Raw genomic sequence first — 115,343 nt, 5'->3', positions numbered from 1 at the left:
CGTTGATTGGCAGCGATGACATGGTAGCCCGCGTCCACCAGAGCTGGTATTTGATGCCGCCAGGAGAATGCAAGTTCCGGCCATCCATGGCACAGAACGATCGGATTCCCGACGTTTTGCTGTCCAGCTTCAAAAACTTCGAGCTGGACGTCAGCCAAGTCGACCAGGGTAGCCTCGGGAAAATGGGTTTGCTTTAACATATTGGAATCTGATTCGTTCGGTGTGCGATTGGTGAGTGAATTGTTCGTTTGCCGAGCGTTGCACTTGGCGTTTCCTGCACGGCGTCATCGGCGATGAACAAGATGGCCGACGGTTTGCTGCCCTATTGCTCTTGTCGACCAACTTTACAGAACGCTACTGACAGCCTACTGTCAGCAGTGCTGGAAGATTTCGAAAGGTTGATCATCAAGGGAAACTGCATTGCGCCGGGCGGATCGTCTTTTTCGAATCGTTGAGTACCTGAAAGCTCGACGCGAAACGGTCACCGCGAAGGAGCTTGGCGAAGAATTGGAGGTCGGGGTCCGCACGATCTATCGCGACATCGCTGACCTCAAGGCGTCGGGCGTACCCCTGACCGGTGAAGCCGGCGTGGGCTACCTGCTGAGCCCGAACTATGTGGTTCGGCCGCTGTTGTTTGATGACGAAGAGTTGGAGGCATTGGCCCTGGGCGCGCAGATGGTTCAAAGCTGGGCGGACCCGGCGATGGCTCAGGCGGCCAGGCGTGCACTGGACCGGATCACCGCAGTCTTACCCGAATCGCTGGGCGACACGATTCGCGATTCGACTTCGTACGCCTATCCGAGTTCGGGAAAGCCGTCGCTGCAAATCGATTTTACGTCCCTCCGACGCGCGATCCGCACAAGGCATGTCGTCGAGTTTGCGTATACCGATCACAATGGATCCGAAACCAAGCGACACATACGGCCCCTGGCCATGATCTTCCTCGCGCCCCACTGGATGGTGGCTGCCTGGTGCGAACTGCGACGTGATTTCCGCCACTTTCGATTGGATCGAATGCAAAGCATGAACGTGCTCGCCCGGCAGTTTCAACACGAAGCGGGTAAGACGCTTAAAGACATGCGGCAACAGAGCGAAGCGGGATGATCCAACTGCACCGGACCGCTACACGCTTGCCGCGAATCGCTTTGAGAATCAGAGATCCCACTGGAAACCCGTTTCCTTTTCGGACACGTCCCAAAGCCGCTGCATGACCGCCTTGTCGTACGCGTGGGGGTGAAGCGTGCCCTTGCCGACAGGACCGACAAATTCCATGAACCCGGTCGGGCCATAGAGAGCTCGCTGCTTTAGCCCATCCTCGGTCGCGCACATCACTTCCGGCCAGGAACCCTTTTCGGCCGATTGCACGATCGGAGACAGTGACATGAGATAAAAGGCGATCCGCGTCGCCAGGTTTCCGCTGGTCGTGATCAGTGATGTCTTCGACGATCCGGGATGGCAGACAAACACTTTCACGTTGGTCCTGTTCGCTGCGGCCAGCCGATCCTGCAACTCGTAGGCAAACATCATCTGCGACAGCTTGCTTTGCGAATAGGTTCGGTTCTGGTGATAGTTCTTGTCCCAGTTCATGTCGTCAAACTGGATCGTCTTGATCCCCATGTTATAACCAAGACTGCTGACCACCACGATTCGTCCTTCGGCCTGTTCGATTCGCTCAAACAGCAAACCGCACAGCAAGAAGTGTCCGTAGTGGTTGGTGCCCAGCATGCTTTCAAAGCCATCGACGGTAAGTCTTTGTGTCGGCACCTGCGCGATGGCGGCGTTGCAAATCAACGCGTCGATTCGTGGGACGGAGGCCAGGACCTCGACCGCGGCATCCCGGACGCTGGCAAGCGAGGCAAGGTCCATGCGAATGAAGCCGACCTCGGCATCGGATCCGAACTCCGTTTTCAATTCCGCGATCGCCGCTTGCGACTTGTCGGCCGAGCGGTTGAGCATCACCACATGAGCGTTCTTCGCCAACAAGGTTCGTGCCGCCTGAAATCCCGCGCCCGAATTGGCACCGGTGATGACAAACGTCTTGCCCGCCAGTGAGCCAAGGCGTTCCGGGGTCCACCCGTTTGGTCCGAATGTCGTGTCAGCCACCGTACGCTCCTATGAAATCCTGCATCCATTTATTACCTACCGACGGTCGCCTATTTACCGACCACCGGTAGACTTTTATTCGACCAGTGGTACACTGTCAACGGAGACCAAAGAATTCTTCCGGAAGAGGCGATTGGTGACCCCGAGAAAGAAAACGTGGAAACGAGCAAGAAAACCGGAACAGAAGGCCGAAAGGATCGACGCGATCCTGGAAGCAGCCGGCGCACTGCTTGACGATCAGGGTCTGGAAGGCACAGGGCTAAACGCGATTGCCAGGCAAGCCGGTTTGTCCAAACCCAACCTGTATGTTTACTTTGAAAGTCGCGAGGCAATCTTGCTACAACTCCTGCTCAAGGAGTCCGCATCGTGGGCAAAGTCTTTCAAGCGTCGACTCGATCAAATCGAAAAAGCGGGCGATGTCGATGCCGTCGCCACCGCGTTTGCCGACTCTTTGACGCGTCGACGCCGATTCTGCACGTTGTCCGCATCATTGGCATCGGTTTTCGAGCACAATGTCGGCCCGGAGACGGTGGCCCAGTTCAAGCGTGAATTCTTGGCAATCGTGCAACCTTGCGTCACCGCTTTATCCGAAGCTCTCCCCGATCTGAGCGATGAAGATTCTTCACGGGCACTGGCAATGCTCGTGATGTCGGCAACCGGAATGTGGGCCCACTGCCATCCCTCGGCATCGGTCAAGGTTGTCCTGAAGCAACCAGAGTTTCAGCACGTCAAGTTTGATTTCCAGGAAACGGTCTCACGTCTGGCTGCTTGTTTCCTTGCCGGGGAATTGTCGAAGCCCTGAACCCAAATTCCGGAGCCCAGCGCCCTGAGCCCAAGCCTTCCGTCTCCGCGACTCAGGAAATGCCCGGCTTTCGCCGCGCCGACAAAACGCGCGATCCGACGCTGCATTCAATCTTCCCTTCGCTTGCCATAGCGAACGACTATTTTCGTCTCGACGTCTTCGGATTCAAAGATCTCTGCTACTTCCTGTGCTTCCTCCAGACTGTCAAACGTCGCCACATAGAAGTACTCCGGCAAGAATTCGATGACATCGACGCTGATGTAATTGGTCGGCAATCGGTCACGGGTTTGCCCCGAAAGGATTTGTGCCAATTGGTCCCAGGCGTCAGCTTCGGTCTCGAAAGGGCCTCTAAATACGGTGTCCCGGTCTTCGTATTCGAAGATCACCCAAAAACCAACATCGTCGAGCGACCGATGGTCAATGACCCACAACTCGTATGAGGTGGCAATCTGGACGTCGGGGATAATGCGTTCAGGGAATGTTGGAAAGAGCAGACCCGTCTGAGAAGTTCGCATCACTTGTTGAGCAGAAACAGACCATGATCCGACGAGCAGGACCAGCAAAGTCAACGCGATTCGTAACATGGCCATATTCCTCGGCGATGGGGCTTGGTTGCATGTCACAGTTCCAAGCGTCCCAGGCTCCAATCTGTTACGAAGAATTCGTTCCGAGAACTTCGCGGGTGCCGGCGGGGACTTGCATGCTGCCGCATTCAGCGACGGCTTCGCTGCTTTGGCGTGGCCATGATTTCAAGAGCGTGAAGATGGAAAAGCCCACGCCGACTTTGCTTCACCATCGCCGAAGTGATGAAGAAGGCGATTGTGTCGCTTGGCGTTTTGGCACCGTATTCGTGCAACCAACCGGCGGCTAGCGACTGGCCGACTCCCCGCCGAACGCTCGGGCATTCCGAGCTTGCGCCCTTCTTGCAAAGAACCTGCCTATCGAGGCCAGCTCGGTGGAATCCCACTTCTTTCGTCGCTGCATCACCGGTGCGACGGACCAATCATTCGGATGGAAGCGGGCGGCATGCCACGACGCCGGTATCACTTAAAGCAGTGATTCGACCGACATTTAGGTCAGTCGGGGCGACAGGACGGCAATAGAACTTTTCCGTATTGGCGCCGACGCCCTGCCGGAGTCATTAATGATTGCCACGAAGTTACTTACGGTGTCGTCTCCATGAGTTCCTGTCGCTGACGGATCGGCGAACTTGGGAAAGTGACCGGGGTCGTTTCTCGCGCGTGCTCGGGATTGTTGCTCGATCTCTACGCGAAGCCGCCTCATTCTGTCACAATCGTTGCCGGGATGCGTCCAAGTCGAAGGTGCGAGTTATGTTCGCGTAGAATGGCTCCTGTTCGAGACCTTAAGGACTTCGATATTCAACCCTTTCTCTGAAGACGCGGCGATTGGTGATCCTGAGGACGCCGAATTGGTTCGCCACGCTAACAACGGTGATCGTTCGGCGCTGGAAAAACTGATCCTGCGGCATCAGGCCTGGATCTACAACATCGCCGTCCGCATGGTCTTTGAACCTGCGGACGCTGAAGAAATCACGCAGGAAGTGCTGATCAAAGTCGTGACTCGACTCAGCACGTTTCGTGGCGACAGCCAATTTCGCACATGGCTCTACCGCATCACGGCGAACCATGTTCTCAGCATGAAGCGCCGTGGCGGTGAGAAGGCGACTTTAACGTTCTCCACGTACGCGGACGCTATCAACAGCACTCCGGACCTTGATCTCCCCGATCCAAACAGCGTGCCGGTGGAAGTGCCGCTGTTGGTCGAAGAAACCAAAGTCGCCTGCACGACGGGGATGCTGCTTTGCCTGGACCGTCGACAGCGACTGATCTTCACGCTGGGCGAAATCATCGGCGTGAGTGACACCGTCGGCAGCGAAGTGATGGAGATGACGACGGCCAACTTCCGTCAATGTCTCTCCCGTGCTCGCCGCGACCTGCACCAGTTCATGAATCAGCAATGCGGTCTCGTCAACGCCAGCAATCCCTGTCGTTGTGTGAAGAAGACCAAAGGATTCATTGACGCTGGACACGTCGACCCCAAGAACCTGCTCTTCGCGATCAGCCACCTTCAGCGGATTGGCGACGTCGCGGCGGGGACGGCTCGCGAGATCGACGATGTCGCCGATCGATCCTTTGCCGCGATCTATCGCGATCACCCGTTTCTTGAACCTGCGGAGCAAGCTCGGTGGCTGCGGCGAATTCTCGATCTGCCGGAAGTTCGCGCGACGCTCGATCTGAGTTGAAAACTTTTTCACGCGAACTGTCACAGTCGTGCATGCGGCGCGTCTATGCCATTGAGAGACAACTTCTTTCTGGTTTTAAGGATGCAAATCATGTTGAAACTGCAGGACCGAGTCGCATTGGTGACCGGTGGTTCGAAAGGGATCGGGGCCGCCATCGCCAAAGAACTGGCCGCCGCAGGCGCGGTTGTTGCTGTCAATTACCACCGGGACAGAACCGGTGCGGATGCTGTTACTCAGGAGATCAACGAATCCGGCGGGCAAGCTATTTCGGTTCAGGGTGACGTGTCGAAATCCGACGACGTGCGGCGAATGCTGGCACAAGTCCATGACGCCTGCGGGTCGCTCGATATCGTGGTGAACAACGCCGGCGTCTATCAGCCGATGAACCTTGAGGAAGTCACCGCGCAAGAATTTCATCGTGAGTTCAACACCAACGTGCTTGGCCCGTTGATCGTGATTCAGGAATCGCTGCCTCGCTTCGGATCAAACGGCGGGAGCATCATCAACATCGGTTCCGGTGCCTCGCAAATGTGCCCGCCCGGTTATTCGATTTACGCCGCGAGCAAAAGTGCGCTCGATGCGATCACCCGAGTACTCGCGAAAGAACTGGCCTCTCGCGGCATCCGAGTCAACTCGGTCAATCCCGGTGCGACGCTAAGCGAAGGGACGCGGTCAGCCGGACTGTACGGCATGGGTAGTGACTTCGAGCAGAAACTGGTGGCCCTGACGCCGCTCGGCCGCATCGGAACTCCACTGGACATCGCCAAAGTTGTCGCCTTCCTCGCGTCCGACGATGCGGGCTGGCTTACAGGCGAAGTGATCCTGGCATCCGGCGGTTTGCGATAAACGGCACCAAAACCTATCCCCAATCAATTTCAACCAACAGAGGAGAGTCCATGTCCGCTTATATCGTATTCATTCGTGAAAAGACGCTCGACAAGTCGGAGTTGGAGACGTATTGGCAGAAAGCACCTGCCGCAATGGAGGGGCATCCGGTTAAACCTCTGGCCGCGTATGGTTCTCATGTGATATTGGAGGGACCAGAAGTCGAAGGCGTCGTCATCGCAGAGTTTCCGACTGTGGAAGAAGCTCGCAAATGGTACGACAGCCCTGCGTACCAGGAAGCAGCTCGGCATCGTTTCCGTGGCGCGGTCTACCGCGGCCTCATCGTGGAGGGAGTTCGACCCGCTTAGATAAAAGCTTTACAGAGATTTGAAGAGACTTCGCCTTCTCCACACCGTCGATGATGGCGCATGTCAGTGGCCTCCATCAGCGACACTTGCAATCGCTCGAGAGCCGCAAGTTGCTCTCCTCCAATAGCTTGCGACTTCTGAACCGGAAACCAATGTGACCCCGGTCAGTCGGGATGACAAGATTCGAACTTGCGACCTCTACCCCCCCCAGGCGGTCAAAAACACTGTCTTTGAACCCCGGTTTTTGCGGGAAAAACCCCGTTTCCGTTGCTGTTCACCAACATACCGCGTGCAACGCTCGTTGCAACCAATGGGGGTGATTGTGATATTAGATGTCCTAAATCGGACCGAAATGGCCAATTCTTGGGTACAGATATCAAGAATGGGGTAACGTCATGAAACGTGACATGCAGCTAGTGCGGGAAATTTTTTTCCAAATTGAGGATCTCCCCCATCACAATAAAGGCCCATTCGATAAGTTGCCGGATGAGTCTGCTGAAGTCCTGGACTATCACCTGAAAATCCTGCAGGAGGCTGGGCTGGTCGCTTGGGATCAAATCGATCGCGGGAACGATTGCAACTGGTACCTCGGTCTACGCCTTACCTGGATCGGGCATGAATTTTTGGACAACGCAAGAAACGAGGGTGTTTGGTCTGAAGTCAGAAGGGCACTCAACGACAACGCCGTAAAGAGCGCTTCGTTCTCGATTTGGGCATCGACTCTTTCGGACCGTTTATCCCAACTGCTCAGTTGAATGGTGCGATCCGGTCGCACCCAGCGATCCCGATACGACGCCTCGGGATCACGGCGTTTATTGGCGCTAGCTTGTGAGCTCTGCATGCAGTTCGGCCGATCGAAGAATCGATTCCGACCGCATCGTTCGGCCGCGCCAGCGGTATCGTGCTGGTGCCGGTGATGTCCGGTCAACGAGCCCAAGCTCAACGAGGGCTTCACAGTCACGCCGTATCGTGCGATCGCTGATCCTTTCGCCCAAGATGTCGCGAACGTCGTCCGCGATTTCCTGACCCATCGCTCCGAGCCTCAGCGGCGCCAATAGTTCGATGACCAATAGCAGACGCTCGAATTGTCGATACCGCCGGCTGTTCGGTGATTCGATCAGCTTCATGCCATCACCTTCTGCTTCACCTGAACGGCCGTTTGTTCAAAGGGGCACCCCGGCCGGCCTTCGTCATGCCACAAGATCACCTGAATCGCCTCCCTCGCGTCGTCAGATAGCCCAGCATTCCCGCACCTGCTTAAGTGTGGGGCCGCACCTGCTTAAGTGTGGGGCCGCACCTGCTTAAGTGTGGGGCCGCACCTGCTTAAGTGTGGGGCCGCACCTGCTTAAGTGTGGGGCCGCACCTGCTTAAGTGTGGGGCCGCACCTGGGCGAGCGAGCACGCCCAGACTCCGCTGGGGGCTGATGCATTGAAAACGTTGCCCGTTCCACCTCAGCGCTGGCGAATCCCGCCAGCCGATGATCGTCGATGGTCAGGGGCAGGTCTGGAAACTGCAACTCGATGGGGATCACCGAATGGAACAACCCGTCGTTCACAATCCTACGTTTGGCTTCTCCTGCGGCGTCCTCCGAGACCGCGATGTAGCTGCCCGCGTCTGCAGGATGCCCGCCCGAAGTGAGGGGCAGGACCCAAAACACCGTTGTTTTCCACTGGGTTTGCCAGACCGATTCCGGGTCGATGTCCCAGCCAAAGATACTCCCGCGCATGGTTCGAAATACCTTTCCCGTGTGCATCCGTTGGGGCACGCGCACACACAAGCACGACGATACGCTTAGAAAGCCGGTTCTCACTCCGGCCCCGATGGGCTTGGCTCCCCTGCCGATGCCGGATCAATGCTTTGCGTCCGCCGGACGCATCGCCGTGCTAGACGGTTCCAAAGTCAAGAGGTGAGAAATCAACCTTTGTCACCGCCGGCAGGACGCCCGGTCGGTCAAGTCAGCGACAGTTTCTAAGCCATCGCCGACAGCCAGTCAGATTAGAAGTATCATTGCGTCCGCTTCAGCAGTCCTCAAGCAATCCGGTGTTCGTTGGAGAAATTGCAGAATTTTCGACCGATCGATCGCCTGATTTCAAATTGCTCTAGTCGATTAGTCTTCCTAGGTTCATTCTGGACAAATTTTTGCATGAACAACATCGGACGGGCAAATTTGAACCAAACGAATGAGCGACAAGATGTAACTGTCGAGGTGCTGCAAATCCTTTGCTCGCCAGGGACTCCGAATGCAGATGCAACTGCAAGGTTGAAGGAGATCGCGACGAACGGCGAAAGGTACATTCTTTCAGTTCCTGATGGCACAAAGCAACGCAAGTGCTGGACGTCAACAGAATTTTCGCGACTGCACTTTATTGGGGAACCTCTCGAAACCCAAGGCTGCCACTACAATTGCACGTTTATCGGCGGCAACTGGCATTCACTCGGTGACGGAACGAGATTTATTGATTGCACCTTCGAAAGTTGCCAGTTTTCCGAAAACTCTTGCTTTCAATTTGAAGAAGGCGTTTTTAGAAATTGCAGTTTCGATTGCATTAGGCCTTCAGGACATATAGACAACTGCAGGTTCGAGAATTGCCAATTTAGGAATGGCCGTTGGAATGACATGCGGGCCGACAACTGTGAATTTGTAGACTGCGATTTCCTTGGCCTTGCCATAGGCATTAGCGAAGCCCCACTTGAGGAAGTCGCGCTATCGCGACTCCAATTTGATAGATGCAATCTGCATGAGATAAATGCCGATGGCTCATTGCTTCGTGATACCAGCTTTTTCAAATCACACGTGCGGCACAGCAGTTTTCGCAATGCTGTGCTTGATGGTCTTGTCATGCAGCGGTCTTCTTGTGGTTACAACGATCTCACCGAAACAGTTTTCAAGGCCTCAACTGGATTAGTCGACACTGAAGACATCGGGACAACTCGCATTGAATTCCATCGAGATGCACGTGTGATGCCCTCACTTGAACGTGACCGGAGTTTCTTTAAGAAGCTCATTCGCTGGGAAAACCTTGCATCGCTTTGCCGGATTCGATTCTTCTCGGTTTCCTACACGGTGCTTTTGTACTACATAGCAAGAGCTTACTTAACTCGTGGATACAACAGTTTCGCGAATGTCGTTCAGGCGTGGGGCGCAGATATACTCAAGAGCCAGGACTCCTCTTGGGCAATCAAAGCAGTCGCAGAACTTGCAATCAAGGTGTCTCAACCAATTGAGGGCGACGTGTGGTCAGCTGGCTTTTTCGTTGCTGCTCTCTCTCTCGTTTTTGGAAATTCCCTGTTCTGGTTTTTCTGCCCAGATGAGATCAAGGAGTTTACGCGTGCACAATGGAAGTACTCGGCGGGCCGCAGTGAAATTGCATACGCGGGCCTTAGCCGTACATTTCCGTGCCTAAGATTGTTGATCGGGCTCTTTCTCTTTGCCGGCGGAGTTCCCTTTCTGCTGATCCTTTTCTATCGCATCGGGATAGCAGCAAGGATACTGACCGGAGCTTACTGATCGGAGCAGAGGATCGATAGAAAAGCGGCCGGATGCTGGAGGAAGACAGCACTCGGCCGCGACAAAGGAAAAACGGGGAACGCGATCCCGCCTCTTTCGAAACCTGATAAGCAGAGAACTTTCAAAAATCCGCTATCAGGATTTTCCTTTGCTCATGTACGTCGGTTTTTGGTCCGCCATCGCGGCGCCATAATCAAAGTAGGCTTTGATCTGGACCGCCAGTTTGTCCGGCGTGTGATCGACATCATAAAACTTCACGCGAGGGGTTTTGCCCCCATCCAGAAATCCAACAATCATTGGCAGATCCGAAACGCGGCCGAACAGGAACCAGTTATTGGGGAGCACGCCAGGAGCACGCCAGGTCGACATCGGCCGGACGGACCGAACAGACCTCCGCCGGACGCATCCCGGTCAGCAATTGCAAACGGACCATATCGGCCACGACGTCGCAGAGATGATGAATCGTCGCCTCCACCGTTTCCAGGTCGACCGGTTGAATCGGTTCCGGCTCCGCCGCTTCGGTGCGACCTCGCTGCAATCCTTCCAGCGTCGCCAGCTTCGTCGGCACCGATGCGTCGATGATCTCCTTCGATGCGGCCCAGCGGAACACCCGCACGATGCGACGGACGTTTCGATTGATGGTCCCACGGGAATGTCCGGCCTTGATCCACTGGTCGCGGATGACCTCGAGCGCCAACGGTCCGAAGTCGGTCGCCGGCGTGTCACCGTACAACCGGCGTAGTGGCCGCAGTACCGACTTCAGGATGGTCTGCTCCTGTGTCGGCTTTCCGTCTTTGACGTAGTGCTTGCGTGCGTGTTGCCAGAACCGTGCAATCACTTCGGTCACGGTGATGGCGTGCGTGTCGACTTGCGGCAGTCGACCACGGACAAGGTATTCACCGACGATGCGGTCATACTCAGCGACGGACGTTTTGGATCCGTGTGGTCCCAGATAGTGGTCGCGTCCGTTGATGGTCACGACCGCTTGGCCAGAAGCTCGATGCTTGCGGTATTTGGGAACGGCGGACGTCAGTTTCGGCATGTTGCGTCTCCTGAATCCCAAAACGGTATGTACCGTTTTGGCTTTCGAGATAACGCCGCACGCCTGACGTCAGGCGGTAAACCAAAATCGCGGTTTCGGCTATAAGGGAAAGTGCGTTTCCCCGGTCAGTCGGGATGACAAGATTCGAACTTGCGACCTCTGCACCCCCAGTGCACGTCCTTCTTTGTTTTCTTTATAAACAAAACAGCTATCCATGAAGGCAAAACGGGGGATTCCGCGACTGAAAAGGGGATTATTCGGGGGATTGTCGCTTGCCTGCCACCGCGTCAGAATCGGCGGTGTTCGCATTCGAAAAGGCGAATCAATGACCTGCCGCTGCCGATCAGCCCGAGACTTCTTCCCACCTGAGTCGCCCGATGTCGCAATCAACCAAGGCCAACCGAAGACCCCGCAGAGTCGAAAACAAGAAATACCCAGGGCTCACCTACGTCTATCGTTCAAGCCAAAAACCATTCTGGCGAAAGCGTTACCGGGGAAATGAATACCACTTCCGCATCCTCGACGGCGAAACAGTGCAGGACTCCTACCGCCGATGCCTCGACGAGTGGAAACAAAAGAAAATCGCAATCGATGCGGAAGCCCAGCCATACGCTAAAGACCAAAAGAAGTGGGAGGAACTTTTAAGCGACTTGCAGGAGGACGAACTGGCTCTTGCGAAACGAGATGACGCTAACGTTCGCTGGGATAACGGGGTGCGTGAAAGCGGCGGAACACACGATGACGGCGATTTAGCCAAAGCCGCTCGTGTCCGAGACAAACTGGAATACGTCCAAATGCAAATTGAGATCGTCAAAGACTTCATCGATCAGCGACTCCGGTACGATGAAAAGCAAGTCTCTTTCTTGTTCGAACCGAAGAACGTTTACGTTAAGCACTCAAAGCTGAAAGAACGATGCCCGCGTGAAAAATCGATCGCCGGGTACATCGATCGCTTCTTAGCTGCCAAACGCGAAGACGTCGAAAAGGGAAAAATTCAGCCGACGCGATACGATCCAATTCGTCGCTCATTGGATCTGTTGGCAGAACTCGTAGATTGCGACCAAGCGGTCGCAACAATCGACGGCGAGTTCCTGTATCGATATTACGACGCCTTGAAAGCCCGCGTTGAGGACAAGTCGATCAAGTTCAATGAAACGACGGCTCGTCTGCGATTGCAAGGTGTCAAGCAATTCGTCGGATGGCTTGCCACACGGGATGTCATTGTCCGGCCAAGCGTGCTCGGCACGCGTGAATTGTCATTCAGTGCAGGCACACCGGAGGTCGTCATTTTTCCCGATGAAGAACTAGCAATCCTTTTCGGAGAGGCCGACGATCGAATGCGGCTTTACATGCTCCTGATGCTGAACTGCGGATTTCAGCAGACCGACATCGCCAATCTAAAACAAAGCGAGATCGACTGGGAAAATGGCTACGTCACGCGTCAACGATCCAAAACATCGAAGCATCACGCAGGAAGCGTTCCGATGGTCGTTTACCAATTGTGGCCGGAAACGTTCAAACTGCTAAAGCAATTCAGATCGAAGGACAAGGAATGGGCTTTGGTCAACCGCAAGGGTGGGCAACTGGTGGTGAGCGAGATTGGGAAAGATGGAAAGGTCAAGAAGATCGACAACATTAAGAGCCACTGGAACCGACTCGTCAACAAGCTGAGAACCCGCTCCGAATCCCCTGTGAAGATCCGGGGAGCCTTGAAAGCATTCCGGAAAACCTCTGCGACGAAACTCTATCACCACTCCGAGCATCGAGAGTGGCGTGACCATTTTCTGGGTCATTCGGCCTCACGAAGCATGGCTGACGACAAATACGTCGACCATAGCAAGCCGGTTCCTGACTTCGATAAAGCAGTGAATTGGCTTGGTAGCCAGTTGACCAGTAGTGGAGTTATACGCTAGGCATGGCCGGTGATCTTTCGCGGCACCATCGTCTGTATCTGATGGTCGCCGGGTAAGGTCCGCCCAGTCGCATCTGGCCTGTAGCAGATCACTGGAGCGAAATTAGTCAATCTCAACACATTATCGAACAGGAGTCTCTGGCACCCGTGCCTTGCCTCCTTCCCGCCAAAGTCGTAGGTCTTGACTAGCCTACGACTTTGGCGGCTGCTTTGAAGCCGAGGTTCGACATGTCAACGTCTGGCAAAACTCCAACCATAATAAAGTCCAAACGTAAGAATAAAAAATTCAAACGTAAGAACAATGTCGTATCAGCTAAACCAATGCTCGAAAAGCGTTACCCGAAACCAAGCAAGTACCTGGAAGCGTTCAACATCAAGCCGGGAGACAAAGTTTACCTTCACTGCCGCCAATCAACGGCCCAGCAAAAATCATGTCCCGACCAAGAACGAGACATGAGAAAGGAGGTCGAACAAAAAGGGGCACAGGTGGTGGGGTGCAGCCACATGACCATCGGAGCTTATGTTGGTGAGGAAGCAATCGAACGGAATAACAACAAACCTTACTACCTCATCGAATTTGCAAAAGTATGCAAAAAAGCACGCGACGCGGGGGCAAACATCATCTTGGCTGAATCGACCAGCCGAATACTGCGAGACGTGAACTGGTACCGCACTCGACATCGCAAATTCCCGGCAACACCCAGTGCGTACCATTTCGAAGAACTAATCTCGTTTTGCAAAATCAACGACTCGACTGAGGGCAAGCTTCGACTCATGACCTTGGTGCACCCAGACGCACCCCAATGCGTCGAGGAGTCGCATCAAAAGAGACGTAGCGGAAAAGCCGGTCGTCCTAAGGGATCAAAGACAGGCAACTCGGTCATTAACAAAGCCAGTCGTAAGTGGAAGCATCAACAAGCGACGGGAAGAGTCCAAAAAAGCGACCTTCGAGAGTGTTGGATGCCCGTTGCCATCGAACTGAACTCTCGTGATCCTGAACGCTACTCGAGTCGCAAGTTAGCCAAGCTGCTCTCCGAATTATCTGGCCGAGAATTTAGCCGAGAAACCATTCGCAACTGGCTACGACGACATCGACAAAACGACAAAACCACAGCTATGGGGGGTGGGCCATTTTGAAGGCTAGAATCCAGACCCCTAACACCGTGTTTTCCTCGGTATTTCCCGATTCAAACGCATGTAGTCCATTTTGCTGGCAATTGATCGGAATCTCTAATAGGGAAGGATTCGGCCCTATCTCTAGGACTAGGTATGGAATCTCAAATGGGAACAAGGCTAGGACATCCATTCCTGCTAGGACTAGCTTTCCGGATCAATGCTTGGGACATCCTTTCCGCCTCTCCCTTCTCCAGCCTCCCTCACCTCCTTCAAACCGGCTTTTTAGATGAACCTGCACGCAACCAAGAACCAACCGAAGCCACCACAGAAACAACGCATCCCGCCATCGCCAAATTGAACCCTCGCCCCCCACAATCGATTCAGCCCCCAATGGCTCCGCTCTGTTTCTACCGACAACACTCCTAGAGCCAGAAAGATCACTCACGCAAAATCGGGTAGATCGTATCTCGAAAGAGATCCCCAAGTGCCTGCTCCCGAAGTCCGTGCTTCGAAACATCCTCTGCCAGATTGCGAATCTCTGTCGCTGATTCCGGACATCCATACTCACCAACAACTTCGCCAAGTTGCTGCAACCGGGATACGATCATCCCTTTCGTAGTTGCTTGCCCTTTTTCGGTGATTCCTTCGTTGTGAAACACCCAAAACTCGGCGAGGTTAAATGCATGTTTTAGCATATCATATAAAAGACAAGAATTAGTTTGAAGGCCCCTCTTCAAGCATTGATCGGTTTTGTAGTTCCTCGCATATTGCTCACGCAACACATAAAGTTCCCAGTGCAATCTAACCATCTCGAAATGCTCCCTGGCACTGAGATGTGACTTATCACTTCGCTGGTTCGCGACTTCAGAAATCGAATCAATCTTGTTCGTGATGTCGACAATCGCTTGAGTAGTTGCAAGACGATTCGCCTCTTCCGCCAACCGATTCGCGTCTTCCTGTGCTTTCGCGAGTCGCTCGGTGCTGGACGATGTTTGCTTGTTTGTTTCGATGCTCTCATGCAGTGCGTCCATCTGAATACGAATGTCGCGTCGCTGAAGCAAAAGCGTCGAAATCAAACAAACGAACGCAAAAGCTGAAATCAGTGCGTTCGCCAGACCGTAGGAATCGCCCAACTCACTAAGCGTCGTTGGCATACTGATGCTCCCGCCAAAGGGAACAACAATCGCCATCAGTATTGCCCAGATCACGAAGGGAGCAAAAAAGATGCACACAGCTGCTACTAGGCAAATCAAAAACAGCCTGAAGTTGAAGATGTCGTCGTCGAGCATGGAGGTGGTGTCGTCGTAAATATCCGTCGATTGAACCCAGAAGCGTCACAGCGAAGTGTAATCCAGGAACCCCGCACCGCCCAGATTCAGGCCCACAGGCTCGTTCTTGGACCGAAGGCCCCTGGAGGCTCCAAACGCGGTAGAGAGCCGCTCAGGGCCGCCAACTAGCCGTCAATCCGGTTCGCCAACGCCCCCATTCATCGTGCCGGGCAATCTGCCCCATGAAACAGCTTCAGGGAACGAAAGTTCAGGGAACCAATGCTTGTACGCCCAGTCCCCATTGATTCAGTAGAACAAACTGGAGGTACACAAAAGTATGAACGCCGTCATTGGCAATCGATTGCAGATGCCTCGTTGACATGCAAACCAGCCAAAGAGGATTTCCTTCGCCATTTTCCTACGACACAGGACTTCGCCATTTTCGCTTCGGCATTTTTCAGGAATCCGCAGCTACATCGACTTCAAAATCAGAAGCATCAGTTCGACATTGAACTTCGTCTTCTTCATTGAACATAGACGAATTTGCCAGGAAGTCGAAAACAGAAATTGTCACAAACTGGGGAAGCGGACTAGACAGAACACGGAAGCAGAAGGAATCGGTCATCGAATCCAAGCATAGGAGCCATACCAGCAAAGACAGATACAAGGTGAAAGCAGCAAATCAGAAACCTGCCATGGCCATAACACCACAAACACCAGTCAAGCAAAAGAATTTGCAAACTAGAGAATCCAAGAACGGAAGGAGGCATCGATCTACAAACCTGCCGAGGATAAGCAAAATACGGATGTCTTGAGAAGTAGATGGAATCGGCCAAAGGAAGCAAAAGCAGTCTGATCTAAAGTCTGTTGAGAGAAGTAGCGAAACGAAATCGCTTAGGAGAACAATGATTCCAGAACTGCAATCTGCTAGGAGAAACTAAAGGCATTCGCATTGATACCTGCCTGGGGAAGAAGACCAAAGCTGCACTGCAAATAGAGAAATCTGTCTTGAGAAGTAGAAGAAAGCTGCGAAGCAGAAGAAAGCTGCACTGCAATCTGTTTTGAACCTTGGCTTGGGAATAGAGAAGTCAATCTTGAAATCTGACTTGAAATCTGTTGGGGAAAGTAGCGAAACGCTGAACAGAGAATGAAGGCATGGTTGACCAGTCGAGTGGAGACATGCTCTGTAGAAACAGACTCTACCCTGGCCCCCGTTTCCCGCACCAATAATCAGCCCAAGCCGGTGCAAAACACCCGGTGGTCGATTAAATCTAAAGAAATGGCTTTCCAGCGATTCGGATGGCTTGGCCCCCTGAATTTGTGGACAAAACAATGGCGAAATTGGCCATAGATTTGATTTACCACATTGATCCAGGGCAGCAGCGACCGCGACTTCCCAAGCATGAACAGAAGTCCGCTCCCCCAGACCATCCCGCTCGCACCGAAGGTCATTCAACCGGTCATTCCCCACCGACTCGATTCACTTTGTGTCGGTAGTGACTGGTGGAACCGATCCTACTCCAAACCCGAGGAACTGCCATGACAGGCCCCAAAATGCCCCGCGACGAGTCCGTAGTGCGACTGGGCGGAGAAGTGGCCGGAATACTCATTCGCGAAGGCCTGACTGAGGTAGAGGCCCAGCAACTAGCAGAGCGACTACAGCCGCTCCTGGACCATTACCGCACATGCGTCGAGACCAAGCAGTACCCGATTCTCGCCACAGCTGATTATGTCGAGGAACCCTTCAACTTCCTTCAGTGGTTCATCTGGGGCCTACATCAGGACCAGAGTGACATCGTCCACTGAACCGCATTCGCGTTCACCAACAATCGCTCCTGCCCCGGTCGCATATCGACTGAGGCAGGAGTTGCCCAAACCACCAACAATAGCTCCGACTAGAAACGAAACGCCATGGCCAAGATTGACGCCATCTATGTTCGCATCTCCTCAAGCAAACAGGACGCTGCTTCCCAGTTCCCCGACCTAAAACGATGGGAGAAGGCCAACCAGGACGACTTGGAAGTTCGTTGGTTTCGTGACGAGTTCACCGGGCGGACGATGAAACGCCCAGAATGGAACGAACTGCACGAACTGATCCAAATGCGAAAGGTACGCAACCTTGTCATCTGGCGATTGGATCGTCTTGGCCGGACGGCAAGTGGCCTGACCAAGCTATTCGATGAACTTCAAGACAGCGGTGTGAATCTTGTCAGCTTGAAAGATGGAGTCGATTTATCCACTCCGGCGGGACGAATGATGGCGAACGTACTTGCTTCAGTGGCCCAGTTCGAAACGGAGTTGAGGGCAGAGCGGATCACCGCAGGACTGGAAGCAGCCAAGGCCAAAGGAAAAGACCGAAAGTGGAAGAAACGCGGTATCAAACCGGGCCAAAGACTCAAAGTAACCAAACGACATATCCGGCGTGCTCATCAAATGAAGGCCAAAGGCCTGTCAGTAGTGGAAATTGCCAAGTCACTCGATTTGTCGCGTCAGACGATCTACAAGATTTTGAAAGAGCCGAATGAATTGCAGAAGGAATAAATTCCGTTGATGCGGTGATGCTTGCATGATGGGTCGGTTATCCGATAGGGATGGGATGAAGACGCAAGAAATTCTCATCACGGATCGCCACCGATGGAAACACATGATGGTGCCAAAACCCGCCGCAGAAAGGCCAGTTCCAGTAAAGCCACCGGCAAAACCAATGGCAAAAAGCACAACAGGTACGAGAAGCGTAAGTTAACCGACCTTCCAAAGTACTATCGCCCTGGCTATCTAAAGGAACTCGACGGTCGCCACTCCTTGGCCAAATTCTTACGCCAAATCTGTGATGAAATCATCAACGACATGGGCGGACCGTCGGAAATCTCCAGAGTCAAGTTGGTCCTTATCGAACGGTTTGCATTCGTCCATGCACGATTGAAGGCCCTGGAACTACAAATGTTCGAGGACGAAGAATTTTCCGATGACGTATTCGGAAAATGGATTCACGCGGTAAACGCATTAAATGGACTGGCAGCCAAAATCGGGCTATCTCGAAAAGGGAAGTATGTTGATGTCAGGGACTACATCAACAAGAAGACGGAGGGGCAATCGTGAACATTGTCGATGCCGTCAAAGACCCCCATCTTTTCCGCCCCTTCCTGCTTGAGTCCAGCGACGGCGATAAGTCGGGACTCGATACTTGGCAAAACTGGATCACTGCTCTCAAAGTTGTGTACGGGTTACCCCTCCGTCGTCGCAGCGAACGGGAGTTGGTGAAACGCTGCACCGGCAGGTCTGCCCGCCACCTTCCCAAGCCAGGGTTCAACACAAGTATCTTCCTGACTGGCCGAAGGTCCGGAAAATCAAGAAACGCGGCGATCATAGGTGCATACGAGGCGGTGATCGCTGGGCATGAAGACAAACTCGCCAAGGGCGAACGCGGAGTAGTCGCCGTCTGTGCTCCCTCCAAAAGCCAAGGTCGCGTGGTCAAAGAGTATTTACGTGCTGTTTTTGACTCGGACCTTCTGCGAGACCAAGTGGTTAATGAAAACCGATGGGAATTTGAACTTAAGAACGGAAACCGAATTGAAATCCTGTCAGGTGACTGGCGGACCATTCGAGGTTACACGCTGATTTCCGCCATTGTCGACGAAGCTTGTTTCTTCGGCATCGACTCGGAATCGAAAGTCAAGAACGATACCGAACTTGTGCGGGCGATTGCCCCCGGCCTGGCATCGGTCGGCGGTCGCATGGTTTTGATTAGTTCCCCCTATGCGATGAAAGGCTACTGCTACCACCAGCACAAGGTAAGTTTCGGAAACGAGTCAGCCCCGGTCCTTGTTTGGAATTGCCCGTCGAGGGTCATGAACCCAAGCCTGCCCCAGTCGGTTGTCGACCAGGCTTATCGTGACGATCCAGTATCCGCAAAAGCGGAGTATGGCGGCGAGTTCCGCGATGACGTGTGTGGCTATGTTTCTGTCACTGCACTTGAGCAAGTTGTAATCAAAGATCGGACGTCGTTGATGCCCAACCCCGAAGCCCGATACTCGGCTTTCGCGGATCTTTCAGGAGGGCGAAACGATGATGCCGCCATAGCAATCGGACATCGTGAAGAAAACCGTGTAGTGCAGGATTTCATAAAACGTTACCCCGCCCCGTTCAATCCGCACGCGGTGATCGGGGACATGTCACGAATTTTGAACGAATACAAGATCACCAAATTGATCGGGGATAACTACGCGGGCGAGTTCGTAGTGAGGGCGTTCAAGGACTGCGGCGTTCGATATCGCCCCTGCAAACCCTCCAAGAGCATCTTGTATGCAGACCTACTTCCTTGGATTACTTCGGAACGTCTTGAATTGCTAGACGAGCCGATGATGTTTTCCCAACTGGTCAATCTTGAACGGAGGACACGAAGCGGTGGACGTGACCAAATTGACCATCCAGTGGGAGGTCACGACGACCTTGCCAACGTCGTTGCAGGAATGGTGCATTCGGTGGTGCACTACCAACCTCGCATTGCCCGAGCACTTTAATTTTTTGTCGTGATTTGCCTTTCAATTCTAGTCTAAATTCCGATTAACCCGAGGAGCCAGTACGATGTCCCTTGATAACTCAATCCAGTCGGCTATTGATTCTAATTACAAAAACCCGACCGACATCAATTTCCATCAGCGACATGGAAAAAACGACAAGGAACATTACGTCTATTTTGGCGGGTACATATGGTATTCCGATGGAGCCGTTTGCCAGCCATCCGACCTCGGTGGCGTTCTAAAGGAACCACCCGAAGACGATGCCTTTTCGATGAACTATCGTCTCATGCGTTTTGCAGAAGGCAAAATGAAAGAGGCGGAACGACATTACGTCAATCTCCAGAACAGGTTGCTTTCACTTATATCGATCGACCCGCAAACCAATATGGTTTACCACGGCGTTTCCGAAGACGATTTGGAAAAACTTGATGCTTTGCACAAAGTCGTAATAGAACGACGCGAAGCCTTTGCGGAAGCGAAACAAGCATACGAATCAGTTCATCCCACTTACCAACGCAGGAAGAAACTCGAAAGAACCCAAGAGCAACTTCGGCTTGAAGCGGAACAGATGAAAAAGCGAATCAATTCGAAGCGTATCTAACGGAGGAACTGATGCTCACAGTTACAAGTCGGTTTGTTGCGAATCGGGCGGCCCACCGTTCGATTGTGCAGGACGGTAACGAATACTATGTCGTTCCCGTGGTCATGATTGTCGAGGGTGTCCATCACGGATCAAACGGCCCGTTCTATTATTCGAAGAACGAACTCAAGAAGTCAGCATCTGCCTGGAACATGAAGCCCATCGTGGTGAACCACCCCGCAGACAGCAACGGACGGATGGTCAGTGCCGACTCAAAAGAGATTCGGGCCAAGCAAGAAGTAGGATTCATCGTGAACGCAAGGTTTGAAAACAACAAGCTTGTTGCCGATGCTTGCATTGAGAAGGAAAGGGCATTTCATATCGACCCACGAATTTGCCGTGCGATCGAGTCCCGCCAACTCATGGAAGTATCCACTGGCCTGTTTCACGACGTCCAGTATTCGCCGGGCCAGTGGGCGGGCAAATCGTATGAGTTTGAAGCGACCGAACATCGGCCTGACCATCTGGCGATTCTTCCTGATGGCGTTGGGGCTTGTTCAGTTTCCGATGGAGCAGGATTGTTGCAAGCGAACCAGCAGAAGGTCACTGGCTTGGGTCTTCCTAAGATGATGTTTGGCCCGCACGAAATGCCGCCACCACACCAGCCTACCGATAAGGGTGGTCTGCCATTGCCCGAGTGGCGGTTTTGACCGAGCAAGTCGACGGCTCCGGATTTGTCGCTGTCTTTCCTTCCGGCGGCAAACAACCGGCGATTGGCTTGAAAGACGCCAAGCCGCGACGGCGGCCCTAGGGATTGGTTTTTGGTTTCGCTTCCAATTGTTCGGCGATGGCCGCCGGACGCCTCCTAGGGCCGCTTTTCTTGCCCCGCCAGCCCGAGAATGCAGGACCGCGGGGCGATGGCGGTAGGGGCCGACCTGGAGGCTCTGAATCGATGCCCGGACCGACCTCGCCAGCCCATCCGACACCCAAAATTGGGCGGGGAGAAACAAGCCACATTGGGCGGGGAGAAACAAGCCACGAAGCGACCAGAAAACCTCCCCAAAACATCCGAAAAGGGGATTGAAAAGGGGATTCCCTGGGGAGCGGCTAAGGGGGATTATCTCGCCACGCCCTAAGTCGTTGCCAGGAAAGGACTTAAGGAGTCGGGATGACTAGATTCGAACTAGCGACCTCTGCACCCCCAGTGCAGCGCTCTAACCAGGCTGAGCCACATCCCGAAAATCGGCGGCGAAGGTGGGGCCGTGAAGGCTTGCCGAGCCGATTTCCCTAGAGATTAATGAACCTTCACGGACTTCGCTAGCGGAGTTTCGCGTCTGGGTCGGGATGTTTATTCTGCGACGGTCGCCGGCACGCGTTGACAGCCGATTTTGCCGCCTTTTTCCGCGAGAACCCCGATCATGAAGTTCGCCGATCGCCTTGCCCAAGCCGTCCGCCAATCGGGTTCGGTCACCTGTGTCGGGCTGGACCCGCGTCGCGATCAGCTGCCGGCCGGCATCCGGGACGGCATCCCAAACGATTCGCCCGACCAGTGGGCAGCGGCCTACACCCAGTTCTGCACCGAGATCATCGATGTGGCCGCCGGGCGCGTCGCCTGTGTCAAGCCACAGGCCGCTTTCTTTGAACAACTGGGCCCCGCCGGCACGATCGCTCTGGGCGAAGTCATCGCCTATGCCAACCGCCGCGGTCTGATCGTCATCACCGACGGCAAACGCAACGACATCGGCAGCACAGCGACCGCCTATGCCGATGCCTACTTGGGGGCCGGCAATGCCAGCGCGTGGGGCAGCGATTCATTGACCGTCAGCCCCTATTTGGGCGAAGACAGCCTGCAACCGTTTGTCGATGTATGTGACCATCGCGACGCGGGCATCTTTGTTCTGGTCAAGACGTCCAATCCCGGCGGCGGATTGCTGCAAGACCGCCAAACCGATGGCCAAACGGTCTATCAACGGGTCGCGGAACTAATCGCCCAGATGAACGCCGAGCGGCGAGGCGACAGCGGGTACGGACCGGTCGGCGCCGTGGTCGGTGCGACCTATCCGGAACAATTGGCCCAGATGCGAGCCGCCATGCCGACGTCGTGGATTCTGGTTCCCGGCTTTGGTGCCCAAGGCGGCGCCGCCGACGACGTGAAGCATGCGTTTGACGATGCCGGCCTGGGGGCGGTCGTCAACAGTTCACGCCACATCATTTTTGCCCACCGTCGTCCAGAATTTGCCGACAAGTTCGGTGATGCAAAGTGGCAAGACGCGGTTTCGGCGGCGATCGACGAAATGAATCAAGCGTTAAGTTTTGGCAGCCTGTAGTTGCGTATCGTCCAAGACCGGGTGACAACGGTCCGCTTGAAAACTGTCTTTCACCTTTCGCCTGATTGAGCGTCAATGAAACGAGTCCTGGTTACCGGTTGTGGCGGATTCATCGGTTCGCGTGTTTGTCACCAGTTGATCGACGACCACAGCGTGGATGTGGTGGGTGTCGACAACATGAACGACTACTACGACATCTCGCTGAAGTTCCACCGGCTGGACCAACTGCGTCGTCGCAGCCAGTTTCACTTTCACGCGGTGGACATTAGTGACCGCATCACGCTGGCCGATGTTTTTGAGAACTATCAGTTCGACGCGGTGCTGAACTTGGCCGCGCGAGCCGGCGTGCGGTACAGCATGGAAAACCCGTACGTCTACATGCAGACCAATGCACTGGGCAACTTGAACTTGTTGGAAGAAATGCGGATGCATGGAATCCGCAAGTACGTGTTGGCGTCCACGTCATCGCTGTATGCGGGCCAAGACATGCCGTTTGTCGAATCGCTTTCGGTCAACACGCCGATTTCACCGTACGCGGCGACCAAGAAGGCGGCCGAAGCGATGGCGTATTCGTACAACTATCTTTACGACATCGACACCACCGTCGTCCGGTACTTCACCGTGTACGGTCCGGCCGGCCGGCCCGACATGAGCTATTTCCGATTCGTCTATCTGATCGACCAAGGCCAACCGATCACCGTATACGGCGACGGAGAACAGTCACGCGACTTTACCTTTGTGGATGACATCGCACGCGGCACGATCCTGGCGACCAAGCCGCTGGGGTACGAGATCATCAATCTGGGCGGCGGCAATCAACCACATTCGATCAACAAGGTCATCGGCATCATCGAAGATCTGTTGGGCAAGAAAGCGGTCGTGGATCGCAAGCCCGCACACGTGGCCGACATGGAATCGACTTGGGCCAACATTGAAAAGGCCGATCGGTTGCTGGGATGGAAACCCGAAATCAGTCTGGAAGAAGGCTTGCGACGATGCGTCGCCTGGTATCAGGACAACCGAGAATGGTTAGTCAAGTTGCCCGGAATTTGCGAAACAGCCTGATAACGGGGTTGTATCAAGTGGGCGGCTCAGACCCCCCGGCGACTTTAGAAAGTCTTTTGATTTTCTTACAAAGCGTCGATGTGTCGCGATTTTGAGTCGATGAACAGGACAGCTTCCCCTCAAAAGAGGTTGTCCGATGGATCCACAAAAGGACCGGTCTGCCGGTGCGTCCCGCCAAAGCCGTTTTCACGGTGGCGTTCCGCAGCCGGCATTACGCCAAAACCGATCGGAATCGGTGTCCGCTGGATCACCGGCTGTGGCCATCGGCGAACGCGTTTCGGTGGCTCTGAAACAGGCGCCGGGCACTCCGCTGCGACGCAGCCGAACGCCGTCGGGCATCCGCCCGATCCGATTTTCCGTACTGATGTCGGTCTATCGGAACGACGACCCGATCCATTTTTGGGAAGCCATCGAGAGCGTCACTGCAAAACAAACGCGGCGTCCTGACGAAGTCATCTTGGTCGTCGACGGCCCCGTCAGCGAAGACTTGGAAACGGTCATCGATCACTGGGAAGCCCAGCCGATGCACAACGTTCGCGTGGTGCGATGCAAACAGAACGTCGGACTTGCCAAGGCGATGAACGTCGGTCTGCAACATTGTCGCTATGACTATGTCGCCCGGATGGACGCCGACGATGTTTCGCTTTCGGATCGATTTGAAAAACAGTTTTCGTATCTGGATCAACATGCGGACGTCAGTTTACTGGGCGGTTGGTACCGCCAGTTCGATGACAAGATGCAGCACTGTTTGACCGATCGCAAAGTTCCGTCACAGTCAGACGCGATCAAACAGTATTCGCGCAAACGCACTCCCTTTAACCACGTCACCGCGGTCTTCAAACGTGACGACCTGATGCGTGTGGGTGGCTATCCGTCGATCGACGGGTTGATGGAAGACTGGTGGATCGCACTGCGAATGATCAAGCAGGGCATGCGTTTGGCAAATCTGCCGGAGTATCACGTCAACGTTCGCGGCGATAGCGCGTTCATGCGACGACGCGGTGGTTGGCATTACCTTCGCTCGGAATTCGCCAATCTGACCGCGATGAACCGCGAAGGATTGATGTCGATGCGGGATCTGGTCCAAAACCTGATGATCCGATCGGGTGTGCGAATCATCCCGGTCGGACTGCGTTCGATGATTTACAAAGCGATCCGACGCGTTTAGTGCGACGGATGTTTTTTGCGTGCTCGTCGCGCTCACTTTGAAAATCAGGGCGCAAGCCGTTGACGTCCAGGCGTGAAAAGCAGTTTCACGACGCTTGCTATTGTGCCGTGAACCCGAAATCGACTACTTCCGCAATGGAACGAAGAGTCGCACCGCCGGGATGGTGTCCGGGAAACATCACCACACCTCCCAGTCGGCGATCCCACATCGCCCGCCCAACGACATCGATTTTGGCCAACCCACGATGAAGCCACGATTGCTATTTCTGGCCGACAATGTTGAACGCGCACGGTTCTTCGTGCGTGTTCACCGTGCGTGCCAGGAATCGGGGATCGACGTCCGGTTTCTGGCGTATCGAAAGTCTTCCCACGGCTTGTTGCGATCACACGGTGCGCCGGTGGAATTGCTGTCTTGGCGTCGATCGGAGCGCGGCAACACGGCCCCGGACCGCTTGGACCAGTGCGCCGCGGAAAGTCTGGAATACCTGCGCGGCGACGTGACATTGGAATCTCTGCGACGATTGGCGGGGCCGGTTTGCGCAGCAATCGAATCCCAGTTGCATCGCATGAATCCGACGCACCTGTTTCTTTGGAACGGCAGCCAGTTCGTCGAACGATTGGCCGCAGCGGTTTGCCCCCCGTCGGTCGCCACGCGATATATGGAAATCGGCAACATCCCCGGAAAGCTGTTCATTGATGACTCCGGCGTCAACGCGGCGTCATCCATCCGCCGCAATCCAGATCGTTTGCGGTTGTACACCGATTGCGAGGCAGCGGAGTACGAATCTTGGAAGTCCGCGTATTGGGATCGAAAGCTGGGGGTTGGTGTTCCGCAAGCCAAGAGTGCGATCCGGATGCAATGGGAACGCCCGCGTGACTGGATCAACGCCATCGCAGGCCGCGGCATCTATCCGATACAACCGAATGCGATGTTCGGTCGCTTCAGTGACAAGTGGCACCGTTTGCGAAAAGCCAAGCCATCCAGTGCCGCCGACGACACGATGTCCAAACTAAAGGACTTGCCGTCGACGTTCCGATTCTTGCCGCTGCAGGTTTCTTGCGACACGCAACTGTTGCTTCACAGCGACGTCAACAATCAAGCGGCGATCGAGCGGGCGGCCGAACAATCCAATCATGACGGTCTGGCATTGGTCATCAAGCCGCATCCGGCGGAAACCAACCGATCGGCGATCCAGGCGGTGGATCGGCAAATCACACGGTTGCGATCACGACGTTTGAAGGTCTATCAAACGCGTGAAGACACCGCGGATTTGATCCAGCGTGCCTGTCACGTCTGTACGATCAATTCGACCGTCGGGCTGGAAGCACTGATCGCAGGGAAACCGGTCAGCGTTTACGGGCGTGCCTTCTTCGAATCGTTTATCGATCGCCCGGATCTGCTGCGTCGTTATCTGACACGTTTCCTGGCGGACGCCGACTACTTTGCCGACCAATCGATCACGCCAACGGGCCTTGAACGCATGATCGATCCTTGGCCGCAACGTCAAGCCGCATGAGTCCCATCGGAATGTCAAAATCATGCGGCTAATTCATTGGTTTTACCTTGCCCTGGTCTTCCTGACACTGGTTCAGATACCGGTCTATGAGAACGACGTCACGGGCAACACCCTGAATGCCTATCACTTGCTGTTGCCGATCGGATTGATCCTGGGAGCGACACGCATCCATCGGCTGACGCTGAATCTGGAGATGTGTTTTTTCATCTCGATGGCGTGCACGACGATGTTCACTTATTGGGTTTACGGATACAACATTCGTGGAATCTTATTGGTGTTTGCCGGGGCCGCATGCGTTGCGGGTGCGGATTGGGTTCACCGAACCACGGTGGATGAACGCAAACAGACGCTGCGGATCATCTTTTGGATGACGATCATCGCCATCATTGCCCGCAATGTGATGTACCACGGTGAGTTGGCGACCATCTACAGCCGCGAAAAATCCAATTCGCCGGTTTGGTTCCTGGCATCCGGTGGTCCCAATTTGGAATCCACCCACCTTGGCATGCTGGCCGCACTGCTGGTGGGAACGTCCTTGTTTTTGCCATCGTTGGCGATTGCAGCGATCACCAGCGTGTTGATGTTGTCCCGGGCGGGCGTGATCGCCTGCTTGGCGGCATCCTGTTTCTGGATCGCTGAGAATCGTCGGAATCCGTATCGCATCGGATTCTTACTGATCGCACTGATCGGTGCGACAACTTATGTGATGCTGTTGGCCGGCGGTCGGCATGAAGATCAATTGACCCAGCGTTTCGACATCAAAGCCGAACAACGTCTAGCGGATCAGCGTCAAGGTCGATTGGCGATTTGGAAATCCGCGTCACAGCAGATCACGTCCAATCCGCTGGGGCATGGCGCGGGCAACGGATTTGCGATGATGAATCGCGACTTGGACCATTTCTATCGAGAGAATAATTCACATAACATTTTCATCGACCTGACAATGGACGGTGGTGTCCAGTCCACTTTGCTGTTGTTGATGATCGTGTTTGCGAACCTTCGTCAACCGCTGACGCGGATGGATTCCTGCACTCGTCTGGTGTGGATCTACTTTCTGCTCGGGATGTTCGAATTCACCGGCTATGACATCATTGGTTGGTTCTTCATTGGTGCCAGCAGCGCGTCGCGGGCCTTGGCGAAGCAAGCGATCGACGAACAGCAAGATGCATTGCCGCCGGCCGACACCAACATCGGATCGATCGATGACATGATGTCGTTGCCGTCGCCCGGCGAAGTCACCGATGACGGCCCGCAGATCGACGAGGGCAAGCCACAACCGTCCGCGCGGGATAAAATCACTGCCGATGACGAACAGTGGTGGGCGATCGACATGGATCGAATTCGTCACAGTGCGTGAGTATTGTCTTCGCGTGCAAGTCACTGAGGGGCGCGGCGGGTGTTTCCAGCGATCCATGGACATGGTGAACGGCCGCCCGGGCTTCTATGATCAGCCCACCTGACACGTCACATGGGACAACATCGTTGCTGAACCGGCTGTTTCGACTGGCGACCTCTGGCGGGCTGGCTTTTGTGCTGCGCGTCGGCGGTGCCGCGGCAGGTGTGTTGATGAACGTCGCGGTCACCCGCGCGTTGGGGGCCGAAGAGGCCGGACGCTTTTTCGTCGGTCAAATCGTGATGATCACCGTTGCCATGTTCGCCCGTCTGGGCTTGGACAGCACCATCGTCCGTCAAATCGCGGCAAAAAAGGTGACCAATGATCGCCGGGGGATGAGCGACGTGATCCTGGTTTCGCTGGGATTCACCAGCCTCGCGCTATGCCTGGCCAGTGCCGCCGTCTGGCTGGCCGGCCATGAATTTCCCGCGATTTGGAATCCAGGCGGCTATCAGGCGGTCATCCGGTCGACCGCTTGGGCCATGATCCCGTTCGCGTTGACCCAATTGCTGGCGTTTGGCTTTCAAGGACTTGGGCGGATCAACGCGTACATGTGTTTTGCGTTCTTGGCGTTTCCCGGATCCGTCATTTTCTTGACGCAACTGGATGATCGCTTCGGCATTCACAACGCCGCAGATTTGATGCTCACGGCAACCATCGTCAATGCACTGATTGTGGTTGTGGCCGGATTGATATGGTTTCGATTCGTCCCGCCACGTCGCTATTCACGGTCGATCGATCCGCGGCAAATGATTGCCGATTCGGTACCACTTCTAAGTGCTTCGGGGATCACCCAAGGCAACCGCTGGGCGTCGCAGTTGATCCTGGCGTTCTTTGCCAGCCCGGCGGTGGTGGCGGCGTTAAGCAATGCCAACCGTGCGGCCGGTCTGGTCAGCTTTCTGTTGACCGCCGTCGACAGCGTGGTCGCCCCCAAATTTGCGACGCTGAGTTCGCTGCACCGCTCCGATGCAATCTGCCGATTGGTGTACAAAATCAATGGGTTGATCGTCGCGGTCAGCACACCGATCGTTGTGCTGGTATTCATCTTTGCCGAACCGATCATGGGAATCTTCGGCGACGCGTTTCGCCCGCACGCCAACCTGTTACGCATTCTGGCGATCGGCCAGTTCATCAATGCGGCCACCGGATGCGTGCGATGTGCCATGGTGATGTGCGGTCACGGCCGAGAATTCCGAAACGCCATCGGTTGGTCCGCGGTGATCGGCATCGTCGTTGCGTTGATCCTGACGCCGTGGCTGGGCGGCATCGGAGCGGCGATCAGCGCGGCGGTGGCTGCATCGATTTCCAATGTTGCCGCTGCGATCGTGATGCGATCCGTCATGGACATCAACGTTTTCAATCCGGCCAATTCATGGAACGAATGTTGCCGTCAAATCCTTCGCCTAGGCCGAGGGGCAAAAACGCGGACAGACGATTGATGTCGCCGCTGTCATAGTGAAGTTCTGGCAAGACGATACTTCGTTTGTCGACGATCACACTGATGTTGTAACCCGATCGTTTCACCCAAGCTTTGCGACAATCGAACCCGGCAAAGACCAGGTGATACAACAGCATTCCGGCATTCCAGAGTGATAGATGCCCGCCGACGATCTGGTGCTTCAGGGGCGGCACGGTGATCACCACCCAACCGCCTTCCTTGGTATCACGATGCACCTTTTTCAGAAAGTCATTCGGATTGGGCTGGTGTTCCAACACGTGGCTGGCCCAAACCAAATCAAACGGTTGATCGAACTGGTATTCGTAGTAATCAGCGATGATGTCCGTACGATGCTGATCGCGTTTCTGATAATAGATCGACTTTCCAAAATCGATGGTCGTGACGGACTTTCCATGTCGGTGAAAAAGCTCTGCATGTTTTCCGGCCCCACTTCCAACATCCAGAACGGTTTGAAAGTCACAATGCTTCAGTGCGGTTTCCAACGCCTCCATTGCCAGCAACACATCGCCTTGCCGGTCGGCGTCGTTGGTGACCACGCTGGCCCCGGGCAATGACTGCAACAGTTTCGCTGTCATCCGCCTCAAACGACCCGGAATCCCATCCGCGTCCTGATAGAATGTTTTGTCAATCAGATTGGTTGCAAGCGTGGCTGCACTGACCATGGGATCGATCCTTGTTCTGTGTCGATTCGCAATGCCCAGCTCCCAAGCCGACGTGAACGGTTGGGGCGTCCTGGTTTGATTGCGATTCCATGTCTTTGAAGCTCACGGATTGGGCGAGCCTGCGGGGCGTGTCATCGGATTTGGATACGGTGGTGGTCGGCGACATCCTAGGCGGCGTTGTTGACCGAACCCGGGGTGGCAGCGGCGCGACCACGCTTTCGCTGGCTGGACGACCGCGTGTAATCGTTGCGGTAATATCCGTATTGAGAAACGCCCGCGTCGAATTCTTTGTCCGCACCGACCACGTTCAGCATTGAACCGATCAAGTTCGCGCCGGTGGATTGCAATCGCTGCAACGCATTGGCCAATTGTTCGCGACGAATTCGCGCCACACGAACGACCAGAACCGCACCATCCAGTCGCGGCAAAACGACCGCCGGATCGCTGACCGCCAGGACAGGCGGCAGGTCGACCAGGACCAGATCGAAATGGTTTGACAACGACTCGATCGCCTTGTCCAGATTGACGCCCTGCAGCAATTCCGCCGGATTTTCCGGGGTTTTGCCTGCCGAGATGGCACTTAAATTTTCGATTTCCGTCGGCTGAATCACTTCGGCCAACGGAAACTTGGCTTGCAGCACCTCGGACATCCCCTGCTGATCTTGCAGGCTGAGATAACGATGCTGGCTGGGACGGCGCAGGTCACAGTCGACCACAACGACGTTCAAACCGACTTGGGCGAACGCTTGGGCAAAGTTGGCAACGATTGTGGATTTGCCATCCCCCTGCATGGAACTGGTGAATCCAATGCTGCGAACCTTTTTCGATTTGATATCCGGCAGCAAGATGGTTCGTCCCAGACGAAACGCCTCCGATTCGCTCGACCCGTCGGTGGCAACCAAACCGGCGATTCCCTGGTCGATCGCTGACATCTGTCCGACGTGTCCCAGGTTCAACAAGCCGATCGCTTCGTCGACCTCTTGTGCGGTGCGGAACCGGCTATCACGCAATTCGTTGCCGACGGCCAAAACCATTCCGCACAACAAGCCGAGCACCAATCCACCGAGCGAACAAAGCGGAACGTTGGGCCAGACGCGTTTGCCGAGTCGCGGGACTTCCAAGAATTCATACAAGAACCCGCTTAGTCCGCTGGCCGTGTTCAACTCCTGAAGCTGGCCGACGATGCCATCAAAGATCGCTTCGTGTCGCGCGATCTTTTTCTGCAGAACCAAGTCCTTCAGTTCGAATTCGATCAGTTCCTTGGCCTTGCTTTCCGCATCGGTGGTCAAGGCGATCAGTTCTTTTCGGCGTTCACCGATCGCGGCAATGTCATGTTCGATGAAGCCGATGTAAGCACGCAGCAGCGCGTCGGGTTTGATCGCTTGGCTGCCGAACGTCATCTCGGGTGACGTTTGTTCTTTGCTCTTGCGAACGAAGTCTTCGACCAGCTGGATCTCGTTATTGATTTCGCGGACCTTCGGATGCCCGGAACCGAAGACAGCGGTTAGCTTTTCACGTTCGGCGTTCAGCATCAACAGCCGGGTGACCTGGGCACGAGCTTCTTCCATCTTGGCGGGCATGGCCGCCTTGAATTCGGCCGAATTGGATGCGGAAACTTGCAGACCGGCGAAGGCCCCCAGGCGTTCCAGACTGTCGCTGTCGATCAGGGCCAGCTTGTCCAAGTGATCGCTGAGATCCGAACCGCCTCCGATATGTTTCAATGATTCGCGAACGCGCTCCAAACGCGTCCGCATCGTGGATTGTTGGATGTCCAGTTCCAACAATTCCTCGGACAATCGGCGATAGCGATCCTGGTAGACGTTGCTGCTGCCTTCGCCTTGGAAGAACAGCGGCGCGTTCTGCCGGCTGACCAAGTATTCTTCTTCGGCCGCCTGCAGATCCGCTTCCAACGCACGCTTGGCATCTTGAATCATACGTCCTGCTTCGCCCATGACGCTTTCCACTTGCGACACGATGAAGCGTTCATAGCGCCGCATGATGGCGGCAAGGATTTTTTGGACGTCTTCCGGGCTATTGTGCTGCAGCGTGATGTTCATGATCGCCGCGCTGCGAGCCGACCCGTCGCCGCCTTTGCCGATGGACGTGTTTTGAATCACGTAATCGACCTGGTCCGTTTCGTCGCTGACCTTCGCCACCAGAGACGGCAATTCCATCAGACCATATTCGGCCAACGCTTCGGACACGATTTTGCGAGACCGGATCAGCCCCATGTGATTGGCTAAGACGTCTTCGTCGACGACATCGGTGCCCGTGCCGGAATTGTTCAAGCCGGCCGAACGTTGGGCCACCAAGACTTTGGCTTGAGATTCGTACAAGACCTCGGCGTGCGTCGCATAGGCCACGCCCATCGCCAGCCCGCAACTGCCTAGAAACAAGATCAACCATCGCTGGCGCGCGATCAGTTGTGGCAGGTTGATCGCTTCGACGCTATTGCGCAGCGGCAAACCGAGTCCGGAGCGAGGCGATCCGGTCGAACCGCCGCGTCCGTTGGGTTGATGCTGTGTCACCGAAGTGGATCCTGTCATGGAACGTCGATACTCTGTTTGGCGGTGCGTCCGATGGACAGACCGGGGGTTTGCGGCGTAGCGGAATCCGATCAGCCAAGTCAAGGCCGATCGGACGAATCAAGCCAGTGCGGATCCAAAGCCCCCCACACCGTTTTTTCCAGCGTTTTGCGGCTCCAAAGACACTTTGTCGTCCGCAATACAAAAACTTTTCAGTAAGCCCCTTCGCGTAACAACAGCGTTCGGATCGTTCGCAACAGCAGGTAATAGTCCAGCCAGTACGACCAGTTGCGAACGTAAAAGCGATCCAGCGCGACGCGCTCGTCATAGGTCGTGTCGTTGCGGCCGGACACTTGCCACAATCCCGTCATGCCGGGCCGCACGGCAAGATAGCGATTAAATTCGCCGCGATACTTTTCGATCTCCGATTCAACAATTGGTCGCGGACCGACCAGGCTCATCTGGCCCCAAAAGACGTTCCAAAGTTGTGGCAGTTCGTCCAAACTGGACTTGCGCAAAAAGTTGCCCAGGACCGGGATGACGCGAGGGTCATGACGCAGTTTCTGATCCGCCTGCCATTGACGTTTTAGATCGGGATCGCTGTCCAACAAGTGTTTCAATCGCTGGTCGGCGTCGACCACCATCGTGCGAAACTTCCACGCCTGGAAACGCACGCCGCCTTTGCCGATACGTTCGTGCGAATAGAAAACCGGCCCCGGCGAAACGACGCGAATGAACATGGCGATCATCGCGGCCAGCGGTGCCAAGACGACCAACAACACCGCCGCACCGGCGACATCGGTGATCCGCTTGACCAACACGGGCAACGGCCGACGCAAACGGTGACGCATGCGGACCGACATGAATCCACCGACATCGCCAGTTTCACACCACAGACTGGGCAACTGTTCGCACACCGGCAGAATGACTTCGGGGACCTGTGCCTGAACCTGATCGGCGACGGCCGCGGCTTGACGGCGTGAAACGTTTTCAGTCGCTACCACGGCCAAGCGAAACGCGTGGGTCTCATTCAAATAAGGCAATTCGCTGATGCCGCCCAAAACGTCGGCCGGACGTCGTGGTCGAATGGATCCGTCTTGTCCGAACACCGCAAAGGTCGGTTGAGTCTGCAGGATCCCAAGCGATCGAATGCCTCGCGACGCGGATCGTTGCAAGTATTGGTGCAACAGCATGGCTCGCCGACCATCGCCGATGATCAACGCCGGAACCCCCCACCACGAAAAGCGGGAAAGGATGCCTCGGCCCAAGATCCGCGCCAGCGGAAACAGGCCGACCGTCAAAGCAACCCAAGCGGCGCAAGCCAAAACGCGGTTGGCCATCGGTTGGCCGGTGAAGACGTATCCGTAGGTCACGATCAAACCGGCCAGTCCGGCCGATTGAATTCCCATGCGAAGTTCGGTGACGGGATTTTGGCCCGGCACGTTCAACAGTCCCAGCGGAATTCCGATTGCCGCGTACAACATGACGGTGGCGATCGTCGCGGCGGAAAGAGAAACGGTCGCGTCCCAAGTCATCGATTGCTGGGCGATCGTGATGACGATCCACTGCATCGCCAACAACATCGTCGCATCGGCGATCCACAGTGGCGTCGCTGTCACCGCCGCATGGAAGAACCGGCGCATCACGGTGAAGCGGCCGACGCGGGTCAGGTCATCCGTCGGATCCGGTTCATCGTGCCCAGTGGAGAACGACGCGGCGTCGGATTCGGCGACCACCGCGTGGGCCGCGTTCAATCGCAGATTCGAATCGGTGCATCCGGTCGGTGGTTGCAGGGCTTCCAGCGACACAATGCCGGCCGGCAATCGTCGCCTCCGCTGTGCCGCGGTGGCTGCACCAGACGGTTCGCAACCGACCGACCCTGCGCCCGGTGACGGCGTCGTGCTGCGTCCGGCGGCCGAGGAACGGTGCGGCATGAAACTGTGGTCTCGGTTGCAATGAAGGCGTCGGACTGCGCCCCTGAGCCACCGGGGTTCGCGGTTCTGTCGTGCGAATACCTAAAAAGACCTCACCACCCAATCAGGTGCCCCAGTGCGGCGTCACTGTTAGGTCTATCGTCGCCAGAAGCGTCAAAACTTGAATTTCTGTCACAACCGATACAGCCGAACAGTGGGTCGTCCGTAGTGAATCGCCGGAGATCCACGGCGCACGAACGGAGCTGGGAACCTGCCTGGCCCCGTGCCGCATCGGCGAAACGTTAGCGGATGTTCAGCGAATCGAGTCGAAAGTCAGACAATCGTCAGAAAAATCTGCGTAATCGTTAAATCTTCTCAGGACGGCCTCCACGCAGTGCCGAAGACCAGGTGCATAGGAGCGTTGTGTTGCGCTTTTGAACTCGGAATCGACGACGAAGCACCCTCCCCCCTCCCTACCAAACGCCATGACGACTTCGGCATCCAGCGATCCACGGGCAACGGCCCCGACACGGTATGGCACCGTGATTCGGTTGCCGTCGTTCGTCGTCACGCTGACGTGCGCCATCGCGCTGACGTGCTTCGGGGGTTGTGCTTCGATGCAAGATTGTCGTTATGAAATGTCGCAGCGGTTTCGCGGCTTGATGGAGTTCCAACGTCGCCCGTCGCCCAGACAATCGGACTACCCGAGCGACTATCGCGCCGGTTGGCTGGACGGTTTCAACGAAGTGACCACGGGCGGTCCGAATTGTCCGCCGGCGATCGCACCCAAAAGGTACTGGAACCCCAAGCAAGTCTTGAAAGACTGTGATCGCCGTCGCGCCGCGTATTACGAAGGCTGGCATGACGGTGCAGCTCGTGCAGCCCAATTGCCCGACACGCACCATTTGAAAGTGTACGAATCGGATTGCTGTCCGATGCCACGTTGTTCTTGTGGATCAAGCCTTTGCACCGGAGGCTGTGCGATCGACGCGGGATCATCGATGTTGATCTCGGAACAAATGATCGAATCCGCCCCCACGGTATCGCCATCAGCTCCGGTCGGATCAACCGTGATCGAATCCTTCGACGCATCTTCGACAACGATCCAAGATGTCCCGGTGATGGACATGTCGCCGACCAATCCCCCGGCACACCCCTGATCGGCCCGCCGCGCCGGTTGTCGTTCCTCCCCCCCTACGACCCGACAACGCCTGACTGGCATAACCGATGATTCATCCGCGAAGCCTGACTGAATCCGCCGCCGCGTGGATCCTGGTGACACTGACGCTGGTCAGTACGGGATGCCAATTCCACTGGAACAATTGGGACGGCGAATCAATTCCGGCCAACCGTCTGTCGCCCGACCTGTTCGGATGCAGCCGTGACGATCTGGTGCCCGTTCCGCAAACCAAGCTGGGCCAGAATCCGGTCGACCAACACCGTATCGGAGCGGGCGACGTGTTGTCCGTCTACATCTTTGGTGTGTTCCCGCCGGGTGAAAACGAAACGCCGATCGTTGAACAAAACCAAGGGTTGAACCAACGATACTATCCGCCCAACGGCAACGTTGTGGCTCCGTCGACGGGATTGCCGATCAAAGTGCAAAGCGGCGGAACGTTGGATTTGCCGTTGATCCAGCCACTGGCGGTCCAAGGGCTGACGTTGACCGAGGCGACCGAGACGATTCGCGCGGCCTATTACAAGCAGAACGTTTTGTTGCAGGGCCAGGGCCAAATCACCGTCGGCTTGCTGATCCCGCGCACCCAACGCGTCGTCGTTTTGCGTGAAGATTCGCCGACCGGCAACATGACCCTTAGCGGTCAAAGCGCAGTCGTCCAAGCGCATCGCGGCAGCGGTCAAGTGATCGACTTGCCGATCTATGAAAACGACGTCTTGCACGCCTTGGCGGCCACGGGTGGATTGCCCGGCACCGACGCGGCACGCGAAGTCTATGTCATCCGCGCCGGCGGTTTTGCGGACCGATTGCTGGACAGCACCAATCCCAACGCATTGGTCAACGACTATGTCGAACGTCCATCGATGGACGGGCAAAATGGACCGCTGGAAATCATGCCGGACATCGTTCGCATCCCGCTGATGATTCGCAACGCAACGTTGCCGTTCGGCCCGAACGATGTGGTTTTAAACGAAGGCGATGTGTTGTTTGTTCCCAAACGACGCGAATACTTTTACACCGGTGGCTTGTTGCCGGGCGGTCGCGTTCCTTTGCCGCGTGACGAAGACTTGGACATTGTCGAAGCCATTGCGATGGTCGGCGCTTCGCCCGGTGGCCCGATGGGTCAAGACGGTGCGGTGTTGATGTCGGGCCGACAAGCCTATCTGCGTTCGGCCACCCGAGCGGTGATTCTTCGCAAGTTGCCCGACGGTCGCCAAATGAACATTCGCGTCGACTTGGATCGCGCGATGCATGATCCGAAGGAACGAATCGACATCCAGCCCGACGACGTCGTGATGCTGTATCAAAAACCGGGTGCGGCGATCATCAACTCTGCTCTTGGCGTCGCGGTTCGATAGCGACCGCGATGCATGATCGCCGCCGATCGCATGTTCACTGATTCCAACGCGTGGATTCCAAGATCCCGATCAGCCACAGCATGCATCCGACGATGCCCAAGACCGTGATGGCCTGCAGCACGGTGACGTGCGTCAACAGAATCGCGGCCAAACCACACGTCGCAGTGACCAGGTAAATCGTCACCACCGCTCGTGGCCGGGTCATGCCCAGTTCGACCAAGCGGTGTGAAAAGTGGCGCCGGTCGGCCTGAAATGGGCTGCGTCCTTCGCGGATGCGGATCCATAACACCGTGCACATGTCGTACAGCGGAACTGCCATCGCACACAGTGGCGCTAACACCGCGTGCGGGCGTCCTTCACCGCCACCGGCGAACGTGGCCATCAGCATCGCAACGCTAATCAGATAGCCGACCAGGTAACTGCCGGTGTCGCCCATGAAAATCTTTGCCGGCGGTCGGTTGTGCCACAAAAACCCCAGCAACGCCCCCAGCACCACCATCAAGAATGCCGCGACCAACAATTGTGGCTTGGCCGTTGCCGGGTCGGGCGTGCTGATCATCACGATGGCCATCGATGTGGCGATCACCGCCGCAACGCCACCGCTTAATCCGTCCATGTTGTCCAGCATGTTGAAGCTGTTGATCACCGCCACGATCCACAAGACCGACATCAACTTGGTCAGCCAAGCCAGACCGATGAACGCGGTCAGGCCGATGCCCATCCCATAGACGGTGAAGATCGCGACGCCGAACTGGACCGCCAAGCGAAATTGCCAAGGCAGACCACGACGGTCATCCACAAACCCCAAGACGACCAGGACCAACCCGGCACCGATCAAAGACCACAGCATGCCGATTCGCGTCTGGGCACCGTCGGCATAGATCGCCACTCGGCCGGCCAAAGATTCCGGCAGAGCGTCGATCCAACCGGTCCAGAAAACCGCCAAGGTTGCGATCGCAAATGTCACCACAACGCCCAGTGCGATGCCGATGCCGCCGCCCAGCGGCGTGGCCTGGGTGTGTGCTTTGTGACCCCCGGGACGATCCATCAACCCCAGACGGATCGCGTGCCGCCGGATCGGATAGATCGCCAACATGGCGACGATCATGGCCGGCAATGTGGCACCGACCAACAACAGGATGAAAAGTTGAAAAGCGTTGTTCATGAGTGGAATTGTATTCACCCGCCCACCGATCCGCCCACCGGATCAAAACGCTTCCACTAAGTCGTCATCGTTTTGACCAGATCACGAAATCGCGTCTTCCCGCCGGCCTTGAAACGGTATTCCAACGTCCCCGACCAGTCGTCATGAAACAACGACGCATCGTGCCCAATGAACAGCGTCCGACCGTTGGGCAAATGCACGTCGATCTGGGCCCAACGCGGATCATCAAACGGGACATGAATCAGACGCGTCTTGTAGGCAAAAGCGACCAGGCGTTTTTCGGTCGCAATCATGCTGCCGCGAAACCAGCGACGATTCCAAGAACAGCGTTTACCGGGACGACGAAAGTTGATCATCGTCACCGAACCACTGACATCCTCCAGCGTCCAAATCGTCCGTTCGCTATTGCACAGCGATACGCCTTCCTCGGGCAGTTTGCCGGAAGAGAACAGCGAAAACGGATTCATCGGACGCCTCGTGGACTTTGATGATTTCGATGGTGGGGACATCCGCCGCGACGCCCGGACAACCGATCGGGCTTTGGGCCGACAACAACGGCATCACACCGGTTGCCCCCCCTTCGACGATCGGAGGCGAGTCTTGGCAAAGAAATCGAAATTTCTTGACACAACCGCCTCGATCCCCGTCGCCCTGTGGCAACTTCTCCATTGCCCCGTTCGATCGCCGTAGCCTAATGGCCCAGCCTATTGCCCCAGCGATTTGGCCAAATCGGGTGCCTGATAGATCTTTTCGATCGCCTCGCGAATCCCGACCGCCGAAACGCTGACCGCGCGTGCCTGTTCATCGCTGTACAGGTAATCGGCCGTCAGACTTTGGATGTTGCCGTCGAAGATCAGCCCGACCAATTTGCCGTCGCGATCCACCACCGGGCTACCGCTGTTTCCGCCGATGATGTCAGCGGTGCAGACAAAGTTCAGCTGGGTCGACAGGTCCAAACGGTCTTTGGCGTCATACCATCGCGACGGCAAATCAAAGTCTTCCTGGCCCTCGTGATCGGCCGCATGGGTGAACGCACCGGCAAAGTCGGTGGTCGGTTCGATCCATTTGCCGTCTTCGTCGTACCCATTGACCGTCCCGAAGGCCAATCGCAATGTGAACGTCGCATCGGGATAGCCACCGGTGCCTTCCACCGCGGTGGTCGCTTCGGTGATTTTCGCATACGCCTGGCGTTCGCGCTCGTCGATCTTTTCGTTGATCTCGCGGATGCGTCGGTATTCCGGTTCCAACCAACGCGCCAGTTGGATCATCGGGTCGTCACTCTGCAGCACCACGGCGCGTCCGCCGTCGACCAATTCCTTTCGATACGGGACTTCGTTCATTCGCGTTCCCGCAACGATTTCCGCCGCCCGTTCCCGCGGTCCCTTGCCGGCCAAGATTTCCACGACCAAATCGTCATCGGCACCGCGGACTTCGATCAATCGCGACAATTCATCGGCCAGTTTGACCGTTTCCAAATCGTCATAGATCGGTGCGGTGGACAACAACCGCTGCAATAACGATTCGCGTCCCGCATCGGTGAATTCGCTCAGACGTTGTTCGTTGGGCTTGGTGTCTTCTTCGGCCAACAGAACCGTGTTCATCGCCAAGCTGAACAGAGAACTTCGCAGGTTGACCGATTGATCCAGCATGTCGGCCTTTTCTTTTTGCAGCTTGGCGACATCCTGCCATGTGCCGGCCAGCGGTGCCAAGGATGCGTCGTCTGCGATCGCGGCCAACAATTTGTCCTCGCGACCTTTCTTGGCGGCAAACGTTTGCGGATTCTGCAGACCGGCCAACATGCCGGTGTAGGCCTTGCGGGCGTTTTGGATGCCGAACAATTCATCACGGCCACGACGCTTGGCTTCGGCACCGTTCAGACTGAATTGCTGCATCAAGATTTCTTTGCGGCGCAGATAATCCAACACGTACGGCAACCGATCGTCACGCAGGTATCGCAAAGCATCGACGGTATAGATCCGTTGGGTTCGCCCTGGGTTGCCACTGACGAACACCAATTCGCCGCCTTGCAGCGGTTGATCGTTCCAAGCCAAGAAGTGTTCCAACTTGGCCGGTTTCCCGTCTTCGTAAACGCGCATCAGTGTCGCGTCCAAGTTGTATCGTGGGTATTCAAAGTTATCCGCATCACCACCGAAGAAGGCCGCCGCCGTTTCCGGTGCCCACACCAATCGGACGTCCGTGTATTTCTTGTAGCGATACAGGTGATACTGTGCGCCACCGAACAGCGTGATCACATCGCTGCGGAACCCGGTGGATTCGAAAGACTCGTTTTCGATCGTCGCGATGATCGCACGCCGTTGCTTGAACGCGGTTTCCGGACCCGCATCGTCGTCGACCGCCGCGTTGACTCGGTCGGTCACGTTTTCGATCGAATGCAACTGGTTCAATTCCAGATCGGGTGCCTTCAATTCTTCGTCGATCGATCGCGCGGTGAATCCGTCATCGATCAAATTACGCTCGGGCGTCGACAATTTATGCAACGTGTCGCTGGCCACGTGATGATTGGTCAACACCAAACCATCGCTGGACACGAATGATCCCGATCCGCCGCTGTTGAAACGTACCGAAGACAAACGCAGGTGATCGGCCCAAGCTTGGGTAATTTCAAAATCGTGTCGCGATTTCAACGTTTCTTTGGGCAAGTCGTTGAACAGATACATGCCTTCGTCACCGTACAGCGTGACCGCCGTACCGCCCAAAGCCCCCGAAAGCGTCAACATCACCGTCGTTGTCATCACAGCCGTCCGAATCCGTTGGTGGATTTTCATTGCCATCTCAAGTTGTGGTGTTTTGGAAATACGATCCAGTCGTCCATTCCAGCGAAAGGTTCCTTCGCTTTTCCGAGTTCAAGTTTATCAGTCCGGCCGATTGCATCGAAGGCTGCGGGCGGCCGACCGTCCACCATGCCGGGAGGACTTCAGAATTCTCCGTGATTCGGGATGACGACTGTGTTAAATTGATGGTGCCCTCCTGCCCCCCGCCCTCGTCGCGATTCCTTTTCCCGCCTTTGAATTTTATGACCCGAACGGATCTTCCGGACCGTCGTGCGCCCGCCTCCGACAACGCTGAACCGAAAAAACGTCGGTCGTTTTGCCAGGCGGTAACGCGTGCTGCCTTTCGTTCACTGGTGTGCATCCTGGCGTTCGGATGTGTTTTCTTCGCGGTCGACAATCCCCGGGCATCAGCCGATCCGTCGGCGACGGTTTCCGGCGATCAAGTGCGTGTGGTGACCGAGTTCGTCGAATCGTATTGTCTGGATTGCCACAACGCCGACGACGCGGTCGGCGGACTGGATCTAGAAACGACACCGATCGGTCAAGCAAGCTGGGACGAGGCGACCGGACAATGGCCGGCTTGGGAAAACATTTACAAACGAGTGGCGTCGCGTCAGATGCCGCCGGCCGATGCGTATCGTCCGGACAATGACGAATACGTTGTGGCCACCCAAGCTTTGGCCGGCGTGCTGGATGGTGTCGCTGAATCCAAGCAAACGTTGACGCCCAACGATTCGATGCGTCGTCTGACACGCACGGAATATCAAAACAGCGTCCGCGATTTGCTGGACATCGAAATCGATGCGACGCGTTGGATTCCCAAAGACGAATCCAGTCACGGGTTTGACAACATCACCGTCGGCGAACTGTCGCCGGCATTGATGAGCCGTTATTTGACGGCGGCGGAAAAGATCAGCCGAATCGCGGTGGCCCGGCCGACCGGAACGCCGATGGGCTTGACGGTTCGCTTGCCCGCCGATTTGACTCAAGAACACCATTTGCCTGGGCTGCCCCTGGGCACACGTGGCGGCACGAACATCCGACACACCTTTGCGGAATCCGGCGTCTACGAAATCGCCGTCCGTCTGACCCGCGACCGTGATGAAATGGTCGAAGGTTTGTATCGGCCCCACGACTTGGACGTCTTGGTCGACCGCCATCGACACCACCGGTTTCATATCCAGCCGCCGGAAAACGGCAAAGACTTCACGCACGTCGACACCAACTTGAAAGTTCGTGTTCCGATCACGGCCGGACCGCATGACATCGCGGTGACGTTTGTCAGCCAAGGTGAATCGCTGCGGGAAATCAAACGCCAACCCTTCGACGCGGCCTACAACCGGCACCGACACCCAAGGCAACAGCCGGCATTGTTCGAAGTCAGCATGGTCGGGCCGTTGAATGATTCACAAAGCGCACCAAACAAACAGCTGGTTGCACCGGAGACCACCGGCCCCGTCGACACACCCAGCCGACAGCGAATCTTTACCGTCCGCCCCGACGACGATTCGCTGGCGTCGCAGGTCGCCGCGGCGGAAATCATTTTCGCGAAGCTGCTGCGACACGCGTATCGACGCGAAATCGGCCCGGACGACTTGGCGGTTCCGATGAAGTTCTTCCGTGACGCGGTTCAAACCACCGTCACGACATCCGAATCGGCCACGGTATCGCATCGCAGCAACTCGACCGCGGATGACCGGTTCGAATTCGGCATCCAGCGAGGCATCGCCGCCATCCTGGTCAACCCACACTTTCTGTTTCGAATCGAACGACCCGCGGAAACCGCGGGACTGCACCGCGTCAGCGATACGGAATTGGCGTCTCGGCTGTCGTACTTTCTGTACGCCAGTCTGCCGGATGAAGGATTGCTGGATCTGGCGGCATCGAACCAACTGAGCGACGCGGCGGTCTTGGACGAACAAGTCCGGCGAATGCTCGATGACCCACGCAGCGACAGCCTGGTGACCAACTTTGCGGCCCAGTGGCTGTATTTAAAAAACCTGGACGGCGTGAAGCCTGACCTTCGGCGTTTCCCCGACTTTGACGAAAACCTGCGACGTGCGTTTCGGACGGAAACGGAATCGCTGTTTCGTCACATCAAAGAACATGGTGAAAGCGTGCTGGGGCTGATCGACAGCGACTTCACGTACCTGAATGAACGTCTGGCGGTTCACTACGAAATCCCTGGTGTCGTCGGCAGCCATTTCCGCCGGGTGGATCTTTCACCCGATTCGAATCGTGGCGGACTGCTGCGTCACGGCAGCATCCTGGCGGTAACGTCGTATTCCACTCGCACGTCACCGACGATCCGCGGCAACTGGGTGTTGGAAAACTTGGTCGGCACGCCGCCGCCGCCACCACCGCCGGACGTACCGGCGCTGAAAGAAAAACAAAGTCTGACCGACGCAACGTTTCGCCAACGCTTGGCCGCGCACCGTGAAAACCCGGCCTGTGCGTCCTGTCATGCGTTGATCGATCCGGTTGGTTTTTCGCTGGACCACTACGACGCGGTCGGACGTTATCGCCGTTTTGATGCCGACGACACTCCGGTCGATTCGTCGGGGACATTGCCCGACGGCACCGAAGTCACCGGGGTGAAAGACCTGGAAGCCAGTTTGACCCGACATCCCGAAATGTTCGTCACTTGTTTGGTGGAAAAGATGCTGACCTACGCCCTGGGACGCGGTCTGGACCATCGTGATGCCGCGGCGGTCCGCCGGATCGTTTCGGAATCAGCCCAAGACGACTATCGCTTTTCATCGATCGTTCGAAACATCGTGGCCAGCCGGCCGTTTCAATCTCGTTACCATCCGCCCAAGGACCCGTCATGACGTCACCGAAACGACCTTCGAATTCCGGTTCGCGATTCGGCCAATACGTCACGCGAACATCGTTGCCTCGCCGCACCGTCCTGCGTGGTTTGGGCGCGACAATCGCCTTGCCGTTGCTCGACGCGATGGTTCCCAGTTTGACCGCGGCGGAATCCACACCGGCGGCGGCAAAGAACTTGCGACGCGTCGGATACATCTACATCCCGATGGGATTCAATCCGGCCCAGTGGACGCCCGAGGGCGAATCGTTGGACACGTTACCGTCCAGCCTTGCACCGCTGGAAAGCGTCAAAGACCAGGTGACCGTGATCAGCAACATGCACTTGCAAAACGCTTATCCCGGGTCTCACGCGACCAGTAACAGCGCGTTCCTAAGTGCGGCACAAGCCAAACTGACCGAAAGCAGCGATTACTACTTGGGCACCACCGTCGATCAGATCGCCGCCAAACAATTCGGACACCAAACCCAATTGCCTTCGCTGGAACTGTCGATGGACTTGCTGTCCACCGTCGGCCAGTGCGACAACGGTTACGCGTGTGTCTATCAAAACAATTTGTCCTGGTCATCGCCGACGACACCGTTGCCGGCCGAGGCGCATCCGCGGATCGTGTTCGAAACTTTGTTCGGCGAAGGCGGCACGCCCGAGCAACGTGCCGAGGCGCTGCGTGCCCGCGCCAGCCTGCTGGATTCGGTCACCGATGAGATCAAGCGTTTGAAGCTGGCTTTGGGATCCGACGACCGCAACAAGATCGACGATTACATCGAAAGCATTCGCGAAGTCGAACGACGCATCGAACACGCCGAACGCACGGCGCAGGACAACCCGTTGCCCGACTTGGACCGCCCGGTCGGCGTCCCGGTTGCCTATGCCGATCACGCGGAATTGATGTTCGATCTGCAGTTGCTGGCCTTCCGCGGCGACATCACTCGCATCGTCACCTTCCAACTGGCACGCGAATCCAGCACTCGGACGTATCCCGAAATTGGTGTTCCCGAACCGCACCATCCGGTCACCCACCACGGCAACAATCCACAAAAGCTGGCCAAGGTCGCCAAGATCAACCAGTACCACATTTCGTTGTTTGCCAAGTTCTTGGAAAAGATGGCCGCGACCCCCGAAGCCGACGGCAATCTGCTGGATCATTCGCTGTACATGTACGGCAGCGGCATGGGCGACCCCGACGCGCATGACCATCACAATTTGCCGGTGGTCGTTGCCGGCGGTGCGGCGGGCAAGATGCGTGGCGGACGACACATTCGCTACGAAAACCCCGAACCGCTTTCCAACTTGCACCTGACACTTTTGAACAAAGTCGGCGTACCCTTGGAAACCTTCGCCGACAGCACCGGTCGTGTCGAAGACCTGTTCGACCCGGTCAACGTTTGATCGATCGTCGCCCGCCATCGCTCTGACGCGGATCGTTTTGAATGATTGCCTCTTTGACGTTCCAACAATCGCAAAAGCTTTACGGTATGACGCGAATCCAGTTTGTCTTTCCGGCAATCGTCATGGGCATGGTTTTGACGGTCGCTGTATCCGCCGCGGATGTGCAATCATCGACCACCACAACACCTTCATCGGATTCGAGATCGTTGGTCGATGCGGTGGAAGCCGGCAGAACCGATGCGCTCGATTCGCTGAATGAAGAATCCGTCAAACAGCGTCAACCCGACGGCATGACGGCACTTCACTGGGCCGTACGTCATGGCAAATCGGACTGGGTGACCGCGATCATCGACGAGGGCGCAGAAGTCGATGCGGTGACCGATTATTCCATCAGCCCGCTGGCAATCGCTTGCGAAAATGGCGATGCGACGATCGCCCAGATTTTGTTGTCCGCCGGTGCATCGCCCGATCTGACCATCGCCGGCAAGGTGACGTGCTTGATGCTGGCGGCACGCGGCGGTGACGTGGACGTGATCGACACGCTGCTGCGTCAGGGAGCCGACGTAAACGCGAAACAACGCAGCGGCCAGACGGCGTTGATGTGGGCCGCAGCAGCCGGGCACGCCGATGCGATCGATCGGCTGATCGCCGGCGGTGCGAACGTCAACGAATCGCTGCGTTCGGGATTCACACCGATGATGTTTGCCTGTCGCAACGGCCATATCGAAGCCGCGATGCGTTTGCTGGATCACGGCGTCGACATCTCGGCGGCGATGGAACCCAAAAACACGTCGGGCCGAAACCCACGCAAAGGCATGACGGCTTTGATGCTGGCGGTCGAAAGCGGCCACTTTGATCTGGCACTGCGGTTGGTCGGGCGTGGCGCCGACCCCAATGACCAGTCCAGCGAATTCGCGCCCCTGCACGCACTGGCCTGGGTCCGTCGCCCCCAAGTCGGCGACACCCCCGAAGGCGACCCGCCGCCACAGATTCACGGAAGCGTGTCCAGCCTTGAATTTGCGGCCAAGTTGATCGATGCGGGTGCCGACGTGAACTTGAAATTGCGCCGTGGCAAAGCGCCCGGAAAAGCCCGCTTCAACACACGCGGCGCGACACCGTTTTTGATGGCCAGCCAAACCTGTGACTTGCCCTACATGCAATTGCTGTTGGACCACGGTGCCGATCCGATGATCACCAACCACGACGACTGCACCGCGCTGATGGTTGCCGCCGGTGTGGGCGTTCATCACGTGGGCGAACACCCGGGCACGATCGACGAAGTCCGACAAGCGGTTCAGTGGTTGGTGGAACTGGGCTTGGACATCAACCACGTGGATAAGAATGGTGAAACGGCGATGCACGGCGCCGCTTATCGATGCTTTCCCGAAATCGTACGTTTGGTGGCCAAGCTGGGTGCCGATCCGGAAATCTGGAACCACAAGAATCGACACGGGTGGTCGCCGCTGACGATCGCCAAAGGCTATCGACCGGGATCTTTCAAACCCGATCCGCCCACCATCCAAGCGGTCATGGAAGTCGGCAAAATCACCGACGAAGATGCCCCCACCGAACGCGGCTGGCAGGGCTAGAGTCGCCTTTCGCTCCGCGAAAGATGCGTTCGGATATTTAGCGCTACTTTCGCGGAGCGAAAGGCGACTTTGCTTCGCAAGGAGAATGACGATGCTTGGCGAATGCTTTGATCCAAACGCACCGCTTTCGATCAGCGAGCATTATCGCCCACACTGGTCTCAGACCGGAGCGTTCTTATTCATCACGTTTCGCACTCAGGATTCCATCCCGCAAGAGACTCTCCATCGCTGGGAACGTGATAAGATTGACTGGATCGAACGCAGCACGGGGCAACCGTCCCCGAATTGGCGATCATCGGTTTCAAACTTGACCGATGACCAGCGTCGCCGGTTCCTCAGGGAACTCAATCGCCATCGAGAGGCATATCTCGACACATGTCAGGGGCAATGTCCGTTTCGCGATCCGGCATTGGCACAAATTGTTCATGACGCCCTGCTGTTCTTTAATGGACAGAGATATCGAATGGGCGATTTCTGTGTCATGCCCAACCATGTTCATCTACTGGCCAGTTTTCGATCACAACAGTCGCTCGTCGAGCAATGCGATTCGTGGCTTCACTACACCGCAAGAGAGGTCAACCGCGCTCTTTCGCAAAAAGGAAAGCTGTGGCAGCAAGAGCCTTTCGATCACTTGGTCCGAAACCCCAGGCAATACGAGTACCTGAGAAACTACATTCGCATGAACGGACCGAAAGCCAAACTTGCGGCCGGCGAGTACCTTTATCGACGCCACTCCGAATAACTCTGGCCATCGTCGCCTTTCGCTCCGCGAAAGTAGCGTCCTATGTGTCCACGCAACTTTCGCGGAGCGAAAGGCGACGATGCGGAAAGGCGGCTTCGCGCTATTCGGCGGGCATTTGGGAGAGTTGCCGGACGCGGTCGGCCATGCTTTTCAAACCGTTGCTGCGAGCGGAACTTAGGTGACGAGCCAAACCCAGCTGGTCAAACTTGGATTCAAAATCGTATTCCGCGATCTCTGCTGCCGTCTTGTCTTTGACCAGGTACAGAACCAATGTGACCAAGCCGCGGACCAAATGCGCGTCGCTGTCGGCCAGGAATTTCAAGCCGCTGGGCGAAGATTCATCGGGCAACGCGACCAGCCACACGTTGGACGTGCAGCCTTGGACGCGAAAGTTTTCGATCTTCCACTTGTCGTCCAACGATTCGGCTTGATCCCCCAACTCGATCAACAGTTCGAACTGTTCACGGGGGTCATCGCAATCTTCAATGTCCTGGACGATTTCGTCGATCATGTCGCGTCGCGTTTTCGCGTTGGCAAAGGTTCAGGTGTCAAAACTCGTGGCGTTCGTCGTGCCCCACCGTACTGTTGCGAATTTTCACGTCCTGGCAAGCCTGGGCCCGCAACAGATCATCCGGCCGGTGCGACCGAACCGCTTTCTTGTGGGGTCACGGTGATCACGACGCCCTTGAAAGCCGGTGTTTTGCTTTTCGGATCGATCGCCCGGGAAACCAAAACGTTGCTTTCCGGATAGTACATCAGCGCGTTTCCCGAGCGAATGTCGGGATAAGGCCGCGCCAAAATGTTTTCCATCCGACCGGTGTCGCTGGAAACGGTGACGCGAGATTCCGGCCGTATCCCCAGCACGGGGAAATCGTCGGGATGGATCAGGATGATGTCTCGCGCGGTTTGATTGCGGTACAGATCTTCGTCTTCGTACACCACCGTGTTGAACTGGCCTTCGCTGCGGACGGTCATCAATCGCAATTGCCCCGAACCTTCGGCGGCCAGCGGCGGCAACGCATGGACATGCAAAATCGCTTTGCCATCCTTGGTCCCAAAGCTGGGTTGGTGGAACGTCCGTCCGGCGATCTGGAACTCTTCCTTGCTTTGGTCGATGGACTTGATCTTTTCGAATCCCGGGATGACTTCGCCGATCCACTGGCGGATCGTCGAAGTCTGTCCCATCGCGGTCCAATCGACGCCCTGCATTTCGGGCATCAGACGCGAAGCAATGGTGGAGATCACGTCGATCTCGCTTCGTGGCCCCGGTAAACGCCGCGGCCCACCATCGGACAACCGCACATAGTTGAACATCGATTCTTGGGTCGTCGGCTGGGGTTCTTCATCGCGGGCCAAGACTGGCAAGATGATCGTGTCGTCGGCCAGCCCGTGAACGTGCCCGGTGTTCATAGTCGTGCTAAGCATCACGTTCATTTGCAAGTTGGACAAAGCGGCCGCGGCATAAGCCGAATCCGGATTGCTGCCGTACAAATTCCCACCCAAGCAGAATCCGACTTTCAAGTCACCACAGTGGGCGGATTCCATACATGCCAACGTGTCTTTGCCCGCGCTCGTGGGCAACTGGATGCCGTATTTTTCTTGCAAGGCATCAAAGATCTGTTTCTTCAACCGCGGGGTCACCCCCACGCTGCCGATCCCCTGGACGTTGCTGTGACCACGGATCGGCATCAATCCGCTGCCCGGTCTCCCCACCATCCCGCGGCACAACGCCAACGCAGAGATCGCTTGAACATTCAACACGCCGTGCTGATGGTGCGTGATGCCCATCGTCCAGGCGAACACCGCGCGGTTGCATTTGCCATAGACGTCTGCAATCTCTTCCATCTCCGCTTGCGAAACGCCCGATTTCGCAACGATCTCCGCCCAGTCCATCGCATCGACCGCCGCCAACCATTCGTCATGATGCCGACAATTTTGCGACAAGAAATCCAGGTCCATCGCACCAGCCTGACGCACGGCTTTGGCGATTCCCCACAACAACGCCAAGTCACCGCCGATGTGAGGCTGGTAATAGTGGGTTGCGATCTTTGACCCGCCCAACAGCGAACGCGGATCACTGGGAATGCGAAACCGAATCAGCCCTGTTTCGCGAACCGGATTGATGACGATGACCTTGCCGCCGGATCGGCGCACCTTCAACAGGCTGCTCATCAATCGCGGATGATTACTGGCCGGATTGCCGCCGATCAACATCACGCAATCGGCTTGTTCCAAGTCTTCCAATTGGATTGTTGCCGTCCCGCTGCCAACGCTGGAATTCAGCCCCACGCCGCTGGCTTGGTGACAGTAATAGCTGCAGTTATTGACGTTATTGGTGCCATACAAACGCGCCATCAACTGCAGCAGGAAACCGGCTTCGTTGCTGCTGCGTCCGCTGAAATACCAAAACGTTTCATCCGGTGCGACTTCACGCAGCTTGCCCACGATCGTGTCAAACGCCTGTTCCCAAGTGATCGTTTCAAAGTGGGTTTGGCCGCGGCGATAGCGGACCGGATGCACCAAACGTCCCAGATATTCCAGTTCGCGTGGCGTCAAACGCTGCAGCGATTCGATGCTGTTCCGCTTCCAGAAGTTTGGATCGATCCCGCGTTGCATGTCCGACGCCATGGCCTGCATGCTTTTTTTGCAGACCTCGGGGAACGATCCGACCTCATTGACCATGCCGCCCTTCTGGCCGCCCATGCCCAGTGCGCACGTCTTGCACGCATTCTTGCTTCGCAGCGCCCGGTAGAATTTCCACATCCCGCCGGCTTCACGGCCCTTCTTGAAAGAATAGGCGATCGCCCGCCATCCGCCGCCGCTGTTGACTTTGACCATCGTGTCCGTCCGCTCGAATCGAAACCTCACCGGACTGCATGTTAGCAAAGTTGCGGCTTTGATGATTCACGGAACGAGCAACACGAAAAACGCCGGCGACCAAAAACTTGATCACCGGCGTCGATCGTTGATGTGGACGTTCGCCCTTTCACCCCCATCGCCTTACAGCATGGGTGGTGGAGGAGGCGGTGGTGGAGGTGGGGGAGGCGGCGGGGGTGGCGATGGCTCGGGTGCCGGCTCAGGCTCCGGCGCTGGTTCCGGCTCCGGTTCGGGTTCTGGCTCTGGTTGCGGCTCCGGTTCGGGTTCCGGTGGTGGAGGCGGCGGTGGTGGAGGCGTCGGCAAAGATTTTGCCAACACGATTGGTGCCCGCTCGGTCATCAAGGTGCAATGACCTTCGACATCGCCGCTGGTGTACTGGGGTGACAACCAGACGTTTTCCGAAACGGGGATCTTCACGGACACGTTGACCGACGTGTCCGATTCGCTCAGCGTTTCCGGCGTCACCGTGATGGTCGCCGATTGGATCCCGTGCTTGGCCAGATAATCCTTGGCCATGTTTTTTGCCGTGGACGACTTGGAGCCCGGAACGATCACGGTTCGTGCCGCGATGTAGGCCGAGTGGTCGGCGACGTGTTTCAGCATGCTGGCGCGGGAAAGTTCGATGCCGCCAAAGATCAGCATCACCAACAATACCAAACAGAAGGCAAATTCGACCGCAGCAGCCCCGGTTCGCCGTTCTACATCGTTAACGGATCGTTGCACCGGAGTTTTCTGGCGAAAGTGTTTAAAAACCAACATCAACATGTCTCACTTCGTCAACAGACTGGGCAAACGACGGGCGATTTCACGAAACGCATCCGCCAGCTGGGCCGCGGTCACGGCGTGAAAGTGTTGGCCGCCACAGATGTCGGCGACCTTTTTCATCTTGTTTTGATCCGCTTCATCACTGAACGTGATGGTGAAGACGGTGATCCCGTTGTGGTACAGGCTGTAGGCGGCGCTGACGGGATCTTTCCCGTAGTTGTGAATCCCATCGGTCATCACGATCACGACCTTGGTGGCAAAGGGGCGTCCCAAGGCTTGGTCGGTCACCGCGGCGGATCCTTCCATCATCCCGCCACCGATGTTGGTCCCACCGGCTTCAAAGCTGACCGAGATCGCCTGCAACGCATCCATGACTTCGGTGTAGTCGTTCGTCAGACGAACGGGAGTGGCCGGATTGCTGTTGTAAGTCGACAGCGCAACGTACTCTTCCATCGGCGAAGCTTCGATCAACTGTTTGAACGTGTTGACCGCTGCGATCAAGTCCAACCAACGTGCGCTGGGTGGCACCGGTTGTCCAAAATCCCACCCGGCCGGTGCGGCCGCGGGCGCCGGCGGGTACTGGGCCACTTCGTCCGCGGCATATGCCATCGATCCGCTGCGATCGACCACCAAGCTGATATCCATCGCCGCTTGGGTGGCGATCGCTTCGCGTTGTGTCTTGAACTGAAAGTTGGTCCCGAACGTCGGGAACAGCGGTTTGATGTTGGTGTTGTTACTATTGGCTAGCGAGCGCGTCACGAATCGAATCGCATTGCCGTTTTCTGCCGGTGTGAACGAATGCGTTGAATTCAATGCGTTTCGGTTGCTGACACCCACATCCAAATCTCCTTCACCAACCGGCATGACGTGTTCGCCGATCGGATTCAGCGCTGCCGCGGCTTGTGCCGCTGTCACCGCCTTGGCCTTGTCACCGTCGCTTAACACATACTCTTTCAACGCCGCGTGCGCTGCGGCATCCGATGCAATCTGCACATCGGTATTCAGCGATTCAATGTACGTGATGTTGATCGCATAAGCGGAAATGATCAGCAGCACCGGCAGCAACACGGCCACCAATGCCATCGTCGCGCCGCGGCGATCACGTCGGTTGTTTCGGATGCGATGGATTGGCATCGTTTGCGGGCCCTATCAGAGTTTCTCGTTACCGTGCACGCAGACTGACCGTACGTGTCAGTGTCTTGCCGCTGAACAGGTATCCGCCCAGCAAAGAATTCGAATCAAACGGTGCGGACACCGTGACTTGGAAATAGTCGTCTTCACCCAGCGATCCCGGATCGCTGGGATTCATCGAAACGTCATAGCCTTTGACGCCATGGGCATCCAGCAACAGCTGGCACTGGTATTCGACGTTCTCCGCTTTCGACGTCGGTACCACACCCACGCGGGCACCTTCGTAAGCGGTGATCTTCAAGCTTTGGCCCACGAACATCATGTTGCAGGTCTCGATCGTCCCCAACATGATCAGCGTCAACAGCGGCAGACAGACCGCAAGTTCCACCACGGCCGCGGCGCGGCGTCCGTTACGACGTTGACGCGGTGTCGCAAGTTGGCTTTTCCGGGATCGGTTTGCGTGCATGGTCGGATCGTGAAAAACAAGTTCCTGGAGATTTCCACTAGATTCCTAGGTCACGCACCGTTTACTGGACGTAAAACCACCCACAAGAATCTGGCGAATTGTCGCGGCCAACCGCATCACAGACCGCTGGCGCCGAAGGTACGAAAGAATCCGATCATGTCGGTGATGTCGCCGGCCGAACACGGCGGCCCGACACAACGGCTTAGCATGCACGGCCGAACGACGGCACGGCAGCGATGACTGGACAAATGACCGGAGCCCAGCCCCTGTGCCCCAGCGTTTATGATGACGGGGATCCGCCGCAGACCATGACGCCGCCCATGATTTGCACCCCCGCGTGATCCGTCCCCATCCCGCCTCGGCTTTGTCGCCACCGCCCCACCGTCCCACCGCCCCACCGCCCCACCGTCCCGCTCCACCCGTGTTTGTCGTGCTCACCGACCCATCCGCCGCCGGTCACCGCCGCATGACCGGCCTTCTGTGCATCGTCGTTTTCTTCATTGCCTCCTCCTGGACTGACGCGGCACCACCGACCTCGCCATCGATCGTGCTGATCGTTGCCGACGACTTGGGATACAACGACCTAGGCTGCCTGGGCGGTCAGATCATCAGCCCCAACTTGGATCGTTTGGCGGTCGAGGGGATCCGGCTGACGAATTTCTATGTCGCTTGGTCGGCCTGCACTCCGTCACGCGGCGCACTGTTGACCGGTCGCTATCCGCAACGCAACGGCATCAGCGACATGATCCGGAACGAAGCCCCGGATTACGGCCACCGCTATACCGCCGCACAGTACGCCGCCACTTTCGAACGCATCGGCGGCATGGACGTTCGCGAATCGACGTTGGCCAATTACTTGTCCGATGCCGGGTACCGATGTGGCATCTACGGCAAATGGGACTTGGGCAGTCTGCGTCGTTTCTTGCCAACGTCCCGAGGCTTCGACGACTTTTATGGTTTCGTCAACACGGGCATCGACTACTACACCCACGAACGTTACGGCGTGCCCAGCATGTTTCGCAATGAATCGCCAACCGTCGATGACCGTGGTACCTACTGCACCGACCTGTTCCTACGCGAAGCGTTGCGATTCCTGGACCAGCAACCCGACGACCAACCGTATTTCCTGTACCTACCATTCAGCGCGCCCCATAATTCGTCATCGTTGGATCCAAAGATTCGCAGCACGATCCAGGCGCCCGAACGTTTCAAAGCAATGTATCCCGAGGTCGCCCCGACGTACCGAACCACCGATCGATACCGGTACGGCAACCCGGCGACGGTAGTGACCACCGAAGCTCGTCGCCGCGACTATGCCGCCGCGGTCACATGCATGGATGATGCGATCGGGCAAGTGATCAGCCGCATCGAATCGCGCGGCCAACTGGACCAGACGATCGTCATTTTTCTGTCCGATAACGGTGGCGGCGGTGGCAGTGACAACACCCCGCTGCGTGGAAAAAAGTCGACGATGTGGGAAGGCGGTGTGCGTGTTCCCTGTCTCGTCCGCTGGCCCGATGGCAAGCTGAAGCCCGGCCAAGTGAACGACCAGTTGCTGACCAGCCTGGAAATCTTGCCCAGCCTTTGCAGCGCGGCCGACGCCGAAGTTCCGGCCGATGTTACCCTGGACGGCTTCGATTGGTGGGACACGCTTCGCGGCGACACTGAATCGCCACGCAAATCGATGTTTTGGAAACGCCAGGATCGCCGCGGTGCACGCGTGGACGATTGGAAGTGGGTTGACATGCCGGACAAGGACCAGAGCGGGCTGTACCGAATCACCGATGACATCGGCGAATCCAACGACCTGTCCCAGCAATATCCGGACGTCTTGGCTGACATCCAAGCGAAATACCGGCAATGGGAAAGCGAGATGCAAGACGCACCGCCGCGTGGACCGTTTCGTGATTTCTGAACCGCCGTCGCCCGCCCAGATTTCTTGCCCCTTCGATCCCACAACACGCCGCCCATCACTCCGAGTGAAACGATGATGATCATGCAACTTCCGACGTTTCGATCCGCCAAGTTGTTCACACTGTTTGCCGGACTGATGGCCACATGCTTTTCGCCTGCATGCCAAGCCGACGAATCCACACACACCGATGCACCGGAGCACACGATCGTCGTCTCTCCCAGCGATCCGGGCTGGACGCCGCTGGGCGAAGCCGACTTTGTGCGTGTCAATGGCGATGACCAGACGCTGACCTGGAACGGCCCGGTCGCTCACGGATCGGGGACGCCGATCGGAGTCACACGCAGCCGCAAAACGTATAAGAACTTTGAACTGCTGATCGAATGGCGGCACGAACGCCCGGCCGGCAACAGCGGCGTGTTCGCGTGGGTTCCCGCGTCGGCTTTGGATGACTTGCCGCCCGGCAAACTGCCCGACGGCGGGATCGAAATTCAAATGCTGGACCACGATTACACACGCCAGTGGCACCAGCGAACCGGTGGCGGCAAAACGCCGTTCTTTTCGACCCACGGTGACGTATTCGCGGTCGGCAAGTCGACCATGAAGCCCTTCCCGCCGCTGTCACCCAACGGCAGTCGTTCGTTTCCATCGAAGGAACGATCTTTGGGCGCCGGCCAGTGGAATCGTTACTACGTCCGAGGCGTCAATGGCACGATCCGTTTGTGGGTCAACGGCGAAGAAGTGTCCGGCGGTTCGGATTGCCAGCCCAGCGAAGGTTACCTGTGCTTGGAAAGCGAAGGCAGCCCGATCACCTTCCGCAATCTGTTCATCCGCCAATTGCCATAGTCGGCCATCGTCGCCTTTCGCTCCGCGATAGTAGCGTCCGCCCCTCCATCACAATCCCTTTCCCAACCATCCACAAAAAGGCCGGCAAACCCAATCGGATTCACCGGCCGCCGAAACATTAAAAACAAGTCACGATCAAACCGTGATCTCGTATCCCTTCCGTTGCGGTCGTTCGATGAACGAGTTCGCCAGCGCGTCATCACCAAACGTTTGGTTTTCCGGATGGTAGGTCAACCGAACCGTTCACGTCGACATCCGCAATCCCGATACACACGAGCCGAACTTCAACGCTTCGCGGCCGTGATAGGTGTGGTACCGGATTCCCGTCCCGATGAAGCCGATGACCGGCTGTTCATTGGGGCTGTTGGATCCCGTTTCGTCGGCAACGGCGGGGCTGGTACGCAGGCCGGTCCCCGGTTAGTCGGCGGCTCCGGCGGCAGCCTGCAGAAAGCTTCGTCGATTGGATGGATGAGTCGCGGGTCAGCTTCTGGGCCCCAGGAGAAAGTAAGATGAACTTTTGGCACCTTGAAAGATCTCCCGAAACGCACGGACCTCAAAGAATCCGACCGTTGTTCCCCCTCGTCACTGCGGCCCAAAGCCTGCATACTTCATTGGCTGCCCTGCGGACTTTACGGGCTGCCCAGTTCTCTTGGAAACCAGCGAAATACTAAGCAGACATGAACAAAGCGCGACACGAATTGGTCGTCGTCGGCGGCGGGCCGGCAGGATACGTGGCAGCCATCCGAGCGGCTCAGCTTGGCATCGACGTCGCGTGTATCGACGAAAATGATCGCTTCGGCGGCACCTGCGTCCGCGTCGGCTGTATCCCCAGCAAAGCCCTGCTGGAATCGTCGCACTTGTACGAACAATCGCTGCACCACCTGGAACAGCATGGCGTGAAGGTCGGCGACGTGACGCTGGACCTGGACGCGATGATGGCTCGCAAGCGGAAGATCGTCGACACGTTGACCGGCGGCATCAACATGCTGTTCAAAAACCAAGGGGTCACGCCGTACCAGGGCCGTGGACGCCTGCGTGACGTCAATTCGGTCCAGGTCACGCCCACCGGCGACGGCGAACCGACGCTGATCGAAGCCGACCAGATCCTGTTGTGCCCCGGCAGTGTTCCGGCAAAGCTGCGCAGTGTCGAAGAAGACGGCGACCGCATCGGAAACAGCACCACTGCGCTGTCGTTCCCCAGCGTCCCCAAACGTCTGGTGGTCATCGGCGGCGGCTACATCGGCCTGGAACTGGGCAGCGTCTGGAACCGTTTGGGCAGCGAAGTCATCGTGCTGGAAGCGATGGACCGCATCCTAGCGGGACTGGACAGTGAACTCGCCCAATTGGCCCATCGCGCGTTCAAAAAACAAGGCCTGGATTTCCGCACCAAGACCTTCGTCGAATCGGCCAAAGTCGACGGGGATCGGTGCGTCGTGACGATCAAAGACGGCGATTCGATCGAATGTGATCGCGTGCTATTGGCCACCGGACGTGCGCCGGCGACCGATGATCTGGGACTGGAATCGGCCGGTCTGGAAACCGACAACCGCGGCTTCCTTAGCGTCGATGAAAACTACGAAACGTCCGTCGAAGGCATCTACGCGACAGGCGATTGCATCGGAGGCGCGATGTTGGCACACAAGGCAATGGAAGAAGCCGTCGTGTGCGTCGAACGCATGGCGGGCATCAAGAGCCATATGAACTATGACGTGATCCCCGCGATCGTTTACACCCACCCAGAAATCGCGACGGTCGGCAAAACGGAAGACCAGTTGAAAGACGAGGGTATCGAGTACAAGAAGGGGGTTTGCCCTTATGGAGCCAACGGTCGGGCACGCACATTGGGCGAAGCCGAAGGCCGCGTAAAAATCTTGGCCGACGCGGCGACCGATCGCGTACTGGGTGCCCACATCATCGGTGCCCGCGCCGGTGACATGATCGCCGAAGTCGCCGCCGCGATGGAGTTCGGCGCCAGCAGCGAAGACATCGCACGGACCTGCCACGCCCACCCGACGATGTCCGAAATCGTCCACGAAGCCGCCCTGGCCGTCGACGACCGCCCGATCCACACGATCTGACCCTAAGACAGCCGGCGGCCATTAAGGGGACGGGGGTCTTTTTTCAACGAGGACTGACTTGCTCTTGCCATCGTCGGCGATGGCACGTGCGTGCCCGACGTTTGATCATGGGGGGGGAACGCTACTTCCGCGGAGCGAAAGGCGACTTGGGCGGCCTTTAAGGGGACGGAGGTCTTTTTGCAACGCGGACTGACTTGCGCGTGCCCGACGTTTGACGGTGGGAGGGGGACGCTACTTTCGCGGAGCGAAAGGCGACTTTGGTTTTCTCGGGTGCAATGGGTGGTTGCGTTTCGACACTCGGTCGCTTGAAAGAATGGCGCGAGGTCGGTCGGGGGCGTCAGGCCAGTGGCATGACATTTCGCGGATTCATTGCATGCCGGTCGTAAAAAGGCGAGACGGCACTGCATGTCGTGCTATTGAACCGCGCTGGACGCAGTCTTTGATCTCTGCTGGATCCAGAACCTTGCCCCCCCCATCTCAGGCGGCCTTTAAGGGGACGGAGGTCTTTTTGCAACGCGGACTGACTTGCGCGTGCCCGACGTTTGACGGTGGGAGGGGGACGCTACTTTCGCGGAGCGAAAGGCGACTTTGGTTTTCTCGGGTGCAATGGGTGGTTGCGTTTCGACACTCGGTCGCTTGAAAGAATGGCGCGAGGTCGGTCGGGGGCGTCAGGCCAGTGGCATGACATTTCGCGGATTCATTGCATGCCGGTCGTAAAAAGGCGAGACGGCACTGCATGTCGTGCTATTGAACCGCGCTGGACGCAGTCTTTGATCTCTGCTGGATCCAGAACCTTGCCCCCCCCATCTCATCGGCATGAATAGGTAAAATGCAATTTGCCGTTTACCTGAACGCTAGTCGCTACAAATCGACTTGGTCAAAGCCGAGACGCAAGATCACCTTCCCCGACGGTTGTTAGGAACGGCGAGTGTTCCAGCCGAGCAATATTTGTGACGGGGGCTCTTGATGAACTTCGACAGCCAAGACGGAAAGCCGGATGAAGGGCCGACGCTCGAGATCTTCTCGTCTCCAAGCGGTGGATGCTTTATCGGAATCAAAGACGAGATGGGTGTGTGGCCGTTTCGAAGCGAAATGTTTGACACCGCAGTGGAAGCGGAACAAAGGCTGGCCGAATTGAACGCCCCATTGCCGTATGATTCCCTTTGTCCGGATTGCCAAGCGGGATTTACCGAACAAGCATTTTTGAAACTCGGGTTCGTTTCTGGTTTGTGGGCATGTCCCTGTTCGCCAAATTTGTTGTTGTTTCCACCTTCACAGAGCTTGGAAGAGTCGATCAAAGCAATCCATGATTTCATGACAAGCCGTGACGGGTAGCAGCTTTCAAAACATGAGTGTCGCCCGGATACCTTTCAAGGATGTGTAAAGAAACACGCTTCGCGATCGGCCGATGATAGGCATTGGGCCGCGACGAAACCCTGCGTCAGAGAGAGGACGCTTCTTTCGCGGAGCGAAAGGCGACTTTGGGTGATCGCCAGCGGGCGTCCGGTGGGAACCGAACTTGGCCAAAGGTAAGCTTTCTGGATGCAGGCCCCACGCCCCACCCCGGCATCGCGCGTGGGGAAAACGGCAATCGATGATTTGAGGCAAACACGACAGGTGCATGACATGACGATAAAACGACGACATCTTCTTGCATCAACAGCCGTCGCATCTGTTGGCGTGGCACTCTGTGGGGCAACCGGGCCCGACCACTCGACTGCGTCAAGCAGGTCGATGGACATGACACTGGAAGATCGGCGGAGATGGCTCGCCTCGTTCTCCTGCAACATCGAGATGTGGTTCAAAGATCTTGACTTTCTCGACCGCATCACGGCGGCGAAAGAAGTCGGCTTTGACGCGATTGAAATTTGGAATCCCCAGAAAAAGAAGCTTGGCGGCGGCTTGGTATCGGCAAAGAAAATTGCCGAGCGTGCGCGTGGCGAGGGGATGAAGGTCACCAGCATCTCACCCGGTGCGCCGTCGCTTGCCGATACCAACAATCTAAATGCCTTCATTGACTGGATCGATCTCGCGGTTGAACTGGCGGACTTGTTCGATGTTCACAATTTCAATCTGACTGGACACAAAATCGTCGAGGGCCAGAGTGTTCAGGAAATGTTGGGCACCTACACGCGGGCAGTTGAAGCGGCCTTGGGAAAGTTGGAAGCGGCTGGCAAAATCGCAACGATTGAGCCTTACAATCCGTTCGATCATCCCGGCCATTTCATTTACGGCGTGGAGCCGGCGCTTTCCATTTGCAGGGCCGTCGATTCTCCGAATTTGAAAATCAATTGGGACTTTTTTCACATGCAACGCACCGATGGCAACCTGATCACCCATTTGGAAGATGGGATCCATCAGGTTGGGTATGTGCAATTGGCAGATTCCCCGGATCGCTTTCAACCGGGCACGGGTGAGGTTGCTTATGGGCGCGTCCTGAATCGGTTGCGAGACCTGGGATACAAGGGCTACATCGGCGCCGAGTGTTTTCCTCAAAATCAAAATGCGATGGTCGCCGCATCGGACATCGCAGCCCTGGCCGAATCCGTCAACTTGCAACCGCCGACGAAGTAGTGCAAAAGGCCCGGATGGACCAAGTTCCATCGCAGCAGTGCCTGAGTGAACGGCAACCCTTGGGATGGAACGGGCGACCATCCTGCGAAATCGATGGCACGAACTGATCAACGCCCACGCGCGGCGACCGGCCCCTGTTTTATACCGGGGCTGTTTCCGAAAATTTGATTGAACTCGGACTCTGCAACCGATGAACCGGCCCCCTGATCCAGCGGACGATATTCTTGCCTACAACCGCCTGGCCTGGGACCATCAGGTTCGCAAGAAAAACCGTTGGACGACTGCGGTTTCACCCGAGGAGATTCGACGTGCGCGTAACGATGACTGGCAGGTCGTTCTGACACCGGAAAAACCGGTTCCTCGCGAATGGTTCCCTGATTTCCGTGCCAATCCTATCGAGGTTCTATGCCTGGCCGGTAGTGGCGGCCAACAGGCCCCGATTCTCGCGGCGGCTGGGGGCAGGGTGACGGTGCTTGACAATTCGCCCGGGCAATTGGCACAGGACCGACTCGTGGCCGATCGTGAAGGCCTGTCGCTTCGCCTGATCCATGGCGACATGGCCGACCTTTCTGTTTTTGACGACGAGTCCTTTGACCTCATCTTTCACCCATGTTCCAACACCTTTGTTTCTGACGTACTGCCGGTTTGGAAAGAGGCGGCGAGAGTCATGAAAGTTGGAGCCAATTTGCTCTCCGGAATCGTCAATCCCATTGTTTATCTATTTGATGATGAATTGATGGAAAAGGGCGAATTCAAAGTCTGTCACAAGATCCCCTATTCTGATTTGACTGGCCTGACTTCACAGCAAAGAAAGGCCTTGATTGACCAGCAAGAACCCTTTTGCTTTGGACACACCCTGGCCGACCAACTTGGCGGTCAGGCCGACGCCGGCTTAGCCATCACGGGACTGTTCGAAGACGGCTGGTCAGATTGGCCCCTTTCCGATTTCATTCCAACGTTCATTGCGACAAAGTCCACAAAGATTGGGCCGGTTAAATGATCCGGAGTCCGATGAAAGGCGAAGCGGCAAAATGGCGAAGCCGCTGATTCGCAATGGCAGGAGCCTGGAAGGGGGCGGAGGTGGCGGATCGGATGGTGTTGCACGCAGGGCCGGACGCTACTTTCGTGGAGCGAAAGGTGACTTTGGGGGCTAGGCACTGTTTATCAATTGGTAACCCGAAGCGTCAGCGAGGGGCCGAAGTTATTCATTCATCAAGAATCCCTCGCTGACGCGTCGGGTTACCGTCTTCATTGGCCTTCGTGTTGAATTGATAAACAGTGCCTAGCCTTGGAAGCGTGGCGGCAGTCGGTAATCGGAGGCTTTGAAGGGAGTCGGTGCGACGAACAACAGGCCGGAATTGGGACAGGCGGCGAAGTCTTCCGGACTCATGTTTTCCACCGCGGTTGTGATGACCAGCATCACGTCGCCTTCCATGGGCACCAGGGCAGGGCAAGTATTTTGAGGCGCTTGCGGCGTTCGCCAGACTCCACGCAGCGCACCGGATTCCAAGTCGTACCAGCGTGTCTCGCCGTACTCCGCCGCCTTGGGCAAGTACATCGAAACAATGATGCCGCTTGCGCCGGGCGTCAGCACCGCACCATCGGGTACCGCGGGGTCATCATTCAAATCCACCAAGACTTCTGGGTCGCCCAAGATCGCGGTGTCGATATCGATCGGATAGCCGACGATTTGACGCGTGGGCGAATCGATATCGATCAAACGCAACGATCCGTCTTGACCGGCATACACCGCTTTGCCGTTGCTGCAGACTTGGTCGTCACGCAGACGGACCAATTGGCCGTCACGACCACGGTACAAGTACAAACCGGCTTTGCGATTGGCGAATTCCAAATCCTTGGTGCCAAAGATCAGGTTGTCGTCGACCACCAAGCCGTCATTGATGATCGTGTTGTCGACGTCCGAATCGATCCCGTCAACCATAACGTCCCATTGCCCGGTGGCCGGATCAAAGAAGCCCAGGCTGCGTTCGCAACCGACCACAAAATCGGATCGATCGGCACGTGGAAACGCGAAACCGGGACGGCCGGGCAAATCAAAGGACTGGTTTTCGCGACGAACCAGATCGCACAAATTCAATGACCCGATTGTCGCATCATCGCCGTGCTGGATCGCCACCCAAGACAATTGACCGGACGCCAGCGCGTAGGGTCCTTCGGGCAAAAATCGCCGCGCGTCGTCTTGCCCGATGTCCAACGGTGAAGCGGTCCAGGAATCCATGTCTCGTGCCCGTGCTTGAATAGTCGTGCCCAGTGACGGACCGCACGACACTGGCCTGCCCCCGGCGCTCCCCGCGTCGATGCGTGATCCGTCTGGGCACAAGTCTGGCAGACCGCGTGGTGCGACGAAAGCCCGCCGGGCAAAGTGGTGATGGCGAGTGTATCTTATGCGGCGTCGCGCACCGCCCCCGGCAACCGCGTGTCACGACCGAATTTCCCCGCCCACCCAACCTTCCCCCTTCCGTTCTGCCCCCCACCCCGATCACGAGTTCGCGCCATGTCCAGCGACCGACATCCCACCTTGTCCTGGTTCGCCAAAGCAACCCACCGGACACCCCGCCTGTTGGCGTTGTTGTTGATCTGCGTCGCCATCCATTGGCCCCAACATGCGGCGGCCGATGAGAAGCCGGCGGATTCGCCCCAGCGGTTGAACGTCTTGATGATTGCCGTCGACGACCTGCGACCCGAGCTGGCTTGTTACGGCGCGACGCATATCCACAGTCCCAACATTGACCGGCTGGCCAGATCGGGCATCCAGTTCAATCACGCGTATTGCCAAGTCGCCGTGTGTGGGGCATCGCGTGCCAGCTTGCTGAGCGGGTGTCGACCGGAAACCACCGACTGTTGGGACTTCAAAACGCCGCTGCGGTCCAAGATGCCGGACGTGCTGACGTTGCCACAACACTTCAAGAACAACGGTTACGAAACCTGTTTTTTGGGCAAGGTCTATCACAGCCGCAACGACGACGCGTCGTCTTGGACTTTGAAAGCGGACCGCTGGGCACCGGCCGATCCGACGAAGGGCAAAGGCTATGTGTCCACGCCGATGAACAAGCGGGTTCAACACCCGACAATCAAAAACCTGAAGCACGGCCCGGCAACCGAAAACGGCGGCGATGTTCCCGACGACGCTTACACCGATGGGCACAACGCCCAGCGTGCCGTGAAGCTGATCGAAAGGTTTGCCGACCATGACAAGCCGTTTTTCTTGGCCGTGGGTTTCGTCAAGCCGCACCTGCCCTTCAACGCCCCCGGCAAGTACTGGGACTTGTACGACCGCGACCAGATTCAAATTCCGCCGCGGGTCGATATCGTCGACAGCGTTCCGTATGGGCGCAGCACTTGGGGCGAACTGAAAAACTATCCCGACATCCCGCGAAACGTCGACACGTTGGATGATGAAACGACCAAGCGATTGATTCACGGCTATTACGCCGCGGTCAGCTACACCGATGCCCAGGTCGGCAAACTAATCGATGCACTGGAGAAAACCGGCCAGCGTGACAACACCGTCATCGTGCTGTGGGGTGACCACGGCTGGTACGTCGGTGACTATGGCGATTGGTGCAAGCACACCAATTACGAAGTCGCCACGCGTGTTCCGATGATCTTTTCGGCACCCCAGATTTCCGCCGATCACCAAACCAACGCGTTAGCGGAATTTGTGGACATCTACCCGACGCTTTGCCAACTGACCGGCATGGCGGTTCCCGAACACTGTCAGGGCGAATCATTGACGCCGGTCCTGATCGATCCCAATCGCGACGGAAAAGCGGCCGCGTTCAGCCAGTACCGTCGAAACAAGCCGGGCGTCGGATCGGTGCTGGGCACCAGCATTCGGACCGAACGTTTCCGTTACACCGAATGGCGTCGCGTCAAAGGAGACCAGTTGGAAGACATCGAATTGATCGATTTCCAAACCGATCCCGAAGCCACACGCAACGTGGCCGCCCAGCCACAATACCAGTCGTTCTTGCCCACCTTGCAGAAACTGTGTGCACAATCCAAAACGGGCGTCCCCCTGTGACGGCCGGGTGCTTGCCGGTCCGGGCCGGCCCCACGGCCTAATCTCACCAATGATCCCCACGTTGTGAACACCATGGATGCACTGAAAGACAAAATCGTCGCCGTCACCGGCGGTGGCACCGGTATCGGCGAAGGCATCGCGACCGCGTTGGCGGCCGCCGGTTGCCGCGTCACCATCGGCGGGCGACGGCTGGAAAAACTGCAGTCCGCGGCACAGTCGATGACCGGCCCGCATCCGGTGCGATGCCATGCGATTAACGTGGCCGACGCGGCCAGCATCGAAGCGTTCTTTGACGACGTCACGCAAAACGTTGGCGACGTCGACATCCTGGTCAACAGCGCGGGGATCAACATCCAAAACCGGACCATGGCGGAAATGGCGCCGGAGGACTGGGAACGTGTGCTGCAGATCAACGCGACCGGTGCGTATCGATGCATGCACCGTGTGTTGCCCGCGATGCGAAAGCGACGCGACGGCTTGATCGTGAACATCAGCAGCGTGGCGGGCAAACGTGCGATCAGCCTGGGCGGCGTGGTGTATTGTGCCAGCAAGTTCGCGATGACCGCGCTGGGCACCGCGGTGTCCAACGAAGTCCGCGAGGAAGGCGTGCGGATCACCAACGTTTATCCAGGCGAAGTGAACACGCCGATCTTGGAAAACCGTCCGGTCAAAGTCAGCGACGAACACAAGGCGTCGATCTTGCAGCCCGAGGACATCGCTTCGGTCGTGCTATCGATCTGTGCCTTGCCGCCACGCGCCAACGTGCCGGAAATCGTGATCAAGCCGACACGACAAGAGTGGGTCTGAGCGACCACGGATTACATGGCCGTCTTTCGCTCGGCGACCGTTGTGCTTGATAGCGCTGCTTTGGCGGCACAAAAGGCGGCGATAATCTGCGATGGATTAACGATTGGCCGTTAGGTTTGCTGGCCGGCGAACCGCAGTCCACGGACCAGCGATTGTTCAGCGTCGGCTTCGTTGATCTCCGTCGCCACTTCCATGTTGGACGTCCACTGTGGACGCATCCGCAAGTCGGCGACGGTCATCCCGCGGGTCAGTTCACCCTTGGTTTCCACGTCGACCGCCATCGGTTCCCACTGGAACAGTTCAGGTTCCAGCACCGACAACAACGCGGTGGGCGCGTACAGAGGAATCATTTCGCGGCCCAGATGATGGTGGGCGGCGCGAAAGGCGAACTGCAAAATCTGATGCAACAGCTGGCCGACACGTGTGTCGCGGCTCGGCAAACGTTCCAGCAATTCGACGCCGAAGCTGAATTCCTCGGTCACATCCAGCGGCACCATGCTTTTGGTCGTTGCCGAAGCAAAGATGTCCTTGGCCGCGGCCGGGTCAAAGAACATGTTGAACTCCGCGGCCACCGATGCATTACCCGATGTTTGGACCGCACCACCGCTGATGATGACCTTGTCGATCAAGGGCAACACCGCCGGGTCGCGACGGGCCAATCGGGCCAAATTTGTCAGCGGGCCCAAGCACAACAACGTGACTTCGTTTTTATGACGTCGAAATACGTCCGCCATGACTCGGTCGCCGTCGGGCAGGTGCTGACGGTTGGAACCACGCAGGTTCAATCCGCCCAATCCGTCGGCAGCATGCAACGCCGGGTTACCATCGACCGGTGCTTCGCTGGACGGTGCCAGTGCTTTGCCGACACGTGGATACCGGGGCGGATCCAAGGTTTCGATCAACGCCGTGACGTTGTTGGTCGCTTGATCCGAATCGACGGTTCCCGCCGTCGCCGTGATCGCCATGATGTCCAACCGCGGATCAAACAAAGCCATGCAAAGCGCGACGGCGTCGTCGATGCCCGGATCACAATCGATAAGAATCTTTCTTGCCATGCCGAAGTTTAACCCGAGGGCAGGATTCTGACGAGTCAGCAAGCAACCGCTTGTCGCCCGCGTTCTTGCTGATTGGTGGTGCCGTCTACTGCCGGGTCGCGACGACTTTCGGCGAGGAAGCGTCTCGTGAAAACGCCACCAACCGCCCCCGTTGCGGGTCGGCCACCCAAACGGCGTTTTCACCGGCGGCGATCCCGACCGGTCCGGCCAGGTCCTGTCCTTCGGCCCATGCGGTGACCGCACCGTCGCCGTCGACAGAAAAAACGCCACCCGCGTAAACGTCGGTCACCAACAACCGGTCGTCGGCAACGGCCAAGCCGGCGGGGAATTGGAACGTCCGCTGGTCCAGCACCGTCGTCACCGCCGGGTTTTCGACGATGCGGTCGGGGCGATCGACCGTCGGAACGCTGACGTCGATCAACTGAACCGACCGCTTGGCCGGACAAACAGCGGCCAACGTAGATTCGTCGCGAAACGCCAGGCCCCGTGCATTGACGCGGGCGAACCATTCGGGGGCACCGCCGTCGACCGGCATCCGCCAGATCGCCTGCGTTTCGGCATCAGCGACGAACAGCCATTGGCCGCCCGAATCGACCGCCAAAGACATCGGAATGCCGATTTTGCCGCCGGACAAAGGCTTCGGTTCCGCACCGGCGGCGGGAATGTGATAGACCTCGCGGGTCGCCGAATCACCCACAAGGATTCCGCCGCTCGGGTGCAACACGATGCAACGAGGCCGATTCAGCGGCTGGCGGAAACGCGGCGAACCTTCAGCAAACAGGGTGCGGTCGCCGGATTCAGACTTCCAGATCCCCGGCAACTCCAGGTCGACGATGTACAGCGTGTCATCGGTCGCGGCGTCGCCCGATTCGACGGCCACGGCGATCGGATACTTCATTGCCGCGGTGCCAGCGACCTGGCCGCCAGATTCCTGGCCGCCGGATTCCTTTTCACCGGTTGCCTGAGCGGTGTCGGCTTCGGCCCACAGCAACCCCAGCAGGCAGACACCCACCACCAGCCAACCTTCCCGGACCGCCCAAGCTTTCTGGCAAAGCGAGACCCCGCGGCACCACCAAAACGCCGGGCCTTCGCATCTTTCGCAAACCTCCGCGAAAGAAGGGCAGCGATGGAAAAGAGTAACGATTAGACCAACTTTTCTCATTAAATCGATTCTGCGGAGCCGATGAGGGGAACCAGGCAGTCGTCTTGGTAGGCCGGCGGTCCCGAACATTGCGGCGATCCCCCCGAACGCGAAACGTATTTTCCGTTTCGCCGGGCCCGATCGCCGCCGGATTCCGCCTGCCGGTGCTTGATGACAAACACATCCCCCTCCCCGACAGCCAAAAAGCCACAAAGCAACGTCATGATAACGCTTGGCCGATCATTACAGGATTCCCGCCGCTGGCGGATGACCGCGATCGTCACGTGCCTGATCGCGGTGGGCATTCTGCGTTGCCCGGCGGGCTCCGCCCAAGTGTCCACCCAGACGCCCAACAATCACCTGCGTTCGGGCTACCAAGCCCAGCCGCCGGGTCGCATTCAGTTCAACGCCAAACCGGCCGGATTGCCCCAGACTTCGGTGGCCCCCAAACGTCCGACCAGCAGCCGCGATTCCATGATCCGGATGGCGGCCGAAGGCCAGGTTCTGGCTGAGGTGCCGGCCGAGTCGCTTCGCGGAAATCTGGTCAACCGAAACGGCGGCAACGTTCAACAAGTTGGTTTTCTGGAAGACCACGGTCGGTGCGGACCGGTTTGCGATTGCGGCCACTGCGGCGTCGAACCGGGATGCGGGATGGAAGCGGTGATCGTCGAGCCCGCTTGTGGGATGGAACCAGTTTGCGGGATCGAAGCGGCTTGTGGCTGTGAACCGGTGTGTGGCATGGAACCGGCTTGTGGAATCGAACCCGGATGTGGAATGGAATACGGATACGGTTCGCTCGGCTGCACCGGCACGGTCGGTTGTGACTGTGGCGGCTGCGACGGCGGCGGCTGCGATTCCGTGGGGGGGCCGGCTGCGGTCCCGGTCTTCCTGCCGATCCTAAGAATCAACTGGTCACGCTTTCAATTCTTCGCCGGTTCGATGGCCTACAGCGGCCCGCTGAACTACGTCGACGCGGGACCGGCGGGCAGCCGAGTCCTGGACGGATCGGGCAGTTTCGGATTCCACCAAGGGGTCAACGAAGGCCGATCGCTTCGCCGTTGGCTGGGCGTCGATTTGGCCGCCCAACTGGGGCTGCGTGCCACCCAATCGAACCTGCGTGGCAGCGAGTTTTCCGACTCCAGCCGCAACCAAATCTTCCTGACCGGCGGCCTGTTTCGCCGGGTGGACTACGGCCTGCAATACGGGGCTGTGCTGGATTACCTGAATGACGACTGGTACTTCCAAGGCGACCTGCTGCAAATTCGCGGCGAAGTCAGCTGGCGGACCGGTCGCTGTCACGACTTCGGCGTCCGTTACACGGCGGCTTTGAACAGCAACATTTCTGACACCACCGTCTTGGACGATGACGGTCAATTCGTCACCGACTACGTGCAGTTCGAAGCGATCGACCAGTACCGTCTGTTCTATCGCCGGATCCTGTCCGGTGGCGGTGACGCGATGGGCTTTTTGGGCGGCACGGACGAAGGCAATTTCCTGATGGGATCGCACCTGAATCTGCCGCTGCGTGAAAAGCTGATGCTGGCGACCAGCACCACCTATGTGGTGGGTGAAGGCGCGAGCAACCAGCACCGCAACGAACACTGGAATTTGTCGATCGCACTGGTCTATCGGCCGGGCGGACCGAACGGTTGCGGACGCTATTGTCGCCCGCTGTTCGACGTCGCCGACAACGGCAGCTTCCTGGTGGAAAAGTGGTACTAGTCGTCCGGCCCGGCGACGCCACCAATCGCCGCCGGACGCGACCGTGGCGAGAAAACTTTTCGTAAAATTTCCGCTTGCCCGACAAAGCGGACACCTGGGCAACGAGACAAAGCAGGCTGCTCAATTCTTCAGCAAACGCCGTTCACCACACCTCTGGGTGGCTGCATAGCTAGCGTGCAACTTGGTGGCGGCATCGCTAAGTCGTTATGACAGCAAATGTTCGGCGATAGCATTTGAATGGGTCGGAGGATGGCGGCAAATCAATCGCACGCCCTCCCAGGATACCAGCAAGCACCGCCGGGGCCCGCCCGGGGACGTGCATGTCAAGGAATCCGACCGGAAATTTCGTTCGCTATGCCCTCATCATCGCCTTCGCACAACTCCGCCCCCGCCCGCCGCAACCTCAACGGCAAGAACGCCGTGGACGCCGAAGGCCGGCCGTTGCGATACGCCAGCGATCCGGATCCGGACAAGCCACAGCCTGAATCGGTACGCCTGAGTCTGGGGCCGATCGACACCGATTTGCCGATGGAAGAACGCCCCGGCGAAGCCCTACGTTTGGCCGCCGATGCGTTCAGCCAAACGGGGGACTGGGTGGTCCTGTTTCGCGAGCTGCTGGGGACCGAGGGCATCTGCCGAAAACTGTTCCCCCACCCGGATCAAATGCGGTACTTCGAAACGACCGATCCGTACATCGAAATCCAAGAAATGATTGCGGCGTTGCGGAGCCAGGAAGTGGGCAAGGGAGGGGCCAGTGAACCGGAGCGGATGATCACGATCCGCATCCCAAAATCACTTCACGAAGCTCTGCGGATGGAAGCCGACGAACAGAACCTGAGCATCAACAAGCTGTGCATCACCAAGCTGCTTCAACGGCTCGATGCCCGGCACGTTCCGCTGCAGCGCGGCCGCCGTCGTGGCCGACGCCCCGGCCCCCAAGCTCGAACCCAGAATCGCCAGCAAGCCGACACTCGGCGGCGGTCCAAAGAGCCGCAATTGACCCGCCACTCCACGGCCAAAGACGCTGCGCCGGAGACGCCGGAAAGTTTATCTTCGATCAACTTGCGTCCCCCCGCCTCTGGGGACTGGTCCCAGCGTGGCGGCGACGGCCAATAGGCCCGGCGCGGCGGCATCAACCACGAAATCGTGAACGCCAATCGCCGCGCGACTAACCCGGACGCGGCTCGGTGGCCCGGCAGCCCGCCCATCGGATCGACGCCGTGGCCGATTCCGGATCACGGTTTCGCTGAACCGTTCAATTGAATTTGAGCCGACGTGAATCGCCCGGCCGCGGGCCCCCGCGCGGCGTAGGTGCAACCGGTGCGATTCGCCCCCGCAAAGTTGCCGCATGCCGGGATTCATCGGAACGAAACGCGATTTTCGCCGGTCCGACATCTGGACACAGCGGGTATACTGATGAAACGTCGACCGCCCGATGTCGACGGCCCCGCCTGATCAGATCCCACCTCAAAAATCGCCTGCCTCCGATGCACCACGCCATCCAGACGCAAACGCGTCCGCCGCGATGCCATGCGCCGTTTCTGTCCGCAGCGACACGAGTCTTTCTCGCCATCGCCGGCCTGCTGTTGCCGCTGACTCTGGCCGCCCCATTCGCGGTTGCCCAAGAATCAGACGCCCCGCAGGAAGACGTCCAGGAATCGGACGTTGATCAAGAGAGTGCGGCGGAGTCTGAAAAATCATGGCTGGATCGATTTGACGTTGGCGGCTCCAACGTTACGGTCACGCCGGCCGAAAACCGCCAGCGCAGCTTGCCGTCGACCGACGCCGATGGCAATCCGATCGTCCGATTCAATTTCGATCGCGTGCCGTGGCGAGACGTCATTCGGTGGATCGCTGACGAAGCCGACCTGGCACTCCAGTTCGACGAGCTTCCCGCTGGCAGCTTCACTTACACCGATCCCAACACGTTCACGCACCGCCAGGCGATCGATCGCATCAACCTGTTTCTGCTGCCGCAGGGGTTCACGCTGGTCCAGAGCGGCCGGCTGCTGTCGGCGATCAATCTGGCCAACCCCCGCAGCGTTCAGCAACTGGAAGCCTTGGCCCCCCGTGTTCCCGCCGACGAATTGGCCGACCGACCGTCCTACGAAGTCGTCCGCTGCTTCCTGGCCCTGGGCGACCTGGAACCCGACGAAGCCCTGCAGGAACTGGGCCCATTGAATCTGATGATCGATCCGGCCGTGTTCGCCAAGACCAAACAACTGATGGTCACCGACACGGTTGCCAAGGTCACCAGCGCGAAATCGATCATTGATTCGTTCACGCCAGATTCGCTGGACAACGGCACAGTGATGAAGACGTTCGCGCTACAGAACGTGGACGCCGAAGACATTCTGGTTGTCGCTCGGCCGCACCTGGGCTTGGCGACCGGCGAAACGATCGGCATCGATGTCAGCCTGTCGTCCGATCCGACCGGGAAATTCATCTTTGCCACCGGCGTGGAAGACAAGGTGAAGGTGATCGAAAACTTGGTCGAATCGCTGGACCAGCCCGCAGCCACCTTCGGCGGATCCGACAGCGACGTTGAACTGCGCAGCCATCCGGTCGCCGGCGATGCCGAAATGGTTTACGACGTGCTGCAAACGATGCTGGCCGGCGAAACATTGCGGATGTCGGTCGACGAGAAATCCGACAGCATCATCGCGTTGGCCTCACCGCGGCTGCACGACCAAATCGCCGCGACCGTTGGGGAACTGCAGGGCAGCGAAGCCGGATTCGAAGTGGTGCCGCTGCAATCGGTCGACCCGATCTTTGCGATCAGCCTGATCGAAGAAATGCTGGCCTTGGATGACTTTGACGACGACGATCGTGACGCCGAGACACCCCCCAAAATCGACGCCGATCCCGGACACATGCGACTGTTCGTTCGCGGCACGCCCCGCCAAATCGAACAGATCAAACAAATCGTCGCCGGCTTGGATTCGGGCAGCCCCGACACCGGCGACGACGTGACGATTCTGCCGCTTAGCGGTCGCGCGGCTCTGGAATCCTTGGAAACCGCGGCCAAGTTCTGGCGTGAAGACAACCCCGTCGTCCTGTTCCCGTCCGGTCGCGGCGTGAAAACGTCACCAACGGAAAAGGCCATCGGCGACAAAGTCAAACCGGACGCCGCCGACCAGAAATCCGGCGTCGACGCGAACCTGACCGAAGAAGAACGCACGCTGATCAGTTTGACCGACGGTGCCGATGAAGGCGGTCCACGCCTGTTGACTGACAACCAGCGCAGCCAAGCGGCGATGATCCGATGCCAACTGATCTCTCGCGGGCTGTTGATCCAGTCCGACGACAGCGACGCGTTGGCGGAATTCAAACGACATCTGCAAAACATCGCCGGCCCCGCCGAATTGGCTCCTTCGCCGCCGATCATTTTCTATCTGTCGTACGCCAAGGCTAACGACGCCCTGCGGATGCTGGCCGAATTGCTTGACGGTGGCGAAGCGGCACGCGAAGGCCAAGCCGGCACGCTGGTCAACGGTTATGTGTCCGGCGGCGGGACTTATCTGGGCAGCATCGTGACGTCACGCGAAGGCACGATGACGATGATGGCCGGCAGCATCACCGTGGTCGCCGACCCACGACTGAATCGCTTGATCGCACAAGGCACCGCGGGCGACCTGACGCTGATCGAGTCCTATCTGAAAATCATCGACAAGGACAACAGCCTGACCGACAACAAGACCTACGGCGTCACGCGGGTCATCGAAGTCGTTCACGCCGATGTCAACGAAGTCGCCGCGGCCATTCGCGAAGCCTTTGCCGATCGCATCGCCGATTCCAAAGCATCGGTGGCCGCCGCCGGTGGCGGAGGCGATCCGCGACGCGAACAAGACCCGCGGCAACGCGACAACGACGATCGTGGCGATTCGAAAAGGCCCTCCGGCAAGAAACCCGGTGCGTCGGCCCCAGAAATCGCCGAACCCAAAATGACGGTCGCCGTCCACGAGCCCAGCCAGTCGCTGATCATCACGGCCCCCGATCAGTTGTTCGAACAAGTCCAAGCCCTGGTGGATCGACTGGACGCCAGCAGCGAGCAGACGGTCGAGGTGATGACGCCCAGCAACGCGGCGCTGCAAGCGATCCTGCAACCCGGGTTCTTCGGCGGCACCGTGACCGGCGGCACGTCCGGCAACAGCAGCTATCGCCGCAGCTCATCATCCTCCTCTTCTTCATCGTCCCGCTACCGTGGCAGCTACTCTCCCGGATACAACCGAGGGGGCCGCTAATGACGATGCGAACACCCTCTCCGTTTCGGACCACAGCTTCGACCACCGCACGCTCCGGTGCATCGCCACGTCACCACTGGACTGACATCCGGAACGCATGCGTGTCGGCTTTCGCCGTCTTGGCATTGTCATTCGCCGTGGCACCCAATGCGGCCAACGGACAAGCCGGATTCCGCGAAGCACTGGAAAAGCTGGACCGAGACGACAACGGCAAAATCGATCCGGACGAAATCACCGCACTGGCGCGGCCGTATCTGGAAAAGGTGTACGCCCAGCGGCGGCTTCCGATGAACAAGCCCCAGGACATCGAACGCATCCAAGAAGCATCGCGAATCTATCACGCCATTCAAAACGGTGTCGCCGGCGAACGCGTCCGACTGGACAGTGCCCCGCGGATTCGCGACTTCGAACCGGACGACGAACAGGAGATCGTCCCTGGGTTCGGGCTAGCCAAAATCAAGTACCCGTACACCCAAGACGACTTGGAAGAAGCCGACCAGACGCTGCGGCGATACGACCGCAACAATGACGGCTATATCGATCGTGGCGAGGCAAGGCGTGGCCGGTGGACGCATCGTGATCCGTTTGAAATGGATCTGAACTTGGATGACCGACTTAGCCGGTTGGAACTGAGCCAACGATACGCGCGACGCCGGTTGCTGAAAGACGATTCGGGCGAACTGATCCAACGCGCACGACGCGTCGGCTCGGGCGTCGAACCGGTCACCCGCAACCGTGATGACGATGATGATCGCGGGCAATGGTGGCGACGCGGCGGCAGCCGTTACTGGTTGACCGCCAGCATGCTGGGCCGTTTCGACAAGAACCGCAACGGACGGTTGGAAGCCCAAGAATCGACGGATTTGAATTTGCCGATCTCGCAAATCGATACCGACCGTGACGGCGATCTTTCGCGCGACGAACTGAATTTCTATTTGACGTCGCTGCAGGACGAAATCGGCGACGATGCCGAAGGCCTGCCGGGCTGGTTTTATGAACTGGACACCGACCGCGACGGCCAAGTTTCGATGCCGGAGTTCGCCGAAGATTGGACGCCGGACAAACTGACCGAGTTCACGCTGTTGGACGCCAATGCCGATGGCTTGTTGACGGCGATGGAAGTGTCGACGTCCAAGGCGATGATGGGCGGCGAATTTTCCAACGAGACCGCGGAAGTCCTGCCACCCAAACGCACGGTGATTTCCGAGATCGAGATCGACGAAGATTTGATCGTCGGCGACTTGAACGTCCAACTGTCGATCACGCACACCTTCGTCGGGCACCTGGACGCTTTCTTAACCGGTCCCGAAGGCCAACGCGTTGAACTGTTCACCGAGATCGGCGGCAGCGGCGACCACTTCGAAGAAACGATCTTCGACGACCAATCGGACCGTCCGATCACCAAGGCGCGGCCACCTTTCGAAGGTCGACACCTGACCGAAGCCAAGGCACGACGCCAGCCCGGTTTGGAACAATTCAACGGAACATCCGCCCGCGGTGTTTGGCAATTGGTGATTCGCGGCACTCGCAGCGATCGATTCGGCATGCTGCACCGCTGGGCGTTGATGATCCGTCCCCAGGAACAAATGGTCGGCGGCCTGGCCGATGCAACGCTTGTCGATGGCGAAGACGAACAGGATGAATCGGAAACGTCCGCTTTTTCTTTCGGCGGTAACCGAAGCGACGCCGACGACGCAAAGGGCGACCCCGCCCGTTCGATCGTCCGCGAAGGCTGGCCCGGTGGCGATGTGAAACAAGCCAAATCGGTCCCCTCCGCGTGGGACCGTGACACCGTGGATCGCTATCGCCAGTGGGCCGAAAAACAAAAGGCGTCCGGCCAACCCATCACTGCGGAATCGAAACGCCAATGGCTGGAATCCGCCAAGTCCGACGCGAACTCGCGTAGCGGATATAAAGGGAACTCCGACGGCGATGACGATCGCTGATCCGGAATCGGCCTCGGCCTGATCACCGGTTCAGCGCCGTGATCGTTTATCGTGGTTGCGGATTCGTTCCCGGTTCTGTTGTCCGATTGCCGTTGGCTCGCTCTCTGTTCCCGCCTTCGGATTCCTGGCATCCGCCATGCTTCGCCGGGCGCGATGACTGACAGCAAACAAGGGGCGGCCGAACCATCACAGGCGCGACGTGAACCAAGACGTCGCGTCCCTTCCGATTCATCCCGCCTTACAAACCCCTGAGACGCCGCCATGCGTTTTCTGTTCGCTGCGATCTGTATCGCTATCCCGCTGCTAATTGATTCGGCCCAAGTCCCCGCCGCCGACCGACCCAACGTGGTTGTGTTTCTGGTCGACGACATGGGAATGATGGACACATCGGTTCCTTTCATTACCGATGGCCAGGGTAACCCGGTTCGCCAGCCGTTGAACGAATACTATCGCACGCCGTCGATGCAACGTTTGGCCGAACAAGGCATTCGGTTGAACAACTTTTACGCAATGAGCGTCTGTTCGCCGACACGCATCAGCATCATGACCGGTCAAAACGCGGCACGCCATCGCGCGACCAACTGGATCAATCCGCAAGTTGACAACCGCGGAACCTATGGGGCACCGGAATGGAACTGGGCCGGTTTGACCGGCGACGATGTAACCCTGCCGGGCGTGATGCGTGCGGCCGGCTATCGCACGATCCATGTCGGCAAAGGCCACTTCGGTCCCGAAGAACACGTCGGTGCCGAACCGCTAAACCTGGGCTTCGACGTCAACTTGGCCGGCGCCGCCTTTGGTGCCCCCGGCAGCTACTACGGCGAAAAGAACTATGCGCGTGGCCCCGATGGCCGCCACCATGCCGTCCCGCACTTGGACCAGTATCACGGCACCGACACGTTTCTCAGCGAAGCGTTGACGATCGAAGCCAAAAAGATCATCAGCGACACGGTTGAATCGGGCGAACCGTTCTTTTTGTACTTCGCCCATTACGCGGTGCATGCCCCCTTCGAATCCGACCCGCGTTTCGCAGACCACTACATCGATTCGGGTAAACCCAAAAACGCACAAGCCTTTGCGACCCTGATCGAAGGCATGGATAAATCACTGGGCGACATGATGGACCACTTCGCCGAACTTGGCATTGGCGAAAACACGCTGATCGTGTTCCTGGGTGACAACGGCAGCGACGCGCCGCTGGGGCATCAACACGAAGTCGCCTGTGCCGCGCCGCTGCGTGGAAAGAAAGGGGCCCACTACGAAGGCGGCATGCGAGTGCCCTTCATCGCATCTTGGTGCACGCCCGACGCCGACAACCCGCTACAGCAATCACTGCCGATTCCCCCTGACACGATCTCACCACAGATCGCCAACGTCACCGATCTGTTTCCGACCGTATTGCAGGCCGCGGGGATCGATCCGCCCGCCGAACACACGGTCGACGGGCAACCGCTGCAGACCATCCTGACCGGCAAACAAGACCCGAATCACTCGCAACAGTTCCTGATGCACTATCCGCACGGCGTGCACCGCAGCAATTACTTCACCGTGCTTCGTGACGGCGACTGGAAAGCAATCTATCACGCACTGCCCGGTGAACCATCCAAGGGCAAGCTTTCGCAATCCAACGGCCAGCATTACCAGTTGTTCAACCTGGCGTCGGATCCGTACGAACAAAACGATTTGTCCAAAGCAAAGCCAAATGTTCTGCGCCGCATGATCGCGCAAATGCAACAACAACTCGAAAGCCACAACGCCGTCTATCCGATCGACGATGACGGCAATCCGCTTCCACCTCAGTTGCCCTAGTCATTCCGGGCCACAGCCATCTTGATCAACATCTAATCACGGCTCGCTTGGCCCGCTGCCCTGTCAACGCATCCCCCACGATCGAAATCGAATGAACGCAAACAATCACGCTGCGATCGGCCGCTGTTTTGTCATCGCAACGATGCTGGCTGTGGGGCTGGCGTTTGCCCACCCGAACACCGCCGACGCCGCCAAGGCCAACGTCGTCATGCTGTTGGCCGATGATTTGGGATACCGCGACGTCGGATGCTACGACGGTCCGGTCCAGACACCCAACATCGATTCGCTGGCCGCCGGCGGCGCCAGGTTTACCGATTTCTATTCCGGTTGCGCCGTTTGTTCGCCTTCACGAGCGACACTGATGACCGGGCGTCACCACATCCGCGCCGGTGTTTACAGTTGGATCCAAGACGAACAGCAAAAGTCTCATCTGCTGCTTCGTGAAATCACCCTGGCCGAAGTTCTCAAGTCGGCCGGCTATGCCACGGCCCACATCGGAAAATGGCACCTCGGATTGCCCAGTGAAAATCATGACAAACCCACGCCCGACCAGCACGGGTTCGACCATTGGTTTGCCACTTGGAACAACGCCAGTCCCAGCCACCGCAATCCGGACAACTTCATTCGCAACGGGAAACCGGTCGGAAAGCTGGACGGCTATTCCTGCCAACTGGTGGCGGACGAAGCGATCGGCTGGATGAAGCAGCACGTCGAAACAAACGTCGACCAACCATTTTTTGTGAACGTTTGGTTTCACGAACCCCACGCCCCGATCGCGGCACCCAAGGATCGCACCACCAAGTACGGCAAGCCGGACGACAAAGGTGCAATCTATTCCGGCACGATCGACAACACCGACGATGCCATCGGCCGATTACTGCGCACCATCGATCAACTGGGGATTCGGGAAGACACGTTGATCATCTATGCATCCGATAACGGCAGCTATCGCACCGATCGGGTCGGCAATCTGCGTGGACGTAAAGGCGTCAACTGGGAAGGCGGCATCCGCGTGCCGGGCATTTTTCATTGGCCCGGTCGAATCGCCCCGCAGCAAGTCTTGACCGATCCCGCCGGACTGGTCGATGTCCTGCCGACCGTTTGCGGGTTACTGGAATTGGAAAAGCCGTCGGTGCATTTGGACGGCAGTGACTTGTCACCACTGTTGGTCAACCGTGCGGATGCATTTGTCCGTCACCAGCCGTTGTTTTGGCACCTGCAAAGATCCAGCCCGATCGTCGCAATGCGTGACGGCAATTTTTCGCTGGTCGCATCGCGGGACTATGAAATGTCCACCCATAACCTGTTCCAAGAAGCTTGGATCCCGCGGATCAAAGAAGGCGGTTATCGTGATTTCGAATTGTATGATCTGTTCAACGATCCAGGACAAACCACCAACGTGGCAAAGCAATATCCTGATGTCTTCAATCGCATGAAGCAGAGATTATTGGAGATCAACGCGAGCATCATGAAAGACGCCACCGATTGGCATCTTCGCTAGCGGTACAATTGAATCGCTCCGCGTCTGTCAAGCATCTCTCAATCGCCCGCGAATGCTTGTGTCCAGGCTCCGTCGCGCCGCCGAAATCAGGTCAGCACCAAGCGTTCTTACGTTGGTTGGACTGGTTTCTGCCCAACATGACACTGTGGTCAGCGAATCCATAAAGGGGGTCAGGCGTGAATGGCACTTAATCCACCTAAGTCTCATGCCTCACCGGGTTTGTAGTCGCGTCGTGGCTTCTGCATCAGCTTGTAGCCTTTCGCTCGTCGCTTCAGCACGCGCGGCTCGTAGCGATCGGGACGATTGCCGACAATCTGTCGCCTGCAACTCTGAAACAGCACTTCGCACAGCTCGTCGACGTTGCTGATCACGTTCAGCGTCGGGAGCAGTTCGACCAGCGTTGACATCGTTCCTTTGAAGCTGACTTGCCACGGTTGCAGCTTACCCGACATCGCCGCGTCACACATCACTTGTCGAATCAAGTTGTATGCCAACATGTGCGCACGAAGTTCGTTCCGTACACGATGCGGACGCTTGCACCGGAGATGATCCATTTGCATGATCGTTTTCAAACTGCGCAGGTGCAGTTCCGCTTGCCAACGCCGACGAAACAGTGCCGAGATATCGTCTTTGCTGTAATCACGATCATCAAGCAGCGAGGTGTGGACGATGATCTCGCGAGTCCGAAAGCCTTGATTGTCGACTCGTATTTTGATCTCACGGATCGTGATAAAGTCAGGATACTCGGCGTACTCCCGATCGCTCATCCAGTCGGGCCGCGAAGGCTTATCCAAGTGGATCGTGTGATCGTCTTGGCCGTAACGGATACCGGTTCGAAAATCACTCTTGCGAAGTTGGTGTTTGCGGACGACCACATGGGCACCACGGGACATCAATCGAGCCATGTCGAACCAACTCGAATAGGCCCGATCAGCCAGGAAAACGTCGTCTTCTTGTATGATCTGGTCGACTTCGCGAAACAAGCTCACTTCCGCTGTTAGCTTGCCTCGATACTTGCCCATCGCCGTTTCGAGCACCACGCCGGTGGACAACGCAAAGAGCACAACGACCCGCATGATCGGGAAACCGCAACCGACCGCTTGGCCGCGTTGCTGAGGATACTCGGCTTGGTTTTCGGGCGTGTCGGCCATCGTGATCGTCGTGCCGTCCCCAGTGACGACTCGGTGACCGAGCCACAGCCAATCGTCAGGTGCTTGATCGTCGATATCCTGGCCGACCTTGGTGACCAGTCGGTGCATGGCCGATTCGTCCAGCTTGTCGCGCGCGATGCAATACATTCCGGTCTTGCTGCTGCAGCGTCCGAGTCCGCGGGCGCAGCGATAATGTATGAGCTTCGCGACGGCCGAGACGCAGCCATGGTCGACCGAGAGGACTTGCGAGAGAAACACCCACAGCGTGACGGCTGTTGTATAAATTCTGGCCGAATCAAGAATGCCGGTTGCTTCGCCAAATGCCGATGCGATAGTCTTTCGATCCAGCAGCGAAGCGAAATAGAGATCACCGGACTGGCGTGCGACGATCAGCCGCCGACGGAACGAACTGAGTTCGGATTGAAACACGGGGGGCTTCCTTGCTGCGTGTGTTTAGGTCGTTAGATAACCAAACTCATCGCAAGTGAAGCCCCCTGCTGTCAATCGACGCTAAGTGCAGACATCACAAGACTTTGCCGTGGATTAAGTGCCATTCACCTCCGCCCCCTTTGAGCGTTCCGTCTGATATCTCCCAACTCTGATGAAGATCAGGAAGGTTTAAGTTAAACAATTCGTTGACTGGAATATGCAATTCATACCTTGTGTCCTCCCAGTCATACTCGACTGCAACCTCTGGACAACACCACCGATCCTTCGGCAGCTCACCTGCGTCCGCTTCAGACACAAGTAAATCCTTGAGACGGGAACGAGCCAACCGCTCTTCAAAATCGCCGTTCCAAAGTTCATGTGACGGGATCAATGGATACCACCTGCCGCGAGAACATTTAAATCTTCCAAGCGGACAGTCAATTATCATTCCATAGGAATCGTCGAACGCAGGAATTTGTGTATCGTCCCACGAAAGAACAGGAGCGTCAATTATTGTTGCGTTTATTCCATGAACAACAGCCTCATAACGCCATTTAAACAACTCAACGGAAATCGTGCGTTGTCTAAAAGACTGAACAAACCTGCTCGCCGAGGAAACAAATGCCATCAAGACCGCAAAGATCGAAACGACAAATAAGAGCTCCCGGACAGATATTCGTTTTGCCATGGCGAAACAAGGGCTAGAGCTTACCACACTAGAACGGGCAAATGAAAAACCTAACCCGTATTTTCATGCTCTCGCATGATGCCTGCAAAAATGGGTCATCCATATGCTCTGTAAAGCAGTTTACTTCGGCTGCGGATCTACATAGATCGCCGTTGCAATCGGTAAGTCCACAGAGTTCACCAATGACTTCGGGGTAGTCTGCCAAGCAGCAATCGTGTGCCTCACACGCTGCATCGAGTGCATCAACCGGCTCAGGATTCACTAGTGATGGTGTCTTTGTGCCATCCGCGTTTCGCTGACAGATTGCCCTGCGCTTCGGTCCACAAAAGTGACCATGTCCTCCGGGTTTTGCGGGAGGTGGCGGCCGTCTCGGTCTTCGAATTGGGCGTGGAGTTCTTGGCCGATCCGGAAAAATGATAATCGGGAAATCGTATGGCTCGTCAGCGGAAGGACTATCGTCATGCGGGAAGACTGGTCCGGTGACAATCTCTGTACCTGATGGATCCAACCAATGTATCGAGTGGTATGTGGAATATAGGTTTTCGCCGTCCACGTACCCAATAGGATCTCTGGAGCAGAACCGTCCAGCTTTCGCGTTGTACATCCGGGCCCGATAGTGGTACAGGCCGAGTTCTTCATCCCACTCCCGCCCCGTGTAAGTATAGCGGTTACTTTGCGCGGAAGATGTGCGTACCGCTCCGGTAGCGCTCATTATCGTCAGTGAACCGTACGCGTCATAGGCGTAACGCTCAACGATCGAGCCGCTCGAATCCGTCAGTGCGTTGATCGAGTACTGTTGATTCCGATGAAAGTATTTCGTGCCGCCGGTTCCGGTTCGCATCACCGGTTCATCGATGTACGCTCCCCATATGTACCTATACTTGGGGCTCGAGGCCACAGATCCGCCGACGTAGTCCGCGATTGTCTGCTGCCCATTTTGTACGAAAACTACCGAAGTCGTCTGGTCGACGATGAAGGTGCCGTTGTCCTTATCGTAATGCTGAACGCGCTGTATGCGACTCACTCGACGGCCCAAGGCATCGAACTGATACTCGATATCGTAGTCAACTTCGATTTCCTCCCCGTCTCGCCCAGATTCTTCGTATCTGTAGTTCGCTCCCTGCATACGATTATCGAAATCCCAGTTCAATGTTACGGTTTGATCGCCGGCGTGAAGCACTTGCGGAATCTTGGTGACGTTACCCTTGGCATCATGTGACACACTACTCGAACTGGCGGTCAGTAGTTCGTGGCCCGGTCCATGTGTTCGAGTCTGGGAAGCTCCGTTCTCGGTGAAGCTGTCCCAATCGCCAACAAGCGATAAACTCCAGGATTGGTTTAGTCCGCCGGTTCGGTTCCAAATCTTTAGACGGTCTTCGTCGTCGTAGCCCGACGGAGGTACAGCAAACCCATAACCACTCAAAATGCCACCAATCGTTTCCGCCGTTTTGTTCTTATTGTCGTCCCAATTGTAGGTTAGGTTGCCAATCGGAGCACCTGAGTAGCTGATCGACACCAGGGTGTTGTCGTTGTTGTAGGAACGGGTCTCGCTAACTCCGTTATTGTAGCTGCTGGTCAGCATCCGGCCACCGTTGTCGTATGTTCGCGTATTTACCGTTGTCGCGCCCACTGCAACCGTGGCCAATTGGCCACGGTTGGTATAGCCGCGATCGACCACGGTCCCGTCCGGGTAGGTCAACTCGGACACTTGCCCGGAATCGTCGTACTCCGTCGTGGTCGTGTAGGTCACTCCCCCGATCGCGATCGCTTCGGTCGACTTACGTCCGGCATCGTCATAGGTATAGGTTACCGTATTAGCGTAACGACCACTGACGGCTGTCAACATTCGGCCCGCGTTGTCGTGCGTGAAGGTGTCTGTATCGGCGACCGTGCCCGATGGACTGTTTACCCGCGTGCGGTATTGGCGCGAGGTAAGTCGACCGGGTAGGTCGTAGTTGAAAGTGACAGTATCGCCCAGCTGATCTTGTCGACGAAGCACTCGGCCGGCTTCGTCGTAGACGAACGAGACGATGCCGTAGGTAATGCTTCCCGGAGATCCACCCGTGTGATCGGGGTATCGCTCGGTCAGTTTGTTGCCCGCATCGTCGTAAGTGTAGCTGGTCGTTTGGTTCTGAGCATCGGTCAGGCTTTGCAGTTGACCGGTTGGTGTGTAGGCGAACACCGTGATGCCAGAGAGCCGATCGGTTTGCTGGATCTGGCGGCCCCGGGCATCAAACAGGTAGCTGGTGATCTTGCCCTTAGCGTCGGTGCTGGTGATCTTGTTGCCGGCGGCATCGTAGCTGCTGCTGGTCGCATCGCCCGCGGTATCAGTACAGGTCAGGTCGCGGCCTAGCGCGTCATAGGTGCAGTCTTGGCCCAAGTTGTTGGGGTCACGGACCGACAGCTGGTTGCCGGCGGCGTCGTAGGTGTACGACGTGATCTTGCCGAGTGCATCAACGGATTGGATCGTCCGGCCCGCACCATCGGTGTAAGTTTTACGGACGTTGCCCAGGGCGTTGACGCTGCGGGTCTCATGTACCGTGCCGTAACCGGAGAGGTTGGCGGTGTTGCCATGCACGCTGCAGGACCAACTGATCAGTTGATTGGAGCTGTCCAGCGTTCCCGACCTCACGCTGCGCCCCGACGCATCGCTGATCGCGAATTGAACTTCTCCTTCTTCGTTGATCGAGACGCGGGCCGAACCTGGCGCATCACTGTCGAAGCTGACTCCCGCCCCACCGGCGGACTCGGCCGAAGCGAGCTTGGTCAAGGCACTTTGAAGGTTGATCGATGCCGAGCCGACGAGCGGCGAGAGGCCGCCGCTGCTGTCCAGTCCCGAACGACGCCTTAAGGGGACGGGGGTCTTTTACATAAAACGGCCGCTTGGACACTGTAAATACGATCGCGGTAGGGACGGCTGTTGCCAGCCGCCCCCCGCACAGATCCGGACTTGCGTGTCTACCTCATCCGGCTCCTACGTCGAATCGGGCGTGAAAGTTTTGCTGAGGGTAGCTGTGTAAGATTCTCGGTGTTGGCAGATGCTTGCGTGCTAGACGTTGCATTCGAGTCCATGTCCACGTGCTGCGTTGGCTTCGGCGACGAAGCACGGCAAGCCAAAGCTTAGCGACTTCATTGCGAAACTGTTGCAACCGGACCATGTTCCCCGGCACCGCGTGGTAGTTCAGCCAGCCACGCATGACTCGGGCTAGCCACCTACCAACGACGCCCACCGGCCAATGCCGACGCTGACGCAGTTTCGCCTTGATCGCCGCAAGCGTTGCACGCATTCGCTTGGCGATCGTCTCGCGACGGATCGTGAACCAGCCATGTGACCGGGTCACATCACAGCGGTGCGTAAAGCCGAGAAAGTCGAACGTTTCCGGTCGACCCTCCCCGCGCTCTTTGCGGTTGCTCATGGCGAACCGACCGAACTCAATCAGCCGAGTCTTTTGGCCGTGAAGCTCCAGACTGAACTTGGCAAAACGTTCTCGAAGTTCTTCCAGGAACGCTTCGGCCTCGTACTTGTGCTGAAACCCGACAACGAAATCATCCGCGAAGCGTATGATGACCATGTCGCCACGACCGCGACGATTACGCCAGCTTTGAATCCAGAGGTCTAAGACGTAGTGAAGGTATATGTTCGCAAGCAGCGGGGAAATCACCGCTCCCTGTGGCGTCCCCACCTTCGTCTCGGACCACTCCCCGTCATCACTGACACCGGCACGAAGCCATTTGCCGATCAAACGGAGCACACGTTTGTCCGCGATGCGGTGTTCCAGAAACTTCATCAACCAGTCATGGTTCATGTTGTCAAAGAAACCTTTCACATCGGCGTCCAATACCCAGTTCACCTTCTTGCTCGTCAAAGCAACACTGAGCGCATCGAGCGCCTTGTGCTGACTCCTTCCGGGCCGGAAGCCATAGCTGAAGCCGAGAAAGTCCTGCTCGTAGATGCACTGCAAAACCCAACCGACCGCTTTCTGGACGACCTTGTCCTCCAGCGAAGCAATCCCGATTGGACGCTCGCGCCCATCGGCTTTGGTGATGTAGATTCTCTTCGAAGGCTTTGCTCGGTAGCTTCCCCGGTGAACGCGACCGTGAAGATCGGCGATGCGATCTTCCAGGCCCTGTTCGTAGTCGTGCCACGTCACTACATCGACGCCCACCGCCGCGGTCTTCTTCAAATCGAAGAAGGCTTCGGTCAACAGGTTCTCGTTGACGTGATGCAGCAACGACGTGAACTTCAACTCGGGCTGCGCCCGAGCCGTCTCACGCACGCCTGCCAAACCGTAAGACCTGCCACGTTTCCGCTTCGGTGCGCGGGACACGTCGGTTTGATCTGCGTTCTTCTTCGTCGGCTCCCTTCCCTCGGCGGACTCCGCCGAGGGTTCAGCCCCCGCGTTGTTCATCCGAGTCGGCGGTACTACGAAGCCGTCTGACTTCCCATCGGCGTTCATGTCAGGCTTTCCCACTGAGTGGTTCCCTGACCGGGCCAAGCTTGCTGCCTGGCCGCCGATAGGATCTCCCGGTTCTCGCGTTTGGAATGTCCACGCATGCACAGGTTCACAGACTCCGCCGTGTTCGCATCGATCTCGCCCAAGTAGCGATCGACCCGATGTTGCCTTCCCCTTGTCAGGACAAAGTCGGCACACGGAAGCATAAAGATTCCGGAGCTCAATAGCTGGCCTACGTTTCCCCCGGATCGGATGCTCAGCACGACGTCGTTACCTTCATCGCACCTCCGGCAGGGGCCGAAGCAGTTGGCTAGGCACTGTTTAACAAATCAGTTTTAAGGCTCGTCGCAGGGCGGCGAGTTGCACGAATGCAAGGTACGAGCAAGCAAGCTTATCGTATCGCGTTGCAACCCGTCGTGATTCTTTTAACCATCCAATCAAGCGTTCAACGATGTTGCGACGACGATAGGCTTCGCGATCAAATTCCTCTTCACGCGATTCGTTGGACTTTGATCCGATCACCGGTTCGATCCCCAACTCACGAAGAAGATCTCGAATCGCGTGGCTGCTATATCCTTTGTCGCCAGCGATCGCGTCGGGGCGAGAATCATAGCGATGCAGGCTCAGTTCGCAGTGGTCGATTAGATTCTCCAGTTCGGTGGATTCATGACGTTGCCCACCGGTCGCGGTGATTCCCAGCAGCGTTCCTTGGCCGTCACAGAGGATGTGGATTTTGGTCGAGTAGCCTCCGCGAGAACGTCCCAAAGCGACCAGTTCGTCGTTCTCCTCGCTTTGTGGAATCATTCCCGCGGAACACCGATGCGCACGGATGACGCTTCCATCGACACACCAGAGCGTTCGATCAATTTTGTCGAGTTTGTCCAGTCGCCTTAGTATTGCGTTGTAGACCCGGTCCCAAAGGCCCTCCAGGTTCCAGCGTCGAAATCTCGCGTAAACGGTTTGCCACTTTCCAAACACCTCGGGCAGATCCCTCCACGGACTGCCGGTTTCTAGAATCCAAAAGATGCCGTCGATCACCGAACGGTGATCGACCCAAGGCCGACCTTTTTTGCCCGTTCGCTGTTTTGGCAGCAAGTGACGGATTGCATTGAACTCTCGATCCGTGAGACGATGTCGGGGCATTGGGCTTCCTCCTTGGAGCACTTTGGTAGGTACTCCGGGAGGCTGTCCGATGCGTTCAAATTTCGCCAGATCAGTTTGTTAAACAGTGCCTAGTATACATCGGACATTCACTCCATTGTACAAAGTTCCGACCCCGCTTCCTCCTCCGTAAGTCTATTGAACCCCTGGCTCGACCAAGTATAGATTGATCTCGGTCGCACTTGCTGAGAGATTTATGCATGCTTAAGACAACGCCGAGTTGCAAATCGTTGCACTGGCATTGTCCTTGGGAAGATTTGCTCCGTCATTTACGTTTCTTTGGGATTTTGGAAATGAACATGTTTCGCATCTCTTTTTTTGCATCTTTCTTCTTAGCTGGAATGTCGTGCCTGTCGGCAAATCAGCCTTCCAATGTACTGGAGCCGAGGTCACGAGACTCAGTGCAACAACGGCCTTGGGATGAGCTATCGCATGAATTCGCGAGTCGGCCATCCATTGTTCGAGTTCTTGCTTCGCTGGAGGGTGTCGTTCCAGGGCTGTCCCTGAGTGCCGAGCAGCAGACAGAGCTCAAAAAGCTTTCAGCTCGCCATGGTGAGCTGATGCAGCGTGTAATCGATGATGGCCAAATACTTTCCTTGGGGATTGAAGATGAAGAGGGATTGAAGAGCGAGATTCGTGCAACAACTGAAGAAAGCATCAGCGATGCCGATGATCAAATTCTCGATTGGTTCGAGCAGAACCTGAAACCCGCAGAGCGAGAATTGGTGCTGAAGGAGGTTGTTAGCTATCTAGGCATCGCCTCACTGGAAATCGAGTTCGTTCGAGAGCAAATCGGAATCGATTCCGAAAAAAAGAAAACGCTCGCGGAGTTATCAGCGCTGGATCGGAAGTTAAGGCTGTTGTTTTCAAAAGTACGTCGAGAACGCCCTGCGGATTTTGCTGCAAAAGAGCGGGAGTTTTTGCAGGGGCGAGAAAACGTTTTTTTGAAACTACTCACCGTGATAGGACCGAAGTCATACTTGAAGTTTATGGAATTGAAAGGCGTGTTTCAGAATGGGGACGAAGCAGTTGCGTGGATCAGCAGTCTTCCAACCGCAAGGCGAGAACGTATGTTCGAGGCCTCTGCGGAGCTTGAGCTCTGGTGGCAGAATGCCATCGTCGAGCAGGATTGACGCACGAGGCTGCGAAAAAGAAACGGAGACTGACAGGTGCCTCGCGTATTGAAGCATATTCTTGTGGGCGTTTCCGCCTTCACCAAACGCACTCCCCGCCTGCCGTTTCTACAAAAATGCCTCGCTGCCCATTTAGCACAATAGACTGTCTAGACCGGCACGTCATGACTGGCCGAGTCTGACGCGGCACGCCGCCGCTTGTCGTAGATTTAGGTCGTCGTCACGTGCCGGTGCCCCAGAAGCTCCTGGACCTTACAAATATCCGCGCCCGCATCCAGAAGCAGTGTAGCGGTTGTCGCTCGCAGGCTGTGCGTTGAGTACACGCACCGCGTGATCTCCTCTCCTTCCGCCCCCTCTTCCGAAACCATCGCTCCCGAGCAAAACAAAGGGGTCAGGCGAGCAAAACAAAGAGCAAAACAAAGGGGTCAGGCGTTTTTTTTCGCGGTGATGCCCGCGGTCGACAGGCCCAGAGGGACGTCTTGAACATGGAGGACATCACAGTCGAACACTCGCTCATTGAGGCGTGTTGTTGTGGAGACTGGGCGTGATGTGTGGGACCATCGGGAGGAGGCGGAGCCTAATTGCTGGTGCATTCAGCTAAATCCACAAAGGGGTCGAATCCACAAAGGGGTCAGGCCTCTTTGTTTCGGTGACGTCTGCTGTGACAGGCCCAGAGGGACGTCTTGGACATGGAAGGCAACAAAGTCGACTGCTCGCTCATTGAGGCGTGTTGTGGTGAAGACAGGGCGTGATGCGCGGGACCAAAGGAAGGGGCGGTGCCCGGATGCTGGAGCATTCAGCCACGGGACGAAGCACCACCGGTATTGCTCTCCATACCGAGTCCCAACGTAAGCCGGATCGCGGAACGCAGCGACGAAGCACTGGCAACAACTGCCGAACCCTAAATCACGACGCCCCCGCCGGAACTGAGTTGCGTTTGATACGCCCTACCAAGTCTCTTCGTGGCGTGTGCCTGTTATCGTCCCGAACGCGAAGCGTGCGTCTTGGCCGCCCACCGACAACGCCGCTTTGTATCAGCTTCATCAAGAATCGTTGCACTCTCATGCTCCGGCTGAACAACCCATCAAAGACGCCTGACCCAATACTGTTCGGCACGAAAGTTGCACATTGAATTTTAACGACTTTTGGCACGGCGATTGCGCAAGCATTCAAATTTGGCGGATGTTCCGCCAGTTTGACACGCAGCGGATGAGTCAGTGCCGAACCGACCCCCTAAACAACGAAGCCCAACGACCGAGAGCCTCGGCAGCGACAGGGATGCGGCCTCGGAAGACTCGCCTGATATTCGCGCCGCGGAACTGCAGGGCCTGAAGTTCTTCAAGAAGATCCGGCCACTGTTGGATTCCCTGCACGAGATCGGTACTGCACGCGACAAATCCTGCAATCGTGATTTGCACATGGACCAGTACGGCGTGCTAGTTCTTATGTGGATGTTCAATCCGATCCTGACATCGCTTCGTGGACTACAGCAAGCCAGCACACTCAAAGATGTCCAGAAGAAGTTCGGCGTCGGGCGAGCTTCGCTGGGATCGCTCTCCGAGTCGGTGAGCATCTTTGACCCCGAGCCGCTCAAGAAGATCGCCGCGGAGCTTGCTACCGAAGTGCCCTCGGCCGACCCATCGAAGTTTGATGTGATCGGACATCAACTCACCGCCGTCGATGGCAGCGTCTTCAAGACGGCCGTGCGTGTGGCATCTTTGGCTTGGCTGCCTGATAAGGCAGGCGGAACGACTAAAGGTAGGTCGGTTGATGGATACCGCATGCACACTCATTTCGAGATCCTTCGCGGAATCCCCGAGCGAATCGATGCCACGCCAGCCAAGCCCAAGGGGAAAGATGACGAAAAGGCAGTCCTGGCTTCCGTCTTGCAACCAGATCGCTGCTATGTGATTGATCGTGGGTATGCCAAGTTTGAATTGTTCAACCAAATCAACGCCGCCCGAAGCAGCTACATTTGCCGAGCCCGCGACAACAGCACGCCGAAGATCCTTTGTGAGCGAGACCTAACCGCAGCAGATCGCGACGCCGGTGTCCGCATCGACCGAGAAGTCGTTTTGGGAGCTCACACCAGCAACCGCAAAACGGTCGCAAGCGATCATCCGGTTCGTTACATCGAAATCGAAGTCCCGCCGCATGTCCGCACTGGCAGCAAAGGCTCTCACTGCGATGGTCGACTGCGATTGGTCACGAACTTAATGGACGTTCCGGCGGAACTGATTGCCGAAGCCTACCGGCTTCGCTGGCTCATCGAACTGTTCTTCCGAATGATCAAACAGCTTCTGGGCTGTCGGCATCTACTGAGCACCAAGCCGGCAGGCGTCGAGATTCAAATGTACTTAGCCATCATCGCTTGCCTGCTGATCCTGATCTACACCGGGGGTCAACCGAACAAACGGACCTACGAGATGATCTGCTTTTATTTACTCGGCTGGGCGAGCTTGGAGGAACTAGAAGCTCATATCAAAAAATTGAAACCGAAGGCTCTGTAGGAGCAATGCGCACCGACCGAAGTGAAGCCACTTGGGCGGTTCCCTGCTGCGCGGTCGACTCGTGTTCGCGTTGCCAAACCCTTCGTCGCATTTGCGGCGTCGCACTGCCTCCCACGCAAAAGCCGCCCAAACCGCATCAGTGCATAAGGTGAGCCGAACAGTATTGCGCCTGACCCCTTTGGTCTCGGTCATGGACCAGTGCAGTTGCCTGCAGCGTGTGGTCCGCCCGCTCATTGATCATTCGTGCCGCCGCCAGCTGACGCAATTCGCCATAGATCAAGGGAAGCAGATCCGAAGCGGCATGTGGATCTCCCGACTCAATATCCGAAAGTATTTGTGTGACATTGACCGTGTCTTCGTACTTCGGGTTCATGTTCAATCAAGCGCCAAGGGTTCACGAGGGGCGGCCAGCCGAGCCGGGGTTGCCGAGATCATGGAAGTAGCCGAAACGTCGCTGCGGCTCGTGCCTTTCTGTCATGAGCCGTGCAATTTTTCGTTCACGAACTCCGTCCGCGACGAATCGACGCAGCCTACATCGTATCAAGCAAGCATCGACGGGGGGTTCCAAAACCATCCCCGATGCCCTGTTTTCGATCAATCCTCCAATCTTGGAGCGTCCAAACGGCGGCGGAATTTTTCGCCCCTTGCGATCGAGCTACACCAGCGGACGTCTGGCGTAGCGACAAGGAATTTGCAAGAAGAGCGAACCGAGGGGTTTGAATGGTTGCCGCAAACCAATCGCCTTGGCGAGCCAACCAAGCACAAATCCTTCGTCGATGCTCGTCTGGTGAGACCGTTGACGCCCGTCCGAAACCACCGATCCGCCAAGGTCGACACGGAGCCGGGTTTTCATGGACCGCCCAGAATAGGTAGTGCGCTGTTGGAAAACTGGTGAGGGTCTTCGTCGACTCGCGGCATATTGACGCAATGCGACAGCCTGTCGGTTTTGCCCTTTGAATCGATTTCGGTTCTGTCACAGAATGCGTCGGTCACGTCAGCGTCGGTATCCACTTTGCACATGATGCCGAGGGCGTGTCGGTCCATCACATCCAGACGCGCATCGGATCCCCGTCTGGATTCTGGGTGATCGCAAAGTCACCATTCTGGAATCACTCGCCCCATTGGCCACAGCCGGACTAGCGATGGAATTGTTTGCCGCCTTGGACACCGTCTTGTTGTCGCGATTGCAATTCGCGCTGACGATCATGTTCCATTACTTGTTCCCGCCGCTGACGATCGGCTTGGGGGTGGTGCTGGTTTATCTGGGACTTCGCTATGTGATGACGGGCGATCGTTTGTTCCGTGATGCACAAAAGTTCTGGACAAAGATCTATGCGTTGAACTTCGCGATGGGCGTTTCGACGGGCATCGTGATGGAGTTCGAATTTGGCACCAATTGGTCGGTGTACAGCGAGTTTGTCGGCGATGTTTTCGGCAGTGCGCTGGCCGCCGAGGGCATCTTTGCGTTTTTTCTGGAAAGCGGATTCCTGGCCGTCTTGGTGTTCGGTTGGGACCGAGTCGGTCCCAAAATGCACCTGTTCAGCACGATGATGGTTTCGCTGGGCAGCATCTTTAGCGCCGTCTGGATTGTCGCCGCAAACAGTTGGCAACAAACGCCCGCCGGTCACCATATCGTCCCGGTTTACCGTCGCGGCGAACCCTGGGTCGTCGACGGCGAATTGATGATGCGTGCGGAAATCACCGACTTTTGGGCGATGGTTTTCAACCCGACGACCGTCATCCGTCTGACGCACACGTTGACCGGTGCCTTCATCGTCGGCGGATCGCTGGTTGCCAGTGTCGGTGCTTGGTACCTGTTGAAGAATCGACACATTGAATTTGCACGCCGCAGTCTGAACGGCGGTCTGATTGTCATGACGATCGGTGCGTTCACCGCCGCGGCGACGGGTCATTTGCAGGCCAAGATCACCTACGCATATCAACCGGCCAAGATGGCGGCTTATGAAGGCCACTTTGAAACCGGCCCCGGGCACTTGACGGTGTTCGGTATCCCTGATGTAAAAAACGAAACGGTCCGCTATGACCTTTCGATCCCACGCGCGTACAGCTTTTTGTTGAAAGAAGACTTGAATGCCGAAATCATCGGGCTTGACCGTTTCGCCCCCGAGGACCGGCCGCCGATTTGGATTCCGTTTGTCACATACCGGGTGATGGTGGGGATCGGCACCTATTTAATCGTGCTGTCCATCGTCGCAGTGGTCTTTCGGTTGCGTAACAAACTGTACACCCACCGTCCGTTGTTGTTTCTGTTCGTCATCACGGTGTTTCTGTCGCTGATCGCCAACCACGGCGGCTGGGTCGCGTGTGAAGTCGGGCGACAGCCTTGGATCGTTCATCCGCCGCTGGAATGGACCGGCGGCGAGCCCGGGGTCGGCGATGTGGTCGTCGATGAAACGGGCGTGGTTCAATATGACGAGACGCAAGGCTTGCGAACGACCGACGCGGTCAGCAAAGCGATCAGCGGCGAACAAGTGCTGGGCAGCCTGATCGGATTCGGTCTGATCTACGGTTTGCTGTTCATCGTCTGGATCACAGTGTTGCACCAAAAGATTCAGAAGGGGCCGGACATCAGCGAAGATGCCGACACGTCATCGGCCAGCGTCGAAGACTTATTGAATATCAGCTCGTCACGCGTTTCTCATTCGAAACACATGATCGAACCGAACGGAGGATCCGGCGCATGATTGCGATGATGTCATGGCTTAGTGCCGAAAGTCTGCCATTTGTCTGGTTCACCTTGATCGGATGCTTGCTGACAGGCTATTTGATTTTGGACGGTTTCGATCTTGGGGTCGGTGTTCTGCACCTGTTTGTTCCGAAAGATGAAACCGAGCGTCGGTTGTCGGTCAATTCCATCGGTCCCTTGTGGGATGGCAACGAGGTTTGGTTGGTCACTTTTGGCGGTGCATTGTTTGCCATGTTTCCGTACGCCTATGCGACAGCGTTCCCCGCGTTTTACACGGCGTTCATTCTGTTGCTGTTCGCCCTGATCTTTCGTGCCGTCAGCATGGAATTTCGCGGCAAGATGCATAGCAAACTGGGGCGTCGGATGTGGGACATCGGATTCGGCATCGGCAGTTTTTTGGCCGCGTTTTTGTTCGGTGTTGCCGGCGGCAATGTCGTCAGCGGGTTGCAACTGAACGAGCGAGGTGATTACACCGGTTCGCTGATGGACCAATTGTCACCGTATCCATTGGCCTGCGGTTTGTTAATCGTGTTGCTGTTCACTCTTCATGGTGCCATCTTTTTGTACATGAAGCTGACCGGCGACTATCAACAGCGAATCGCGAATACCGCGAAAGTCAGTTGGGTGCTGTTTGCGATCATCTACGCCGTGGTGACGGTTTGGACATTGGCGACGGTCCCGCGCGCAACCGAGAACTTTGCCGACGTTCCCGCGCTGTGGCTGATTCCGATTTTCAACGTCGTGATGATCACCTTGACCGGTTGGATGGTGTGGCGACGTATCGCGTTTGCGGCTTTCCTGTGCAACTCTGGTTCGATCGCATCGATGGTGATTCTGTTGGCCGCCGCGCTGTTTCCCAACCTGATCAACGCGACCGACCCCGCCATGGATTTGCGGATCGTCGATGCCGCCAGCAGCACACGGACATTGACGATCGGACTGATCGTTGTGGGAATCGGGCTGCCGTTTGTCTTGATCTATACAACGATCATTTACTGGACGTTCCGCGGCAAAACCCGGCTGGAATCACACAGCTACTAACCCTGCGTCTCTCGCTGCATCATTGATCCTGTCTCTTTGGCGCGCTGATCGCCATGTGGCCGACCAGCCATCGATGAATGGCTATTCGGGCATCATCGAATCGGTGGCCAGCCAGCCGTTGACCAAGTCTTTCATCACGTCGGGATACTGACCGGCCAAGTTTTTGGCTTCTGACACATCGGCCCGCAAGTGGTACAGCTCGAACGGTTCACCGGCTTTGGGCCGAACGATTTTCCAATCACCTTTGCGAAAGGCGGCTTTCCCGCGTGGCATCCGCCAGAACAATTCGTGGTGCGGTGTTTTGGCTAGCGGATCGTTGAACCACTGGGCCAGACTGCGTCCATCCATGTCCGCGGGCACTTCCAAACCGGCCAAATCTAGCGCCGTTGCCGCGACATCCAAGCTAACCACGGCTCTCGATTCGACGCGCCCGGCCGGAAAGGTCCCGGGATACGTCCACACCATCGGTACTCTCAATCCGCCTTCATAGACGGACCCTTTGCCGTCGCGAAGCGGGCCGTTGCTGCTGGTCAGTTCCTTTGTCGGCCCGCCGTTGTCACTGAGGAAGACGATCATGGTCTGTTCGTCCACGCCGGCGTCACGCAAGGATTGACGGATTTGACCGACGCTGCGATCCAAGGCGATCAACATGCCCGCAAAGATTCGGCGTTGCACGTCCTCGATCCGACTTAGATGACTCAAGTCTTCCAGTAACGCCTGCATGGGGCTGTGGACCGCGTTGTAAGCGACGACCAAACAGAACGGGTCCTGCGACGGTTGGGCGATGAACTTGGTCGCCTGTTGGGTGATCGCATCGGTCAGATAGACATCGACGTCGACAGGATTCAGCTTTCCGCTTTCATCACTGATCAACAGCGGGTTGTCCGCGTCATAGAGTGGCTCGTTGATCGGTGCATAGTTACCGCGAATTAAATCGCCGGTACGGGTGCGGGTCCCCTGTTGCAACGACTTGTCACGAATCATCGTCAAGACATCGTTGTACGGTGGACCGGGAACGTAGTAATGGCCTTCGTGCAAAAAGCCAAAGAACTGGTCGAATCCACGTCGCGTTGGAATCCGCTGGGGTGCGGTCCCGCAGTGCCACTTGCCCACCAACGCCGTGCGATAGCCGGCATCATCCAAACGTTTGACAAACGTCGTTTCGGATTCGGGAATGCCCGCGTCGGCCGACAAGTTGCGTTTGCCGGTCGGGTTATCGTCCGCACCGAAACGCGATTGGTATCGTCCGGTCATGAATCCGGCACGCGACGGCGCGCAATACGACGACGTCACATAAGCCGAAGTACAGCGAACGCCGTCGGCGGCCAAGGCGTCGATCGCCGGCGTGGGGACGTCGTCGCGGCCCATCATCCCCGTTTCGCCGTAGCCCAAATCGTCGGCGATCAAGATGACAAAGTTGGGTCGTTCGCCCCGCAACGATCCCGACATTGCCACACACAACACCACCCAAACCAGTCGTCGCATCATCAGAACTCCCTGGCGTCCGCATTTCAGGATGCGGACAAGTGAATATCCAAAATGTCTAAGATGGTCGGCGGCGATGGATTCGATGATTCCAAGCCATCGCCGGACCGTCCAGTCAGCCCCAAAGCGACCGATGAATCCCCGCGGATCACGGTCGCGTCCCCGTGCAGTCCGCCCAAGGATGCCGGTTGAAACTGTTTCGCCAACGTGGGCCCTGGATCGATCCCGCCGATCTGCAGTTTCGCGGGTCGCTGCCAATCGGTCCGAACCGAATGACCGACCAACCGGATGTCGACCGCATCGCCATCATGGTCGGAGGTCCGCGTGGCTCGATTGGTCATCGTCAACGACATCCAATCCAATGTCGCCGCGGCATCCAAGGTGACCAGCACCGCACGCGTTGATTCATTCAGAAAACGGATCAACCGCAACAGCATCACCGCGGTCAGATCGGCATCGGTGGTCGCAAACGCATCGGGCGCGACGCACACCGCCAAGTACTGTGAACCGGCGATCGTTCGGATCCAATCGCCACAGTGAACCGTATCCGTTTGTCCGTCACGTTCGCCTCGGCGGATTTCACGCACCCGTCGGGCGACGTCGGCCATGGTGGATGCGTCGACCGGACCATCGGACGGTAACAAGGTTTTCTCGTCATCCGATTGGGAGTCTTGCACGCTGATCCCGCAGCGAACACGCCAGCGTGGATAGATTGAATCCAAATCACCCAACGCCCAGATGACATCCGCATGGGCCGCCACGTCGCCCAGGGTGGCTCGGATCACACCGTCGCGCACCGTTGCATCGGAGATTGCGGCGTAGGTCGCCCCTCGCACTGTGGACAATTGAATCTGACCGTTTTGCCCGCGGTGGATCAACGCTTGAGCGGTCGCCTGGTCCACGGCGATGGCTTCGACACTGATGGGACGGGCCTTTCGAACTTGCGCAAAATCAGCCGCCAAGTCGGCACCGGACTGGGCGAACCTGGCGACTTGGTGGCTCCATTGTCGCAGCCCCTCTTTGGCCAGCCAGCAATCCCAGATGGCAGCGTTGCCGGTTTTGGATTCGTTGTCTGCCTGATCGCAGAACAGACTGCACAGCGGACAAATCCGAAGGTCACTGTTACCGGTCACCGCTCACCCGACCTGACGCTTAGTTCTTTCACCGCCTGGACCAGGGCGATCGCATTGTCGACCGGCGTTTCCTTCAGAATGCCGTGTCCCAAATTGAAAATGTGCCCTGGGCGTTGGTCGACGGACTGCAAAAGTTCATCGGCGGCTTGGTGAATGGTGTCGGGATCGGTCAACAGGACGGCGGGTTCCAAGTTGCCTTGCACGGCGCCGTCGTGTCCGGCGCGACGCCAGCCTTCGGGTAAATCAATCCGCCAATCGATGCCGACCACGGTGCGACGATCCAAACGCATCAAGGGCAACAATTCGGGATTTCCGGTTCCAAAATTGATGACCGGAACGCCGGGGGTGATGCCGCCCAAGATGCGCTGCATCCACGGCAAAACAAACTGGCGATAGTGCGACGGCGAAAGGCAGCCGACCCAACTATCGAACAACTGCACGCACTGCGCCCCCGCATCGATTTGTCGATTCAGATAAATGACGATGGCATCGGACAGAATTTCCATCAGCCGGTTCCAAGCGTCCAGATCGGCAAACATCATCCGTTTGGTGTGAGTGTATTGCCGGCTTCCGCCGCCTTCGATCGCATAGCTGGCCAGGGTGAACGGCGAACCGGAAAACCCGATCACGGGAATATCATCGTTCATGTCGGCACGAGTCTGACGGACCGTTTCGTAGACGAAATCCAAACGATCGGGATCATCCAATGGTCGGACCCGCAGAACATCTTCGGTGCTGCGGACCGGATTATGAATCACCGGGCCATCGCCTTTGACGAACTCCAGATCGAAACCCAGCGGTTCCAAAATCGGCAGCAAGTCGGAAAAGATGATCGCCGCATCGACGCCCAATCGTTCCACCGCCGTGCACATCACTTCGCTGCACAGCTTGGGATTTTTGCACAGTTCCAAGAAGGATTGCTTGGCACGCACCTCGCGATACTCGCTCATGTATCGCCCGGCTTGTCGCATCATCCAGATCGGCGTGCGTTCGGTCGGTTCACAACGGCAAGCCCGCATGAACAGGCTGTTGATGGACGGATGATCTTGGCCGGGATGGGGCACGTCGGGGGTGTCGACCATGGTGATGCGTTGGCTGTCCGGGGAACTTCGTTTTTGTTTCACCAGCCGAGTCGCCGCGGCACTGGATTCCATCACCAAATGCCCCATCTTTGGATGCGACGGTTCCAAGTCGACCGATAGTTCGCATTCCTCCAACATTTGACTGGTCGTCGGACCGATGGACGCGACCACGGTACGTGAAAGCCCATCGCGCAGCGAGCGTACCAAGTTCAATTGTTGGGCCATTCGCAACATGTTGACGACTTGGTGCGCGCTGGTCAGCAACAACACGTCACGCTGGCCTTCGGCGATCGCACGAACGTTCTGTTCCAGCGGTCCGGTGTCCACCGGGAACTCCCAACCATAAACCTTGACGTTTGCGACCGTCGCCCCGCGTGCTTCCAAGCCCGCCACCAGCGACGAATTGGTCACTCCGTATTCTTGTAAACCAACCGTGCTGTTGGCGACCGGCACCTGTTGGTCGATCAGCTGTAACAGTTCGCGCCACGTGTTGGGTTCACCGACACGATGGGTCGGCTGGATTCCGACTTCGCGCATGGCGGCAACGGGCTTGGGGCCGCGACAGATGGTGGTGACGTCGGACAAGGCGTCCAAAAATCGTTGCCGGTCGACGTGACGTTCGATCGCCCGCAACAGGTATCGAAACCCGACGCCGGTCATCAAAATCACCACGTTAATTTCGCCCGTGATCACGCGATAGGCAAAATCGATCGCCTGGCGGTTCGGTTCGATCGGAACCTCGCGCATCGATGGACTGACAAAAGCTTGGCCGCCCTGTCGTTCGATCAGCCGCTGCATATCGTCGGCGCGTCGGCTTTCCAACGCCGCCACACGCAATCCGGCAAAGTCGGCTTGTTTCATACGATCTCGTTTTCACTTAATGAAAAACGGCCCTGCGAAAGGTGGAATCGAAGGACCGAATGATTTTACCGCGGTGATTGTAGAGAATTCATCGTGGGCTACGATTGGTCGGACCAGCGATCCGGCACGGTTCGACCAACTTCATCGGTCGCCGACGACGCACATTCGCCACGCCCGACGTGATCCATCCAGTCGCAACGATGGGGCGATCCGTCATGCCGGTCCGATTCATCCCGTTTTGACACGTCGCCGATCCCCTCGCGCCCATGCCCCGCAGCACCATTCGTCTTCCCGGCCACCACGTCGATTGGGGTCCCTGGTTCCGCACGACCGAACAACTGCCCGCGACGCTGACCAGCGAATCGTTGTTCGGCAATCAGCGTCCGCTGGAAATCGAAATCGGATCGGGAAAAGGCCTGTTTTTGGCTTCCGCATCGACGCGACAGCCGGACCATCATTTCTTGGGCATCGAGATTGCCGACCGCTACGCCCGACACGCGGCCGGACGCATCGCCACGGCGCACGGGTACGCCGATCCCGATCGCAATCCGGTGGAAACCGATTTGACGGGTCAAACACCGCCGCCGGGCAACGCGCTGATGGTCTCGGGGAACGCCGAACCGCTGTTTGAAAAGCAGATCCCCGACAATTCATTGGCCGCAGTACACGTCTATTTTCCGGATCCCTGGTGGAAGAAGCGTCACCGCCGTCGCCGCGTGGTCAACGAAAACAGCGTGCAAAATTTTTATCGCTCTCTTCGTCCCGGTGGTCGCTTTCATTTCTGGACCGATGTCTTGGACTATTTCGAAATCACCATCGAAATGATCGCCGCGGAAGTCCCCCGATTCGGCGTCCCGATCCCGGAACAGCAAGCAGAATCGACGCACGCGTTGGACTATCACACCCACTTTGAAAAACGCAGCCGCGAGAACGCCATTCCCGTTTATCGCGTGCGGTACGAAAAACCGATCGATCAGGGCGAATGATCGATCGGAACCCGGCGAATTCGGCCGCCATCGACCGGCACATCGGTGCCGACGTACGCGATGGGATGCCGTGGGAATCCGATTCAAAGCGGCGAAACGGTGAAGTTTGAATACGGTCCGGTGGCGCGGTTTTAGGCGAAACCACGATCTCGTTGTGTTAAGGTGGTTCTGCGGCAATTCGCCCGCCCCCACCTATCGCAATGCCCGCCTGCCCCGCCCCGTCATGATCGCCGCCCTTCGCCTATCACCGCTGGTTGCACGCATCGCATGGTTGATCGCCGCGACGACGCACGTTGTGGCGTTCGGCGTGGCCGAAGAGATCAGCTTCAGCCGTGATGTACGGCCCATTCTGTCGGATCACTGCTTCGCCTGTCATGGTCCCGACGAACAAACACGCGAAGCCGGTCTGAGGTTGGACCAGTCCGAATCGGCCATGTCAGTCGTGGCGCCGGGTGACCCCAATGCCAGCGAGTTGTGGTTGCGGGTGATCGAGCATGCCCCCGACATGGTGATGCCGCCACCAACCGTCAAGAAACCGCTATCAACGAAGCAAATCGAAACGCTTCGGCGATGGATCGAACAAGGCGCCCCGTATGACGGGCATTGGTCGTTTCGTCCCATCGCCGACGTGAATCCTCCGCAGGTACCAGATGACAACTGGTCGACTTCTCCGGTGGATCGATTTGTCTTGCGTGAACTTCGGCGACAAGGGATCCAACCTTCGGCGCCCGCCGACGCGATCGCGCTGTGCCGGCGAATCACCTTGGACTTGACCGGCCTGCCACCGACCCCCGAACAGATCAATCGGTTCTGCAACGACGTGCCCGAACGGGCCGTCGAACGTCTGACGGAACGATTGATGCGAACGCCCGCTTATGGCGAACACATGGCCGTGGCTTGGCTGGAAGCCGCTCGCTACGCCGACACCGATGGGTACCAAAACGATCGCTATCGGTACCAACACGTTTGGCGTGACTGGGTCATCGACGCGTTTAACCGCCACATGCCCTATGACCAGTTTGTCATCGAACAACTTGCCGGCGACATGTTGCCGGCGGCGACGCTGCGACAACAAATCGCCACCGGATTCAATCGAAACCACCGAATCAATTCCGAAGACGGATCGATCCCGGAAGAGTGGCGGACCGAGTATGTGGCCGATCGTGTCGACACCTTCGGCACCGTGTTTTTGGGTCTAACGGTTGGCTGTGCACGCTGCCATGACCACAAATACGATCCGATATCCCAGCAAGACTACTACCAACTGTTTGCTTATTTCAACAACGTCGCGGAAACCGGCGTCGGCCCGAACAACGGAAACAGTCCGCCGTTTATTCCGGTCCCAGAAAGCTGGCCTTTGTTGTCGGACGATGAGGATCGGTTCGTCACGCCCGAACCGGTGACGTTGCGACGATCACGTGAAGCGGCGGGCAATGCACTGCGGCGTCCCCAACCCGGTTCGTCGCAAACCGTGATGGTGATGCACGAATTGGACCAACCGCGGCGCACGTTCGTGCTTGCACGCGGACGCTACGACCAACCGGACGAGGATCGTCCGGTCCGTGCGGATGTCCCGGCGGCGTTTGCGACAATGGCACCTTCCGATGAATCGCCGCCATCGGATCGATTGGAATTGGCCCATTGGCTGTTCCGTGACGACCATCCATTGACCGCGCGTGTGGCGGTCAATCGAATCTGGCAGCATTTCTTCGGACGCGGTCTGGTCCCAACCCCTGACAATTTTGGCGTGCAAGGCACTCCGCCCAGTCATCCGGAACTGTTGGATTATCTGGCCAATCAGCTGATCGAATCGGGATGGGATATCCAAGCGATCCAACGTTTGATCTTGGATAGTCAGACGTACCAACAATCCAGTCGTCTGACCCAGCAGTCAGCGAAGGACGACCCCGACAATCGATGGTACAGCCGGTTTCCGCGGGTTCGCTTGACTGCGTTTCAGATTCGTGACGCAGCTTTGGCAAGCAGCGGTTTGCTGGTTCGGCAGGTCGGCGGCCCATCGGTCAAACCTTACATGCCGCCCAAAATTTGGTCGGCCATGTCCAACAATAAATACCAGCAAGACAATGGCGGCGCCCTGTTCCGACGCAGCCTGTATACCTATTGGCGGCGAACGATTCCGCCACCCACGATGGTCGGTTTCAATGCGGCCGATCGTGAAGTCTGTGCCGTGCAGACCCAGTCGACCAACACACCGCTGCAAGCGTTGACGTTGATGAACAACAAGACGTTCGTTGAAGCGGCGAAATGGCTGGCGCGTCGGATGATGACCGAATCAAATACGCCGATCGACCACGGTTTTCGTCTGGTGTGTGGCCGGCCGCCGGTGGATGCCGAAAGCGAAGTCTTGAAAGAAGTCCACGACCATTTCCTGGACGTGTATTCTCGGGACAAGCCGGCGGCGAAGCAATTGTTGGACACCGGCGAAGCCGTCGGCCCCGCTGTCGCGTCGGCACCGGAGCATGCCGCCATGACCATGGTCGCATCAACGATTTTGAACTTGGATGAAGCGGTCACCAAACCATGACGCCCGGTCAAGCGACACCTTTTTGCACCTGAGATACTTTGTGGGGTCTGTGGATGACCGAGCGAAGTTTATGACGCGTGTATTTGTTCGTTCTCAGCATCTTTCGTCTCTGATACGCCATGCAACCAACGCCACTGAGCCGACGCAGCCTGTTTCTGGGCACACTGGGGCTATCCAGTTTGCTGAGCCGTGATTTGCTGGGATCCAGCGGATTGCCGACGATTCCGCATCACCGACCGAAGGCGAAACGGGTCATCTTTCTTTTCCAGTCCGGCGGCCCGGCACAAATGGACCTATTCGATCACAAGCCGGCGCTAGCGGACCGACGCGGTCAGGACGTGCCCCGCAGCGTCTATCCCGATGACCGCAAAACGACCATGAGCAGCGCTCAAAGCAGTTTTCCGGTCGCCCCCACCCATTTCAAGTTTCGACAACACGGCCAATGCGGGGCTTGGATCAGCAACCTGTTGCCGCATACCGCATCGATGGCCGACGACCTGTGCATGATCCGCAGCATGCATACCGAGGCGATCAACCATGATCCCGCGATCACGTTCCAGCAGACCGGATCGCAGATTCCCGGTCGGCCCAGTATCGGCGCATGGCTTAGTTATGGCTTGGGCAGCGAAAACGAAGACCTTCCGACGTTTGTTGCGATGAGCAGCCGCGGGACCGGTCGTTCTGGCCAGCCGCTGTACGATCGTCTGTGGGGCAGCGGATTTTTACCGACCAAACACCAGGGCGTGAAGTTTCGCAATCAGGGCGACCCGGTCTTGGACATCCAAGATCCTCCAGGCGTTTCGCGACGGGACCGCCATGAAATGCTTCAGCGGCTGAACCAATTGAACGAGCTTCGTTACCAGGATCGTGGCGACGCGGACATCTTGGCCAGGATCGGTCAGTACGAATTGGCTTATCGGATGCAATCTTCGGTGCCCGGATTGTTGGACCTTTCCGATGAAACTGCTGCGACGCTGGAAAGCTATGGCCCAGATTCGACGAAACCCGGACGCTTTGCGTTTAACTGCTTGATCGCGCGTCGGCTGGCACAGCGAGGTGTCCGTTTTATTCAGCTTTTCCACCAGGGTTGGGATCAACACAACAACTTGCCGGCACAGATCGCCAAGCAGTGCAAAGATACCGACCAACCAACCGCGGCGCTGCTGAAAGACCTGAAGCAACTTGGAATGCTGGACGACACGTTGGTGGTTTGGGGCGGCGAATTTGGACGCACCATCTATTCCCAAGGCGAACTGAAGCCACAGAATTACGGACGCGACCATCACCCCAGTTGCTTCACGATGTGGATGGCCGGCGGCGGTGTCGCGGGCGGAACACAATACGGCCGGACCGACGACTACAGCGTCAACGTGGTGGAAGATCCGGTCAGCATCCATGATCTGCACGCGACCATGCTGTATCAATTAGGGATCGACCATGAACGTTTGGTGTTCAAACACCAGGGGCGGGATTTTCGGCTGACCGATGTGGAGGGCAACGTGATTGGCGACCTGCTGGCGTGACGCGGTTTGGCACGTGCCAACGTTCGTTGCTGGTGTGGCTGGTTTGTTTGCGCTACTTTCGCGGAGCGAAAGGCGACAATGTGGACCGCACCGAGCGAAGTTGCGGCGGCAGCGATTGGCGGTCCGATGCCGGATCGGTGATGGGGCTTCATTCACGGACGCTACTTGCGCAGGAGCGAAAGGCGACGATGTGGGCCGCACCGAGCGAAGTTGCGGCAGCAGCGATTGTCGATGCGGCGTCAAAAACCCAGCATTGCTAATTGCTGGTCAGTCACGCTGGGTTCAAGCTCGGGTTCCACCGCTGGTGCCTCTGCCGGCAACCACATTTTGAACGTTGTGCCATCGCCCGGCACCGTGTCCACCTCCAATCGACCGCCGTGCATTTTCGTGACGACGTCATGACAGATCGAAAGACCTTGCCCGGTGCCTTGGCCGACTTCCTTGGTCGTGAAAAACGGGTCAAAGACACGGTGTAGGATCGCTTCATCGATCCCGCCGCCATCGTCTTGGACTGTCAAGACAACACCGCCGTTGTCTTCACAAGAGCAGATCCGGATCAACCCTTTGCCAGAGTCGCCGAAACGATCTTCAATCGCGTCAACGGAATTCACCAACAAGTTCAAAATCACTTGACCGAGGTCGGCGGGATACCCCTGAACCACGGGCAGCGGTTCGGCCAGATCGACCTCCACCGCTGCGGAATCCTTCCATCGATGTCGTGAAATGGTCAGGGTGCTCTGTACCAACTCGTTCAAGTCAAAATTGGAAAGTTCGCGGACACCAGGGTGCGAAAACTGTTTCATCGCCTCCAAAATCTGGACCGTCCGATCGATGCCATCTTCGCTATCGCTGATCGCCTGGGGAATCTGTCTGCGTGTGTGATCCAGGTTGAACTTGTATTCCAGGTCGCCGACCAATTGCTCTCGTGCCGCCAAATCAAGCGAATCCGCTTGCAGCGCAATGTCACGAAGCCCATCCACCACGCTGAACAGCCGCGAACAACAAAGGTTCAAGTACGAAACGTTGTTATGCAAGAACTGCATCGGCGTATTGATTTCGTGTGCGATTCCGGTGGATAGCTGGCCAATGGATTCCAGTTTTTGTGCTTGGACCAATCGCTGTTCCAACCGTTTGACTTCGGTCAAATCGCTGACGAAGGCAACGTACACCGCTTGGCCACGATAATCCGTCGCGTGAAGGTTGACTTTGACTGGGCTGGTGTTGCCATCACGATCTTGATGTGTCGCTTGGATTTCCAAATGCGACACTTGGCCGGTCGCCAAAGGTTCGATCAGTGATCGATATTCCTGTTCGCCAAAGTCAGGACGCAAATCCATCGGCGTCATTTGACGCAATTCATCCACGCTGTAGCCGGTTGCGTCACAGGCACCTTGATTGACGTCGACGAATCGCAAGTCATCGCGAGAAAAGATGAACACTTCGTCGGGTGAATCGCGAATCACCTGAGCCAACTCGGCTGCTTCGACCAGCAGTCGGTCTCGCTGTGCCTGGGCCTGACGCATTTCAGTGATGTCACTGAAGATGCCTACGATGCCGATGACGTCGTCGTCTTCGCTTGTCAGCGGCGTTTTGCTGGTCAACAGAATTTCGACTTGTCCGCCGGGACGCGTTTGCGGTTCTTCCAGATTCAAGATGACTTGACGACGCTCCATGACATCGCGGTCACATTGTCGATAGAACTCGGCTTCTTCTTTGGACCAGGGCAGATCAAAATCGGTCAGTCCCACGATCTGGGCGGGATCAGCCAAGCCTGCGGCATTGGCGAACGCTTGATTGCACCCGAGATAGACCGAATCACGATCTTTCCAGAACACAGAACTCGGGATGCTGTTGACGATCGTATCCAGCAACTGCTGAGTGCTGGGATTGACCGGCGAATCGATCGCCTTGCGATCGGTTTTGTGTTGGCGTGATCGGTGAAGATGGCGGACAGCACGATCCAGGCCGACGGCAACCACTGCCCCCAACGCCCAAGCAATCACATGGCTGCCGCTTATTGATCCACCCCACAACTGCCCCCAGCCTGACGCGTTCATGTTTCGTATTCCAGGCTAGCTTCGTTAACCCCACCACAGACCAGTGCGAGGACCGATCGTCCCGCATCTGATTCAACGCTAGCACTCATTTGTCCCGTCACCGCACCAAACCTGTACAGATGGGCGGACGGTTCGCGATAGCGCAACAAAGGACGACCGGAGATTCGGTACGACCCGAACGAGTGGTTGGCAACCTCGGTAAAATTCTGAGCAGTGGGTGGGTATTCACCAGCACATGTGCCAGGGTGCCACGCCCTGCCTGAGGGACCGAGAAAGCCCCTGAAACCCAATCAACGCACATTCGTCAGGTGTCGTGAACCGCGTGAGAGCCCAAAAAAAATGACCTCCCGAAATTGGGAGGCCATCAGCGAAAATTTGAATCGCCCGAGCGACGTTCGGAGTATTCGATCAGGGCGTCTGGGGCGTGGGCGGCATGCCAAAGCTGGGACCACTTGGCAATTGCATCCCGCCCGGTAGCCCCGGGGCATCCGCATCGTCCGTTTCCGTTGCGAACAGATCATCGCGGCTGATTCGCAATTCACGGTACGTGGATTCAGGAATCACGTAATACCAATCCGCAAACCTTTCGTTCAGCTCGCGAACGCGGCGTGCCGCGGCATCCACTTTTTCCTTGCGTTCATCCAACTTGCGTTGGTTCGCCTTGGTGATCTTCTCCTGCTCGGCTTCCAGCAACTCCAGCTTCTCCTCCTCGGTCATGTCCTCATAGGAGATCTGGTCATCGCCTTCGTCCGAGGTCTCCGGTGCTGCTTCGGAAGTGTCATCCGAAGCCTCGTCCGAAGCGGCGTCTTCTTGCGAAGCGGTCTCTTGATCGCCCTCGGTATTTTCTTCCGAAGCCTCTTCTTCGGGGGCGTCATCGGCGGTGGATTCATCGTCGGCCTGCATACCGCCGCCGCTGCCCTGGCCTTCGGCTTCGCCTTCGACCGTTTGCTGTTCGGGTGCGTCGGCCTGTGCATCGTCGCCACCTGCATCCGACGCTTCGTCGGATGCTTCCTCGGTCGATGCTTCCTCAGACGGCGTCGATTCTGCCGAATCTTCGTCGGCCGACGGTTCATCAGCGTCTTCATTGTCGGCCGATTCATCCTCGGCTTCCATCGACTCCGATTCGTCGCTTGGCGAAGATTCCGCCTCGGCCGTTTCCGCCTGTTCCGGCGTTGCTTCGTCGTCTGGTTGCTCGGATGCGGTCGGCTCGGCCGGCATCGACGCTTCCAAACGTTGTTTCATCAACGCGTCCAAGTCATCCAGATCCTTGGGGACTTCATCCAGTTCGGGGGCCGGAAAGAAATCGTCTTTGACACGAGTGGTCACCAACAGATAGCGGTTCACACCGGTACCGGACGCTTCTTCGTCGGATCCTTCTTCGTCATCCTCCGATGCATCTTCTTGTTCTTCGGTCATCCCCGTCACGTCGCCGAACCGCAGGACGTATTGCACGCCATCGTCCAGCGTGACGGTGGTTTCGCCGTAAGCACTGATGATTTCATCGCCGACGGGGAAGAACCCGCGATCCAGCAATGATTGCCGTGCTTCGTTGTTGCTGACCAGCGATTCGTCCGCCTTCAAGCTTGCCGACATTCCTTCGGGTTTACGAACGACGTCGACGATCCGCAGATCATCCAACGCGTTCTTCATCTCGTCCAAGGTTTCTTTGTTGGCCGAAGCGTCGTCGGGAATCTCCGCCGGCGTGGGTTCGGCTTGCGGATTGTTCGCATCGTACACCAGCAACTGATCGATCGACCAATCGCTGCCATCGACAGACGCGGTGGCTTCGAAATTCCGGTCCCACTGGACGGTCAACCCGTTGATGGTCGCGTTCAGCGAAGCGGTGTAGTCTTTGATTTGGACCTGCTTGATTTCGATGCTGGAAAGCTGAAGCAGGTCTTCTTCGATCCAATCTTGGAACTTCGTCGTCAACGGCGAATCGTCCAGTTTGACGACGTAGACCGGATCTTCACCGGGCTTGCGGACATAGATCTTGCCCTCTTCGTCTTTGACGGGGAAACCGACGATCAGCGATGCCAAGGTCTTTTGTGACGAATCCTTGAACGTCACCAAGCGTCCGACACCGTCTTCGCCGCCTTCCAAGTCTTCCAACTTGGGCTCCAAAACACCCAGGTCGTCATGGTCTTCGGCGTTCTCGGTTTGGATGTCCAAGATCTTTAGGTCGACCAGTGCGTTGGCCGCATCGGTCATTTGATCGACCGCGTCGGCGGGATAGCCGCTGCGTGACGGGATCGTCCACAGTCCGGTTTCCCCATCCTTGCGGACTTCGAATGGTTTCAGTTTGGCCTGTTCCGCATCGTAAGTAACAATGCGCAAACTCTGTGCGGCCAAGGGGTCTTTGAATTCGCCGAACAACGGTTGCCCGATGACGGAATCCAATTCGTTGGTTGTCTTGGTGGGCCAAGCGAGCATCGCGCCGATGCCCATCATGACAGCGGCGGCCCCCCAAAAAATTCCGGTTTTGGTGTTTTCGTTCATATCAAAAACTGTGCTTTTGGATTCGAGGGTCCGAAGACGCTATTTCAATCGTGCCTTGGTGATGGTTTCGCGTTCACGCAATCGACGTGACGCAAAGACGATGACGCCGATGACCAACGGTGGGATACACGGCAAAACGACCGCAGCGGTTTTCACCTTGTTCTGGATCTCGGTGACCTTCTGGTCAGCCAAGCGTTCGATTTCCTGGACCTTCTTGTCCCGTTGACGTTCGAACTTTTGGGTTTTGACCGCCAACGCACGTTGCTGTGCTTCCTGCATCATCGCGAACGTCGTTTGCTTTTCACGCAAGACGGACGTCGGAATCTTTCCGTCCTGGCTTTGCTTGGTCAGCTTTTCAATTTCTTTCTGCAGCGACTGGATCTCGCTTTGCATCTTTTCTTCTGCCTCGCGGACCGCGGCGTCGTAGTCGTTTTGGAATTCTTTGGATCGCAAACGCACGTCGCCCATCGCCTGGTCTTTGACCGAGTCGATCATTTTTAGGCTGGCAAAAATCGGTTCGTGATTTCGAACGTCGATGAACTGAGTTTGGTCTGCCAACCAGTCGATCGCGTTCAGGATGAATGTCACGTTTTGGAATTGGAACCGAACATCTTGGGCGGCGTTCGGATCGGCCCGGATCAACAAGAAATCGGGCAGCATCAAATCCGTGTCGGCGACATAGACGGCACGAATTGGATGATCTTTTGCATCCGCCTGATCATCATCGGTGGATTCGGCATCGCCCTGATCGTCGGCATCATCACCTTCGTCGCCGCCCTTGCCTTCGATCGCGATCGCGATGTGACGGCCGGGCTGGACGGAATTGATCAGTTGCGAAATCGGCTGGCGAGTGTTCAACGCCTGTTCGACTTCGGTGTACGACAACGAACCACTGTTTTCGCCCGTCGACATCAACGGAATGTGATTCAGGCTTGATTCGCTTTTCCCGTCGACGACACCGGGCATGATCGCCAAGACTTGAGACAAGCCCGACGTGATGCGACTTTCATCGTTCATCGCGTCGCCTTCGCGAAGACCCTGCTGGTTTTCGTCGATGAAGACCCACAATTCGTTGGCAGATTCGGCCAAATTCGGGTACGGGTTGTGGGCCTGCCACGCCAACTTGGAATCATACAGTTGGTTCATGTTGGGTTGGCCGGGAACGTCCAATTCCAACACGTCCCACAGCTGGCGAATATCGCCCTTGGGTTCCTGTTGTCCGCCACCGAACATCGCGGCCATACCGCCGCCGCCCTGTTTGGGGCGACCGGTGGGGGTGATGTAGCTGCGACCGACCGGCAACGGGTCTTCGAAGATCGCCGTGGGCACGCCCGCTTTGACCGCATCGACGAAGCGTTCGAATTGCGGCGGCGACAACGACGACGGCTGAACCGCCACCAACACGTCGAACATGCCGGGAGTGACCGGCGAATTCATATCGACTTCTTCGACTTCGTACTGTTTGGACAATTCGTCGACCAAGGGGTGCTTTTCCACACGCTGCATTTGCATGCCCGCGGTGACGACGCCGCCCATCAACCTGGCATCGGTGGTGACCAATCCCAAACGCTTCTTTGCACCACTGGCGACGGTGTTGATACTGCGGACCAGTTCGTATTCGGTGGGAATGCCGTATTCAAAGATCGGCACGGTCACTTTCTGTAAGCCCGATTTGAACGCCGCACCCAGAATGAATTGTTTCTGTTGGAACGCCCCCTTTTCGCGGACCATTCGTTCGACCGGTTCGATACCGAATCGCTCGGCGGCCAACGCGGCTTCCTCGCTGAACAATTCGATGCCGTCGTATAAGTTGACTTCGATCGTGCGGCCGCGTTTGCTGGCTTCGCTGCGGAACTCCTTCAACAGGTTGATCAATTCGTACCGCGTCTTGGCGTACAGTTCCGGAACGTCACTGCTGATGAAAGCATCAACGACGATCGGGCGATCGGCATCCAAGTTCTGAATCAGATCTTTGGTGGCACCGGCCAGCGAACTGACTTTGCCTTCGGTCGCGTCATGCCGAACGACGTCTTGGTTGCGGAACGCCAAAACGGCACCGACGGTGAAGACGACCAGGGCAAGCGTCCGGGCCAGGTAGTGCCACACCATCCCGCTGCCGTCCTTGCCACCGGTCCAGTGACGGCGGCCGATCAAAATCATGCAAACGTACAGGGCGACCGCAGCGACCAGGATGAAGTAGATCACCGACGAACTGCTGATCACGCCGCGACCGAAATCATCAAACGGCCGGGCGATTCCGCTGCCGGCGATCCACTGGGCGATCGCTCGGTTGGGGCTGATCGAATCGGCCAGCGACGCGAATGCCAGCGGGGCATTGAACAGAGCCCCCAGGATAAACCCGACCGTCAAATTGCCCGTCAGGAACGACGCGATCATGCCGATGGCGATCATCGTCAGTCCGACGAACCAATAGCCCAAGTACGTCGTGAAGATCAGCCCGGTATCCAGACCGCCCTGGGTCAAGATGGCCAGCGTGGTGAAGGTGCTGAGTTGGCTGAACAGCAACGACGCGGTGAAAATCGCGGCCGCCGACATGTATTTACCGATCACGATGTCGAAGTCGTCGGCTGGCAGTGTCAGCAACAATTCATCAGTCCCCTGACGCTTTTCTTCCGCCCAGATCGACATCGTGATCGCCGGGATGAAGACCAACATGATCAACGGGTACCAGTAATTCAGCTGATCCAAGGTGGCCAGATTGCTGTTGAAAAACTCGTAGGGCCAAAACGCGGCGACCGACGTCAGGAAGACGAAGATGCAGAGGAAAACGTAACCGGTCGGATTGCTGAAGTATCCGACGAAGTTTCGTTTCATCACCGCAAACGCGGCCTTTTTGGTGCCCGCCAATAATGCGACGACGGCAACCAAGACCAACAAAAACACGAGGTCCATGATCAGCAAGCTGACCAAGGCGGATGTAACGTTGTCGAGTGCCATGGTGGTGATTCAGTGGGTCAGACGAAAGTCGATCTTTCGTCACGGAATTGGGTGGGTACGCATTGCAAAAGGGGTGGTCCAGTCGCCGCATCAAAACCGGTCAGAAGAACCGGAGGATGCCAGTGACGGGTCGCCCCATGTTTTCCAGTCCGGCATTTCGGCCGAACCAAAATTCTGTCGGCCGCGAACGTCGGCCGCCGAAGCATCCGCCGCGGAAGTGGCCGGTTGATCGTCCAGAGGACCCAAACCAACCGACGCACCGGAGCCGGATGATGCCGGCCGGGCGGCGGGGACCGATCAAGTTTCCGACGGTTCCATCGCTTCGCCAAGGGTCAGCGAATGGAACGCATCGTCCAGGTCACCGTCGCCGCGCTGACGCAAACCTTCGACGCTGCCGTCGTAACGCATTCGGCCTTCGTTGATCAGCACGACACGATCAGCCATCGCTTCGACTTCCTGCAGAATGTGTGTCGACAGCAAAATCGTCTTGGTTTCACTCAGCCGTCGCATCGTCTTTCGAACGCCGCGAATCTGGTTGGGATCCAAACCGGCGGTCGGTTCGTCCAGGATCAACACGTCGGGTTCGTGCAACAGTGCTTGGCTCATGCCGACACGCTGCTTGAAACCTTTGGACAACTTGCTGATCGGTTTGTACATGACGGTCGACAAGTCACAAATGTCGACCACTTTGTCGATCCGGTCTTTCTTGATCGCCGATGAAAGCCCACGAGCGTCGGCGAAGAAACTGAGCATCGCCATCGGGGTCATTTCGTAATACAGGGGGCCGCTTTCGGGCAGGTACCCCAAACGACGGCTGCCGGCGATCCGGTCTTCCATCATGTTGTGCCCGGCGATCTTCGCGACACCTTCGCTGGGCGCGATGTAACCGGTCAACATCTTCATCGTGGTGCTTTTGCCGGCACCATTGGGACCAAGGAAAGCGACCAATTCGCCTTCGCCGACCGAAAAGGTGATGTCACGGCTGGCGGCGAACGGACCATAGAACTTGGAAAGTCCGATCGCTTCGATCATCGGCCGTTTGGCCGCGGTGGTGGGCTCGCTAGAAGCCTGTTCAGCAGGCGTTTCTGTCATCAGCTAACTTCTTGCAGGTGGGGCATGAATGAGGACATACCATCACAGATTTTTGGCTCCGCTACGCCACATGCCGGCACACGGTTCGCCAAAAAAATGAAGAAAGAATCGGCCGCGCCGGACGTTCGATCCGATGCCGAAGCGGCCAGACCGGGGCAAACCGAACGAAAACTCGTCAGGTTCAGGCCAGGCCTTCACGCTTGATGATGTCCTCGGCGCCCGGGGTCAACGCACGCAACTTGCGGATCGCTTCGGCCTTTTCCATCGAACCGTTTTTGGCACGATTGACCAGGTACTTGGTCTTCTTGCGACGGGTGCGCAGACGTTTGATTTCGCGGACGCGTTCGATTCCAGCCATGGGGGCTCCGTTTAACGTTTCGAGATTTCAAAAAGGGTGGAAGGGCAAACAGGATAGACGAATCACGGTGACGTTGTCTGCCGCCGAAGACCGCTTGCGACCGGCTGATTAAAACCTGCGCGGTCAAAGCCGCCGCGGGCAGAGCCGGCGTTGCTATTCGTCGCTGGGCAAGCCTTTCAGCTTGGTGTTTTTCTTGGCGGCCTTTTTCTTGGCCGCCTTCTTCTTTGTGGTTTTCTTCTTGGCCGCTTTCTTGGTCGCCTTTTTCTTGGCGGCTTTCTTCTTGGCCTTTTTCTTCTTCTTTGGCGCCCGAGCGGCCCGTTCGGCCAACAGCGTCAACGCGTCTTCGAACTTCAGTTCTTTCGGGTCGGTGCCCTTGGGCGTCGATGCGTTGGTTTCGCCGTCAGTGACGTAGGGTCCATAGCGACCCTCCAGCACCTTGACTTCATTATCGGTGACGGGTGATTTTTGTTCGAAAACCTTGATCGGCTCTTTCGGTGCCGCACGTCCGCGGGTCTTGGGCTGTTTCAGCAGCGCGATCGCTTCGTCCAAGGTCACGCTGAGCGGTGACACGCCGGCGGGCAGCGAACGCGTGTCCTTTTCGCATCGAATGTACGGCCCATACCGTCCGTCGTTGGCTTCGATCGGCTCTCCCGATTCGGGATGATTTCCCAGCGTGCGGGGCAACGACAACAACTGACAAGCGGTTTCCAATGTCAGGTCGTCGATCGACATGCCCTTGAGCAACGACTTGTTCTTCTTTTCCTCGTCGTCGTTTTCGCCCAACTGGATGTACGGCCCGAATCGACCGACCTTCAAATAGATCGGTTTGCCCGTGTCGGGGTGCGTCCCCAGCGGTTGGTCTTCCTTGGACGCCTGTTCGAACAGTTCCATGGCCATGGCCAGGTTCAGTTCATCGGGTGCCAGGCCATCGGGGATTGGTGCCTTGCGTTCCCCCTGTTCCAGAAACGGCCCGTACTTGCCGACGCGAACAAAGACTTCTTCGCGGTGTGGACCGTCTTCGGGAACGCCCAGCAAGAATTTGGCGGTGACCCGCGGATCGATTTCTTCGACCTTACTTTCCAAGCGAGGTTTCAGGCCGATGGATTTCGATTCTCCGCCTTCGGCCACGGATTCATCGCCGAAGTAAAACTTCTTCAGATACTCCAACGCCTCCGCTTCGTTGCGGCTGATCGAATCCAGATAGTCTTCCATCTGGGCGGTGAACTCGTAATCGACCAGCGGGCCGAAGTGGTCTTCCATCAACCGAACGACACTGAAGGCGGTCCAGCTGGGAACCAGCGCATTGCCTTTTTTGTAGACGTAATCGCGGTTCTGGATCGTTTCGATGATCGACGCGTAGGTACTGGGCCGACCGATGCCTTTTTCTTCCAGCGTTCGCGTCAACGAAGCTTCGCTGAAACGGGCCGGCGGCTGGGTCGTGTGACTCTTGGGATCCAGTGAATCGGCGGACAGCGGGTCTTCCGTTTTGACCGGCGGCAACAAGCGTTCTTTGTCGGCCAGTTCCTTGGCCGGGTCATCGCTGCCTTCGACGTAGGCCCGCAAGAAACCTTCGAACAGGATGCTGGTTCCGCTGGCGGTGAAGGTCGCATCGCCGCCTTCGATCACCACGCTGATGCGTTGCTTTTGCGCGTCGGCCATCTGACAGGCGATCGTGCGTTTCCAGATCAAGTCGTACAGCAGGAATTGATCGCGTTCCAATTCGCCACGGACCGATTCGGGCAACCGGAAATCCGTCCCCGCGGGCCGAATCGCTTCGTGAGCCTCCTGGGCGTTTTTGACTTTGCTTTTGTAAACCCGCGGCGAACTGTGCAGAAATTTTTCGCCGTACTCGCTGCGGACTTTGTTGCGTGCCGCATTGACCGCTTCGGTCGACAACGTCGTGCTGTCGGTCCGCATGTAGGTGATGTAACCGTTTTCGTACAACCGCTGGGCCGCCTGCATGCATCGCCGGGCGGTCATGCCCAGTTTGCGGTTGGCTTCCTGTTGCATCGTGCTGGTTGTGAACGGAGCCCGCGGCCGCTCGGTAAACGGCTTGACCTCCACCGACGTGACTTCGAAATCGGACTCTTTCAACCGCGTCGCCAGATCCGCGGCCTCCGATTCACTGAGCTGTAACAGCTCGGGATTTTTCAGTTGACCGTTGGTCGAATCAAAGTCTTTTCCGCTGGGGATCTTTCGTCCGCCGACCGCCGACAACGTGGCGGGCAACGATTCACCGGCGGCGGTCTTGAAGACGGCTTCCAGGTCCCAGTAGGTCGCGTCGACGAACGCCATGCGTTCCCGTTCGCGCTGGACGATTAGCCGCACCGCGACACTCTGCACGCGGCCGGCCGAAAGCCCCCGGCCGACTTTTTTCCACAGCAATTGGGAAACGTCGTAACCGTACAAGCGGTCCAAAATCCGACGCGTTTCTTGGGCGCGGACCAGACCGTCGTCGATTTCGCGGGGCGAATTCAACGCATTTTGGATCGCTTCGCGTGTGATTTCGTGGAAAACCAGACGGTGCACCGGCACTTTGGGCTTCAGCAGCTCGTGCAAGTGCCAGCTGATCGCTTCCCCTTCGCGGTCTTCGTCCGTCGCCAGGTACAGGCTGTCGGCGTCGGCCAGAGCGGCTTTCAGCTTGTCGACCTGTTTTTTCTTGTCGGCCGGGACGATGTAGATCGGCGTGAAATCCTGTTCGGTGTTCACGCCCAGGTAGGCCCAAGGTTCTTTTTTGTACTTCTTGGGCATTTCTTTGGCGCCACCGGGCAGGTCGCGAATGTGGCCAACACTGGCCTCGACCTGGTATCCCTTGCCCAAAAATTTGCTAATCGTACGTGCTTTGGCCGGCGATTCGACGATCACCAGGCTCTTTCCCTGTTTGCCTGAATTAGCGTTCGCGGTCGTTTCGGCCATGGGGCTCAGCGTTGAAAGGATGTCAGTTGGGCGGCGGAAACCGAAATTCGTTTCGGTGTGGGCGGTATTACTCGCCTTGACCCTAGAAAAGTGGTGGCGATACCTTTGGCGGCTTGGCCCAAAGAGAGTTGGGACACGTGAAAGAATTGTCAAGACCGCCCGTCAAATCCATCGCAAGTCTGAAAGCACAGGCATGAGCAGCAGTCCGTTTGTCATTTTTAGGCGTTACCTGAAGCCATTGATGGTGGCGCTGACCCTTTTGGCGTTGTTCGCGTTTG

At 57.1% G+C, this 115,343-nt stretch carries 86 protein-coding genes and 1 tRNA gene (2 of these 87 running past the window's edge); 49 read left to right on the top strand and 38 right to left on the bottom strand.

Annotation, left to right across the window (positions count from 1 at the left end; genetic code table 11):
* Positions 1-200: the 5' end (the start) of an alpha/beta fold hydrolase gene (locus Mal65_RS10560; RefSeq protein WP_145296992.1), read on the bottom strand. Its footprint begins 751 nt before the window's first position; the window shows 200 of its 951 coding nt (coding positions 1-200); it begins with the start codon at positions 198-200; the stop codon falls past the left edge of the window.
* 220 nt (positions 201-420) lie between these two features.
* On the opposite strand from Mal65_RS10560, the gene Mal65_RS10555 reads away from it, so the two are divergent.
* Positions 421-1,104 carry a helix-turn-helix transcriptional regulator gene (locus Mal65_RS10555; protein ID WP_145296989.1) on the top strand — a complete coding sequence of 228 codons (684 nt, stop codon included), beginning with the start codon at positions 421-423 and terminating at the stop codon, positions 1,102-1,104.
* A gap of 48 nt (positions 1,105-1,152) precedes the next feature.
* On the opposite strand, the gene Mal65_RS10550 is transcribed toward Mal65_RS10555, so the two are convergent.
* Positions 1,153-2,103, bottom strand: coding sequence for an SDR family oxidoreductase (locus Mal65_RS10550; protein ID WP_145296987.1), 951 nt, complete (start codon positions 2,101-2,103; stop codon positions 1,153-1,155).
* A gap of 136 nt (positions 2,104-2,239) precedes the next feature.
* Between Mal65_RS10550 and Mal65_RS10545 the strand changes: the two genes are divergently transcribed.
* Entirely contained in the window at positions 2,240-2,905 is a 666-nt protein-coding gene (locus tag Mal65_RS10545) for a TetR/AcrR family transcriptional regulator (protein WP_145296984.1), read from the top strand.
* A 107-nt stretch (positions 2,906-3,012) separates the two neighbouring features.
* Here Mal65_RS10545 and Mal65_RS10540 read toward each other — a convergent pair whose 3' ends face one another.
* Positions 3,013-3,489: a hypothetical protein gene (locus Mal65_RS10540; protein ID WP_145296981.1), complete on the bottom strand. Its 477-nt coding sequence runs from the start codon at positions 3,487-3,489 to the stop codon at positions 3,013-3,015.
* Positions 3,490-4,334: 845 nt separating this feature from the next.
* Between Mal65_RS10540 and Mal65_RS10535 the strand changes: the two genes are divergently transcribed.
* From Mal65_RS10535 to Mal65_RS10520, 4 genes are all read left to right on the top strand, one after another.
* Positions 4,335-5,168, top strand: coding sequence for an RNA polymerase sigma factor (locus Mal65_RS10535; RefSeq protein WP_231131338.1), 834 nt, complete (start codon positions 4,335-4,337; stop codon positions 5,166-5,168).
* 90 nt (positions 5,169-5,258) lie between these two features.
* The gene (locus Mal65_RS10530) at positions 5,259-6,014 is read left to right on the top strand and encodes an SDR family NAD(P)-dependent oxidoreductase (protein WP_145296978.1); all 756 of its coding nucleotides are present in this window, start codon (positions 5,259-5,261) and stop codon (positions 6,012-6,014) included.
* A 50-nt stretch (positions 6,015-6,064) separates the two neighbouring features.
* Positions 6,065-6,361 carry a DUF1330 domain-containing protein gene (locus tag Mal65_RS10525; RefSeq protein ID WP_145296975.1) on the top strand — a complete coding sequence of 99 codons (297 nt, stop codon included), beginning with the start codon at positions 6,065-6,067 and terminating at the stop codon, positions 6,359-6,361.
* Positions 6,362-6,756: 395 nt separating this feature from the next.
* Positions 6,757-7,116, top strand: a complete 360-nt coding sequence (locus tag Mal65_RS10520) for a DUF2513 domain-containing protein (RefSeq protein ID WP_145296972.1) — start codon at positions 6,757-6,759, stop codon at positions 7,114-7,116.
* Positions 7,117-7,182: 66 nt separating this feature from the next.
* Here Mal65_RS10520 and Mal65_RS10515 read toward each other — a convergent pair whose 3' ends face one another.
* On the bottom strand, positions 7,183-7,488 hold the full coding sequence (locus tag Mal65_RS10515) for a winged-helix domain-containing protein (RefSeq protein ID WP_145296969.1): 306 nt from the start codon (positions 7,486-7,488) through the stop codon (positions 7,183-7,185).
* A gap of 1,016 nt (positions 7,489-8,504) precedes the next feature.
* On the opposite strand from Mal65_RS10515, the gene Mal65_RS10510 reads away from it, so the two are divergent.
* On the top strand, positions 8,505-9,869 hold the full coding sequence (locus Mal65_RS10510) for a pentapeptide repeat-containing protein (RefSeq protein WP_145296966.1): 1,365 nt from the start codon (positions 8,505-8,507) through the stop codon (positions 9,867-9,869).
* A gap of 135 nt (positions 9,870-10,004) precedes the next feature.
* On the opposite strand, the gene Mal65_RS26435 is transcribed toward Mal65_RS10510, so the two are convergent.
* On the bottom strand, positions 10,005-10,166 hold the full coding sequence (locus tag Mal65_RS26435; RefSeq protein ID WP_165701192.1) for a hypothetical protein: 162 nt from the start codon (positions 10,164-10,166) through the stop codon (positions 10,005-10,007).
* Between the two features lie 34 nt (positions 10,167-10,200).
* The gene (locus tag Mal65_RS10505) at positions 10,201-10,911 is read right to left on the bottom strand and encodes a site-specific integrase (protein WP_145296963.1); all 711 of its coding nucleotides are present in this window, start codon (positions 10,909-10,911) and stop codon (positions 10,201-10,203) included.
* Positions 10,912-11,288: 377 nt separating this feature from the next.
* On the opposite strand from Mal65_RS10505, the gene Mal65_RS10500 reads away from it, so the two are divergent.
* The gene (locus tag Mal65_RS10500; protein ID WP_145296960.1) at positions 11,289-12,824 is read left to right on the top strand and encodes a tyrosine-type recombinase/integrase; all 1,536 of its coding nucleotides are present in this window, start codon (positions 11,289-11,291) and stop codon (positions 12,822-12,824) included.
* 227 nt (positions 12,825-13,051) lie between these two features.
* Positions 13,052-13,960: a hypothetical protein gene (locus tag Mal65_RS10495; RefSeq protein ID WP_145296957.1), complete on the top strand. Its 909-nt coding sequence runs from the start codon at positions 13,052-13,054 to the stop codon at positions 13,958-13,960.
* A gap of 416 nt (positions 13,961-14,376) precedes the next feature.
* On the opposite strand, the gene Mal65_RS10490 is transcribed toward Mal65_RS10495, so the two are convergent.
* Positions 14,377-15,228, bottom strand: coding sequence for a hypothetical protein (locus Mal65_RS10490; RefSeq protein WP_145296954.1), 852 nt, complete (start codon positions 15,226-15,228; stop codon positions 14,377-14,379).
* 1,518 nt (positions 15,229-16,746) lie between these two features.
* Here Mal65_RS10490 and Mal65_RS26430 point away from each other — a divergent pair.
* From Mal65_RS26430 to Mal65_RS10465, 6 genes are all read left to right on the top strand, one after another.
* Entirely contained in the window at positions 16,747-17,013 is a 267-nt protein-coding gene (locus tag Mal65_RS26430) for a hypothetical protein (RefSeq protein ID WP_165701191.1), read from the top strand.
* Positions 17,014-17,118: 105 nt separating this feature from the next.
* Complete coding sequence (locus Mal65_RS10485) at positions 17,119-17,748, top strand: recombinase family protein (protein WP_145296951.1); 630 nt, start codon at positions 17,119-17,121, stop codon at positions 17,746-17,748.
* Positions 17,749-17,841: 93 nt separating this feature from the next.
* A complete protein-coding gene (locus tag Mal65_RS10480; RefSeq protein ID WP_145296948.1) occupies positions 17,842-18,306 on the top strand; it encodes a hypothetical protein in 465 nt (154 codons plus the stop codon).
* Entirely contained in the window at positions 18,303-19,727 is a 1,425-nt protein-coding gene (locus Mal65_RS10475; protein WP_145296945.1) for a terminase large subunit, read from the top strand. The genes Mal65_RS10480 and Mal65_RS10475 overlap by 4 nt, the downstream gene beginning before the upstream one ends.
* Positions 19,728-19,791: 64 nt before the next feature.
* Entirely contained in the window at positions 19,792-20,328 is a 537-nt protein-coding gene (locus Mal65_RS10470; protein ID WP_145296942.1) for a hypothetical protein, read from the top strand.
* Between the two features lie 11 nt (positions 20,329-20,339).
* A complete protein-coding gene (locus tag Mal65_RS10465; RefSeq protein ID WP_145296941.1) occupies positions 20,340-21,017 on the top strand; it encodes a DUF2213 domain-containing protein in 678 nt (225 codons plus the stop codon).
* 453 nt (positions 21,018-21,470) lie between these two features.
* Here the strand turns inward: Mal65_RS10465 and Mal65_RS10460 are convergent.
* Positions 21,471-21,545 (bottom strand) — tRNA-Pro (locus Mal65_RS10460).
* Between the two features lie 180 nt (positions 21,546-21,725).
* On the opposite strand from Mal65_RS10460, the gene pyrF reads away from it, so the two are divergent.
* The 6 genes from pyrF to Mal65_RS10430 all read left to right on the top strand — a co-directional run bounded on the left by pyrF (position 21,726) and on the right by Mal65_RS10430 (position 29,215).
* On the top strand, positions 21,726-22,634 hold the full coding sequence (gene pyrF / locus Mal65_RS10455) for an orotidine-5'-phosphate decarboxylase (protein ID WP_145296938.1): 909 nt from the start codon (positions 21,726-21,728) through the stop codon (positions 22,632-22,634).
* 75 nt (positions 22,635-22,709) lie between these two features.
* Positions 22,710-23,699 (top strand): GDP-mannose 4,6-dehydratase, encoded by a 990-nt coding sequence (locus tag Mal65_RS10450; protein WP_145296936.1) that lies wholly within the window; start codon positions 22,710-22,712, stop codon positions 23,697-23,699.
* Positions 23,700-23,835: 136 nt separating this feature from the next.
* The gene (locus Mal65_RS10445; protein ID WP_145296933.1) at positions 23,836-24,867 is read left to right on the top strand and encodes a glycosyltransferase; all 1,032 of its coding nucleotides are present in this window, start codon (positions 23,836-23,838) and stop codon (positions 24,865-24,867) included.
* Between the two features lie 244 nt (positions 24,868-25,111).
* Positions 25,112-26,383: a capsular polysaccharide export protein, LipB/KpsS family gene (locus tag Mal65_RS10440; protein ID WP_165701190.1), complete on the top strand. Its 1,272-nt coding sequence runs from the start codon at positions 25,112-25,114 to the stop codon at positions 26,381-26,383.
* A 22-nt stretch (positions 26,384-26,405) separates the two neighbouring features.
* Complete coding sequence (locus Mal65_RS10435; RefSeq protein ID WP_145296927.1) at positions 26,406-27,740, top strand: O-antigen ligase family protein; 1,335 nt, start codon at positions 26,406-26,408, stop codon at positions 27,738-27,740.
* 86 nt (positions 27,741-27,826) lie between these two features.
* A complete protein-coding gene (locus Mal65_RS10430; RefSeq protein WP_145296924.1) occupies positions 27,827-29,215 on the top strand; it encodes a lipopolysaccharide biosynthesis protein in 1,389 nt (462 codons plus the stop codon).
* On the opposite strand, the gene Mal65_RS10425 is transcribed toward Mal65_RS10430, so the two are convergent.
* A complete protein-coding gene (locus tag Mal65_RS10425; protein ID WP_145296922.1) occupies positions 29,133-29,897 on the bottom strand; it encodes a class I SAM-dependent methyltransferase in 765 nt (254 codons plus the stop codon). The two genes, Mal65_RS10430 and Mal65_RS10425, sit on opposite strands and share 83 nt — an antisense overlap.
* 167 nt (positions 29,898-30,064) lie before the next feature.
* Positions 30,065-32,443, bottom strand: coding sequence for a polysaccharide biosynthesis tyrosine autokinase (locus Mal65_RS10420; protein WP_145296919.1), 2,379 nt, complete (start codon positions 32,441-32,443; stop codon positions 30,065-30,067).
* On the opposite strand from Mal65_RS10420, the gene Mal65_RS27490 reads away from it, so the two are divergent.
* Positions 32,383-32,655 carry a hypothetical protein gene (locus tag Mal65_RS27490; RefSeq protein ID WP_390621842.1) on the top strand — a complete coding sequence of 91 codons (273 nt, stop codon included), beginning with the start codon at positions 32,383-32,385 and terminating at the stop codon, positions 32,653-32,655. The two genes, Mal65_RS10420 and Mal65_RS27490, sit on opposite strands and share 61 nt — an antisense overlap.
* Here the strand turns inward: Mal65_RS27490 and wbaP are convergent.
* Positions 32,635-34,356 carry an undecaprenyl-phosphate galactose phosphotransferase WbaP gene (gene wbaP / locus Mal65_RS10415; protein WP_145296916.1) on the bottom strand — a complete coding sequence of 574 codons (1,722 nt, stop codon included), beginning with the start codon at positions 34,354-34,356 and terminating at the stop codon, positions 32,635-32,637. The genes Mal65_RS27490 and wbaP overlap by 21 nt on opposite strands.
* Positions 34,357-34,820: 464 nt before the next feature.
* Here wbaP and Mal65_RS10410 point away from each other — a divergent pair, with 464 nt between their 5' ends.
* Together Mal65_RS10410 and Mal65_RS10405 are read left to right on the top strand one after the other, a co-directional pair.
* Positions 34,821-35,495, top strand: coding sequence for a hypothetical protein (locus Mal65_RS10410; protein WP_145296913.1), 675 nt, complete (start codon positions 34,821-34,823; stop codon positions 35,493-35,495).
* Between the two features lie 67 nt (positions 35,496-35,562).
* Positions 35,563-36,870, top strand: coding sequence for a polysaccharide biosynthesis/export family protein (locus tag Mal65_RS10405; protein ID WP_145296910.1), 1,308 nt, complete (start codon positions 35,563-35,565; stop codon positions 36,868-36,870).
* A 34-nt stretch (positions 36,871-36,904) separates the two neighbouring features.
* On the opposite strand, the gene Mal65_RS10400 is transcribed toward Mal65_RS10405, so the two are convergent.
* The 3 genes from Mal65_RS10400 to Mal65_RS10390 all read right to left on the bottom strand — a co-directional run bounded on the left by Mal65_RS10400 (position 36,905) and on the right by Mal65_RS10390 (position 40,788).
* Entirely contained in the window at positions 36,905-38,035 is a 1,131-nt protein-coding gene (locus Mal65_RS10400) for an MraY family glycosyltransferase (protein WP_196784747.1), read from the bottom strand.
* Positions 38,036-38,091: 56 nt separating this feature from the next.
* Positions 38,092-38,502, bottom strand: a complete 411-nt coding sequence (locus Mal65_RS10395; RefSeq protein WP_145296907.1) for a hypothetical protein — start codon at positions 38,500-38,502, stop codon at positions 38,092-38,094.
* A gap of 237 nt (positions 38,503-38,739) precedes the next feature.
* Positions 38,740-40,788, bottom strand: a complete 2,049-nt coding sequence (locus Mal65_RS10390; RefSeq protein WP_145296905.1) for a S46 family peptidase — start codon at positions 40,786-40,788, stop codon at positions 38,740-38,742.
* 392 nt (positions 40,789-41,180) lie between these two features.
* Here Mal65_RS10390 and Mal65_RS10385 point away from each other — a divergent pair, with 392 nt between their 5' ends.
* The 4 genes from Mal65_RS10385 (at position 41,181) to Mal65_RS10370 (ending at position 47,377) form a co-directional block, all read left to right on the top strand.
* The gene (locus Mal65_RS10385; RefSeq protein WP_196784746.1) at positions 41,181-43,658 is read left to right on the top strand and encodes a DUF1592 domain-containing protein; all 2,478 of its coding nucleotides are present in this window, start codon (positions 41,181-41,183) and stop codon (positions 43,656-43,658) included.
* A complete protein-coding gene (locus tag Mal65_RS10380) occupies positions 43,655-45,046 on the top strand; it encodes a DUF1552 domain-containing protein (RefSeq protein ID WP_145296899.1) in 1,392 nt (463 codons plus the stop codon). Before Mal65_RS10385 ends, Mal65_RS10380 begins: the two co-directional genes overlap by 4 nt.
* Before the next feature lie 41 nt (positions 45,047-45,087).
* Entirely contained in the window at positions 45,088-46,635 is a 1,548-nt protein-coding gene (locus Mal65_RS10375) for an ankyrin repeat domain-containing protein (protein WP_196784745.1), read from the top strand.
* Between the two features lie 91 nt (positions 46,636-46,726).
* A complete protein-coding gene (locus Mal65_RS10370) occupies positions 46,727-47,377 on the top strand; it encodes a transposase (protein ID WP_145296896.1) in 651 nt (216 codons plus the stop codon).
* Between the two features lie 100 nt (positions 47,378-47,477).
* Here the strand turns inward: Mal65_RS10370 and Mal65_RS10365 are convergent, their stop codons facing one another.
* The 5 genes from Mal65_RS10365 to Mal65_RS10345 form a co-directional block, all read right to left on the bottom strand.
* Complete coding sequence (locus Mal65_RS10365; RefSeq protein WP_145296893.1) at positions 47,478-47,888, bottom strand: SufE family protein; 411 nt, start codon at positions 47,886-47,888, stop codon at positions 47,478-47,480.
* Positions 47,889-48,004: 116 nt separating this feature from the next.
* Positions 48,005-50,215, bottom strand: coding sequence for an FdhF/YdeP family oxidoreductase (locus Mal65_RS10360; RefSeq protein WP_145296890.1), 2,211 nt, complete (start codon positions 50,213-50,215; stop codon positions 48,005-48,007).
* Positions 50,216-50,377: 162 nt separating this feature from the next.
* On the bottom strand, positions 50,378-51,013 hold the full coding sequence (locus tag Mal65_RS10355) for a TadE/TadG family type IV pilus assembly protein (RefSeq protein WP_145304826.1): 636 nt from the start codon (positions 51,011-51,013) through the stop codon (positions 50,378-50,380).
* Positions 51,014-51,022: 9 nt separating this feature from the next.
* A complete protein-coding gene (locus Mal65_RS10350) occupies positions 51,023-52,153 on the bottom strand; it encodes a vWA domain-containing protein (RefSeq protein ID WP_145296887.1) in 1,131 nt (376 codons plus the stop codon).
* Between the two features lie 28 nt (positions 52,154-52,181).
* Positions 52,182-52,616, bottom strand: a complete 435-nt coding sequence (locus Mal65_RS10345; protein WP_145296884.1) for a TadE/TadG family type IV pilus assembly protein — start codon at positions 52,614-52,616, stop codon at positions 52,182-52,184.
* A gap of 466 nt (positions 52,617-53,082) precedes the next feature.
* Between Mal65_RS10345 and Mal65_RS10340 the strand changes: the two genes are divergently transcribed.
* From Mal65_RS10340 to Mal65_RS10320, 5 genes are all read left to right on the top strand, one after another.
* Positions 53,083-54,531, top strand: a complete 1,449-nt coding sequence (locus Mal65_RS10340; protein ID WP_145296880.1) for a sulfatase family protein — start codon at positions 53,083-53,085, stop codon at positions 54,529-54,531.
* 81 nt (positions 54,532-54,612) lie between these two features.
* Positions 54,613-55,374 (top strand): 3-keto-disaccharide hydrolase, encoded by a 762-nt coding sequence (locus tag Mal65_RS10335; RefSeq protein WP_196784744.1) that lies wholly within the window; start codon positions 54,613-54,615, stop codon positions 55,372-55,374.
* Between the two features lie 677 nt (positions 55,375-56,051).
* Positions 56,052-57,452, top strand: coding sequence for a dihydrolipoyl dehydrogenase (lpdA, locus tag Mal65_RS10330; RefSeq protein ID WP_145296877.1), 1,401 nt, complete (start codon positions 56,052-56,054; stop codon positions 57,450-57,452).
* A 1,542-nt stretch (positions 57,453-58,994) separates the two neighbouring features.
* Positions 58,995-60,026: a TIM barrel protein gene (locus tag Mal65_RS10325; protein ID WP_145296873.1), complete on the top strand. Its 1,032-nt coding sequence runs from the start codon at positions 58,995-58,997 to the stop codon at positions 60,024-60,026.
* Between the two features lie 190 nt (positions 60,027-60,216).
* Entirely contained in the window at positions 60,217-61,026 is an 810-nt protein-coding gene (locus Mal65_RS10320; RefSeq protein ID WP_145296870.1) for a class I SAM-dependent methyltransferase, read from the top strand.
* A 282-nt stretch (positions 61,027-61,308) separates the two neighbouring features.
* On the opposite strand, the gene Mal65_RS10315 is transcribed toward Mal65_RS10320, so the two are convergent.
* Positions 61,309-62,265 (bottom strand): SMP-30/gluconolactonase/LRE family protein, encoded by a 957-nt coding sequence (locus Mal65_RS10315; protein ID WP_145296867.1) that lies wholly within the window; start codon positions 62,263-62,265, stop codon positions 61,309-61,311.
* A gap of 276 nt (positions 62,266-62,541) precedes the next feature.
* On the opposite strand from Mal65_RS10315, the gene Mal65_RS10310 reads away from it, so the two are divergent.
* Together Mal65_RS10310 and Mal65_RS10305 are read left to right on the top strand one after the other, a co-directional pair.
* On the top strand, positions 62,542-64,071 hold the full coding sequence (locus tag Mal65_RS10310; protein ID WP_145296864.1) for a sulfatase: 1,530 nt from the start codon (positions 62,542-62,544) through the stop codon (positions 64,069-64,071).
* A gap of 72 nt (positions 64,072-64,143) precedes the next feature.
* Positions 64,144-64,878, top strand: a complete 735-nt coding sequence (locus tag Mal65_RS10305; protein ID WP_145304824.1) for an SDR family oxidoreductase — start codon at positions 64,144-64,146, stop codon at positions 64,876-64,878.
* Positions 64,879-64,988: 110 nt separating this feature from the next.
* Here Mal65_RS10305 and Mal65_RS10300 read toward each other — a convergent pair whose 3' ends face one another.
* Complete coding sequence (locus tag Mal65_RS10300) at positions 64,989-65,933, bottom strand: nucleoside hydrolase (RefSeq protein ID WP_145296862.1); 945 nt, start codon at positions 65,931-65,933, stop codon at positions 64,989-64,991.
* Between the two features lie 85 nt (positions 65,934-66,018).
* Positions 66,019-66,945 (bottom strand): NHL repeat-containing protein, encoded by a 927-nt coding sequence (locus Mal65_RS10295; protein ID WP_145296859.1) that lies wholly within the window; start codon positions 66,943-66,945, stop codon positions 66,019-66,021.
* Between the two features lie 351 nt (positions 66,946-67,296).
* On the opposite strand from Mal65_RS10295, the gene Mal65_RS10290 reads away from it, so the two are divergent.
* From Mal65_RS10290 to Mal65_RS10265, 6 genes are all read left to right on the top strand, one after another.
* Positions 67,297-68,796 carry a DUF6666 family protein gene (locus Mal65_RS10290; RefSeq protein WP_145296857.1) on the top strand — a complete coding sequence of 500 codons (1,500 nt, stop codon included), beginning with the start codon at positions 67,297-67,299 and terminating at the stop codon, positions 68,794-68,796.
* 354 nt (positions 68,797-69,150) lie between these two features.
* Positions 69,151-69,912: a toxin-antitoxin system HicB family antitoxin gene (locus Mal65_RS10285; RefSeq protein WP_165701187.1), complete on the top strand. Its 762-nt coding sequence runs from the start codon at positions 69,151-69,153 to the stop codon at positions 69,910-69,912.
* 371 nt (positions 69,913-70,283) lie between these two features.
* A complete protein-coding gene (locus Mal65_RS10280; protein WP_145296851.1) occupies positions 70,284-73,040 on the top strand; it encodes a secretin N-terminal domain-containing protein in 2,757 nt (918 codons plus the stop codon).
* Positions 73,041-73,141: 101 nt separating this feature from the next.
* Positions 73,142-74,986, top strand: a complete 1,845-nt coding sequence (locus Mal65_RS10275; RefSeq protein WP_196784743.1) for a proprotein convertase P-domain-containing protein — start codon at positions 73,142-73,144, stop codon at positions 74,984-74,986.
* Positions 74,987-75,247: 261 nt separating this feature from the next.
* A complete protein-coding gene (locus tag Mal65_RS10270; protein WP_145296845.1) occupies positions 75,248-76,795 on the top strand; it encodes a sulfatase-like hydrolase/transferase in 1,548 nt (515 codons plus the stop codon).
* Positions 76,796-76,886: 91 nt separating this feature from the next.
* A complete protein-coding gene (locus tag Mal65_RS10265; RefSeq protein ID WP_196784742.1) occupies positions 76,887-78,296 on the top strand; it encodes a sulfatase-like hydrolase/transferase in 1,410 nt (469 codons plus the stop codon).
* A 203-nt stretch (positions 78,297-78,499) separates the two neighbouring features.
* On the opposite strand, the gene Mal65_RS10260 is transcribed toward Mal65_RS10265, so the two are convergent.
* The 5 genes from Mal65_RS10260 to Mal65_RS10240 form a co-directional block, all read right to left on the bottom strand.
* Complete coding sequence (locus Mal65_RS10260; protein ID WP_145296842.1) at positions 78,500-79,876, bottom strand: IS4 family transposase; 1,377 nt, start codon at positions 79,874-79,876, stop codon at positions 78,500-78,502.
* A gap of 94 nt (positions 79,877-79,970) precedes the next feature.
* A complete protein-coding gene (locus tag Mal65_RS10255; protein WP_165701186.1) occupies positions 79,971-80,564 on the bottom strand; it encodes a pilus assembly FimT family protein in 594 nt (197 codons plus the stop codon).
* A gap of 28 nt (positions 80,565-80,592) precedes the next feature.
* Entirely contained in the window at positions 80,593-83,334 is a 2,742-nt protein-coding gene (locus Mal65_RS10250) for an RHS repeat-associated core domain-containing protein (RefSeq protein ID WP_145296836.1), read from the bottom strand.
* 193 nt (positions 83,335-83,527) lie between these two features.
* Positions 83,528-85,021 (bottom strand): group II intron reverse transcriptase/maturase, encoded by a 1,494-nt coding sequence (ltrA, locus tag Mal65_RS10245; RefSeq protein ID WP_196784741.1) that lies wholly within the window; start codon positions 85,019-85,021, stop codon positions 83,528-83,530.
* A 318-nt stretch (positions 85,022-85,339) separates the two neighbouring features.
* Positions 85,340-86,161, bottom strand: a complete 822-nt coding sequence (locus Mal65_RS10240) for an IS5 family transposase (protein ID WP_145296833.1) — start codon at positions 86,159-86,161, stop codon at positions 85,340-85,342.
* A gap of 218 nt (positions 86,162-86,379) precedes the next feature.
* On the opposite strand from Mal65_RS10240, the gene Mal65_RS10235 reads away from it, so the two are divergent.
* The gene (locus Mal65_RS10235) at positions 86,380-87,312 is read left to right on the top strand and encodes a hypothetical protein (RefSeq protein ID WP_145296830.1); all 933 of its coding nucleotides are present in this window, start codon (positions 86,380-86,382) and stop codon (positions 87,310-87,312) included.
* 209 nt (positions 87,313-87,521) lie between these two features.
* Here Mal65_RS10235 and Mal65_RS10230 read toward each other — a convergent pair whose 3' ends face one another.
* Complete coding sequence (locus tag Mal65_RS10230) at positions 87,522-87,680, bottom strand: tyrosine-type recombinase/integrase (RefSeq protein ID WP_145296827.1); 159 nt, start codon at positions 87,678-87,680, stop codon at positions 87,522-87,524.
* 849 nt (positions 87,681-88,529) lie between these two features.
* On the opposite strand from Mal65_RS10230, the gene Mal65_RS10225 reads away from it, so the two are divergent.
* Entirely contained in the window at positions 88,530-89,822 is a 1,293-nt protein-coding gene (locus tag Mal65_RS10225; protein ID WP_145296824.1) for an IS4 family transposase, read from the top strand.
* Positions 89,823-89,958: 136 nt separating this feature from the next.
* Here Mal65_RS10225 and Mal65_RS10220 read toward each other — a convergent pair whose 3' ends face one another.
* Complete coding sequence (locus Mal65_RS10220) at positions 89,959-90,195, bottom strand: ECF-type sigma factor (protein ID WP_145296821.1); 237 nt, start codon at positions 90,193-90,195, stop codon at positions 89,959-89,961.
* Positions 90,196-90,964: 769 nt separating this feature from the next.
* On the opposite strand from Mal65_RS10220, the gene Mal65_RS10215 reads away from it, so the two are divergent.
* Positions 90,965-92,527 (top strand): cytochrome ubiquinol oxidase subunit I, encoded by a 1,563-nt coding sequence (locus Mal65_RS10215; RefSeq protein WP_231131337.1) that lies wholly within the window; start codon positions 90,965-90,967, stop codon positions 92,525-92,527.
* Entirely contained in the window at positions 92,524-93,570 is a 1,047-nt protein-coding gene (gene cydB, locus Mal65_RS10210; RefSeq protein ID WP_196784740.1) for a cytochrome d ubiquinol oxidase subunit II, read from the top strand. Before Mal65_RS10215 ends, cydB begins: the two co-directional genes overlap by 4 nt.
* Positions 93,571-93,651: 81 nt before the next feature.
* On the opposite strand, the gene Mal65_RS10205 is transcribed toward cydB, so the two are convergent.
* From Mal65_RS10205 to hemE, 3 genes are read right to left on the bottom strand one after another with little or no spacing between them, the layout of a single operon-like run.
* A complete protein-coding gene (locus Mal65_RS10205; RefSeq protein WP_145296818.1) occupies positions 93,652-95,058 on the bottom strand; it encodes a sulfatase-like hydrolase/transferase in 1,407 nt (468 codons plus the stop codon).
* 23 nt (positions 95,059-95,081) lie between these two features.
* Positions 95,082-96,188 (bottom strand): hypothetical protein, encoded by a 1,107-nt coding sequence (locus Mal65_RS10200; protein ID WP_145296815.1) that lies wholly within the window; start codon positions 96,186-96,188, stop codon positions 95,082-95,084.
* Positions 96,185-98,131, bottom strand: coding sequence for a uroporphyrinogen decarboxylase (gene hemE, locus Mal65_RS10195; protein WP_145296812.1), 1,947 nt, complete (start codon positions 98,129-98,131; stop codon positions 96,185-96,187). The genes Mal65_RS10200 and hemE overlap by 4 nt, the downstream gene beginning before the upstream one ends.
* Before the next feature lie 266 nt (positions 98,132-98,397).
* Between hemE and trmB the strand changes: the two genes are divergently transcribed.
* The 3 genes from trmB (at position 98,398) to Mal65_RS10180 (ending at position 103,185) form a co-directional block, all read left to right on the top strand.
* Entirely contained in the window at positions 98,398-99,117 is a 720-nt protein-coding gene (trmB, locus tag Mal65_RS10190) for a tRNA (guanine(46)-N(7))-methyltransferase TrmB (protein WP_145296809.1), read from the top strand.
* Between the two features lie 223 nt (positions 99,118-99,340).
* Positions 99,341-101,662 (top strand): PSD1 and planctomycete cytochrome C domain-containing protein, encoded by a 2,322-nt coding sequence (locus tag Mal65_RS10185; protein WP_165701185.1) that lies wholly within the window; start codon positions 99,341-99,343, stop codon positions 101,660-101,662.
* A gap of 119 nt (positions 101,663-101,781) precedes the next feature.
* On the top strand, positions 101,782-103,185 hold the full coding sequence (locus Mal65_RS10180) for a DUF1501 domain-containing protein (protein ID WP_145296804.1): 1,404 nt from the start codon (positions 101,782-101,784) through the stop codon (positions 103,183-103,185).
* A 239-nt stretch (positions 103,186-103,424) separates the two neighbouring features.
* On the opposite strand, the gene Mal65_RS10175 is transcribed toward Mal65_RS10180, so the two are convergent.
* The 6 genes from Mal65_RS10175 to topA form a co-directional block, all read right to left on the bottom strand.
* The gene (locus Mal65_RS10175) at positions 103,425-105,242 is read right to left on the bottom strand and encodes a PAS domain-containing sensor histidine kinase (RefSeq protein ID WP_145296801.1); all 1,818 of its coding nucleotides are present in this window, start codon (positions 105,240-105,242) and stop codon (positions 103,425-103,427) included.
* Positions 105,243-105,650: 408 nt separating this feature from the next.
* Complete coding sequence (locus Mal65_RS10170) at positions 105,651-107,741, bottom strand: DUF4340 domain-containing protein (RefSeq protein ID WP_145296799.1); 2,091 nt, start codon at positions 107,739-107,741, stop codon at positions 105,651-105,653.
* Positions 107,742-107,780: 39 nt separating this feature from the next.
* Positions 107,781-110,699 (bottom strand): Gldg family protein, encoded by a 2,919-nt coding sequence (locus Mal65_RS10165; RefSeq protein ID WP_145296796.1) that lies wholly within the window; start codon positions 110,697-110,699, stop codon positions 107,781-107,783.
* 297 nt (positions 110,700-110,996) lie between these two features.
* A complete protein-coding gene (locus Mal65_RS10160) occupies positions 110,997-111,791 on the bottom strand; it encodes an ABC transporter ATP-binding protein (protein ID WP_145296793.1) in 795 nt (264 codons plus the stop codon).
* 181 nt (positions 111,792-111,972) lie between these two features.
* Positions 111,973-112,149, bottom strand: coding sequence for a DUF6800 family protein (locus Mal65_RS26425; protein WP_165701184.1), 177 nt, complete (start codon positions 112,147-112,149; stop codon positions 111,973-111,975).
* Positions 112,150-112,302: 153 nt separating this feature from the next.
* Complete coding sequence (gene topA / locus Mal65_RS10155; protein ID WP_145296790.1) at positions 112,303-115,065, bottom strand: type I DNA topoisomerase; 2,763 nt, start codon at positions 115,063-115,065, stop codon at positions 112,303-112,305.
* Positions 115,066-115,258: 193 nt separating this feature from the next.
* Here topA and Mal65_RS10150 point away from each other — a divergent pair, with 193 nt between their 5' ends.
* A protein-coding gene (locus tag Mal65_RS10150) for a hypothetical protein (RefSeq protein WP_145296788.1) crosses the window boundary here: on the top strand, positions 115,259-115,343 show its 5' portion. 2,321 nt of this gene lie beyond the right edge of the window; only the first 85 of its 2,406 coding nucleotides appear in the window; the start codon lies at positions 115,259-115,261; the stop codon falls past the right edge of the window.

It is taken from the genome of Crateriforma conspicua (assembly GCF_007752935.1).
Lineage (GTDB): Bacteria > Planctomycetota > Planctomycetia > Pirellulales > Pirellulaceae > Crateriforma > Crateriforma conspicua.
Note: the sequence above shows the minus strand (reverse complement) of the source record. Positions and strands in the feature narration are given on the sequence as shown.

Coding starts and splice junctions, on each gene's coding strand:
- Mal65_RS10540 (WP_145296981.1), bottom strand. CDS start 3,489: ATGTTACGAATCGCGTTGACTTTGCTGGTCCTGCTCGTCGGATCATGG.
- Mal65_RS10530 (WP_145296978.1), top strand. CDS start 5,259: ATGTTGAAACTGCAGGACCGAGTCGCATTGGTGACCGGTGGTTCGAAA.
- Mal65_RS10525 (WP_145296975.1), top strand. CDS start 6,065: ATGTCCGCTTATATCGTATTCATTCGTGAAAAGACGCTCGACAAGTCG.
- Mal65_RS10520 (WP_145296972.1), top strand. CDS start 6,757: ATGAAACGTGACATGCAGCTAGTGCGGGAAATTTTTTTCCAAATTGAG.
- Mal65_RS10515 (WP_145296969.1), bottom strand. CDS start 7,488: ATGAAGCTGATCGAATCACCGAACAGCCGGCGGTATCGACAATTCGAG.
- Mal65_RS10510 (WP_145296966.1), top strand. CDS start 8,505: ATGAACAACATCGGACGGGCAAATTTGAACCAAACGAATGAGCGACAA.
- Mal65_RS26435 (WP_165701192.1), bottom strand. CDS start 10,166: ATGATTGTTGGATTTCTGGATGGGGGCAAAACCCCTCGCGTGAAGTTT.
- Mal65_RS10505 (WP_145296963.1), bottom strand. CDS start 10,911: ATGCCGAAACTGACGTCCGCCGTTCCCAAATACCGCAAGCATCGAGCT.
- Mal65_RS10500 (WP_145296960.1), top strand. CDS start 11,289: ATGTCGCAATCAACCAAGGCCAACCGAAGACCCCGCAGAGTCGAAAAC.
- Mal65_RS10495 (WP_145296957.1), top strand. CDS start 13,052: ATGTCAACGTCTGGCAAAACTCCAACCATAATAAAGTCCAAACGTAAG.
- Mal65_RS10490 (WP_145296954.1), bottom strand. CDS start 15,228: ATGCTCGACGACGACATCTTCAACTTCAGGCTGTTTTTGATTTGCCTA.
- Mal65_RS26430 (WP_165701191.1), top strand. CDS start 16,747: ATGACAGGCCCCAAAATGCCCCGCGACGAGTCCGTAGTGCGACTGGGC.
- Mal65_RS10485 (WP_145296951.1), top strand. CDS start 17,119: ATGGCCAAGATTGACGCCATCTATGTTCGCATCTCCTCAAGCAAACAG.
- Mal65_RS10480 (WP_145296948.1), top strand. CDS start 17,842: ATGGAAACACATGATGGTGCCAAAACCCGCCGCAGAAAGGCCAGTTCC.
- Mal65_RS10470 (WP_145296942.1), top strand. CDS start 19,792: ATGTCCCTTGATAACTCAATCCAGTCGGCTATTGATTCTAATTACAAA.
- Mal65_RS10465 (WP_145296941.1), top strand. CDS start 20,340: ATGCTCACAGTTACAAGTCGGTTTGTTGCGAATCGGGCGGCCCACCGT.
- pyrF (WP_145296938.1), top strand. CDS start 21,726: ATGAAGTTCGCCGATCGCCTTGCCCAAGCCGTCCGCCAATCGGGTTCG.
- Mal65_RS10450 (WP_145296936.1), top strand. CDS start 22,710: ATGAAACGAGTCCTGGTTACCGGTTGTGGCGGATTCATCGGTTCGCGT.
- Mal65_RS10445 (WP_145296933.1), top strand. CDS start 23,836: ATGGATCCACAAAAGGACCGGTCTGCCGGTGCGTCCCGCCAAAGCCGT.
- Mal65_RS10440 (WP_165701190.1), top strand. CDS start 25,112: ATGAAGCCACGATTGCTATTTCTGGCCGACAATGTTGAACGCGCACGG.
- Mal65_RS10435 (WP_145296927.1), top strand. CDS start 26,406: ATGCGGCTAATTCATTGGTTTTACCTTGCCCTGGTCTTCCTGACACTG.
- Mal65_RS10430 (WP_145296924.1), top strand. CDS start 27,827: ATGATCAGCCCACCTGACACGTCACATGGGACAACATCGTTGCTGAAC.
- Mal65_RS10425 (WP_145296922.1), bottom strand. CDS start 29,897: ATGGTCAGTGCAGCCACGCTTGCAACCAATCTGATTGACAAAACATTC.
- Mal65_RS10420 (WP_145296919.1), bottom strand. CDS start 32,443: ATGACAGGATCCACTTCGGTGACACAGCATCAACCCAACGGACGCGGC.
- wbaP (WP_145296916.1), bottom strand. CDS start 34,356: ATGCCGCACCGTTCCTCGGCCGCCGGACGCAGCACGACGCCGTCACCG.
- Mal65_RS10410 (WP_145296913.1), top strand. CDS start 34,821: ATGACGACTTCGGCATCCAGCGATCCACGGGCAACGGCCCCGACACGG.
- Mal65_RS10405 (WP_145296910.1), top strand. CDS start 35,563: ATGATTCATCCGCGAAGCCTGACTGAATCCGCCGCCGCGTGGATCCTG.
- Mal65_RS10400 (WP_196784747.1), bottom strand. CDS start 38,035: ATGAACAACGCTTTTCAACTTTTCATCCTGTTGTTGGTCGGTGCCACA.
- Mal65_RS10395 (WP_145296907.1), bottom strand. CDS start 38,502: ATGAATCCGTTTTCGCTGTTCTCTTCCGGCAAACTGCCCGAGGAAGGC.
- Mal65_RS10390 (WP_145296905.1), bottom strand. CDS start 40,788: ATGACAACGACGGTGATGTTGACGCTTTCGGGGGCTTTGGGCGGTACG.
- Mal65_RS10380 (WP_145296899.1), top strand. CDS start 43,655: ATGACGTCACCGAAACGACCTTCGAATTCCGGTTCGCGATTCGGCCAA.
- Mal65_RS10375 (WP_196784745.1), top strand. CDS start 45,088: ATGATTGCCTCTTTGACGTTCCAACAATCGCAAAAGCTTTACGGTATG.
- Mal65_RS10370 (WP_145296896.1), top strand. CDS start 46,727: ATGCTTGGCGAATGCTTTGATCCAAACGCACCGCTTTCGATCAGCGAG.
- Mal65_RS10365 (WP_145296893.1), bottom strand. CDS start 47,888: ATGATCGACGAAATCGTCCAGGACATTGAAGATTGCGATGACCCCCGT.
- Mal65_RS10360 (WP_145296890.1), bottom strand. CDS start 50,215: ATGGTCAAAGTCAACAGCGGCGGCGGATGGCGGGCGATCGCCTATTCT.
- Mal65_RS10355 (WP_145304826.1), bottom strand. CDS start 51,013: ATGTTGGTTTTTAAACACTTTCGCCAGAAAACTCCGGTGCAACGATCC.
- Mal65_RS10350 (WP_145296887.1), bottom strand. CDS start 52,153: ATGCCAATCCATCGCATCCGAAACAACCGACGTGATCGCCGCGGCGCG.
- Mal65_RS10345 (WP_145296884.1), bottom strand. CDS start 52,616: ATGCACGCAAACCGATCCCGGAAAAGCCAACTTGCGACACCGCGTCAA.
- Mal65_RS10340 (WP_145296880.1), top strand. CDS start 53,083: ATGACCGGCCTTCTGTGCATCGTCGTTTTCTTCATTGCCTCCTCCTGG.
- Mal65_RS10335 (WP_196784744.1), top strand. CDS start 54,613: ATGCAACTTCCGACGTTTCGATCCGCCAAGTTGTTCACACTGTTTGCC.
- lpdA (WP_145296877.1), top strand. CDS start 56,052: ATGAACAAAGCGCGACACGAATTGGTCGTCGTCGGCGGCGGGCCGGCA.
- Mal65_RS10325 (WP_145296873.1), top strand. CDS start 58,995: ATGCAGGCCCCACGCCCCACCCCGGCATCGCGCGTGGGGAAAACGGCA.
- Mal65_RS10320 (WP_145296870.1), top strand. CDS start 60,217: ATGAACCGGCCCCCTGATCCAGCGGACGATATTCTTGCCTACAACCGC.
- Mal65_RS10315 (WP_145296867.1), bottom strand. CDS start 62,265: ATGGATTCCTGGACCGCTTCACCGTTGGACATCGGGCAAGACGACGCG.
- Mal65_RS10310 (WP_145296864.1), top strand. CDS start 62,542: ATGTCCAGCGACCGACATCCCACCTTGTCCTGGTTCGCCAAAGCAACC.
- Mal65_RS10305 (WP_145304824.1), top strand. CDS start 64,144: ATGGATGCACTGAAAGACAAAATCGTCGCCGTCACCGGCGGTGGCACC.
- Mal65_RS10300 (WP_145296862.1), bottom strand. CDS start 65,933: ATGGCAAGAAAGATTCTTATCGATTGTGATCCGGGCATCGACGACGCC.
- Mal65_RS10290 (WP_145296857.1), top strand. CDS start 67,297: ATGATAACGCTTGGCCGATCATTACAGGATTCCCGCCGCTGGCGGATG.
- Mal65_RS10285 (WP_165701187.1), top strand. CDS start 69,151: ATGCCCTCATCATCGCCTTCGCACAACTCCGCCCCCGCCCGCCGCAAC.
- Mal65_RS10280 (WP_145296851.1), top strand. CDS start 70,284: ATGCACCACGCCATCCAGACGCAAACGCGTCCGCCGCGATGCCATGCG.
- Mal65_RS10270 (WP_145296845.1), top strand. CDS start 75,248: ATGCGTTTTCTGTTCGCTGCGATCTGTATCGCTATCCCGCTGCTAATT.
- Mal65_RS10265 (WP_196784742.1), top strand. CDS start 76,887: ATGAACGCAAACAATCACGCTGCGATCGGCCGCTGTTTTGTCATCGCA.
- Mal65_RS10255 (WP_165701186.1), bottom strand. CDS start 80,564: ATGGCAAAACGAATATCTGTCCGGGAGCTCTTATTTGTCGTTTCGATC.
- ltrA (WP_196784741.1), bottom strand. CDS start 85,021: ATGAACGCCGATGGGAAGTCAGACGGCTTCGTAGTACCGCCGACTCGG.
- Mal65_RS10240 (WP_145296833.1), bottom strand. CDS start 86,161: ATGCCCCGACATCGTCTCACGGATCGAGAGTTCAATGCAATCCGTCAC.
- Mal65_RS10235 (WP_145296830.1), top strand. CDS start 86,380: ATGCTTAAGACAACGCCGAGTTGCAAATCGTTGCACTGGCATTGTCCT.
- Mal65_RS10230 (WP_145296827.1), bottom strand. CDS start 87,680: ATGGTTTCGGAAGAGGGGGCGGAAGGAGAGGAGATCACGCGGTGCGTG.
- Mal65_RS10220 (WP_145296821.1), bottom strand. CDS start 90,195: ATGAACCCGAAGTACGAAGACACGGTCAATGTCACACAAATACTTTCG.
- Mal65_RS10215 (WP_231131337.1), top strand. CDS start 90,965: ATGGAATTGTTTGCCGCCTTGGACACCGTCTTGTTGTCGCGATTGCAA.
- cydB (WP_196784740.1), top strand. CDS start 92,524: ATGATTGCGATGATGTCATGGCTTAGTGCCGAAAGTCTGCCATTTGTC.
- Mal65_RS10205 (WP_145296818.1), bottom strand. CDS start 95,058: ATGATGCGACGACTGGTTTGGGTGGTGTTGTGTGTGGCAATGTCGGGA.
- hemE (WP_145296812.1), bottom strand. CDS start 98,131: ATGAAACAAGCCGACTTTGCCGGATTGCGTGTGGCGGCGTTGGAAAGC.
- trmB (WP_145296809.1), top strand. CDS start 98,398: ATGCCCCGCAGCACCATTCGTCTTCCCGGCCACCACGTCGATTGGGGT.
- Mal65_RS10185 (WP_165701185.1), top strand. CDS start 99,341: ATGATCGCCGCCCTTCGCCTATCACCGCTGGTTGCACGCATCGCATGG.
- Mal65_RS10180 (WP_145296804.1), top strand. CDS start 101,782: ATGCAACCAACGCCACTGAGCCGACGCAGCCTGTTTCTGGGCACACTG.
- Mal65_RS10175 (WP_145296801.1), bottom strand. CDS start 105,242: ATGAACGCGTCAGGCTGGGGGCAGTTGTGGGGTGGATCAATAAGCGGC.
- Mal65_RS10170 (WP_145296799.1), bottom strand. CDS start 107,741: ATGAACGAAAACACCAAAACCGGAATTTTTTGGGGGGCCGCCGCTGTC.
- Mal65_RS10165 (WP_145296796.1), bottom strand. CDS start 110,699: ATGGCACTCGACAACGTTACATCCGCCTTGGTCAGCTTGCTGATCATG.
- Mal65_RS10160 (WP_145296793.1), bottom strand. CDS start 111,791: ATGACAGAAACGCCTGCTGAACAGGCTTCTAGCGAGCCCACCACCGCG.
- Mal65_RS26425 (WP_165701184.1), bottom strand. CDS start 112,149: ATGGCTGGAATCGAACGCGTCCGCGAAATCAAACGTCTGCGCACCCGT.
- topA (WP_145296790.1), bottom strand. CDS start 115,065: ATGGCCGAAACGACCGCGAACGCTAATTCAGGCAAACAGGGAAAGAGC.